The organism is Streptomyces axinellae, from assembly GCF_039532135.1.
Lineage (GTDB): Bacteria > Actinomycetota > Actinomycetes > Streptomycetales > Streptomycetaceae > Streptomyces > Streptomyces axinellae.
In genome coordinates, this window is the sequence record NZ_BAAARJ010000012.1 from 55861 (window position 1) to 168019 (window position 112159).

The 112159-nt window shown below is 72.0% G+C and carries 105 protein-coding genes and 3 pseudogenes; 53 read left to right on the forward strand and 55 right to left on the reverse strand.

Annotated features, from left to right (window positions below; translation table 11 throughout):
• Window positions 1-139: 139 nt before the first annotated feature.
• Window positions 140-1027 carry a TIGR03621 family F420-dependent LLM class oxidoreductase gene (locus ABD339_RS18970; RefSeq protein WP_344567561.1) on the reverse strand — a complete coding sequence of 296 codons (888 nt, stop codon included), beginning with the start codon at window positions 1025-1027 and terminating at the stop codon, window positions 140-142.
• A gap of 169 nt (window positions 1028-1196) precedes the next feature.
• Between ABD339_RS18970 and ABD339_RS18975 the strand changes: the two genes are divergently transcribed.
• Window positions 1197-2540 (forward strand): MFS transporter, encoded by a 1344-nt coding sequence (locus ABD339_RS18975; protein WP_344567562.1) that lies wholly within the window; start codon window positions 1197-1199, stop codon window positions 2538-2540.
• Between the two features lie 30 nt (window positions 2541-2570).
• Here ABD339_RS18975 and ABD339_RS18980 read toward each other — a convergent pair whose 3' ends face one another.
• From ABD339_RS18980 to bioB, 4 genes are all read right to left on the reverse strand, one after another.
• Window positions 2571-3239 carry a class I SAM-dependent methyltransferase gene (locus ABD339_RS18980; RefSeq protein ID WP_344567563.1) on the reverse strand — a complete coding sequence of 223 codons (669 nt, stop codon included), beginning with the start codon at window positions 3237-3239 and terminating at the stop codon, window positions 2571-2573.
• A gap of 305 nt (window positions 3240-3544) precedes the next feature.
• On the reverse strand, window positions 3545-4336 hold the full coding sequence (gene bioD / locus ABD339_RS18985; protein WP_344567726.1) for a dethiobiotin synthase: 792 nt from the start codon (window positions 4334-4336) through the stop codon (window positions 3545-3547).
• Between the two features lie 26 nt (window positions 4337-4362).
• Entirely contained in the window at window positions 4363-5655 is a 1293-nt protein-coding gene (locus tag ABD339_RS18990; RefSeq protein WP_344567727.1) for an adenosylmethionine--8-amino-7-oxononanoate transaminase, read from the reverse strand.
• 49 nt (window positions 5656-5704) lie between these two features.
• Window positions 5705-6784: a biotin synthase BioB gene (gene bioB, locus ABD339_RS18995; protein ID WP_344567564.1), complete on the reverse strand. Its 1080-nt coding sequence runs from the start codon at window positions 6782-6784 to the stop codon at window positions 5705-5707.
• Window positions 6785-6934: 150 nt separating this feature from the next.
• Here bioB and ABD339_RS19000 point away from each other — a divergent pair, with 150 nt between their 5' ends.
• Window positions 6935-8086 carry an 8-amino-7-oxononanoate synthase gene (locus ABD339_RS19000; protein WP_344567565.1) on the forward strand — a complete coding sequence of 384 codons (1152 nt, stop codon included), beginning with the start codon at window positions 6935-6937 and terminating at the stop codon, window positions 8084-8086.
• A 295-nt stretch (window positions 8087-8381) separates the two neighbouring features.
• On the opposite strand, the pseudogene ABD339_RS19005 reads toward ABD339_RS19000, so the two are convergent.
• Window positions 8382-8621 (reverse strand): annotated as a pseudogene (locus tag ABD339_RS19005) (helix-turn-helix domain-containing protein); the annotation flags it as partial.
• A gap of 321 nt (window positions 8622-8942) precedes the next feature.
• Here ABD339_RS19005 and ABD339_RS19010 point away from each other — a divergent pair.
• Window positions 8943-9374, forward strand: a complete 432-nt coding sequence (locus tag ABD339_RS19010) for an ATP-binding protein (RefSeq protein ID WP_344567566.1) — start codon at window positions 8943-8945, stop codon at window positions 9372-9374.
• Window positions 9375-9402: 28 nt separating this feature from the next.
• On the opposite strand, the gene ABD339_RS19015 is transcribed toward ABD339_RS19010, so the two are convergent.
• From ABD339_RS19015 to ABD339_RS19025, 3 genes are read right to left on the reverse strand one after another with little or no spacing between them, the layout of a single operon-like run.
• Window positions 9403-9876 (reverse strand): DUF6328 family protein, encoded by a 474-nt coding sequence (locus ABD339_RS19015; protein ID WP_344567567.1) that lies wholly within the window; start codon window positions 9874-9876, stop codon window positions 9403-9405.
• A 53-nt stretch (window positions 9877-9929) separates the two neighbouring features.
• Window positions 9930-10250 (reverse strand): hypothetical protein, encoded by a 321-nt coding sequence (locus ABD339_RS19020; RefSeq protein WP_344567568.1) that lies wholly within the window; start codon window positions 10248-10250, stop codon window positions 9930-9932.
• Between the two features lie 16 nt (window positions 10251-10266).
• Window positions 10267-10902: an ATP-dependent Clp protease proteolytic subunit gene (locus ABD339_RS19025; RefSeq protein ID WP_344567569.1), complete on the reverse strand. Its 636-nt coding sequence runs from the start codon at window positions 10900-10902 to the stop codon at window positions 10267-10269.
• A gap of 107 nt (window positions 10903-11009) precedes the next feature.
• Here ABD339_RS19025 and ABD339_RS19030 point away from each other — a divergent pair, with 107 nt between their 5' ends.
• Window positions 11010-11318 (forward strand): type II toxin-antitoxin system Phd/YefM family antitoxin, encoded by a 309-nt coding sequence (locus ABD339_RS19030; protein ID WP_344567570.1) that lies wholly within the window; start codon window positions 11010-11012, stop codon window positions 11316-11318.
• An 18-nt stretch (window positions 11319-11336) separates the two neighbouring features.
• Here ABD339_RS19030 and ABD339_RS19035 read toward each other — a convergent pair whose 3' ends face one another.
• Window positions 11337-12329: a M28 family metallopeptidase gene (locus tag ABD339_RS19035; RefSeq protein WP_344567571.1), complete on the reverse strand. Its 993-nt coding sequence runs from the start codon at window positions 12327-12329 to the stop codon at window positions 11337-11339.
• Window positions 12330-12716: 387 nt separating this feature from the next.
• Between ABD339_RS19035 and ABD339_RS19040 the strand changes: the two genes are divergently transcribed.
• From ABD339_RS19040 to ABD339_RS19070, 7 genes are all read left to right on the forward strand, one after another.
• Window positions 12717-13019, forward strand: coding sequence for an urease subunit gamma (locus ABD339_RS19040; RefSeq protein ID WP_344567572.1), 303 nt, complete (start codon window positions 12717-12719; stop codon window positions 13017-13019).
• A 13-nt stretch (window positions 13020-13032) separates the two neighbouring features.
• On the forward strand, window positions 13033-13344 hold the full coding sequence (locus tag ABD339_RS19045) for an urease subunit beta (protein ID WP_344567573.1): 312 nt from the start codon (window positions 13033-13035) through the stop codon (window positions 13342-13344).
• Window positions 13337-15058 (forward strand): urease subunit alpha, encoded by a 1722-nt coding sequence (locus ABD339_RS19050; RefSeq protein WP_344567574.1) that lies wholly within the window; start codon window positions 13337-13339, stop codon window positions 15056-15058. The genes ABD339_RS19045 and ABD339_RS19050 overlap by 8 nt, the downstream gene beginning before the upstream one ends.
• Before the next feature lie 123 nt (window positions 15059-15181).
• The gene (locus ABD339_RS19055; RefSeq protein WP_344567575.1) at window positions 15182-15847 is read left to right on the forward strand and encodes an urease accessory protein UreF; all 666 of its coding nucleotides are present in this window, start codon (window positions 15182-15184) and stop codon (window positions 15845-15847) included.
• A 123-nt stretch (window positions 15848-15970) separates the two neighbouring features.
• Window positions 15971-16666, forward strand: coding sequence for an urease accessory protein UreG (ureG, locus tag ABD339_RS19060; protein ID WP_344567576.1), 696 nt, complete (start codon window positions 15971-15973; stop codon window positions 16664-16666).
• Window positions 16663-17535: an urease accessory protein UreD gene (locus ABD339_RS19065; protein WP_425576028.1), complete on the forward strand. Its 873-nt coding sequence runs from the start codon at window positions 16663-16665 to the stop codon at window positions 17533-17535. Before ureG ends, ABD339_RS19065 begins: the two co-directional genes overlap by 4 nt.
• A 144-nt stretch (window positions 17536-17679) precedes the next feature.
• Entirely contained in the window at window positions 17680-19326 is a 1647-nt protein-coding gene (locus tag ABD339_RS19070; RefSeq protein WP_344567577.1) for an alpha/beta hydrolase, read from the forward strand.
• A gap of 170 nt (window positions 19327-19496) precedes the next feature.
• Here ABD339_RS19070 and ABD339_RS19075 read toward each other — a convergent pair whose 3' ends face one another.
• The 3 genes from ABD339_RS19075 to ABD339_RS19085 all read right to left on the reverse strand — a co-directional run bounded on the left by ABD339_RS19075 (window position 19497) and on the right by ABD339_RS19085 (window position 22261).
• Entirely contained in the window at window positions 19497-20552 is a 1056-nt protein-coding gene (locus ABD339_RS19075; RefSeq protein WP_344567578.1) for an NAD-dependent epimerase/dehydratase family protein, read from the reverse strand.
• A 100-nt stretch (window positions 20553-20652) separates the two neighbouring features.
• On the reverse strand, window positions 20653-21381 hold the full coding sequence (locus tag ABD339_RS19080; RefSeq protein ID WP_344567579.1) for a lysophospholipid acyltransferase family protein: 729 nt from the start codon (window positions 21379-21381) through the stop codon (window positions 20653-20655).
• Between the two features lie 268 nt (window positions 21382-21649).
• On the reverse strand, window positions 21650-22261 hold the full coding sequence (locus tag ABD339_RS19085) for a TetR family transcriptional regulator (protein WP_344567580.1): 612 nt from the start codon (window positions 22259-22261) through the stop codon (window positions 21650-21652).
• 128 nt (window positions 22262-22389) lie between these two features.
• Between ABD339_RS19085 and ABD339_RS19090 the strand changes: the two genes are divergently transcribed.
• The gene (locus ABD339_RS19090) at window positions 22390-24348 is read left to right on the forward strand and encodes an MFS transporter (protein ID WP_344567581.1); all 1959 of its coding nucleotides are present in this window, start codon (window positions 22390-22392) and stop codon (window positions 24346-24348) included.
• A 125-nt stretch (window positions 24349-24473) separates the two neighbouring features.
• On the opposite strand, the gene ABD339_RS19095 is transcribed toward ABD339_RS19090, so the two are convergent.
• Window positions 24474-24821 carry a DUF6204 family protein gene (locus ABD339_RS19095; RefSeq protein WP_344567582.1) on the reverse strand — a complete coding sequence of 116 codons (348 nt, stop codon included), beginning with the start codon at window positions 24819-24821 and terminating at the stop codon, window positions 24474-24476.
• A gap of 2 nt (window positions 24822-24823) precedes the next feature.
• Complete coding sequence (locus ABD339_RS19100; RefSeq protein ID WP_344567583.1) at window positions 24824-25462, reverse strand: TetR/AcrR family transcriptional regulator; 639 nt, start codon at window positions 25460-25462, stop codon at window positions 24824-24826.
• Between the two features lie 73 nt (window positions 25463-25535).
• Between ABD339_RS19100 and ABD339_RS19105 the strand changes: the two genes are divergently transcribed.
• Both ABD339_RS19105 and ABD339_RS19110 read left to right on the forward strand, forming a co-directional pair.
• The gene (locus ABD339_RS19105; RefSeq protein WP_344567584.1) at window positions 25536-26399 is read left to right on the forward strand and encodes an ABC transporter ATP-binding protein; all 864 of its coding nucleotides are present in this window, start codon (window positions 25536-25538) and stop codon (window positions 26397-26399) included.
• An 86-nt stretch (window positions 26400-26485) separates the two neighbouring features.
• The gene (locus ABD339_RS19110) at window positions 26486-27286 is read left to right on the forward strand and encodes an ABC transporter permease (protein WP_425576029.1); all 801 of its coding nucleotides are present in this window, start codon (window positions 26486-26488) and stop codon (window positions 27284-27286) included.
• A 163-nt stretch (window positions 27287-27449) separates the two neighbouring features.
• Here the strand turns inward: ABD339_RS19110 and ABD339_RS19115 are convergent, their stop codons facing one another.
• The 4 genes from ABD339_RS19115 to ABD339_RS19130 form a co-directional block, all read right to left on the reverse strand.
• Window positions 27450-27623 carry a hypothetical protein gene (locus ABD339_RS19115; RefSeq protein ID WP_344567585.1) on the reverse strand — a complete coding sequence of 58 codons (174 nt, stop codon included), beginning with the start codon at window positions 27621-27623 and terminating at the stop codon, window positions 27450-27452.
• A gap of 231 nt (window positions 27624-27854) precedes the next feature.
• Entirely contained in the window at window positions 27855-28814 is a 960-nt protein-coding gene (locus ABD339_RS19120) for a cytochrome c oxidase assembly protein (protein WP_344567586.1), read from the reverse strand.
• A gap of 154 nt (window positions 28815-28968) precedes the next feature.
• Complete coding sequence (locus tag ABD339_RS19125; RefSeq protein ID WP_344567587.1) at window positions 28969-29697, reverse strand: type 1 glutamine amidotransferase; 729 nt, start codon at window positions 29695-29697, stop codon at window positions 28969-28971.
• 125 nt (window positions 29698-29822) lie between these two features.
• Window positions 29823-31061, reverse strand: a complete 1239-nt coding sequence (locus tag ABD339_RS19130; protein WP_344567588.1) for a MurT ligase domain-containing protein — start codon at window positions 31059-31061, stop codon at window positions 29823-29825.
• 118 nt (window positions 31062-31179) lie between these two features.
• On the opposite strand from ABD339_RS19130, the gene def reads away from it, so the two are divergent.
• Window positions 31180-31782 carry a peptide deformylase gene (def, locus tag ABD339_RS19135; RefSeq protein WP_344567589.1) on the forward strand — a complete coding sequence of 201 codons (603 nt, stop codon included), beginning with the start codon at window positions 31180-31182 and terminating at the stop codon, window positions 31780-31782.
• A 77-nt stretch (window positions 31783-31859) separates the two neighbouring features.
• Here def and ABD339_RS19140 read toward each other — a convergent pair whose 3' ends face one another.
• On the reverse strand, window positions 31860-32504 hold the full coding sequence (locus tag ABD339_RS19140; protein WP_344567590.1) for a TetR/AcrR family transcriptional regulator: 645 nt from the start codon (window positions 32502-32504) through the stop codon (window positions 31860-31862).
• A 170-nt stretch (window positions 32505-32674) separates the two neighbouring features.
• Between ABD339_RS19140 and ABD339_RS19145 the strand changes: the two genes are divergently transcribed.
• Window positions 32675-33934 carry an acyl-CoA dehydrogenase family protein gene (locus ABD339_RS19145; RefSeq protein ID WP_344567591.1) on the forward strand — a complete coding sequence of 420 codons (1260 nt, stop codon included), beginning with the start codon at window positions 32675-32677 and terminating at the stop codon, window positions 33932-33934.
• 128 nt (window positions 33935-34062) lie between these two features.
• On the opposite strand, the gene ABD339_RS19150 is transcribed toward ABD339_RS19145, so the two are convergent.
• Window positions 34063-34614: a hypothetical protein gene (locus ABD339_RS19150; RefSeq protein ID WP_344567592.1), complete on the reverse strand. Its 552-nt coding sequence runs from the start codon at window positions 34612-34614 to the stop codon at window positions 34063-34065.
• Between the two features lie 399 nt (window positions 34615-35013).
• Here ABD339_RS19150 and ABD339_RS19155 point away from each other — a divergent pair, with 399 nt between their 5' ends.
• Window positions 35014-35553, forward strand: a complete 540-nt coding sequence (locus ABD339_RS19155; protein ID WP_344567593.1) for a toxin-antitoxin system HicB family antitoxin — start codon at window positions 35014-35016, stop codon at window positions 35551-35553.
• Window positions 35554-35712: 159 nt separating this feature from the next.
• Here the strand turns inward: ABD339_RS19155 and ABD339_RS19160 are convergent, their stop codons facing one another.
• Together ABD339_RS19160 and ABD339_RS19165 are read right to left on the reverse strand one after the other, a co-directional pair.
• Window positions 35713-36069: a hypothetical protein gene (locus tag ABD339_RS19160; protein WP_344567594.1), complete on the reverse strand. Its 357-nt coding sequence runs from the start codon at window positions 36067-36069 to the stop codon at window positions 35713-35715.
• A 177-nt stretch (window positions 36070-36246) separates the two neighbouring features.
• On the reverse strand, window positions 36247-37632 hold the full coding sequence (locus ABD339_RS19165) for a family 43 glycosylhydrolase (protein WP_344567595.1): 1386 nt from the start codon (window positions 37630-37632) through the stop codon (window positions 36247-36249).
• Window positions 37633-37704: 72 nt separating this feature from the next.
• Here ABD339_RS19165 and ABD339_RS19170 point away from each other — a divergent pair, with 72 nt between their 5' ends.
• The 5 genes from ABD339_RS19170 (at window position 37705) to ABD339_RS19190 (ending at window position 42805) form a co-directional block, all read left to right on the forward strand.
• The gene (locus ABD339_RS19170) at window positions 37705-37842 is read left to right on the forward strand and encodes a hypothetical protein (protein ID WP_344567596.1); all 138 of its coding nucleotides are present in this window, start codon (window positions 37705-37707) and stop codon (window positions 37840-37842) included.
• A gap of 366 nt (window positions 37843-38208) precedes the next feature.
• Window positions 38209-38664, forward strand: a complete 456-nt coding sequence (locus ABD339_RS19175) for a tellurite resistance TerB family protein (RefSeq protein WP_344567597.1) — start codon at window positions 38209-38211, stop codon at window positions 38662-38664.
• A gap of 232 nt (window positions 38665-38896) precedes the next feature.
• Complete coding sequence (locus tag ABD339_RS19180) at window positions 38897-39760, forward strand: ABC transporter ATP-binding protein (protein WP_344567598.1); 864 nt, start codon at window positions 38897-38899, stop codon at window positions 39758-39760.
• Window positions 39757-40731, forward strand: coding sequence for an ABC transporter substrate-binding protein (locus ABD339_RS19185; RefSeq protein ID WP_344567599.1), 975 nt, complete (start codon window positions 39757-39759; stop codon window positions 40729-40731). Before ABD339_RS19180 ends, ABD339_RS19185 begins: the two co-directional genes overlap by 4 nt.
• Window positions 40732-40735: 4 nt before the next feature.
• Window positions 40736-42805 carry an iron ABC transporter permease gene (locus tag ABD339_RS19190; protein WP_344567600.1) on the forward strand — a complete coding sequence of 690 codons (2070 nt, stop codon included), beginning with the start codon at window positions 40736-40738 and terminating at the stop codon, window positions 42803-42805.
• Between the two features lie 12 nt (window positions 42806-42817).
• Here the strand turns inward: ABD339_RS19190 and ABD339_RS19195 are convergent, their stop codons facing one another.
• Window positions 42818-43819 (reverse strand): LacI family DNA-binding transcriptional regulator, encoded by a 1002-nt coding sequence (locus tag ABD339_RS19195; protein ID WP_344567601.1) that lies wholly within the window; start codon window positions 43817-43819, stop codon window positions 42818-42820.
• A gap of 284 nt (window positions 43820-44103) precedes the next feature.
• Between ABD339_RS19195 and ABD339_RS19200 the strand changes: the two genes are divergently transcribed.
• Window positions 44104-45048, forward strand: coding sequence for an ROK family protein (locus ABD339_RS19200; RefSeq protein ID WP_344567602.1), 945 nt, complete (start codon window positions 44104-44106; stop codon window positions 45046-45048).
• A gap of 89 nt (window positions 45049-45137) precedes the next feature.
• A complete protein-coding gene (locus tag ABD339_RS19205; protein ID WP_344567603.1) occupies window positions 45138-45413 on the forward strand; it encodes a hypothetical protein in 276 nt (91 codons plus the stop codon).
• Window positions 45414-46014: 601 nt separating this feature from the next.
• Here the strand turns inward: ABD339_RS19205 and ABD339_RS19210 are convergent.
• Entirely contained in the window at window positions 46015-47262 is a 1248-nt protein-coding gene (locus ABD339_RS19210) for a helix-turn-helix domain-containing protein (protein WP_344567604.1), read from the reverse strand.
• Window positions 47263-47413: 151 nt separating this feature from the next.
• Between ABD339_RS19210 and ABD339_RS19215 the strand changes: the two genes are divergently transcribed.
• Window positions 47414-47830: an ATP-binding protein gene (locus ABD339_RS19215; protein WP_344567605.1), complete on the forward strand. Its 417-nt coding sequence runs from the start codon at window positions 47414-47416 to the stop codon at window positions 47828-47830.
• A complete protein-coding gene (locus tag ABD339_RS19220) occupies window positions 47827-47988 on the forward strand; it encodes a hypothetical protein (protein WP_344567606.1) in 162 nt (53 codons plus the stop codon). Before ABD339_RS19215 ends, ABD339_RS19220 begins: the two co-directional genes overlap by 4 nt.
• 291 nt (window positions 47989-48279) lie before the next feature.
• Here the strand turns inward: ABD339_RS19220 and ABD339_RS19225 are convergent, their stop codons facing one another.
• The gene (locus ABD339_RS19225) at window positions 48280-48606 is read right to left on the reverse strand and encodes a DUF8129 domain-containing protein (RefSeq protein ID WP_344567607.1); all 327 of its coding nucleotides are present in this window, start codon (window positions 48604-48606) and stop codon (window positions 48280-48282) included.
• Window positions 48607-48745: 139 nt separating this feature from the next.
• Window positions 48746-49807, reverse strand: a complete 1062-nt coding sequence (locus ABD339_RS19230) for a DUF6597 domain-containing transcriptional factor (protein WP_344567608.1) — start codon at window positions 49805-49807, stop codon at window positions 48746-48748.
• 64 nt (window positions 49808-49871) lie between these two features.
• Here ABD339_RS19230 and ABD339_RS19235 point away from each other — a divergent pair, with 64 nt between their 5' ends.
• Window positions 49872-50450: a TIGR03086 family metal-binding protein gene (locus tag ABD339_RS19235; RefSeq protein WP_344567609.1), complete on the forward strand. Its 579-nt coding sequence runs from the start codon at window positions 49872-49874 to the stop codon at window positions 50448-50450.
• Between the two features lie 277 nt (window positions 50451-50727).
• Complete coding sequence (locus tag ABD339_RS19240; protein ID WP_344567610.1) at window positions 50728-51765, forward strand: NUDIX hydrolase; 1038 nt, start codon at window positions 50728-50730, stop codon at window positions 51763-51765.
• Between the two features lie 72 nt (window positions 51766-51837).
• Here ABD339_RS19240 and ABD339_RS19245 read toward each other — a convergent pair whose 3' ends face one another.
• On the reverse strand, window positions 51838-53160 hold the full coding sequence (locus ABD339_RS19245) for a dipeptidase (protein WP_425576036.1): 1323 nt from the start codon (window positions 53158-53160) through the stop codon (window positions 51838-51840).
• Between the two features lie 276 nt (window positions 53161-53436).
• Here ABD339_RS19245 and ABD339_RS19250 point away from each other — a divergent pair, with 276 nt between their 5' ends.
• Window positions 53437-54837 carry a geranylgeranyl reductase family protein gene (locus ABD339_RS19250; RefSeq protein WP_344567612.1) on the forward strand — a complete coding sequence of 467 codons (1401 nt, stop codon included), beginning with the start codon at window positions 53437-53439 and terminating at the stop codon, window positions 54835-54837.
• A gap of 297 nt (window positions 54838-55134) precedes the next feature.
• On the opposite strand, the gene ABD339_RS19255 is transcribed toward ABD339_RS19250, so the two are convergent.
• The 5 genes from ABD339_RS19255 to ABD339_RS19275 form a co-directional block, all read right to left on the reverse strand.
• Window positions 55135-56577: an MFS transporter gene (locus ABD339_RS19255; protein WP_344567613.1), complete on the reverse strand. Its 1443-nt coding sequence runs from the start codon at window positions 56575-56577 to the stop codon at window positions 55135-55137.
• Between the two features lie 15 nt (window positions 56578-56592).
• A complete protein-coding gene (locus ABD339_RS19260) occupies window positions 56593-57624 on the reverse strand; it encodes an aldo/keto reductase (protein WP_344567614.1) in 1032 nt (343 codons plus the stop codon).
• A gap of 236 nt (window positions 57625-57860) precedes the next feature.
• Window positions 57861-58745 carry a sugar phosphate isomerase/epimerase family protein gene (locus ABD339_RS19265; protein ID WP_344567615.1) on the reverse strand — a complete coding sequence of 295 codons (885 nt, stop codon included), beginning with the start codon at window positions 58743-58745 and terminating at the stop codon, window positions 57861-57863.
• A 21-nt stretch (window positions 58746-58766) separates the two neighbouring features.
• Window positions 58767-60011, reverse strand: coding sequence for a D-arabinono-1,4-lactone oxidase (locus ABD339_RS19270; protein WP_344567616.1), 1245 nt, complete (start codon window positions 60009-60011; stop codon window positions 58767-58769).
• Between the two features lie 90 nt (window positions 60012-60101).
• Entirely contained in the window at window positions 60102-61133 is a 1032-nt protein-coding gene (locus ABD339_RS19275) for an NAD-dependent epimerase/dehydratase family protein (RefSeq protein ID WP_344567617.1), read from the reverse strand.
• A 391-nt stretch (window positions 61134-61524) separates the two neighbouring features.
• Here ABD339_RS19275 and ABD339_RS19280 point away from each other — a divergent pair, with 391 nt between their 5' ends.
• A complete protein-coding gene (locus ABD339_RS19280) occupies window positions 61525-62091 on the forward strand; it encodes an NUDIX domain-containing protein (protein ID WP_344567618.1) in 567 nt (188 codons plus the stop codon).
• 285 nt (window positions 62092-62376) lie between these two features.
• On the opposite strand, the gene ABD339_RS19285 is transcribed toward ABD339_RS19280, so the two are convergent.
• The 5 genes from ABD339_RS19285 to ABD339_RS19305 all read right to left on the reverse strand — a co-directional run bounded on the left by ABD339_RS19285 (window position 62377) and on the right by ABD339_RS19305 (window position 68751).
• Complete coding sequence (locus ABD339_RS19285) at window positions 62377-63471, reverse strand: terpene synthase family protein (protein ID WP_344567619.1); 1095 nt, start codon at window positions 63469-63471, stop codon at window positions 62377-62379.
• 17 nt (window positions 63472-63488) lie between these two features.
• Window positions 63489-64235 carry a polyprenyl diphosphate synthase gene (uppS, locus tag ABD339_RS19290; protein ID WP_344567620.1) on the reverse strand — a complete coding sequence of 249 codons (747 nt, stop codon included), beginning with the start codon at window positions 64233-64235 and terminating at the stop codon, window positions 63489-63491.
• Between the two features lie 70 nt (window positions 64236-64305).
• Window positions 64306-65739, reverse strand: coding sequence for a cytochrome P450 (locus ABD339_RS19295; protein ID WP_344567621.1), 1434 nt, complete (start codon window positions 65737-65739; stop codon window positions 64306-64308).
• A 212-nt stretch (window positions 65740-65951) separates the two neighbouring features.
• The gene (locus ABD339_RS19300; RefSeq protein WP_344567622.1) at window positions 65952-67328 is read right to left on the reverse strand and encodes a cytochrome P450; all 1377 of its coding nucleotides are present in this window, start codon (window positions 67326-67328) and stop codon (window positions 65952-65954) included.
• A 928-nt stretch (window positions 67329-68256) separates the two neighbouring features.
• Window positions 68257-68751 carry a nitroreductase family deazaflavin-dependent oxidoreductase gene (locus ABD339_RS19305; protein ID WP_344567623.1) on the reverse strand — a complete coding sequence of 165 codons (495 nt, stop codon included), beginning with the start codon at window positions 68749-68751 and terminating at the stop codon, window positions 68257-68259.
• Window positions 68752-68964: 213 nt separating this feature from the next.
• Here ABD339_RS19305 and ABD339_RS19310 point away from each other — a divergent pair, with 213 nt between their 5' ends.
• Window positions 68965-69675, forward strand: a complete 711-nt coding sequence (locus tag ABD339_RS19310; RefSeq protein WP_344567624.1) for a TetR/AcrR family transcriptional regulator — start codon at window positions 68965-68967, stop codon at window positions 69673-69675.
• 112 nt (window positions 69676-69787) lie between these two features.
• Here ABD339_RS19310 and ABD339_RS19315 read toward each other — a convergent pair whose 3' ends face one another.
• A complete protein-coding gene (locus ABD339_RS19315; RefSeq protein ID WP_344567625.1) occupies window positions 69788-70045 on the reverse strand; it encodes an alpha/beta fold hydrolase in 258 nt (85 codons plus the stop codon).
• A gap of 12 nt (window positions 70046-70057) precedes the next feature.
• Window positions 70058-71299, reverse strand: a complete 1242-nt coding sequence (locus ABD339_RS19320) for an MFS transporter (RefSeq protein ID WP_344567626.1) — start codon at window positions 71297-71299, stop codon at window positions 70058-70060.
• 17 nt (window positions 71300-71316) lie between these two features.
• Here ABD339_RS19320 and ABD339_RS19325 point away from each other — a divergent pair, with 17 nt between their 5' ends.
• Window positions 71317-72549, forward strand: a complete 1233-nt coding sequence (locus ABD339_RS19325; protein WP_344567627.1) for an ROK family protein — start codon at window positions 71317-71319, stop codon at window positions 72547-72549.
• A gap of 4 nt (window positions 72550-72553) precedes the next feature.
• Window positions 72554-73192, forward strand: coding sequence for a GNAT family N-acetyltransferase (locus ABD339_RS19330; protein ID WP_344567628.1), 639 nt, complete (start codon window positions 72554-72556; stop codon window positions 73190-73192).
• A gap of 4 nt (window positions 73193-73196) precedes the next feature.
• On the opposite strand, the gene ABD339_RS19335 is transcribed toward ABD339_RS19330, so the two are convergent.
• Window positions 73197-73778, reverse strand: coding sequence for an ATP-binding protein (locus ABD339_RS19335; RefSeq protein ID WP_344567629.1), 582 nt, complete (start codon window positions 73776-73778; stop codon window positions 73197-73199).
• Between the two features lie 285 nt (window positions 73779-74063).
• Window positions 74064-74372, reverse strand: coding sequence for a hypothetical protein (locus tag ABD339_RS19340; protein WP_344567630.1), 309 nt, complete (start codon window positions 74370-74372; stop codon window positions 74064-74066).
• A gap of 127 nt (window positions 74373-74499) precedes the next feature.
• Here ABD339_RS19340 and ABD339_RS19345 point away from each other — a divergent pair, with 127 nt between their 5' ends.
• Window positions 74500-75642, forward strand: a complete 1143-nt coding sequence (locus ABD339_RS19345; protein ID WP_344567631.1) for a PLP-dependent cysteine synthase family protein — start codon at window positions 74500-74502, stop codon at window positions 75640-75642.
• A 65-nt stretch (window positions 75643-75707) separates the two neighbouring features.
• Here ABD339_RS19345 and ABD339_RS19350 read toward each other — a convergent pair whose 3' ends face one another.
• Window positions 75708-76181: an SRPBCC family protein gene (locus ABD339_RS19350; protein WP_344567632.1), complete on the reverse strand. Its 474-nt coding sequence runs from the start codon at window positions 76179-76181 to the stop codon at window positions 75708-75710.
• A 184-nt stretch (window positions 76182-76365) separates the two neighbouring features.
• Window positions 76366-77232 (reverse strand): DeoR/GlpR family DNA-binding transcription regulator, encoded by an 867-nt coding sequence (locus ABD339_RS19355; protein ID WP_344567633.1) that lies wholly within the window; start codon window positions 77230-77232, stop codon window positions 76366-76368.
• Between the two features lie 218 nt (window positions 77233-77450).
• Here ABD339_RS19355 and ABD339_RS19360 point away from each other — a divergent pair, with 218 nt between their 5' ends.
• Complete coding sequence (locus tag ABD339_RS19360) at window positions 77451-80063, forward strand: hypothetical protein (RefSeq protein ID WP_425576030.1); 2613 nt, start codon at window positions 77451-77453, stop codon at window positions 80061-80063.
• On the opposite strand, the gene ABD339_RS19365 is transcribed toward ABD339_RS19360, so the two are convergent.
• Entirely contained in the window at window positions 80033-82510 is a 2478-nt protein-coding gene (locus ABD339_RS19365) for a right-handed parallel beta-helix repeat-containing protein (RefSeq protein WP_344567634.1), read from the reverse strand. The two genes, ABD339_RS19360 and ABD339_RS19365, sit on opposite strands and share 31 nt — an antisense overlap.
• A 184-nt stretch (window positions 82511-82694) precedes the next feature.
• Window positions 82695-83297, reverse strand: coding sequence for an Rv1733c family protein (locus tag ABD339_RS19370; RefSeq protein ID WP_344567635.1), 603 nt, complete (start codon window positions 83295-83297; stop codon window positions 82695-82697).
• A 556-nt stretch (window positions 83298-83853) separates the two neighbouring features.
• Between ABD339_RS19370 and ABD339_RS19375 the strand changes: the two genes are divergently transcribed.
• Window positions 83854-85278, forward strand: a complete 1425-nt coding sequence (locus ABD339_RS19375) for a family 2B encapsulin nanocompartment shell protein (RefSeq protein WP_344567636.1) — start codon at window positions 83854-83856, stop codon at window positions 85276-85278.
• Window positions 85279-85339: 61 nt separating this feature from the next.
• Entirely contained in the window at window positions 85340-86725 is a 1386-nt protein-coding gene (locus ABD339_RS19380; RefSeq protein ID WP_344567637.1) for a family 2B encapsulin nanocompartment shell protein, read from the forward strand.
• Between the two features lie 43 nt (window positions 86726-86768).
• On the opposite strand, the gene ABD339_RS19385 is transcribed toward ABD339_RS19380, so the two are convergent.
• Window positions 86769-89180: a phosphoketolase family protein gene (locus tag ABD339_RS19385; RefSeq protein ID WP_344567638.1), complete on the reverse strand. Its 2412-nt coding sequence runs from the start codon at window positions 89178-89180 to the stop codon at window positions 86769-86771.
• A 190-nt stretch (window positions 89181-89370) separates the two neighbouring features.
• Here ABD339_RS19385 and ABD339_RS19390 point away from each other — a divergent pair, with 190 nt between their 5' ends.
• The 3 genes from ABD339_RS19390 to ABD339_RS19400 are packed head-to-tail and all read left to right on the forward strand — an operon-like array spanning window position 89371 to window position 92682.
• Window positions 89371-90711 (forward strand): helix-turn-helix domain-containing protein, encoded by a 1341-nt coding sequence (locus ABD339_RS19390; protein WP_344567639.1) that lies wholly within the window; start codon window positions 89371-89373, stop codon window positions 90709-90711.
• Window positions 90712-90769: 58 nt separating this feature from the next.
• On the forward strand, window positions 90770-92293 hold the full coding sequence (exaC, locus tag ABD339_RS19395; protein WP_344567640.1) for an acetaldehyde dehydrogenase ExaC: 1524 nt from the start codon (window positions 90770-90772) through the stop codon (window positions 92291-92293).
• Complete coding sequence (locus ABD339_RS19400; protein WP_344567641.1) at window positions 92293-92682, forward strand: DUF779 domain-containing protein; 390 nt, start codon at window positions 92293-92295, stop codon at window positions 92680-92682. Before exaC ends, ABD339_RS19400 begins: the two co-directional genes overlap by 1 nt.
• Before the next feature lie 139 nt (window positions 92683-92821).
• Here the strand turns inward: ABD339_RS19400 and ABD339_RS19405 are convergent, their stop codons facing one another.
• On the reverse strand, window positions 92822-93463 hold the full coding sequence (locus tag ABD339_RS19405; protein ID WP_344567642.1) for a DUF6643 family protein: 642 nt from the start codon (window positions 93461-93463) through the stop codon (window positions 92822-92824).
• A 407-nt stretch (window positions 93464-93870) separates the two neighbouring features.
• Between ABD339_RS19405 and ABD339_RS19410 the strand changes: the two genes are divergently transcribed.
• From ABD339_RS19410 to ABD339_RS19420, 3 genes and pseudogenes are all read left to right on the forward strand, one after another.
• Complete coding sequence (locus tag ABD339_RS19410; protein WP_344567643.1) at window positions 93871-95301, forward strand: TerD family protein; 1431 nt, start codon at window positions 93871-93873, stop codon at window positions 95299-95301.
• Window positions 95302-95458: 157 nt separating this feature from the next.
• Window positions 95459-95989 carry a DUF4158 domain-containing protein gene (locus tag ABD339_RS19415; protein ID WP_344567644.1) on the forward strand — a complete coding sequence of 177 codons (531 nt, stop codon included), beginning with the start codon at window positions 95459-95461 and terminating at the stop codon, window positions 95987-95989.
• Between the two features lie 44 nt (window positions 95990-96033).
• A pseudogene (locus tag ABD339_RS19420) lies at window positions 96034-97280 on the forward strand (Tn3 family transposase).
• Between the two features lie 72 nt (window positions 97281-97352).
• On the opposite strand, the gene ABD339_RS19425 reads toward ABD339_RS19420, so the two are convergent.
• Window positions 97353-97811 (reverse strand): carboxymuconolactone decarboxylase family protein, encoded by a 459-nt coding sequence (locus tag ABD339_RS19425; protein ID WP_344567645.1) that lies wholly within the window; start codon window positions 97809-97811, stop codon window positions 97353-97355.
• Window positions 97812-97978: 167 nt separating this feature from the next.
• Between ABD339_RS19425 and ABD339_RS19430 the strand changes: the two genes are divergently transcribed.
• The 3 genes from ABD339_RS19430 to ABD339_RS19440 are packed head-to-tail and all read left to right on the forward strand — an operon-like array spanning window position 97979 to window position 99131.
• On the forward strand, window positions 97979-98248 hold the full coding sequence (locus ABD339_RS19430; protein ID WP_344567646.1) for a hypothetical protein: 270 nt from the start codon (window positions 97979-97981) through the stop codon (window positions 98246-98248).
• Window positions 98212-98991 carry a sigma factor-like helix-turn-helix DNA-binding protein gene (locus ABD339_RS19435; RefSeq protein WP_344567647.1) on the forward strand — a complete coding sequence of 260 codons (780 nt, stop codon included), beginning with the start codon at window positions 98212-98214 and terminating at the stop codon, window positions 98989-98991. Before ABD339_RS19430 ends, ABD339_RS19435 begins: the two co-directional genes overlap by 37 nt.
• 5 nt (window positions 98992-98996) lie before the next feature.
• Window positions 98997-99131 carry a hypothetical protein gene (locus ABD339_RS19440; protein ID WP_344567648.1) on the forward strand — a complete coding sequence of 45 codons (135 nt, stop codon included), beginning with the start codon at window positions 98997-98999 and terminating at the stop codon, window positions 99129-99131.
• A 114-nt stretch (window positions 99132-99245) separates the two neighbouring features.
• Here the strand turns inward: ABD339_RS19440 and ABD339_RS19445 are convergent, their stop codons facing one another.
• Window positions 99246-100400, reverse strand: a complete 1155-nt coding sequence (locus ABD339_RS19445; RefSeq protein WP_344567649.1) for a glycosyltransferase — start codon at window positions 100398-100400, stop codon at window positions 99246-99248.
• 104 nt (window positions 100401-100504) lie between these two features.
• On the opposite strand from ABD339_RS19445, the gene ABD339_RS19450 reads away from it, so the two are divergent.
• Window positions 100505-101305: a glutamate racemase gene (locus ABD339_RS19450; protein ID WP_344567650.1), complete on the forward strand. Its 801-nt coding sequence runs from the start codon at window positions 100505-100507 to the stop codon at window positions 101303-101305.
• Between the two features lie 215 nt (window positions 101306-101520).
• A complete protein-coding gene (locus ABD339_RS19455) occupies window positions 101521-102213 on the forward strand; it encodes a hypothetical protein (protein WP_344567651.1) in 693 nt (230 codons plus the stop codon).
• Between the two features lie 67 nt (window positions 102214-102280).
• On the opposite strand, the gene ABD339_RS19460 is transcribed toward ABD339_RS19455, so the two are convergent.
• Window positions 102281-103450, reverse strand: coding sequence for a sensor histidine kinase (locus ABD339_RS19460; protein ID WP_344567652.1), 1170 nt, complete (start codon window positions 103448-103450; stop codon window positions 102281-102283).
• Window positions 103451-103716: 266 nt separating this feature from the next.
• Between ABD339_RS19460 and ABD339_RS19465 the strand changes: the two genes are divergently transcribed.
• Window positions 103717-104244, forward strand: a complete 528-nt coding sequence (locus ABD339_RS19465; protein ID WP_344567653.1) for an NUDIX hydrolase — start codon at window positions 103717-103719, stop codon at window positions 104242-104244.
• 227 nt (window positions 104245-104471) lie between these two features.
• On the opposite strand, the gene ABD339_RS19470 is transcribed toward ABD339_RS19465, so the two are convergent.
• The 4 genes from ABD339_RS19470 to ABD339_RS19485 all read right to left on the reverse strand — a co-directional run bounded on the left by ABD339_RS19470 (window position 104472) and on the right by ABD339_RS19485 (window position 107426).
• Window positions 104472-104885, reverse strand: coding sequence for a PTS-dependent dihydroxyacetone kinase phosphotransferase subunit DhaM (locus ABD339_RS19470; RefSeq protein ID WP_344567654.1), 414 nt, complete (start codon window positions 104883-104885; stop codon window positions 104472-104474).
• A 2-nt stretch (window positions 104886-104887) separates the two neighbouring features.
• Window positions 104888-105592: a dihydroxyacetone kinase subunit DhaL gene (dhaL, locus tag ABD339_RS19475; RefSeq protein ID WP_344567655.1), complete on the reverse strand. Its 705-nt coding sequence runs from the start codon at window positions 105590-105592 to the stop codon at window positions 104888-104890.
• A 213-nt stretch (window positions 105593-105805) separates the two neighbouring features.
• On the reverse strand, window positions 105806-106798 hold the full coding sequence (gene dhaK / locus ABD339_RS19480) for a dihydroxyacetone kinase subunit DhaK (protein WP_344567656.1): 993 nt from the start codon (window positions 106796-106798) through the stop codon (window positions 105806-105808).
• A 196-nt stretch (window positions 106799-106994) separates the two neighbouring features.
• A complete protein-coding gene (locus tag ABD339_RS19485) occupies window positions 106995-107426 on the reverse strand; it encodes a hypothetical protein (RefSeq protein ID WP_344567657.1) in 432 nt (143 codons plus the stop codon).
• A gap of 346 nt (window positions 107427-107772) precedes the next feature.
• On the opposite strand from ABD339_RS19485, the pseudogene ABD339_RS19490 reads away from it, so the two are divergent.
• The 4 genes and pseudogenes from ABD339_RS19490 to ABD339_RS19505 all read left to right on the forward strand — a co-directional run.
• A pseudogene (locus ABD339_RS19490) lies at window positions 107773-108078 on the forward strand (LysR family transcriptional regulator); the annotation flags it as partial.
• A gap of 213 nt (window positions 108079-108291) precedes the next feature.
• On the forward strand, window positions 108292-108453 hold the full coding sequence (locus tag ABD339_RS19495; protein WP_344567658.1) for a hypothetical protein: 162 nt from the start codon (window positions 108292-108294) through the stop codon (window positions 108451-108453).
• Window positions 108454-109747: 1294 nt separating this feature from the next.
• Window positions 109748-110839: a PLP-dependent cysteine synthase family protein gene (locus tag ABD339_RS19500; RefSeq protein ID WP_344567659.1), complete on the forward strand. Its 1092-nt coding sequence runs from the start codon at window positions 109748-109750 to the stop codon at window positions 110837-110839.
• Window positions 110836-112134, forward strand: a complete 1299-nt coding sequence (locus ABD339_RS19505; RefSeq protein ID WP_344567660.1) for an MFS transporter — start codon at window positions 110836-110838, stop codon at window positions 112132-112134. Before ABD339_RS19500 ends, ABD339_RS19505 begins: the two co-directional genes overlap by 4 nt.
• Window positions 112135-112159: the final 25 nt, after the last annotated feature.

Genomic DNA, 112159 nt, shown 5'->3' on the forward strand with positions numbered 1-112159 from the left:
CTCCAGAAAGTCGGCACCCCGTCGATGTCCGCCTCCTCCGCGGGCCGTATCCGAAGCTCACTCATGGCCGCGTCCCAACACGGTCGGCGCGCCTGTGACCAGCGCGTTTCATCTGGCGGGCGGGGGAGGGCCCGGCCCGTCAACCGCCCGCCAGCTCCTCGATCACCGGAGCGAACGCCTCCAGGTTCTTGTCCAGCACGGTGAAGTAGGACAGCCCGAAGCGCTCGCGGTGCGCACGCAGCTGCTCGGCCATCTCCTTGGGCGAGCCCAGCAGCAGCGCCGGATGCTCCAGCAGTTCCCGTTCGCTCAGGTCCGGCGCGTACGGGGCGAGTTCCCCCGCCTTCGCGCGCCGGTCCGGGGCGTCGGCGACCAGTTGGACGAGGTAGTTGAGTTCGACGGTGCGGCCCTCCTCGGCCGCCAGGTCGCGGAACGCGGAAGTGCGCCGCTCAAGCTCCGAAGGGGAGATCAGCTCCAGCGTCCCCTCGGGTTTCCCGGGGGCCTGCCGGGCGCCGGTGAAGGCCATGATGTCGGCTTCCCGGGCCGCCAGGCGCAGCACCCGCCCGCCGTTGCCGCCGAGGACGACCGGCACCTTCTCCTGGAGCGGCCCGGGCTCCTGCCCGGGGTCGGCCAGCAGCCGCCTGACCTCCACGACGGTGTGCTCCAGGTGGGCCACCCGGCCGCCGGGGGAGGCGAACGGCAGCCCCGCCGCGTCGTGCTCGTCCTTCATATAGCCCGCGCCCAGGCCCAGTTCGAGCCGCCCGCCGGTGAGCTGGTCGCAGGTGGCCGCCTCACGGGCCAGCAGCGCGGGGTTCCAGAAGCCCGCGTTGAGCACGAAGGTGCCCAGCCTTGCCCGTTCGGTCACCTGCGCGGCGGCGACCAGCGCCGGGAAGGGAGCGGGCATGCCCAGGTGATCGGGAACCAGGATCGCGTCGTAGCCCCGCTGCTCGGCGAGGCGGCAGCGGTCGCGGAAGTGCCGGCCGTCGGCGAAACCGATCATGTTGACGGCGAAGCGGAACGGGCGTGGCATACGAGCCTCCTGTTGTCCCACGGCAGTTGCTCCGCAGACTAGCCAGCACCAGGCCCCTCCGGCAGACCGCGGGCCACCGCCCGTGCTCCGGGTGGCTGTGTCACAGGGGCGTGATCTCCTGTGACCAGGGAGCACCCGCACCCCGACCCGCCGCCACCCCAGGACAGCCGTGGACACCAGGAAGAGCAGGCCCGACGACAGCACCGTCCCACCGCAGCGCGCGGCGCCCGAAGACCCGCGCGAGCGCGGACGTGAGCGGACGCCGGGCAGGTGGCGCCGCTGGTCGATGGACACCCGCCCGCTGCGGCGGCCGGCCTATCGCCGTATGTGGTGCTCGACCATCGCCACCTCGGTGGGCAGCCAGCTGACCGCCGTCGCCGTGCCCAAGCAGGTCTACGACATCACCGGCTCCTCGGCGTGGGTCGGCTACGCGGGTCTCGCCGGGCTGTTGCCGCTGATCGTCTTCGCGGTCTGGGGCGGCGCAGTCGCCGACCGGATGGACCGGCGCAGGCTGCTGCTGATCACCGACACCGGTCTCGCCGTCACCTCGGTGCTGCTGTGGGCCCAGGCCCTGGCCGGGCTGGACTCGGTGCCGGTGCTGATGGTGCTGCTCGCGGTGCAACAGGCGTTCTTCGGGCTGGGCTCGCCCACACGCACCGCCTCCATACCCCGCCTGGTCCCCGCGGGGGAGGTGCCCGCCGCCAACGCGCTGGGCTCGACCGTCTCGCAGACGGGCATGCTCGTCGGGCCGCTGCTGGCCGGTGCGCTGATCCCGCTGATCGGCCTGGCCGAGCTGTACCTCCTCGACTCGGTGGCCCTGTGCGCCGCCGTGTGGGCCGACTGGCGGCTGCCCGCCCTGCCCCCGCTGACCGGGCCCGGGGCCGACACCACATCCGGCCGGCCACGCTCGGGATGGCGCGAGATCGCGGCGGGGTTCCGCTACTTGTCGCGGCACAAGGTGCTGCTGCTGTCGTTCGTGGCGGACGTCATCGCCATGGTCTTCGGCATGCCCCGGGCCCTGTTCCCGCAGCTCGCCTCGGAGACGTTCGCCCCCTGGGGTACGGGGTTCGCACTCGGGCTGCTGTTCGCCGCCATCCCGGTCGGGGCTGTGCTGGGCGGGCTGATGTCCGGCACGTTCTCCCACGCGCGACGGCACGGCCTCATGGTGCTGTGCGCGGTCGCGGCCTGGGGCGTGTCCATCACCGGGTTCGGCCTCAGCGCCGCCCTGTGGCCGGCGCTGGCCTTCCTCGTCGCCGCGGGGGTGGCCGACATGGTCTCCATGGTCTTCCGCCAGGCCATTTTGCTGTCGGCCGCGACCGACGCGATGCGCGGCCGGCTCCAGGGTGTCTTCACGGTCGTGGTCGCCGGAGGCCCGCGCCTGGCGGACGCGCTGCACGGATCCATCGGGGCCGCCCTGGGACCGCGCACGGCCATCGCGGGCGGTGGCGTGCTCGTCGTCCTGCTGACGCTGGCCCTGGCCTTGGTACCAGCGTTGCGCCGCTACAAGGTCTGAGCGCCCGTCGCCCGATCCGGCACGGGCTGCTCAGTGGCTGCGGGCGCTGCCCAGTACGTGGAAGGAGTGCGGCAGGGCCGGGCCCTGTTCGGGGACCAGCACCCGGGTGAAGTCGGGCGCCGCGAAGCCCGCTTCGGTGATGTCCGCCAGCGGATCGCGCCCCGTGTGGCAGCCGCCGAACAGCCGGGGCCACACCGTCTTGTCCACCAGCCGCTGCACCGCCGCCATTCCGGGGCGCCCCTCGGCCACCCCGTGCTCGAAGAAGCGCAGTTCACCGCCCGGCCGCAGGACCCTGCGCAGCTCGGCGAGCGCGCGCGGCACATCCCGCAGCGAGCACAGCACCAGGGAGACCACCGCGGCGTCGAACGAGGAGTCCGCCATCGGCAGTTCCTCGGCCGTGCCCGGCAGCAGGTCCACCGGCACTTTCGCCCGCAGCGCGGCCTCCGCCGCCAACTGCCGCATGTGGCGCTCCGGTTCGACCGCCACCACCTCGCAGACCGTCTCCGGATAGCGCGCGAAGTTGAGCCCGTTCCCTGCGCCGATCTCGATCACCCGGCCGGAAAGCCCTGCCAGCAGCGCGTCCCGGTGCGCTGCCACTCCGCCGCGCTCGTCATTGAACACGCTCAGCCGGGCGTAGCAGCGTGCGAACAGCGGATGCCGTACGGCATCGCGCGGCGGGATCCCGGACTTGGCGGGCATGGCCTCTCCTTCTGCGTGGGGTGGCCCGCCTGTGACCACGGGCGGGCGCGTATCCCCGCCAGCCTGCCGCGCACCCGCGCCCGGGCCAAGCTCCCACGGGTGCGCTTCCGCCGTACGGATTATCGTGCGGCGGCCCTCGGACCGGTACGCGGTGGCCCACGGACCGTCGGGCGAGGGGCCTCGGACCGGCGCACGGTGACCCCGGGCCGCAGGGCCGCAGGGCCGCAGGGCCGCCGGGCGGTCGCCGCTGAGCCGATGACTGGTGTCTGGTGACTGGCGGACGGCGGACCCGCCTACGGTGTCCGTCAGGCCCGGGAGCCGTCCGCCGGGGAGTGCGCTCGCTCCCGCGGGGCCCGCCATACGCCGCCCAGCTCCGTTGCCAGCCAGCCCGGGGCGGCCGAACGGAAGTCCTCGGGTCCCAGAGCGCCGGCGCCGTCCGGGACCGTGCCCACCACCGGGAGCCCCGAAGTCCTCGGCAGATCGGTGAGGTTGCAGCGCGTCGCCAGGTCCGGCCTGGCCGGCATCCTGCCGATCACCAGTCCGGCGCAGTCGATGCGCCGGGTCCGCAGTGCCTCTGCCGTGAGCTCGGTGACGTTGAGCGTGCCCAGCCCCGGCTCGGTGACCACGAGCACGGGTGCCGCCAGCAGACGGGCGGCGTCCGCCAGCGTGGCGCCCGCCGCGTCGAACCGCACCAGGAGGCCGCCCGCGCCCTCGACCAGCACCAGGTCGTGTGTCACGGCGAGCTTCTCGGCCGCCTCCGCGATCTGTCCGGGCCGCACAGCGGGCCTGCCGGAGCGCTCCGCCGCCGTCGCGGGCGCCAACGGATCGGGGTACCGGGCCAGTTCCGTGCCGGTGACCCAGGGGCCGGGCAGCCCCGGGAGGCTGTCGGCCCCGGTCAGTTGCCGTACCCGGGCCACGTCGCCGGGCTCGTCCGCGCCGACGCCGGTCTGGGCCGGCTTGAGGACCGCCACCGAACGGCCGGTCCGCAGCGCGCAGGCCGCCACGGCTGCCGTGACCACCGTCTTGCCGATCCCCGTTCCCGTCCCCGACACGACGAGCACCCCGCGCACTCCTTCACCCCCCGGCACTTCAGGCATTCCGGCCGTCCACGTCATGCCCGGCCTCATCCTTCCCTTGCCGCCGCGCACAGGGCGGCGGCGATCCGTGCGACATCCTCGTCCGGGGTGATGTACGGCGGCATCGCGTACACCGTGTCGCGGAAGGGCCGCAGCCACACGCCGGTCTCCACGGCGGCGCGAGTGGCGGCCGTCATGTCCACCTCGTGGTCGAGGCGCAGGACACCGATCGCGCCCAGCACGCTCACCTCCCGCACTCCGGGCAGCGCGGCGGCCGGGGCCAGGCCGGCGCGCAGGCCGCTGCCGACCCGCTCGACCTCGGACCGCCAGTCCTGGGAGAGCAGCAGGCCGATCGAGGCGTTGGCCAAGGACGCGGCCAGCGGGTTGCCCATGAAGGTCGGCCCGTGCGCCAGCACGGGCACGCTGCCGCGCGCGATCCCCTCCGCCACGCGTGGCGTGCACAACGTCGCCGCCATCGACACATAGCCGCCGGTCAGCGCCTTGCCCACGCACATCACATCCGGGGCGGTCCCGGCGTGCCCGGCGGCGAACAGCGAGCCGGTGCGCCCGAATCCGGTGGCGATCTCGTCCAGCACCAGCAGCACATCGTGCGCGTCGCACGCCTCGCGCAGCGCCCGCACATAGGCGGGGGAGTGGAACCGCATCCCGCCGGCACCCTGCACCACGGGCTCGACGATGACGGCGGCCAGCTCGTGCGCGTGCCGGCCGATCAGCTCATCCAGCTCCCGGAGGTAGTCCGGGTCCGGTCCGGCGTCGAAGCCCGCGGGCGGTGCCTGCGCGAACACCTGGACGGGCAGGGCGCCCGACCACAGGTGGTGCATGCCGCCGTCCGGGTCGCACACGGACATCGGGTGCCAGGTGTCGCCGTGGTAGCCGCCGCGCCACGTCAGCAGCCGCCGCTTCTCGGGCCGCCCCAGCGAACGCCAGTGCTGCAGGCACATCTTGACGGCGACCTCGACCGCGACCGAACCCGAGTCCGAGAGGAACACATGCTCAAGGCCGCCGGGGGAGATCTCGGCCAAGGTGGCGGCCAGCCGCACGGCGGGCTCGTGGGTGAGCCCGCCGAACATCACATGGCTCATCCGGCCGAGCTGCTCGCGTGCCGCCTCGTTGAGCACGGGGTGGTTGTAGCCGTGGACGGCCGACCACCACGAGGACATGCCGTCCACCAGTTCCCGCTGCCCGAACGCGGGCCGCGCCAGCCGCAGTCGCACCCCCTGGGCCGACTCCACCACCAGCGGCTCGAGCGTCCCGGGCATCGGCCCGTACGGGTGCCACACGTGCCGCCGGTCCAGCGCCAGCACGGCGTCCGGCTCCATGCCCGCCTCCGTGCCCGGATGCCGTCCGGGTGACGGTGCCAGGGTGTGCTCAGGCATTCGGCGGCAGCTCCGTTCCCGCACCGCGCAGGCGTACGGCGACTCGCTCGTGGGCCCGCTCCTGGCGCCGGTGTGCCGGAAGTGTGGCCTCCCCGGCGCCTTCGACGACGAAGCCGGCATCGGCGATCATGTCCAGGTCGGCCTGGCCCGCCTGGCCCTCGCTGGTGAGGTAGTCGCCCAGGAACATGGAGTTGGCCAGGTGCAGGGCCAGTGGCTGGAGCGAGCGCAGATGCACCTCGCGTCCGCCCGCGAGCCGCACCTCGATGTCCGGGCACAGGAACCGCACCATCGCCAGGATGCGCAGCGCCTGATGCGGCGTCAGGTTCCACTCCTGGCCCAGCGGGGTGCCCTCGAACGGGATCAGGAAGTTGACCGGCACCGAGTCCGCGTCCAGCTCACGCAGCGCCAGCACCACATCGACCAGGTCCTCGTCGCTCTCGCCCATCCCCGCGATCAGCCCCGAGCAGGGCGAGAGGCCCGCCTCCCGCGCCCGCTCCACGGTCTCCACCCGGTCCGCGTACTCGTGGGTGGTGCAGATGTCGCCGTATGCCGCCTGCGAGGTGTTGAGGTTGTGGTTGTAGGCGTCGGCGCCCGCCTCCCGCAGCCGCCCGGCCTGCCCCTCCTTGAGCAGCCCGAGGCAGGCGCAGACCTCCACCCCCTCGTTGCTCTCCTTGATGGCGGAGATCGTCTCCGAGACCCGGGCCACATCGCGGTCGGTCGGGCCGCGTCCGCTGGCCACCACGCACACGCGCTTCGCCCCGCCCCGCACCCCGGCGGAGGCGGCATCGGCGGCCTGCTGGGGCTTGAGCCAGGTGTAGGTGAGGATCCCGGTGTCCGCGCCGAGCCGCTGCGAGCAGTACGAGCAGTCCTCGGGGCACAGCCCGGACTTGAGGTTGACCAGATAGTTCAGCTTCACGCGCCGGCCGAACCACCGACGGCGCACCCGCCCCGCCGCCGCGACCACATCGAGCAGTTCGTCGTCACAGGTGCGCAGTACGGCCAGCGCCTCTTCCCGCGTCGGCGTCTCGCGCCGCAGCCCCTTGTCCACCAGCGTCTTCAACAGGTCGTCCATGGACACGATCCTTGCCCATGGCACCGTGCGGGGTAATGGAGGAAGCCTACAAGGCCACTGGAGCGAGATGTGGATGTTGGCGTACATCACGCCCGGGTATGGGACGTTAGCTTCTATGCACTGCCCACAAACAAAGTGAAGAGAGCAGCCATGCCCCAGGACCCCTTCGCGTGGACCGTGACGGCGCTCGAAACCCGTCGCGCCGCCGGCCTGTTGCGCACCGTGCTGCCCCGCGCCGCCACCTGCGGACTGCTCGACCTGGCCGGGAACGACTACCTCGGCCTCACCCGGCACCCCGAGGTCACCTCGGCTGCCGCCGAAGCCGCCATGCGCTGGGGCGCGGGCGCGAGCGGCTCGCGGCTGGTGACCGGCTCCACCGCACTGCACGCCCGGCTGGAGGCGGAACTGGCGGAGTTCTGCGGTTTCGAGGCGGCCCTCGTGCTGTCTTCCGGGTACGCCGCCAACCTCGCCGCCGTCACCGCGCTCACCGCGCATGACGGGCTGATCGTCTCGGACGCGTACAACCACGCCTCCCTCATCGACGGCTGCCGCCTCTCCCGCGCCCCCACTGCCGTCGCCGCGCACGCCGACCCGGAATCCGTGGCCAAGGCCCTCGACGGCCACCGGGGGACCGGGCCGGCGCTCGCCGTCACCGACTCGGTCTTCTCCGTGGACGGGGACGCGGCACCGCTCACGGCGCTCGCCGGGGTGTGCCGGGGTGCGGGCGCCGGGCTGCTCGTCGATGACGCGCACGGACTCGGCGTGGCCGGCGAGGGCGGCCGGGGCGCCGTGCACGCGGCCGGTCTCGCGGGGACGCCGGGCACGGTCGCCACCGTCACCCTCTCCAAGTCCCTGGGCAGCCAGGGCGGTGCCGTGCTCGGGCCGGCGCCGGTGATCGCCCATCTGGTCAATACCGCGCGCACGTTCATCTTCGATACCGGCCTGGCGCCCGCGGCTGTCGGAGGCGCGCTGGCGGCCCTGCGGCTGCTGCGCCGCGAGCCGGAACGGGCCGGGCATGTCCGCGCGGCGGCGACCGCGCTCTACGAGCGGCTGAGGGCTGCCGGTCTGGAGGCCACGCGCCCGGACGCCGCCGTCGTCTCGGTGCGGGCGCCCTCGCCGGAGGCGGCCGTGCGCTGGGCCGCCGACTGCCGGGCCGCCGGGGTGCGGGTGGGCTGCTTCCGGCCGCCCTCGGTGCCCGACGGCATCTCCCGGCTGCGGCTGACGGCGCGCGGCGATCTGACCGTGAACGCGCTCGCGAAGGCGGCCGGCACGGTGATCGCCACCGCGCCGGCCGCCCGTTGAACCTGTGCGGGGTTCGTGCGATGCCGCGCTGTGCGGGGCTGTGCCGTGCTGCGCCGTGCTGCTTTGTACCGGGGTGTGCGTGCTGCCTTGTGTCCGTTGTGCCGCGTCGTGCCGTGCTGGTTCGCGTTCTGCCGTTCCCCGGTCGCCTGTTGAACCTCGCCGGCTGCCCCCGTTGGCCTCTTCCGGCCGCCCCCCGTCGAACCTTCCGCCGCACACCTCCCGCACTCCCGGCCCGCCGCCCGCCGGACGCGGGGCTCGGACCAGGCCCGGGGCCAAGATCCGTGGCGAGCGCGTCGGCGCCGGCCAGTGCGGTCAGCAGCGCGCACAGCTCCGGATCCGTGACGCCGTACGCGGCCAGGAGCCGCGAGAGGTCCTGGAGCTTGATGCCGCTGCGGCCCGTCTCGATCCTGCTCACCTTCGACTGGTGCCAGCCCACGAGTAAGGCCGCCTCCCGGCTCGTCACCCCGGCGCTGTTCCGCAGCCTCCGCAGCTCGGCCCCCAGCTTCTTGCGCCGCACCGCAGGAGCGTGTCGCATCGCCCCGCCCTCCGCTGCCCCCTCCGCTCCCCGTCCGTCCCCGGCCCAGTGGCTGCCTCCGGCTCCCGACCGCCCCGCACGGTTACCACCCCCGGCCCCCGCATCGGAACGGAACCGGGCTTTCGGTGTCCCAATGTGCGCTTGCCCCGCCGAGTTCACCGCTTCGAGCGACAGATATATGCACAACGCCGGGTTCGCGCGCGCGGCGGCACGGGGGATGGCACTCTGTCGCGCAGCGGCGATCCGGGCCCTCCGTCTCCTCAAGCAGCTTGCCGCCGCGCGACGGAGCACCGGCCCCGGCGGGAAAGGGATGGCCTGGCCATGGCAGACCACCAGGAAGCGACCATCACCCTGCCGAGCGCGCCCGCCTCGGTCACAGCGGCACGCAGATACGTCACCGACGTACTCCACGAGTGGGGCGTCGGCGACGGCGCCGAAACGGTGGAATCCCTGCGCCTGATCGTCTCGGAGCTGGCGACCAACGCCGTGCAGCACACCAGGGGCCAGTCCCCGACCTTCACCGTGGAGCTGCGCCGCGAGGGCGTCGAACAGCTGAGCCTCGGCGTGACCGACAGCGATCCGCGCGCCCCGCAGCGGCTCCCCGCGGGCGTACGGCAGGACAACGGCCGCGGCCTCCTCATCATCGGCGCCCTCACCTCCGAGGCAGGCGGCAGGCTGGCCATCACGCCCGTCCGCGACGGCGGCAAGACGGTCCGGGTCACCCTGCCCTGGATCCCCGTCCCCCTGGGTTGACCAACGGCCCGCTCCGGCCAGGCCCGGCTCACCAGCGGCGCGCCGAGCGTCTGCGCAGCCGCCACGGCATCGCGGCCCACAGCCCCACGCACCCCGCCAGCACCCCGCCCGCCACGGCGAACCCGGCGGCCCGCCCCACCACGACGTCGCCGATCAGCAGCACGGAGCCGGTGAACGCCAGCGCGAGCAGGCTCATCCCGCACCCGGCCAGCCGCGCCGAAACCTCCACGATCAGCCGCTTGACGCCGCGTCCGAACAGCACCCGGTGCACGGCCGCGGGGGCGATCAGCAGCATCGCGGCGCAGACCGCGAGAAGCAGCGTCACCACATAGATTCCGCGCTGCACCGAATCCAGCGAGGGGAAGCGGGGGGTGAAGGCGAGGGTCAGCAGAAAGGCGAAGAGGATCTGCACGCCTGTCTGGAGCACGCGCAACTCCTGGAGCAGCTCGGCGAAGTTGCGATCGGCGCGCTCCAGCGGCGTCTCGTTCCGGGTGTCGTCCATGCCGGACGGGTAGCCCGTCGGCCCCGGCCCACTCCCCGCGTACGCCCCGCCGTTCAGCGGGTCTTGTCTCCCGGCCCGGCCTCCGGCAGCCCCACGAGCGCGGCCCGCCGCTCCCCGTCCAGGACGCGCAGGGCCCGCGCGAGGGTGGGTGCGTGCACCTGGCTCTCGCCCCGCTCGTGCATCAAGGTCAGCGCGTCCCGCAGCACGGCCGCCTTGCCGACCAGCCCCTGAGCGGCGCGAAGTCCCCGGTATGTGTCGTGCCCGCGCGCCGGGTTGATCCTGGCCAGCAGGTCGATCACGTCCAAGTAGGCGTCCACCACCTCGCATTCGGCACGTGTCAGCGCGGGCAGCGGCGGCAGTTCGGGCGGCATCATCCGGATCGCCCCCGCCTCAGACCCGCGAGGTGGCCGCGCCGGGCTTGCGGCTGGTGGTGATCCGGTCGATCAGCCCGTAGGCGAGGGCCTGTTCGGCGTCGAAGATCTTGTCGCGCTCGATGTCCGCGCTGACCTTGTTCCTGGGCTGTCCGGTGTGCCGTTCGTACAGCTCCTCCAGCAGTTCGCGGGTGCGCAGCATTTCCCGGGCCTGGATCTCCAGGTCGTCGGCCTGCCCCTGTACCGGCTCGTGGATCGAGGGCTGGTGGATGAGCACGCGTGCGCCCGGCAGCGCCAGCCGCTTGCCCGGGGCCCCGGCGGCCAGCAGCACCGAGGCGGCCGAGGCCGCCTGCCCCAGGCAGACCGTCTCCACGTCGCAGCTGATGAACCGCATCGTGTCGTAGATCGCGGTCATCGCGGTGAAGGAGCCGCCGGGGGAGTTGATGTACAGCGAGATGTCCTGGTCGGGTGCGCTGTGTTCGAGGTGGATGAACTGCGCCATCACATCGTTGGCGGACGTGTCGTCGATCTGGGTGCCCAGGAAGACGATCCGCTCCGCCATGAGCTTGGAATACGGGTCCATCGTGCGCAGGCCACTGCTCGTGCGCTCGGTGAACTCGGGCAGAACGTAGCGGGCTGTCGGCTGATTCCGCATCGGTATCGCTCTCCACAGTCTCGGGTGCCGCGACGCCTTGAGCGCTCGCGACTGAGCCGCACGTCAGTAAAAAATGTACAGGACGTACGGAACGTATGCTGGGGAGCATGGCTTACGAGATTCCGGTGACGCAAGCCCGGGCCGAACTGGCCGACCTGATCAACCGCGTCGTCTACGGCGGTGAGCGCGTCGTGGTCACCCGGCACGGCAAGCCGCTCGTGGGGCTCGTATCCGCCGCTGACCTGGAGCGACTCGACGCTCAGGAGGAGCGGGAACAGGAGGAGGTCATCAGCACCGTCTCCGGCTTCCGCGAGCGGGGCTCCGCTGCGGGCGAACGGGAGCGGCGGCGTTTCGGCATCGCCGCGGAACACCACGGCCCGGCCGCGGGTGACCGGCGGCCGGGCCGGGAGAGCTGAGCCCCTCGGGGCGGTGACTCAGGAGCTGAGCTGCCAGACGGCGTGGGCGACCGCGTCACTGTGCAGGTCGAGCGCCTTCGCGTCGATGTTCGTGGTGGTGTCGCATGCCGAGTGGTAGCACTGGTCGTACGCCCTGCCCGCCGTGCCGCCCCACTTGCGCGCCTGCGCCTGGGTCTTGATGGCCCCGGCCCCGGTGAAGCTGCCGCCGACGGTGACGCCCGCGTCCTTGAACGAGGCGTGGTCGCTTCGCCCGGCCGTCTCCGTGGAGGGCTCCGTCGCCACGCCCTTGGCGGCGAACCAATCCTTGAAGACGGCCTCGATGGACGCGTCGTCGTTGTAGACGAAGTGACCCGCGTTCGGTGAGCCGATCATGTCGAAGTTCAGATACGCGTCGATCTTCCCCAACTCGCTCTGGGGGAGGCTGTTGACGTAGTTCCGGGAGCCGACCATGCCCTGCTCCTCGGCGCCCCACCAGGCGAAGCGCAGATGCCTGGCCGGGGCGAGGTCCGCCTTGGCGACGGCCAGCGCGGTCTCCAGGATCCCGGCCGACCCGGAACCGTTGTCGTTGATCCCGGGGCCGGAGCGCACCGAGTCCAGGTGCGCCCCGGTCATCACGGTGCTGCCGGTGCCGCCCTTGGGCCAGTCGGCGATCAGGTTGTAGCCGGTGGTGCCGCCGCTGGTGAAGCTCTGGATGCTGGTCGTGAAACCGGCCGTGTCCAGTTTCTTCTTCAGGTAGTCGAGCGAGGCACGGTACCCGGGCCTGCCGTGTGCCCGGTTGCCGCCGTTGGCCGCGGCGAGCACCTGGAGGTCCTTGAGGTCCTGCTGGACGTCGGCCACGGATATGTCCGGGGCCTCGGCCGCCGCGCCGGTACGGTCCGGACTGGCCTGCGCCCCGCTGGCGGAGAGGAGGGTGAGGGCGAGTACCGCGCTCACCGAGGCGGCCAGGGCCGCGCGGCGCTGGTGTCCGTGTACCGACAGGTGCCTGCGTATCGGCTGATGTCTGCGTATCACTGTGGGCTCCGATGCTGAAATGGGGGGGGTGGGTGAGGGGTCGCCCGGAGCGGCGGAATCATGTGACGCGGACATGAGACTGGTGCCGTGGTGATGCCCCGTCAAGAGCAGGTAATGGACAGCGGGTTACGTCGGGCGGAGAGGTATCCCGCGGGGGCGACGGCCGGGGCGGGCCGGGTCGGTGGCGAGGTGGCCGGGGAGTCCGCCTCGGGGGATTTACCCCGCTGAATCGGCGCGACCTCGACCTCCGAGGCAGTTGGGGCACCAGCAGCCTCCGGGGCAGTTGGGGCACCCGTTTCACGTGTGTGATACATCTACCTGGCGTGTGTGTCGCCGCGAGTGAAGTGGGCAGTCCCGGCCCCGGCGCGACGACGTGAGGTGGAGAGTATGCAATTGACCCCGCACGAGCAGGAGCGGCTGCTCATTCACGTGGCGGCCGACGTGGCGCAGCGGCGCAAGGACCGGGGGCTGCGCCTCAACCACCCCGAGGCCATCGCGCTGATCACCGTGCACGTCCTGGAGGGCGCGCGTGACGGGCGCAGCGTCGCGGAGCTGATGAATTCCGGACGCACGGTCCTCACCCGCGGCGACGTCATGGACGGGATCCCCGAGATGATCCACGACGTCCAGGTCGAGGCCACCTTCCCTGACGGCACCAAGCTCGTCACCGTCCACGAGCCCATAGCCTGACGAGGAGGACGCCATGATTCCCGGAGAGATCCTCTACGCCGAGGAGCCCGTGCCCGTCAACGAGGGCGCCGAAGTGACCCGGCTGACCGTCCTCAACGCCGCCGACCGGCCCGTCCAGGTCGGTTCCCACTACCACTTCGCCGAGGCCAACCCGGGCTTGGAGTTCGACCGCGAGGCCGCACGCGGCAAGCGCCTCGACATCGCAGCGGGCACCGCCGTGCGCTTCGAGCCCGGTATCCCCGTCGATGTCGCCCTCGTACCCATCAGCGGCAGGCGCGTGGTCGCCGGACTCCGCTCGGCCACAGGAGGCCCCCTCGATGCTTGAGCTCTCCCGCGCCGCCTACGCCGACCTGTTCGGCCCCACCGCCGGCGACCGCATCCGGCTCGCCGACACCTCGCTCGTCGTCGAGATCGAGCGCGATCTGTCCGGCGGGCCCGGCCGCTCCGGCGACGAGGCCGTCTTCGGCGGGGGCAAGGTCATCCGCGAGTCCATGGGCCAGGCCCTGACCACCCGTGCGGAAGGCGCCCCCGACACGGTCATCACCGGTGCGCTCGTCCTCGACCACTGGGGCGTCGTCAAGGCCGACATCGGTATCCGTGACGGCCGCGTCACCGCGCTCGGCAAGGCCGGCAACCCCGACACCATGGACGGCGTACACCCCGATCTGGTGATCGGCCCCGAGACGGAGATCATCGCGGGCAACGGCAAGATCCTCACCGCCGGCGCCATCGACGCACACGTCCACTTCATCTGCCCGCAGATCGTCGACGAGGCCCTCGCCTCGGGCATCACCACCCTCGTCGGCGGCGGCACCGGGCCCGCCGAGGGCTCCAAGGCCACGACCGTCACCCCCGGCGCCTGGCACACCGCCCGCACCCTGGAGGGCATGGAAGGGCTGCCGGTCAACGTCGGCCTGCTCGGCAAGGGCAATACCGTCTCGCGCGACGCGATGTTCGCCCAACTGCGCGGGGGCGCCGTCGGGTTCAAGATCCACGAGGACTGGGGCGCCACCCCGGCCGCCATCGACGCCTGTCTGTCGGTCTGCGACGAGACCGGTGCCCAGGTCGCCATCCACACCGACACCCTCAACGAGGCCGGGTTCGTCGGCGACACCCTCGCCGCGATCGCCGGACGCGGCATCCACGCGTACCACACCGAGGGCGCGGGCGGCGGGCACGCGCCCGACATCATCACCGTCGTCGGCGAGCCGAACGTCCTTCCCTCCTCCACCAACCCGACGCGGCCCCACACCGTCAACACGATCGAGGAACACCTCGACATGCTGATGGTCTGCCACCATCTCAACCCCGCCGTGCCGGAAGATCTCGCCTTCGCGGAATCCCGCATCAGGCCCGGCACCATCGCGGCCGAGGACGTCCTGCACGACCTAGGCGCCATCTCGATCATCTCCTCCGACTCGCAGGCCATGGGCCGGATCGGGGAAGTGGTCCTGCGCACCTGGCAGACCGCGCACGTGATGAAGGAGCGCTACGGCGCGCTCGCGGGCGACGGGCAGGCCGACAATCTGCGGGCGCGTCGCTATGTCGCCAAATACACGATCAACCCGGCCGTCGCGCAGGGCATGGACGACGAGATCGGCTCCGTGGAGCCCGGCAAGCTCGCCGACCTCGTGCTGTGGGACCCCGCGTTCTTCGGCGTCAAGCCGCTGACCGTCATCAAGGGCGGGCAGATCGCCTACGCGCAGATCGGCGACGCCAACGCCTCCATCCCCACCCCGCAGCCGGTGCTGCCCCGCCCGATGTTCGGGGCGAAGGGGCGCGCGCCCGGCTCCAACTCGGTCAACTTCGTGACACCGAACGCGCTCGATGACGGCCTGCCCGAACGGCTGGCCCTCACCAAGCGGTTCGTCGCCATCCGCGACACCCGGCCCGTCACCAAGGCCGACATGCGGGAGAACGACGCCCGCCCAGATGTACGGGTGAACCCCGACACCTTCACCGTCACGGTCGACGGGACGCAGATCGAACCGGCTCCGGCCACCGAACTGCCCATGGCTCAGCGCTACTTCCTGTTCTGAGCGAATCCCCCCCCCGCGCGGCGGCGCGACGCCGGGGAGCACTGCCGACGCGGGCGCGATGTCACCGCCGGGCACCGCATCGCGCCCCCCGTCGTGCCGGAACGAAGTCAGGAGGACTCCCACATGAGCGGTGCCGCAGCCTTGCTGCTGCTCGCCGACGGCCGGTTCCCGGCCGGTGGACACGCCCACTCGGGAGGGGCCGAAGCAGCGGTGAAGGCCGGCCGTGTCCAAGGCGCCGCCGGGCTGGAGCGGTTCTGCACCGGCCGGCTGCACACGACGGGCCTGACGGCGGCGGCCCTGGCCGCCGCTGCCGCCGCCGGGCACGACCCGCTCGCGCTCGACGAGGCCGCCGACGCGCGCACCCCCTCACCCGCGCTCCGCCGCACGGCCCGCAGGTTGGGCCGGCAGATGATGCGCGCGGCCCGCGCCACCTGGCCGGGAGCCGAACTCGACGCGCTGGCCGCCGCCCTGCCCAAGGGCGCGCACCAGCCCGTCGTGCTGGGCCTGGCCGCGCGCTCGGCGGGGCTCGGACCCCTGGACGCGGCCTACGCGGCGGCCTACGAGAGCGTGAGCGGACCGGCGACGGCGGCCGTACGGCTGCTGAGCCTCGACCCGTTCGACGCCACCGCCGTCCTCGCCCGCCTCGCTCCCGCGACGGACGAGGTGGCACACAGGGCAGCCGAAGCCGCCCAGGGGGACATCGCCGGGCTGCCCGCCGCCTCGGCGCCGCTGCTCGACATCACCGCCGAGCAGCACGCGGCCTGGGACGTACGCCTCTTCGCCTCCTGACCCGCCTCCCCGCCTCCCGGCCAGGCGCGGGCCGCATCGACGCACCTCCCCGCGCCACCCCTGCCGGCCGCTCCGGACCACAGCACCAACACCCGCACCACACAGCACCACCCCGGAGGAACCATGCACCTCGACCACGGCACCACCTACCCCGAGCGCCACAGCGCCGCCAAGACGCTTCCGGACGGCAGCCGCCGCGCGCTGCGGATCGGCCTCGGCGGGCCCGTCGGCTCGGGCAAGACCGCGACGGTGGCCGCCTTGTGCCGCGCCCTGCGCGACACGTACTCGCTCGCCGTCGTCACCAACGACATCTACACCCGTGAGGACGCCGCCTTTCTGCTGCGGGAGGCCGTGCTGCCGCCCGAGCGGATCACGGCCGTGGAGACCGGCGCCTGCCCGCACACCGCGATCCGCGACGACATCTCCGCGAACCTGGAGGCCGTCGAGGACCTCGAAGAGGCAGTCGGCCCGCTCGACCTGGTCCTCGTGGAGTCCGGCGGGGACAACCTGACCGCCACCTTCTCCAAGGGGCTGACCGACGCGCAGGTCTTCGTCATCGACGTCGCGGGCGGCGACGACATCCCGCGCAAGGGCGGCCCCGGCGTCAGCACCGCCGACCTGCTCGTGATCAACAAGACCGACCTGGCCCCCTACGTCGGCTCCGACCTGGAGGCGATGGCCCGCGACGCCAAGAAGCAGCGCGGCGAGCTTCCCGTCATCCTCCAGTCGCTGCGCACCGACCCGGGCGTGGAGACCGCGGCCGACTGGGTGCGCGCCCAACTCGCCGACTGGGCCGCCCCGGCCGCGCGGCCGGCATGACATCCGTGGCACTCACCGAAACCCCCGGGCGGACAGGCGTCCCCGCCGCCGTCGCACCTCCCGGCCCTTTCCCCGCCCTCGATCCCGTCACCGGTCCGGGACCCGGCACCGGCCCGGCCGGCGTGCGCGCGCACGCACGGGTGCGGGCCGTGCCCGACGGCCGGGGCGGCACCTCGCTGCCGGTGCTCAGCGGCGAGGCCCCGTTCGCCCTGCGGCGCACCCGCTCGGCCGACCCCGCCCGCGCCCGGGTCACTCTCGTCGGAGCCATGAGCGCGCCCCTGGGCGGCGACCGGCTCACCGTCGAGGCGAGCGTCGAGGCGGGTGCCGCGCTGCGGCTCGACGGCAGCGCCGCCACCATCGCGCTGCCGGGCCGCACCCGCGAACCCGCCTGCTACGACGTACGGCTGAGCGTCGGCGACGGGGGAGAGGCGCACTGGCTGCCCGAACAGCTGATCTCCGCCCAGGGCAGCGACCTGCGCCAGACCCTCGGCGTGGAGCTGGCGCCCGGTGCCCGGCTGGTGCTGCGCGACGAGCAGGTGCTCGGGCGTACGGGCGAGGAGCCGGGCCGCCTCAGCAGCCGGCTCACCGTGCGCCGCGCGGGCCGCCCGCTGCTCGACCAGCAGCTCGACTACGGGCCCGGCGCGCCCGGCTGGGACGGCGGCGCCGTACTGGGCGGCAACCGCGCCGTGGGCCAGCTCCTGATCGTCGATCCGGAGCCGGGCCGGCTCCCCACGGAACCGAAGGTGCTGGGCCCCACCGCCGTACTGACACCGCTGGCGGGCCCGGCGATTCTCATCAGCGCCGTGGCGCCGGACGCGCTCCAGCTCAGACGCGTGCTCGACCAGTCGTACACCTTTACGTCTTGGTAAAGAACGCCCCTCGGCCCTGTCCCTTACGGAGGGCTTGGGACAAAGATCCTCGTGACACCACCGTGGTCACCGGCCCACCGCCGCCGCATGCGCGGCGTTCGGCACTGGCGGACCGAGGTCAGACACAGGACAGAGGGGGGAATCGTGAACAGACGGAAGGCGGCCGCAGCCGCAGCCGGCACCATCGCCGCCGGAGCCCTCACCGCGGGTCTCATAGCCGTCCCGTCCGCGTTCGCGGACGGCGGCACGGACTCGCGGGACGCTTCCGCCAAGCGGGCCGGTTCCGCCGAGGCGCGCGGCGTGCAGAAGGCCGCCGCCCGCGCGGCGCGCGCGGGCATCGACTGGAAGGACTGCCCCGCGGACTGGAACATCAAGGCTCCCGTCCAGTGCGGCTGGGTCACCGTCCCGCTCGACTACGCCAAGCCCGGCGGCAAAACCATCAAGATCGCTGTAGACCGGGCGCGCAGCACCGGCGGCAAGGACGAGCGCCAAGGCTCCCTCGTCTACAACCCCGGCGGCCCCGGCGGCTCGGGCATGGCCTTCCCCAAGCGGATACCCGACAAGAACCCCCTGTGGGCCAAGGCCGCCACCGCCTACGACTTCGTCGGCTTCGACCCGCGTGGCGTCGGCCACTCCGCACCGATCTCGTGTGCCGACCCGCAGGAGTGGGTCAAGGCGCCCAAGGCCGACCCGGTGCCCGACAGCGAGGCTGACAAGAAGGCCCAGCGCAAGCTCGCCAAGGAGTACGCGGACGGCTGCAAGGAGCGCAGCGGCGCCCTGCTGGCCCAGATGACGACGCCCAACGCGGCCCGCGACCTCGATGTGATCCGCGCGGCACTCGGCGACAAGAAGCTGAACTTCCTCGGCGTCTCCTACGGCACCTACATGGGCGCCGTCTATGCCGAGCTGTTCCCCGGCCACGTCCGCCGGATGATCACCGACAGCGTGGTCAACCCCTCGCCGAAGAAGATCTGGTACGACGTCAACCTCGACCAGGACATCGCCTTCCAGACCCGCTGGGAGGACTGGAAGAAGTGGGTGGCCGAGCACGACGACGTCTACGGTATCGGCGCCACCCCCGACAAGATCGAGGCCAAGTGGCGTGAGCTGCGCGCCACTGCCAAGAAGGACCCGATCGGGGGCGTCGTCGGCCCCTCCGAGCTGCTCAACTTCTTCCAGAGCGCGCCCTACTACGACTCCGCCTGGGCCTCGGTCGCCTCGGTGTGGTCGGCCTACCTCAAGGGCGACGAGAAGCCGCTGATCGAGAGCGCTGGCCCGGACATGTCGGACGTGGCGGGCAACAAGAGCAGCGAGAACAGCAACGCCGTCTACACCGCCGTCGAGTGCAACGACGCCCAGTGGCCGCGCGACTGGAAGACCTGGGACCGCGACAACACCAGGCTGCACGAGAAGTACCCCTTCCTCACCTGGTCCAACGCCTGGATGAACTACCCCTGCGCCGTCTGGCCGCTCAAGCAGCACAAGGCCACCGACGTGCGCGCGAAGACCGCGCACCCCGTACTGCTGATCCAGGCCACGCGGGACGCCGCCACCCCGTACCCCGGCGGCGTGGAACTGCACAAGCGCCTCAAGGGCTCCCGTCTGATCACCGAGAAGGACGCGGGCTCCCACGGCATCACCAACCTGAAGAACGACTGCATCAACAAGCGGGTCGACGCCTACCTCCTCAAGGGCACCATCGACTCCAAGGACATCACCTGCGGCCCGCACGCCACCCCCCAGCCGCAGAAGTCCACCGCCAGGGCGAAAACCGTGGCCGGCCTCAAGTGAGCGCACCGGCACCGCCGGGCGCCTGAGGTCCGGCCGGGCCGAGGCCGCGTTCCGGCCGGGGCCGGCCGGGACCGGCGAGGGGCGGACCGGAATCCCCGGTCCGCCCCTCGTGCGTGTGCCGCCGTCCGCCGCTAGCCGTACTGCCGCCGTCCGCCGCGCCGCGCGGACCCTCAGGCCCCGCGTCCGGCCAGCCAGCGGTCCTCCGCCCCGTAGTCGAACAGGTCGCCCATGGGATCGTAGGCGGCGGCCATCTCGGGGAATGCCTCGCGCCAGTCCCGCCCGCGGGTCCGACCGGCCAGCCAGGTGGCCGTCTCCGGCAGGGCCTCCTCGTACGTGATGACGGCGCGGTATCCCAACTCCCGCTCCGCCGCGCTCATATCGAGCACCATCGGATGCGGCAGCGACCACGGGGTGCGGCCCACGGTCGGCTCCCCCTGCGGGGGCGACCCCTCCAGCAGCACCGTCTCGCACTCCCAGCCCAGCACCGCATCCAGCGCCTCCGCCATCGCCGAGACGGTGGGGGGCTCGGGATCGGCGGCGTTCAGGATCCGCGAGCCGGGCTGCCGCGCTGCGAGCCGCACCAGTTCGGCGATGTTCTCCACGTGCGCCGGGTGGAAGCGGCTCTCGCCCCGGTGCGCGAGCACCCGCACCCGTCGCCCGTCCAGCCACCGTTTGACGAAGTACAGCTCGCGCGGGGTACGGCAGTGCGGGCCCCAGACGGCGGCGGGGCGCAGCACGGTGACGGGCATCCGCGTGCCCAGCGCCAGCAACTCCTGTTCGAGGAGCACCTTCCGGGCGCCGGGACGATCGTCCGGCTCCACCGTCGGCTGCGACTCGGTGACCGGTACCGGGTAGCGCGGATAGCCGTCCGGTTCGCTCTGCGTGCCGAAGCCGCGCCCGCGCTCGTCCACATACACCGCGGCGCTGGAGAGGACGACGGCCGACCCGACCCGGTCGGCGAGACCGGCCAGCTGGCTGCTGTGCGCTCGCGTCATGGCCGTCACATCCAGCAGCAGCTCGAAGCCGTCGCCCACCTCCGCCGCCAGTGCGCCCTCCTCGTTCCGGTCGAGCGCGGCCGTACGCACGTCTCCGGGCCAGCTCTCATCACCACCGCCGGTGCGCGAGGCGGCCGTCACCTCCCACCCGTCGCGGGCGAGCGACCGCACTGCCGCCCGCCCGATCTGCCCTGTAGCTCCCAGCACCAATGCTCGTGAACCGTGTGTCATAGCCGCACGCTAGGTCAGCTTCGACCAGGCAGGACAGGCAGTTTCGCCCTGGGAGGACTACGCTCACAGAGGACGGTGCCGAGCCCCGGCCTGGGCGGCTTCAGGCGGTACGCCGCCCGCCCTTGCCACGGGCCTTCTCCTGTGCCCGCTCCTCGGCCTGCGCCGCCTTCGCCTCGGGCGCGTACATGTCCACGTATTCCTGGCCGGACAGCTGCATGATCTCGTGGATGATCTCGTCGGTGACGGCCCGCAGCACCGTGCGCTCCTTCTCCAGTCCCGCGAACCGGGAGAACTCCAGTGGCTCGCCGAACCGTATGGTCACCCGGCCCATGCGGGGCACCTTCCGTCCGGGCGGCTGGAGTTCGAAGGTGCCGACCATCGCGCACGGCACCACCGGCACCCCCGCGCCGAGCGCCATCGCGGCGACCCCGACCCGGCCCTTGTAGAGGCGACCGTCGTGGGAGCGGGTGCCCTCGGGGTAGATCCCGAGCAGCTCGCCCTTGCGCAGCACACCCAGGCCCTCGTCGATGGCGGCCTGCCCCGCGCCCTTGCCGGAGCGGTCCACGGGGATCTGGCCCACGCTGTGGAAGAACGCCGCGGTCAGCCGCCCCTTGAGGCCGGGACCGGTGAAATACTCCGCCTTGGCAAGAAAGGTGATGCGGCGCGGCAGGATCGCCGGCATCACGAAGTGGTCGGAGAAGGAGAGGTGGTTGCCCGCGACGATCGCCGCACCCTCTTCGGGGATGTTCTCCAGGCCCTCGATACGTGGCCGGAACGCCAGTCGCAACAGCGGCCCCAGCACCACGTACTTGAGCAGGTAGTAGAACACGGGGTCACTCCTCACGGTAGCGCGATCCCCACAAGGTGGGGCGTCATGGCAGGTCACACGACATGCGAGAAGCCCTCAGGGTAAGTGCACGCCGGTCCGCCTGCGAGTCGCCCGCGGACACTCGGTCCCGAGCCGTTGCCCAAGGTGCGGTTGAGGCACGCGGGAGCCCAACTCGCCGCTCGCCGCGGGCAAGTGACGGGAAGCCGTGCCATCCGTTCGTCGGCCGTGACCCTCGAACCCGGTCGCATCGCCTGCCGTCGCAGCCGGTTCATCCGTGTGGCCGTCCGCCTCTACCCTCCCGCCCTTGCCGCACGCAGGTGTCGATCCACGCACACAGAGCCTCCAGGGCGGACTCGGCGCGCGCGGCGTCGCCGGTGATGAGGTAGTCACCCTCCAGGCCGCCGAAGGCGCTGTTGAGCAGGGTCGCGCTGGTGAGGGCCGCGCTCTCGCTCAAGCCGCGCAGCGTCAGGCACGAGGCGACGAACTCCGCCCGCCCCCGGATGAATCCGGGCCCCGGCAAGGGGAGCCGTCCGGCCGCTGCGAGGCCCTCGATCTCGCGGATGAGCCGGGTCATCGCCAGCTCGTCCGGACTCAGGTTCCGCTCCCACGCGGAGCGGACCACGGTGCTGATCGCCACCTCCGGATCGTCCCAGCCGGGCGTGGCCCGCAGTGCCTCGTGCTGCCGTTCGTCCAGTCGCAGGAGGACCGCCGTGAGCAGGGTGTTCTTGTCGGCGAAGTGATGGGTCAGCACCCGGGTGCTCTGCCCGAGTCCTTCCGCGACCGTGCGCAGGGAGAAGCTGCCGATGCCGGTGGCGGCCAACTGCCCGATCACCGCGTCGGTCACCTCCCGCCGCCGCTGCGGGCTCGCGGTCCTGGGCACTCCCGTACCTCCTTCATCTGGACCGCTGCCCACCTGCGGCTGGTCCGTCGGTGCGCCAGTTCTCCGGCTGACTCGGGACGGGAACACTGTGGCACAACATTAGGGAAACGATTGTTACCTTTACGGATATGAAGCCATCGCTCTCCACGCGGCGGTATCTCCCGGCCGAAGGCCGGGGGAGGCTGGCCGCGCTGACCCTCGCCGCCTTCGCCGTGCAGACCGACGACTATCTGATCGTCGGGGTCCTCCCGGCGGTCTCCGAGACCGTCGGCCGCTCCGGGACGGCCACCGGCCAGCTCGTGACGGCGTATTCCCTGACCTACGCCCTCTTCGCGCCGGTCTGGGCCCTGTTGCCCTTCCACCTCCGGCGCGCGACGGCACTGCGGGGTGCGCTCATCGTCTTCACGGCGGCGAACTTCGCGATGCCGCTCGTGAATTCCTATGCCGCGCTCATGGTGCTGCGCGTCACCGCCGCACTCGCCGCCGCCGTCGTCCTGCCCACCGCCCTCGCCGATGCCGGTGCCGCAGCGCCGCCGGACCACCGGGGCCGCTACCTGGCAGCCGTCATGACGGGAGTGACGGGTGCCGTGCTGCTGGGTATCCCGGGCGGCACCTGGATCGGAGCGGCCTTCGGCTGGCGGGCCTCCTTCGTCTTCGGCGGCCTCCTCGGCCTCGGCTCGCTCCTGCTGCTGGCCCGCTTCCTGCCCGCCGAACCCCACGCGACCTCGCCACGCGCCACGCTCCGGGAGACCGTACGCCCCCTGCTCAGCGGCACCGTCTCCGCGATCCTCGCCGCGACGGCCCTCACCGTCGCGGGCAATCTCGCCTTCCAGACCTATCTCGCCCCGTTCCTCGCCGGCCTGTCCGGAGCCGGCCCCGCCGCGCTCGCCGCGCTCCTGGTCTGCTCGGGTGCCGGCGGGCTCGTGGGCACACAGGTGTCCGGCAGGCTGTGCGACCGGTACGCGCCCGGCCGGGTCTTCCTCCTCGCGAGCGCGGTTTTCTGCGCCGTGATGCTGGCCTTCGCCGGGTTGTGGGCCCTCCGGCCGGTACCGGTCGCGGTGGCCGCCGGGGTGCTGGTCATCTGGTCGGCCGCCGCGTGGGCGGTACCGCCCAGCATCCAGTCCCTGCTGCTCGCCCGCGCCGGAGCGGGAGCCGCAGCCCAGACGATGGCCGTCAACAGCAGCGCCGTCTACACGGGCGCCGCGCTGGGCGGTGCGGCCGGCGGCGCCGCCCTCGCCGCCGACCTGGGCCTGGTTCCCCTGGTCGCCGCCGCTCCCGTGCTGCTCGGCGCGCTTGTGACGGCACCGGTGCTGCGCGCCCGTGCGAACGCGGTGCCCAACGGGCACCCGCAGGCAGCCGCGACGGCGCCGCGGCCGGCTGCTGCGGCGGAGCCTGCCGGGGCAGGCAGGGGGAAGCCGGACCCGCGGCGCCGGGGGAGGCGGCGCCCGGCCAGGATCCGGCCTGACGCTTCTGGCCCGCCCGGCTCCCTGGTCCGGGCCGGCAGGCGGCCGCGGTCGCAGCCGATGACCCTGGCCGGGGCAGGGGGAGCGGGTGCGCGGAATAATGGGGGCATGTTCCGCGACTCCGTGCCTGAGGGGGCACCGCGCCGTCCGTACCCCGTCACCGATGCGACCGGGTATCTCCTCGGCCGCTGGAACATCGAGCGCACCGTGTACGACTTGAGAGCCCGGGTGGAGGGCGGCTTCCGGGGAGTCGCCGACTTCCGGACCGAGGCCGGTCCTGCCGACGCCGGACCCGAGGCGTGCCGGGGCCCCGTCCTGCACGTGGAGGAAGGGGAGTTGACCTGGGAGGGCAGGACGTATGCGGCGAGCCGCTCGCTGCGTGTGCGCGCTCGCGCCGACGGGACCGCCGATGTGGAATTCACCGACGGCCGCCCCTTCCACGACCTCGACCTGCGCACCGGCCGCTGGCTCGCCGTCCACCCCTGCGCCGCCGACCGGTACGAGGGGACCTTCCTCGCCCGCTCGGCGGATGAGTGGCACCTGGAGTGGCGGATCTCCGGCCCTGCCAAGGACCAACTGCTGCGGTCGGTCTACCGGCGGCGGGCCGACCGAGCGCGGAGGTGAGGGCGGGCGCGCGGTCTCAGCGACGCCGCGCCGGCCAGCCGGGCCGGGCCATGCCAACTGGTCCGCGGATCAGGAGAGTTGCCCGAGAAGCACCGGTAGCCCCCAGGTCCTGAGCTCTCGCCCCTCTATGTTCTCCTGCCCGTCCTTGGGCCCTGGGTGCTACCGCCGCCCTTGCGGCGGATCTTGATGTCGCGCATGTCCGTGACCGCGAGCCGCAGGATCCGGTGCGGGTGGCCGTGGGCTTCCAGTGCCTCGGTGGCGCGCAGTGCGGCCCAGCCTTCCTCGTCGGCCCCCTGGCCCCCGGCGGGCGGGGGTACCTGGCAGCGGAAGGTGAAGGCCGACAGACTGCTGTCGCAGGTGAAGGTGCCTGCTTCTGTGAAGGACGCACCGAACCCGGCCGCCTCCTTGAGCAGGGCGGCCCGCCCGGTCTCGTCCAGCTCCCCGAAGGCCCCCCGGATGGTTACCCGGAACACGGTCAGTCCTCCCGCACGGCGTAGGTGAAGGCGCGTCCGCCGAGCATTTCCTCGACGGCGTCCAGAAGTCCGAGCAGGTCGGCGGAGATCTCCTCCGGCGTCATCCCGGCGACGACGCGGCGGCCGATCTCGGCGAAGACCAGCGAGTGGAACCAGCCGATCTGGCTGACGGCGGCGCACAGTTCGGGGTCGTCCCGCGCTGCTCCGGTCTCCTCTGCGAGCAGTTCGGCGAGCGCGTCGTTCATCTGTCCGCCCAGGTCTCCCAGGCGTGCGGTGAGGGTGGGGGCCGCGCGCATCATCTCGAAGACCGGCCCGAACCCTTCGGTCAGGCCCAGCTTCTTCTCCCGCCGTCGCAGCTCCTCGCGCAGCCGTTCCAGCACCGCGCGAGCGGGTGAGGCGCCGGCGGGGCGCGCGCGGACGATTTCGGCGAGCCGGGACGGGGAGGCCTCCTCGGGCGGCAGGACGAGGTCCTCCTTCGCCTCGAAGTAGTTGTAGAGGGTGTTGACCGATACCTCCGATTCGGCCGCGACCTCGGCGATCGTGACCTTGTCGAAGCCCCGCTCGACGAACAGCCCCATCGCCACCTGGTGGATCCGTTGTCTCGTCTGCCGCTTCTTGCGCTCCCGAAGCCCTTCGCTCATGCCTGGAAGTCTAACCCGACTGTAAAACTGAACTGCATTGCAAATTGAGAACGCGCTGTGCTTTTATCGGGTCATGACCACGACCCCGCCGCCACCCGGCGCCATGCCCTCCGGCACGCCCCCCACCGGCTCCGGCCACGCGCACCCGCCGCCCTCCGGCCGGCCTGCGGCCCTCGACATCAGGGGCCTGACCCGCACCTACGCCCTCGCCTCGGGGCAGGTGCACGCTGTGCGCGGCATCGATCTGACCGTCGCGCGCGGCGAGATCCTCGGCTTCCTCGGCCCGAACGGCGCGGGGAAGACCACCACCTTGCGGATGCTCGTCACGCTGCTACCGCCCAGCGGGGGAGAGGCCCGCGTCGCCGGGCACGATCTGCGCGCCGACCCCGCGGCCGTACGCGCCCGCATCGGCTACGTCGCCCAGGCCGGCGGCCTCGACCCCGCGTGCGGCGTACGCGAGGAACTCCTCACCCAGGCCCGGCTGCACCGTATGACCAGGCCCCAGGCCCGGCAGCGCGCCGGTGAACTGGCCGAAGAGCTGGCGCTGACAGCGCTGTTGGACCGGCCGACCGCCGCGCTCTCCGGTGGCCAGCGGCGCCGGCTGGAGATCGCACTCGGGCTCGTCCACCGCCCCGAGGTCCTCTTCCTCGACGAGCCCACCACGGGCCTCGACCCCGTCAGTCGGGCGGAACTGTGGCAGCTGGTGCGCCGTATCCGCCGTGACCACGGCACCACCGTCTTCCTCACCACCCACTACCTGGACGAGGCGGACGCGCTCTGCGACCGCGTCGTCGTCATCGACGAGGGCCGCACCATCGCCGAGGGCACCCCCGCGGCGCTCAAGCGGCAGTACGCCCCCGGAGCCGACGGCACCCTTCAAGACGCCTTCCTGGCCCTCACCGGCCGGGGCCCGGCGCATGAACCCGTGGCCGTCTGAACCACCGGGCACCGCCTTCCCCGGCAGCCGTCGAGCTGCCCTTCCCCGTGGCCGCCAGGCCACCCCGACTACCCGACGGACACACCGTGACCACCAGCATCCCGGCCCCCACCCCGCCCGCGACACCCGCACGCGGGCGCCTTCGCACCGACATCGGTATCGTCTTCGGCCGCTGCCTGCGTGCCACCTTGCGCTCCAAGACCAACATGGTGTTCGGCATGTTGCAGCCGCTGCTCTTCCTCGCCCTCTTCGGCCCGCTCCTCACCCGCCTCGACCTGGGTGTCTCCGGCTCCTCCTGGCAGACGCTGGTTCCGGGGGTGCTTGTCCAACTCGCGCTGCTCGGCGGCTCGTTCGTCGGCCTGGGCATGTTGATGGAGCGCAACCTGGGCGTGATCGACCGCATGCGGGTCACACCCGTCAGCCCCGCCGCGCTGCTGCTGGGCCGCACTCTGCGCGACGTCGTCCAGCTCACCGCCCAGGCCGTGCTGCTCGTCCTGCTCGGACTCGCGCTGGGCTTGCGCGCTTCACCGGTCGGTGTGCTGGCGGGTCTCGTCCTCGTCGCGGTGCTGTCGGGCGCGCTGGCAGCGCTCTCCCACGGGCTGGCGATGCATGTGCGCACCCCGCCCGAGTTCGCCGCCGTCGCCAACACCGCCGGCATGCCGCTGATGCTGCTCGCGGGATTGCTGCTGCCCATGAACCTCGCCCCCGGCTGGCTCGACGGCGTCTCCCGCGCAGTCCCGTTCCGCTACACCGTCGATGCCGTACGGGAGGTCTTCCGCGGTCACTTCACCACCGGGACGGTGGTCGCGGGAGCCGTGGTCACCCTCGCCTTCGCCGCGGTGTGCCTGCTGGCCGCCACGCGGCTGTTCGCCCGCGCCAGGCGCTGACCCCCCAGCCGTGGTGCCTGCGAGGACGGCCGGCCGCCGGCTGCTGAGTACGCCACCATCAGCGCCACCACCACGGCTACCGCCACCGGCGCGGGGCCGGTCCCGCCCGGCCCACGAGCGGACCTCACCCCTCCGGCAGCCGCGTGACGAGGTCCGCCCTCGGTCAGCCGCGTGACGAGATCACGCCCAGCGTGACCAGCACCAGTACGACCCACGAGAACCACAGCCATCCGCTGGCCCCCAGCGCCGCCGTGTACGCCGTCACCACCACCAGGGCCACCACCGTGCCGATGGTCATCGCCTTCGCGGAGGCCGTCATGCGCGTCGTCCCGGGCATCACAGCACCACCCTCCTCCCGGCGGCCCCGGGACGTACGGGTCGCGCACGCGCGAGGGCCGCGGCCAGATCCCCATCGTCACCCGGCCACGGCCCCGCGCGCTACTGCACGGCAGCGCTACACGACCCCCACGCCGCATTCACACACCGCGCTCCCGCTCCCGGGCGGGCCGCGCCGACCTGGCGACCGGTCCGGCCCCGCGCTCACGAGCCGGTGCGCACGAGCCCGGTCTCACTGCCCCCGGGCCTGGAGGGAGGCGAGATACGCGTTGTAGGCGGTCAGCTCCTTGTCACCGTCCCGGTCCGCCTTGCGGTCGGAGCGGCGGGCCTGCCGCTGCTCGGTGAAGTACCACTGGAAGACCAGGGCCACCAGCACGATCACCGACGGGATCTCGCTGAACGCCCAGGCGATGCCGCCCGCCGCCGACTGATCGGACAGCGCGCTCACCCCCAGCGAGGCGGGCGGATGCGCGTAGGTGCCGACCATCGGCTCGGACGCCATCATCAACGCGATGCCGAAGAACGCGTGGAAGGGCATCCCCGCGAACAGCTCCAGCATCCGCATCACGTAGCCGGGGCGGTGCGGGCCGGGGTCCACGCCCATGATCGGCCAGAAGAAGACCAGGCCCACCGCGAGGAAGTGCACCATCATCGCGATGTGGCCCGCCTTGGAGCCCATCAGGAAGTCGAACAGCGGCGTGAAGTACAGCGCGTACAGGCTCGCGATGAACAGCGGAATGGTGAACGCCGGATGCGTGATCACCCTCATGTAGCGGCTGTGCAGCAGTGCCACCAGCACTTCGCGCGGGCCGGCGCGTCCTCCCCGCGAGCGGTTGCCCGACGGCAGCGTGCGCAGCAGCAGCGTCACCGGCGCGCCCAGCAGCAGCAGGATCGGCGACAGCATGCTGATCACCATGTGCTGCACCATGTGGACGCTGAACAGCACCATTCCATAGTCGTTGAGCGCCGTGCACATCACCAGTGCCACGGTCAGCACACCCACGACGAAGGCGACCGTACGCGCGGGCGCCCACGCGTCCCCCCGCCTGCGCAGCCGGACGACGCCCCACCCGTAGAGGGCCAGCGCCAGCAAGCACCCCACCAGGAAGAACGGCTCGCCAGAGAACTCCAGCCCGCGTGCGAGCGTGAAGGGCGGCAGATCCATCATCATACCGTGCGCGCCGTGATCCATCCGAACTCTCCCACAACCGACCGATACGCCCGCACCAGACTAGAACCGCCCGTGCGGGCCGCCCTCGCCGGGGCGGTCCGCACGGGCGGTTCTCCCATGTGAACTCCGTGGTCCGTAAGCCAACTCCGCGGCAGGCGAACCGGGGTGCGCCGGATCAGGCGGGCTGGGTCGCCGCGGCGATACGCTCCTGGCGCAGCGCCTCATACCACCGGTCGTCGGTCGGCGGCAGCGCGTTCACATCGAGGGCCAGCTTGATCAGCAGATCGGCGATCTGCGGATTGCGCGCCAGCACCGGGCCGTGCATGTACGTACCGAAGACGGTGCCGTTGTACGCGCCCTCGGTACCGTCACCCGTTCCGTTGCCCTTGCCCAGACGGACCCGGGCCAGGGGGCGTGCGGACGGGCCCAGGTGGGTGATGCCCTGGTGGTTCTCGAACCCGGTCAGCTGCGGCAGCCGCAGGTTGTCGTCCATGTCGGCCAGTACGTCGCCCACGCACCGCTCGCCCTCGCCCCGGGTGCTGGTCACATCCAGCAGCCCCAGGCCCATGGAGCGCTCGCCCAGGTCGTTGACGAACTCACGACCGAGGATCTGGTAGCCCGCGCACACCGAGAAGACGATCGCCCCGTTGTCCACCGCGCGGTTCAGGCCGCCGTCGCGCAGCAGCCGCTCGGCCGCCAGCCGCTGCGGCCGGTCCTCGCCGCCGCCGATCAGGTAGATGTCGCCGGAGGTGGGGAGCGGCTGGTCCGAGCGGACGTCCACGCGCTGGACGTCCAGCCCGCGCTGCCGCGCGCGCCGCTCCACCACGAGCGCGTTGCCCTGGTCGCCGTAGGTGCTCAGCAGGTCGGGGTAGATCCACACCAGACGCAGACTCGTGTCACTCATGCCGCCAGCTCCTTGAGCGGATCGATGGGTCGGAAGACCGATGGGTGGGAGGACCGGAATTCCGCCGAGGGGGAAGACCGGGGGACCGGTGGGGGGAAGTAGGTGGAAGAGGGGGGCGACACGGCTCAGTTGCCGACGGCGCGGCGCAGGTCCTGGAACGCGGTGTAGTTGGCGATCGTCTCGATGCGCCCCGGCGGGCATCTGCGCACCGCGTCCTGGGCGTCCTCGCACACCTGGAACTGGACGCCCGCCACCTCCAGCCGCACCGCCAGATCCAGCTTCCGGTCGCCGATCACGCAGATCGGGTGCCCGGACAGCCGACCGTAATCGACGTCCCACAGCCACGAGGTGTCGGTGCCGTCCGCGCCCCGCGCGTTCACGGAGAGGATCACCGGCGTCGGCGGCGGGTCGATCAGCGAGAACGTCTCCAGCCAGCCGGCCGGGTTCTTGGCCAGCAGCAGCCTCATGTCGCGGCCCTGGAACTGCACCACGTCATAGCGCCCGGCCACGGCCTTGACCGAGTACATCCGCTCCAGCGCGGTCTGCGGCGGCACTCCGAAGGCCGCGGCGACCGCGGCCGAGGTCGCGGCGTTCGCCTTGTTGGCCCGGCCGGGAAGCTGGAGGTGGATGGGCCAGGCGGAGCCGTGCGGGTCCAGTACGTGGTCGCCTGAGAGCGCCCAGCTGGGGGTCGGGCGGCGGAAGCCGCACTCCCCGCAGAACCAGTCGTCGCCCGGCCGCTGCATGACGCCGCCGCATGCCGGGCAGGACCAGGCGTCGTCCTTCCACTCCTGGCCGGCGGCCACCCACACCACGTTCGGCGAGGAGGAGGCCGCCCACACCACGAGCGGGTCGTCCGCGTTGGCCACGATGACGGCCTTCTGGCCGGAGAGACCTTCGCGCCACCGCTCGGCCAGCATGCGGGTCTCCGCGGCGCGGTCGAGCTGGTCACGCGAGAGGTTCAGCAGCGCTATGGCCTTCGGCGTCACATCCCTGGCGACACCGGCGAGGTACTTCTCGTCCACCTCGATCACGCCGTAGCGGGCGTCCGAGCCGCCGGCGAGCGCGGAGGTGATACCGGCGGGCATGTTGGCGCCCAGCGCGTTGGAGACGACCTCGCCGTTGGCCCGCAGCGCCTCGGCGATCAGCCGGGTCGTCGTCGTCTTGCCGTTGGTCGCCGAGACCAGGACCACATCCAGATGCTGGGCCAGCCTCTGCAGCAGGTCGGGGTCGAGCCTGAGTGCCACCTTGCCGCCGATCACCGACCCGCTGCCGCGGCCCGCCGCCCGCGACACCGCCGCGGCGGCCCTGCCCGCCGTCACGGCCAGCTTGGACCGCGGCGACAGCGGCTCCGTGTTGCCTGCCATCGTGTCTGAACCTCCTTGCCCCTCGCGTAGAAGAGCAGCCTACCGAGATCACAGGCCGGCCCGGACCGCGCCACCCCTGCGAAGATCACCGGCGTGGACGTCAACGTAGGCTGACGCCATGCGACGCGGCCCCATCCCCGGCGGAACCGGCGCCGTACGGCCCCTTCGCACGTACGGCGACCCGGTCCTGCACGCACCCAGCCGCGAGGTCACACCGGCCGACCGGCCACTGGCGGGCCTGGTGGAGGACATGTTCGCGACGATGTACGCGGCACGCGGCGTCGGCCTGGCGGCGTGCCAGATCGGCGTACCGCTGCGGGTGTTCGTCTACGACTGCCCCGACGACGAGGACCGTCGCCACCGCGGGCACGTCATCAACCCGCGCCTGGTGAGTACCGGCGGCGTGACCGTGCGCGGTCCCGAGGGCTGTCTGTCGCTGCCGGGCCTGGAGGCCCCCACCCCGCGCGCGGATCTGGCCGTCATCGAGGGCGAGGACCTGCACGGCAGCCCGGTAAGCGTGGAGGGCGAGGGATTCTTCGCGCGCTGTCTCCAGCACGAGTTCGACCACCTCGACGGCGGCCTCTACACCGACAGGCTCTCCGGGCTGCGCCGCCGGCGCACCCTGCGGGCTGTGCGCCGCGCGGCGTGGTCGGGCCCCCTGCCGGCCGAGCCCGGGTCCGCTCTCCTCCAGGACGCCCCGGCTATTCCGCCGCGAGGCTGAGCCGGGCCGCGTATCCGTACGCGTCGGATCCCGTACCCGCCCGGCCGCGAGGGCGGCAGCGCGGCGGGCTCCGCCGCTCAGAAGCCGGGGCCGCCCATCCTGTCGCCCGCCGCTGCCAGCCTGCCCCACAGCAGGTCGGCCAGGTGGCGCACCAACCGCTTGCGGTCACAGGGCTGTTCACGCAGCCACCAGTCGCCGGCCGCGTGCATCATGCCGACGATCCCGTGCCCCCACACCCGGGCCAGTTCCTCGCCCTCGGGGCCGAGGTCCAGTCGCTCGGCGATCACCTTGGCCAGCTCCTCGCCCAGCCGCCGCAGCAGCGGGGCCGTGTGCTGCCCCGCTGCGAAGCCCCGCTCGCTGCCGGGGGACTCCTCGGCAGGGTGCATCAGGAACCGGTAGACCTGGGGGCGGGCTTCGATGGCCGCCAGATAGGTCTCCAGGGTCGCCTCGACGCGCTCGCGCCGGTCGCTGGGCGCATCCAGCGCCGCGCGCAGCGCGTCCAGCAGCGCGTCGGTGTGCCGTACGGCGAGCGCGCGGTAGAGCCCTCCCTTGTCGCCGAAGTGCCGGTAGAGGATGGGCTTGGTGATGCCCGCCTCGGCGGCGATCGCGTTCATCGAGGCGCCGGGCCCCTCCCGCAGGACGACCCTGTCCGCGGCCTCCAGCAGCTCTCCGCGCCGGCGTTCGGCGGCGTGCTGCCGCTCGTCCTCCCGCGTGTTGTCCATGGTGCGTCTCTCCCCGCCCTGACCGGCTACCCCCCTGAGCAGCGCAACAACGTAACACTGCCGTCTGCGTGCGCGGGCGGGGAAGGGGAGTTGACAGCCGCTACTCACGGGTAACAGACTGAGTATTACCGATGGTAACGAGTTGCTGAGACTGGCGGAGGACCCCGACGATGGCCGATACCGAGTTCGCACTGGATCTCAACGACGACCAGAAGGAAGTCCGGGACTGGGTGCACGGGTTCGCCGCCGACGTGATCCGCCCCGCGGCTGCCGAATGGGACGAGCGCGAGGAGACCCCCTGGCCGGTCATCCAGGAGGCCGCCAAGATCGGCCTGTACTCCCTCGACTTCTACGCCCAGCAGTACTTCGACCCCACCGGCCTCGGCATCCCCATGACCATGGAGGAGCTGTTCTGGGGAGACGCGGGCATCGCCTTGTCCATCGTCGGCACCGGCCTGGCCGCCGTGGGGGTCCTCGCCAACGGCACCGAGGAGCAGATCGGCACCTGGGTCCCGCAGATGTACGGGGACGCCGACAACGTGAAGGTCGCCGCCTTCTGCAGCTCCGAGCCGGACGCCGGCTCGGACGTGTCCGCCATGCGCACCCGCGCCGTCTACGACGAGGCCAAGGACGAGTGGGTCCTGGACGGCACCAAGACCTGGGCCACCAACGGCGGCATCGCCGATGTCCACGTCATCGTCGCCAGCGTCGATCCCGAACTGGGCTCCAAGGGCCACGCCTCCTTCATCGTCCCGCCGGGCACGCCGGGTCTCGCACAGGGGCAGAAGTTCAAGAAGCACGGCATCCGGGCCTCCCACACCGCAGAGGTCGTCCTCGACGGCGTCCGCGTCCCCGGATCCTGCCTGCTCGGCGGCAAGGACAAGCTCGACGAGCGCCTGGCCCGCACGCGGGAGCGGGCGCGAAAGGCGGAGCAGGGGGCCGGGGGGAAGGATGCCGGGGCGAGGGTGAAGAACGCCGCCATGGCCACCTTCGAAGCCTCCCGCCCCGCTGTCGGCGCGATGGCCGTGGGTACCGCGCGGGCCGCCTACGAGGTCGCCCTCGACTACGCCAGGACCCGCAGTCAGTTCGGCCGCCCCATCATCGACAATCAGGGTGTCGCCTTCCAACTGGCCGATATGCGCACCCAGATCGACGCGGCCCGCCTGCTGGTGTGGCGCGCCTCGTGGATGGGCGTCACCGGCAAGCCCTTCGAGTCGGCCGAGGGCTCCATGTCCAAGCTGTTCGCCAGCGAGACGGCCAAGAAGGTCACTGCCCAGGCCATCCAGATCCTCGGCGGCAACGGCTACACCCGCGAATACCCCGTCGAGCGCATGCACCGCGACGCCGCGATCTACTCGATATTCGAAGGCACCAGCGAGATCCAGCGCCTGGTCATCTCCCGCACCCTCTCGGGCATGCCCATCCGGTAGGCCCCATCCCCGACCCCGACACCCGATCCCGGTCCTCGGTCTCTGAGCCCCGGCCGCCGGTCCGCCCCTCCGCGCCGACGGCGCCGGGGCCATGCGATGCGCGGGGCCCGGCGCGGTCCCCGCGCGGTTCAGCGGGGTCTTGGGGCGGTGTGTCCCATCATCTCCGTGGCCTCGGTGAACGAGATGCCCAGGTCCTCGTGGAGGATCCGGGTGTCGTCCGTGTGCCCGGCCGGTGAGTGTCCCGCCGCCGCCGTCTCCTCCGGTGCCTGCGCGCTGGTGCGGATGTGACGGGTCAGCAGCATCCAGGCAAAGGCATTGGTATGCGGGCTGCGCAGCGCCTGTTCCCACTTCTGGGCCAGCTCGTCGAACGCCATCCGCACCACGATGTCCGCGGTCTCCGGGTCGGCCAGCCGACTGCGCGCGTACTGCTGGTAGCGGCTTTGGTAGAGCGCGCGGAAAGCGGCGAATTCCACGGAGACGGCCTCGTGCGGAAAGGCGGTGGAGCCTTCTGCGCCGCCTCGCGCTTCGCGTGCTTCCCGGTCCGGGGGCTCCTGCGGATGCCCGTGCGGGCGTTCGTTCGCGGAGCGTCCCCGCCTCTTCCTCGGCCCGGTCTCCCCGTACGTCTCCCCGTACGCGGGGACTTGCCGCCCCCGCTGTTCGCGCGAGGAGGGTGAGTGCATGTTCACCGTTGTCTTTCCCCCTCTCATCCCTCCGTCGCCATCCCCTTTCGCCGGAAGCTACCTGTCGTGCAGCCGCCACGCCACGGCTGCCCGCCGCATGCAAATTCACCGTCAATTGCACGAAGGAGGGCGGGAGTTGCGTATCTCCGCCACTTCGAACTGGCTGCCGATGTAGAGCCTATTTCCGTATCCTGTGTGAACGCGGAAGGCTGCTTTCTGACCGACTCCGAGCGGTCTGCTTCGGGAGTTGCCCGCTCGGTCTCGCTGCTCGAACTAGCGCACGTCTGCCGCGCGGGCGGCACCCACGGGATATTTCACCGGGCCGGGGGACCGGGCGCCCATGCGTTCGTTTCTCCGGCCCGTTTGCGGTTGGCGCCATAGTGGTGCCATAGTGGCGCCATGGATATCACGCCGTATGTCGACACCCTCCGCCGTGAACTGGCCCTGGCCGCGGAGGCCGGAGGCGAGGAGACCCGGGAGGCGGGCGAGCGCCTGGTGGCCTCACTGGAATCCGGAGTACGGCTGGTGCTGCTGGAAGCCCTGTCGGCCGCCGCCGGCGAGATCACCGGCGAACTCGCCCCCGGGTCCGTGGATGTCCGACTGCGGGGCCGGGACCCCGAGTTCGTCGTCACCCCCGCCCCCCAGGACGACTGGGCGGCCGACACCCCCGCCCCGGCCCCCGCCCCGCTCCCGGCTCCCCCTTCGGACCTCGCCGCCGGGGCCGAGGAGATCTCCCGGATCAACCTCCGCCTCCCCGCCCATCTCAAGAGCCGGGCGGAGGAGGCAGCCGCCCGCGAGGGCCTCTCGCTGAACGCCTGGCTGGTGCGCGTCGTCGGACGCGGAGTGGAGCCGGCCGGCGGCACCGGCCCCGCATCCGGGGCCCTGGGCGGACCGGGAGGCGCGGTGCGGGGCCAGGGCTATACGGGATGGGTGCGCTGAGGGGGCCGATCCGGCCGGCGGCGGGGAGCCCTCGCGGCGGCCGGGCTTTCGGCCGGGCACAGACGGGGAGCAGAGGGGAGACGGACGGGGAGGGGCGACTCCCGTCGAGTACGCGCGGCCCGCCACTGTCCGCGGCGGGCCGCACATGCCTGACGGGAGTCAGCAGGTGACGACCTTGCCGTAGGAGCCCATGCCCCAGTGCCACGTCCACGCCTCACCGTTCTGGTAGGTCAGGCACTTCGAGTCGGGGCCGTTGTTGATGACCACCTTCAGGTGCATGGCCTTTCCGCAGTCGTTGCCGACGGTCACAGTCTTCTTGTGCTTGATGACGTCGCGCCGTACGCAGGCCGGTGCCGTGCCCTGGACGGTCACCTTCGGGGCGGCGGCTTTGCCGGGGGCCGACGGTGCCACGGCTGCGGGCGCGGCCACGGCGGGCGCGGCGGACAGAGCGGCTCCGCCGCCGAGGGCCACCACGGCGGCGGCGAGGGCGAAGCTCTTACGGATGGGGTGGAGCATGGCCGGAGTCCTCTCCGAGTGCGGTACAGATGCGGGAAACCGTCCGGCGCACGAGACGGAGCACGCCCGCCGGGCGCCACGGCTCTACCCCCTGTCGGATTGCCGTATCCTGCGATTCACCCCCCGCTTATCCGTGCGAATCCCCTGGTAGCGGCCATGTTTCCGGCTCTGTCGCTGTTACCGGTCCCGGTCCCGGTCCCGGTCCCGGCGCTGGACGTACAGCCGGTTGCCCTTCGGCCCGGTCCACTCCAGCCGCACCACACCGGGCACGGCGGACTCGTCCAGGCGGGAGGGGTTGGACCAGTGGCCGAAGTTCGGGTTGCGGAAGAACGTCGCCCACAGCCGGCCGTCGCGGTCGGTGAAGAAGTTGTTGTGTCCGGCGCCGACCCCTGCCGTCCACCTCTTGGAATACGGGCCCTCGAAGTGATCCGCTACGGCGACGACCGCGTCGTACTGGTACTGCACGCGGCCCGTGCCCGGTGTGTCGTAGGCGTGCCGGGTGCTGCCGTCGGCGTTGATGGACGACCGGTTCCACGCGGCGTGCAGGAGGTAGTACTTGCCCGAGTGCCGGAAGACGTAGGCGCCTTCGAGGTACGGCTCGGGGGAGTAGCGCGACTGCTGGAACTTCGGCAGGTCCGTCGTCGGGACGATGTCCTCCATGTCGTGGCGGAACTTCGCGTACAGGTCGTTGTGCAGGACGAGCCACGCCTCGTCGCCCTCGCTGTAGAGGCTGCCGTCGATGTGGAAGTAGGCGCCGGGTTCGATGAAGTCCGGCCCCCCGGTGAACGATTCGCCGAAGGGCTTCTCGCGGTTGCCCTGGGCCAGCCGGTAGGGGCCCTCGACCCCGCCTTCGCTCACCAGCAGGAACGAACCGACCTTCCGGGAGTGGTCGCCCATGCACGCGACCATGTACCAGGTGCCGCGGAAGTAGTGCAGCTCCGGTGCCCATGCCTGGCCGCGCTTGCCGAACTTCTCGTCGTGCCAGTACTCCTGCCACTTGGCGACGACCGTGCGGCCGGGCCGGTTCTCGTCCACGAACTCGGGCGACCACACCTTGCCCTTCTCGGCGTGCGGCCGGATGCCGGTGGTGTCGGCCAGCTTCCACGGGCCCCGCAGGGAGCGGGCCACCCACACGAAGATGCCGTCGTTCCAGGGGGCGGCTGCTTCGAGGCCCGGGACCCGGGTGGTGCCGGTGGCGACGTAGAGGGGGCGGCCATCGACGGTGAAGCAGTTGACGTAGGTGTCCCGCATCCAGACCTGCCCGCGTTCCTTGTCGCGGGGGCGCAGTTCGAGAGGGAGGACGAAGGAGTTGTCCTTGCGGGGCCACAGGTCCAGCCGGGCGTCCGCGAGGCCGTAGGGCGAGAGGTCGGGCCGGTTCGACGGGTAGATCCCCCGCGACCGGCCGGTGTTGGCGGAGGCGGCCTGTGCGGCCTCGTGTGACGGCTGTGCCGCCGAAGCTGCCTGGGCGGCGGTGGCGGGCAGTGCCGCGGCCACCCCCAGGGACCCGGCACCGGCCAGCAGGGAACGTCGGGCGAGGTGCGACCTGTTCTTGGAGCTGGTCATCAGTCACGTCCTTCTTCGTCGTCCAGGGCGCCGGTGCCCTGCCTGGGGGGACCGGCGGGGTGAGGAGGTGCCATGTGCTGCGAGCGCGCCGTGCAGGCGGGGGTGGGAGGCGACGAGGCCACGGCTGCGGGGCCGGTGCGGGGCTTCGCGAAGTGGCCGTACGGGATCGCCCTGGAGTGGCATGCCGCACAGCATGCGAACGGCCGCTGATTTTCGTCAACACTGCGGAAAAATAATCCGGAGGCCCTGGTGTGCCGGACGGTCGGCTCGGTGTGACAACTCCGCAGGCAGCGGGGGGTGTTGACAGGTGGCTTCGGTAATCACGATTGAGTAACGGTCTCCCTGTCCGGGTCGCGGTCCGGGTCGGCGGGCCGGCGGCGCCTCCGTTCCGGGTGGGGCCATGAAGGGGCGGGGCGTGGAGAGGGCGGGGTGCGAGGGGAGGGGTGGGGCGGGCGAAGCGGAAGGCTGGAAAGGTCCGTTGGGAGATGCGCCTCCTGATAGCTTCTACAGTCCTGTAGATACCCCACGCCCGGCCGCTCGCCGCTGCTGGGCGTCCTCACTCTGTGGAGCACTTTCATGGCCCTGTGGGACCGCCTCAAGGAATCCGCCCAGACGATGCAGGCCCAACTGGAGGCGAAGAAGAACGACTTGAAGAGCGGCGCCTTCCGCGATGCGAGCATGGCCATGTGCGCGCTGGTCGCCGCCGCGGACGGCTCCATCGACCAGGCCGAACGCCAGCGGGTCGCCCAGCTCATCGCCGCCAACGATGTGCTGCGCAACTTCGCCGCCGAGGACCTGCGGCAGCGCTTCGAGGGCTACTTGGACAAGCTCACGGCCGACTTCGAGTTCGGCAAGGTGGGCATCCTCCAGGAGATCGCCAAGGTGAAGAAGAAGCCCACCGAGGCTCGTGCCGTGATCCAGATCGGCATCGTCATCGGCGGCGCCGACGGTGACTTCGACGCCACCGAGAGGAGTGTCGTGCGCGAGGCGTGCTTCACCCTTGAGATCCCGCCGGGGGACTTCGACCTCTGACCTCTGACCTCTGATCTCTGCCGCCGCCGCACCCGTCGGCTGTCGGGGCTGCCGAGTCCTGACTCCGTCCGCATCCGGCGGGGACTTCCCTTGCCGGCCGGTGCGGCGGCGGTCCGGTTCGCGCGCCCGGCCCCGTCCTTCGGTCCGCGGAGCACTCTTCCGGGGCTGCGGGGCGGGGCGGCGCGGCACCCTCAACAGGAGAGCAAGTTAGGTTAGGCTAAGCTAACGCTCCATGAGGGTTGGTGATCACGCCGCCACCGCCACGCGTCCTCCGCGCGGCCGTGCGCTGGCAGCCGAAGGTATGACGGTGGCGTACGACGGCATCGACGTCGTGCATGAGGCCGCACTCGCGCTCAGGCCGGGGGAGATCACCGCACTGGTGGGCCCGAACGGCAGCGGGAAGTCCACACTCCTGCGCACCCTGGCGCGGTTGCAGCGCGCCCGGCACGGCACACTCACCCTCGATGCCGCGACCGACGGACTCGCCCTCACCTCCCGTGAGTTCGCCCGCCATGTCGCCCTGCTCACCCAGGGGCGCCCGACCCCCGGCGGCCTCACCGTCCGCGACCTCGTCGAGTTCGGCCGCTACCCGCACCGCGGCCGCTGGGGCGGACAGGACCGCGGCGGCGGCGCGGCGGTGGACCGGGCCCTGGCCATGACCGGCGTCGCGGACCTGGCGGAACGCGGCGCCGAGCACCTGTCCGGCGGCCAGCTCCAGCGCGTATGGCTCGCGAGCTGCCTCGCCCAGGAGACCGGCGTCCTCCTCCTGGACGAGCCCACGACCTACCTCGACCTCCGCTACCAGGTCGAACTCCTGGATCTGATCCGCGACCTGGCGGACGAGCACGCGATCGCGGTCGGGGTCGTCCTGCACGACCTCGACCAGGCAGCCGCCGTCGCCGACCGGATCGCCCTGCTCCACGCCGGGCGTATCACCGCCGACGGCGCACCCGCGCACGTGCTGACCCCCGAGCGCCTGACCGACGCCTACGGCATCCGGATCGACGTGACCACCGACCCCCTGACCGGCCGGCTGCGCACCCGCGCGATCGGCCGTCATCACACGCGAAACGAAAGGCCCGGCACCACCCCATGAGACGCCTCCTCCTCACCGCGTCCGCCGCCACCACGATGGCACTCGCCCTGACCGGCTGCGGGACGACCGAAGCCGCCCCGGGCAGCTCGGACAAAAGCTCCGGCCGCATCACGCTCACCGATGCGACCGGCGCGAAAGTGACCCTCGACGGCCCCGCCAAGAAGGTCGTCGGAACCGAGTGGGACGTCGTCGAGCACCTCATCTCGCTCGGTGTCGAACCCGCCGGGGTCGCCGACGTCAAGGGCTACAAGACGTGGAACTCGGCCGTGCCGCTCAAGAGCACGCCCGAGGACATCGGCACTCGCGGCGAGCCGAGCATGGACACCGTCGCCTCCCTCGAACCGGATCTCATCGTCGCGACCACCGACCTGCCCACCTCGGCCGTCAAGCAGCTGCGGAAGGTCGCCCCGGTCCTCGCGGTACGGTCCGCCGACACATCCGGTCAGATCGCACAGATGAACAAGAACCTCGACCTCATCGCCGAGGCCACCGGAAAGAAGCAGCGGGCCGACACCGTCAAGAAGAAGTTCGCCGCGAAGATCGCGGCGGGCCGGAAGGCCCTCAAGGACGCCGGCCGCGACGGCACGAAGATCGCCTTCGCCGACGGCTATGTCACCGCCAACCAGGTCTCCATCCGCTCCTACACCAGCCGCTCCCTCATCGGAGCCGTCAACGAGGAACTCGGCCTCGAAAACGCCTGGAAGGCCAAGGGCGACAAGAAGTACGGGCTCGCCACCACGGACGTGGAAGGGCTCACCGGCCTCGGCGATGTCCCATTCGCCCACATAGCGGCCGAGGAGGACAGCAGCGACCCGTTCGGCCACGAGCTGACGAAGAACGCGACCTGGAAATCCCTGCCGTTCGTGAAGAACGACGACGTGCACCGACTGCCCGGCGGCATCTGGATGTTCGGCGGCCCCGGGGCAATGGGGGCCTACGCCGACGCCATCGTCGATGCGCTGAAGAAGTAGCGCCGTGGCCGTCACCGCGACGACCGCCCCCGCCGCCCGCCCCGCGACATCCGCGTCGAAGGCGGGCCCGGCCGTGGTCACCGCCGCGCTCCTCCTCCTCGTCGCGGCCCTCGCCGTCGTCGATCTCACCCAGGGCTCGGCCGCCGTCGGCGCGGGCCAGGTGTGGAGGGCGCTCACCGGGCAGGCGGGTCAGGGCGACGTGTCCGTCGTCATCGCCTCGCGCCTGCCCCGGGCGGGCGCGGGCATCCTGGTCGGCGTCTGTCTCGGGGCCGCGGGCGCCGCCTTGCAGGCCGTCACCCGCAATGTGCTCGCCGCGCCGGACACCCTCGCGGTGAACGCCGGCTCCTACCTCGCCCTCGGACTGCTCGCCGTCACCGGGGTCTCGGTGCCCTTCCTCGCCTCCTCGGGCATCGCCTTCGCCGGAGGGCTCGCGGCGGCAGCGGCCGTCCTCGCGCTGTCCGGTCCCGGCGCCGGAAGTGTCCGGCTCGTCCTGGCCGGGAGCGCCCTCGCGCTGGGCGCCGCCTCCGTCACCCAGGCGCTGCTCCTGCTCTTCCCCGAACGGACCGAGGGCCTCTACCAGTGGAACCAGGGCAGCATCGGCCAGAACGGGCCCGGGGGAGTCGCGCAGTTGGCGCCCGTAGCGCTCCTCGGTCTCCTCGGGCTGCTGCTCATCGCCCGCCGTCTGGACGCCCTCGCGCTCGGGGACGACACGGCCCGCGGGCTCGGCGTCCCGGTCCGCGGCACCCGCGTCACCGCCGTCGTGTGCGCGGCGCTGCTGTCCACGGCGGCGGTGACACTGGCCGGGCCGATCGGCTTCATCGGACTGTGCGCCCCCGCGCTGGTGCGTCCGCTCGCGCGCCGGTACCGGGCGTTCGTCCGCTCGCGGACGCGCATCCTCGTCACCGGTCTGGCCGGTGCCGCGCTCGTGCTCGGCTCCGATGTGCTGCTGCGGGCCGCCGTCGGCCCCGAGCCGGCGGTCGCGGTGCCCACCGGATCGGTCACCGGCGTGGTCGGCGCCGGGTTCCTGGTCGTGATGGCCCTCCGCACCCGGGACAGTGGCGGCACGGCGGCGGGGGACCGGCTGCGCATCCCGAGCCGGGCCGCGTTCCTGGTCACCGTGGTCGTCCTCGTGGCCCTCGTCATCGGTGTGACCATCGCGGCCGTGCTGCTGGGCGATGCCAAGCTCCTCCTCGGCGACGTCATCAACTGGGCACAGGGAAGGGCGGGCAGGACCGTCACCTTCATCCTCGACACCCGATTGCCGCGCGTCCTCGCCGCTCTGCTCGCGGGCGCGGCGCTCGCCCTGGCGGGCACGCTGGTGCAGGCCGTGACGCGCAACCCGCTCGCGGAACCCGGCGTACTCGGCGTCTCCGGCGGGGCGGCCCTGGGCGCTGTCCTCGTCGTCACCACGGTGCCGGCGGCCGGCTCGTGGGGCGTCGCCGGTGCGGCGTTCCTGGGCGCCTCGGTCACCGCGCTGCTCGTCTTCGGGCTCGCCGCCCGCGGCGGCTTCCAGCACAACCGGCTCGTCCTCGTCGGCGTCGGGGTATCGGCCGGAACGAGTGCGCTGATCAGCTTGTTCATCGTCCTCACCGACCCGTTCAACGCGACGAAGGCGCTCACCTGGCTCTCCGGATCGACGTACGGGCGGACCCTGCCCGATGTGCTGCCGCTCGCCGCCGTCCTCGCCGCCGGTACCGTCATGGCCCTTGCCCGGCGCAAAGAGCTGGACCTCGTGTCGCTCGACGACGACACCCCCGGACTCCTGGGGCTGCCGCCGGCCCGCGCACGCTTCGGCTTCCTCGTGGTGAGCGTGCTCCTCAGCGCCACCGCCGTCGCGGCGGCCGGCACGATCGGATTCGTGGGACTCGTGGCACCGCACGCGGCCCGCGCCCTGGCGGGCCGCCGCCATGTACGGGCCCTGCCCGCCGCGATGCTCCTGGGGGCGGCGCTCGTCGGCGTCGCCGACCTGCTCGGCCGCACGGTCATCGCCCCGGCCCAGCTCGGCGCGGGCCTGATGACGGCCGTGGTCGGAACGCCCTATTTCCTCCACCTCCTCATCCGGAGCCGGCGGTAGGGGCCCGAACTCTCAGCGCGGGGGCGGGATTTCGCCCGAGCCGCGGGCAATGAGCCGCGTCGGCCGGCAGACCGTACGGGGCTCGTCATCGGCCCCCGCGAGACGGCGGAAGAGCAACTGGGCGGCGCTGCGCCCCAGATCCGCCGGGTTCTGCGCGACGACGGTGACCGGGGGCGAGAGCAGGTCGGCCAGCTCGAAGTCGTCGAACCCGACGAGCGCGGCCCGCCCCCGCCGCTCCGGCGCCGCCAGCACCCGTACCAGCGTGACCGTCACCCGGTTGTTACCCGAGAAGAAGGCGGTGACCGGCTCGCCGCCGCCCTGCCCCTCCAGCATTCTGGCGGCGTCGGCGCGCACCCTGTCCGGCTCCGTCCCGCCCAGCGCCACCCACGAGTCCGCCACCGGGAGACCGGCCTCCGCCATCGCGGCGCGGTAGCCCCGCAGCCGCTCCCTGGCGGTGTGGATGCGCGGCTGGTCGCCGATGAAGCCGATGCGGCGGTGCCCGTGCGCGATCAGATGGGCCACGCCGGAGCGTGCCCCGTCGAAGCTCTCGGAGAGCACCATGTCCGCTTTGATGTGCCCCGGCGGACGATCGACGAAGACGGTGGCGATGCCCGCCGCGATCTCCGGAGCGAGATAGCGGTGGTCTTCGCTCGCGGGCACGATGACCAGCCCGTCCACCCGCCGCGCGCACAAGGCGAGCGCCAACTCGCGCTCCCGTGCCGGGTCCTCGGCACTGGATCCGTTGATCAGCAGCGCGCCGTGCGCCCTGGCCACCTCCTCGACGGCCCGGCTGAGCGGCGCATAGAAGGGGTCGGCCAGATCCTCCAGGATCAGCCCCACACTGGCGGTGCTGCCCTTGCGCAGCACCCGCGCGCTGTCGTTGCGCCGGAAGCCGAGCGCGGTGATGGCCTCCTGCACGCGCCGCTCGGTATCGGTGGAGACCCCCGCCTCCTCGTTGACGACCCGCGAGACGGTCTTGAGGCCGACACCCGCGCGGGCCGCGACATCCTTCATGGTCGGACGGCTGGCGTGACGGCGCTGTCCGCCTGCCCGGGGGGCCGCGGCTTCCGGACCACCGCTACGGGCGGAGGCCGCGGGTCGGGAAGCTCCGGGGCCTGCGGAACGGGCGGGGGCGGGGGTGTCGGCCACGGGTCCTGTCCTTGTCGGCGGTCGGGGGCCCGCCAGCATAGCCCGGGCCCCCGTCGGGCTGGACAACGTTGTCAGAAGTGGCAAGACTTGTCCGGTCCGCCCCCGCTCCCAGCGGGTCCGCCCACCGCCCGCGCAGGAGACGACCGACCATGCCCCAGGACCTCGTCGCCGCGCTCGACATCGGCGGCACCAAGATCGCAGGCGCCCTGGTGGACGCCGGCGGCAGTCTGCTCGTCCGCACCCAGCGGCCCACCCCCGCCCGGGAGAGCGCGGAGCGGATGAGCGCCACCGCTGACGACGTGCTCGGCGAGCTGACCTCCGCGCCCGAGTGGCAGCGGGTCCGCGCGCTCGGCATCGGCAGCGCCGGGCCTGTGGACGCGAAGGCCGGTACGGTCAGCCCGGTCAACATCCCCGTCTGGCGCGACCACCCGCTCGTCGCGGGGGTGCGCGAACGCACGGGCGGATTGCCGGTCTCCCTGGTCGGGGACGGCGTGGCCATCGCCGCCGCCGAGCACTGGCAGGGCGCGGCGCGCGGGCGCGCGGGAGCCTTGTGCATGGTCGTCTCCACCGGCGTCGGCGGCGGCCTCGTCCTCGACGGCGCCCTCCACCCCGGGCCCACCGGCAACGCCGGGCACATCGGGCACATCAGCGTCGATATGGACGGCGAGCTGTGCCCCTGCGGGTCACGGGGATGCGTGGAGACCCTCGCGAGCGGAACCAACATCGCGCGCCACGCGCTCGACTCGGGCTGGCGTCCGGGGCCCGGCCAGGACGCCACCGCGGCCGGGGTCGCCGCAGCGGCCCGCGCGGGCGACCCGCTCGCCCGAGCCGCGTACGCCCGTGCCGCGCGCGCCCTGGCGGCGGCGATCGCGGCCACCGCGACCCTGGTCGAGATCGAGATCGCCGTCATCGGCGGCGGAGTGGCCCGCGCGGGCGAGGTGCTGTTCGAGCCGCTGCGCGAGGAACTGAAGCGCTACGCCACCCTCTCCTTCGTCCAGGGCCTCGACCTGGCCCCCGCCACCACCGGCACGGACGCCGGACTCGTCGGCGCCGCGGCGGCCGGGTGGAAGCTGCTGGACGTCCAGGTGGCCTGAGCGGGCGGACCGGCCGCCGACGGCACCCCGGACCCGCACGTACCCTCCTCAGTGCCGTTGACGAGAGCATCTGATGAGGAGAACCGTCTGTGACCGCCGAGGAAGCCCGCCGCGAGCGGTACGCCGTGGCCCTGTACCGCACCCTCGGGTTCAGCGCGGAGCGCCATCCCTGGGCGGGGCTGTCACCGGCCAGACGTGACATCTGGTACCAGCGGGCCGAAGCGGCCATGGCCGTGGCGGACGAGGAGATCGCGGAAGGGCTCGCCGCCGCCGCAGCCAACGCCGCTGCCGACACCGATACCGACTCGACGCGGAGAGGGAATGCGGCGAGATCGGCCGAGGGCGACCCCGAAGGCCGTGCGTAGGACCGTGCCGTCGATGTCGCCGGCTTCGGGATCGCCGCGCGCACGGTGATTTCACGCACGGACTGACCCGCCCCGGCTCCGGGGAAGGGAACGGGAAGCGGCGCAGATTGGTAGCGCACTTGACTGGGGGGCAAGGGGTCGCTGGTTCAAATCCTGTCGTCCCGAGGGTGAAGTACAAGTCCCGAGGGGTCCTTCGGGGCCCCTCTGGATCGTCTCCAGAGACGCCGTCTCACAATTACTCACAAACGGGCTGTTGATCAAGGTAAGCCGAGCGGTTCGGCCAGCTTCTCCGAACCCCCTACAGCGGGAGGCGATCATGGAGATACAGCACGGTCTCGAAGGCGTCATGGCTGCCGACGAGTTGGCTCCAGGGCAGCGCGTCGGTAGCGAGTTCAGAGCGGCAGCCACGCAAGCCGGACTGTTCTTGCGCGCACACATCGCAAGGTTGGAGGACAGAGACCTGGCCACCAGCGTGCAGGGGTGGCTGGGGCCTCACCAAAACGCAACCGCCGCGCGCACATCGCTGGACGCGCTTCAGGATCAGCTGAGCCGCCAACTTCGAAGCCTCTACGCGGATCAGTAAGCAGGGCGACCGCCGCGATCAGGCGAGCAGGAGATGTCCGTAGTCGGCCAGCACTTCGCGCGCCTCGGGCACGTCCTCGTACTCCTTCAGCCGGTGCAGGACCGTACGGGCCCGCTCCGCCGTGCGCTCCGAGGAGAGATCCCCGGACGTGTCGATGACGCGGCGGGCCTCTTCGGCGGCCTGCCCGGGTTCGTTCGCGTCGGCCAGTGCCACGGCCAGCCATGACCGGTACAGCGCGACCTCCCGGGCGTGCGTGGCGTCGTAGCGCCCCAGCACGTCCTGGAGCAGCGGCACCGCGCGCAGCGGGCGGCGCAGCTCGGTGAACACCCGGGCATCCATGACTTCCAGCTCCTCACGGTTCACCCAGTACGCCCACGTCGGCACCGGAGGGCCGTCGGTGACGTCCAGGGCGGCGTGGGCCTCCCCGAGCGCCCGCAGGGCCGGTTGTGCCTCCCCGGCACGTGTGTGCGCCCACGCCACGCGGTCCAGGAACAGGGCGCGGGTTGCGGCCGGAGCGTCTGGTCCGGCCTCCGCAACGGCCGCCTTCGCCAGCTCCAGGCCCTCCCGCTCCCGGCCGCTGTTCGTCAGGTGGTAGCCGAGGCTGCCCGCGAGCTGTGCCACCAGCGGCGCGTCCCCGGCCTGGCGGGCGGCCGAGAGCCCGAGCCGGTAGGCGTGCTCCGCGTCCTCACCCCGACCGGCGTCGGAGGCGATCCATCCGGCGATCTGACCCAACTCCCCGATCTGCACGAGCAGGCCGTGCCCCGTCTCCTCGGAGTGCTCGGACTCGCGGTACAGGCGGACGGCGGCGCGCAGCTCGCGGAAGGCGGGGGCGATCAGGTCACCGCCGGACAGTACGTCGTCCGCGAGCCGGAGGCCGTGGACGCGAGCCGCCAGACCATCCACGGTGGTGGCGCCGATCCGACGGCCACGGGGGGCTGCCAGGGGCTCCAGAGCCTCCCCGTCGGGCAGCAAGTCTGCGAGGGTGGCCGCGACTCCGGGAAGGGTGGCCTGGGCGCCCCGGGCGTACGCGGCGGCCTGCTCCAGCTCACGCAGCGGCACGCCGAGCACCTGGGCGAAGGTGGGGAGCCACACGTCCGGGATGCGCTCCCCGCGTTCCCACCGGGAGACCTCGTTCCGCGTGATCGACTGGGCGCCGGACACGGCGCACAGCACGGCGGCGAACTGCCGCTGCGAGCGGCCGGAGTGCCGCCGCAGACCGGCGAGGTAGGCGCCGAACTCGCGGCGCCGCTCGGTGGTGTCGCTCATGGTGGCCCCCTTCTGTATCCAGTGTGGCCCCTCCCTGGCCCCCTGGTTGGCTCCTCCGCATGATCACGCCTCCCGGTTACCTGAACGCGAAGCGCCCCGGCGACCGCGCGAACGGCCCCGGGGCTGGCCGATCTGAAGGAAGCAGACCGACATGCCGCAACCTACAACCCGGGCCCGCCAGACCGGGCACCCCGGGTACAGCGAAACCCTGCCGAGGCAACCCGAGAGCGCAGCCACAGCCCGGCGTCTGCTTCGTACCGCCTGTGCCGTCTGGGGGCTGGACGCATTGGCCGAGGACGGGGCGCTGATCGTCTCCGAGCTGGTGGCCAACGCCGTGCAGCACGCCCGGCGGGAGTCCATCCGAGTCGTCATCGACCGCCCCGACGCCGCGCGGGTACGTGTCGGCGTCGCGGATCTCTCCCGGGTGCGGCCGGTGGAGCGCGAGGCGCACGACAACGGAGAGGGCGGGCGCGGTCTGCGTCTCGTGGCGGCGCTGGCCGCCGACTGGGGCACGGACGAGCGGCGCTGGGGCAAGATCGTGTGGGCGGACCTGGATGGGCGCGGGTGACGACGGGAGAGGCCCCCGGCCGCAGTGCGGCCCGTGCCCATCTGTCGCAGTTGATCGAGCTGTTCGGCACGGACGGATGCTTGCGGATCAGTACGGCCTCTGCTGAACCCGGCCTGCCCGTCGTCGGCGGAGAGTCGGAGGACGACGAGCAGAACTGACTGCCCGAAAGCGCTGAGAAGCCCCGGCCGGTGAACTCCACCGAGCCGGGGCTTCGTCGTCTCACGGCCGTCTCACACAGGTCTCACGAACTGCAAGAACGGACGTGGAATTTATGGCCCTGACCTGGACGTTTCCGATCTCCCTGGATCTCCCTGGATCTCCCGGCCCACCTGGACGGTGTTTCGTTTCACCGGGGGTCGAGTGCGCCGGGCGGGCGACGGGCCGAACGGAAGGGCCAGGTCGGGTCAGGCCGGGCCCCGGCGGCCGGGGGGACGCCGCGCCTGCTTCGGTCACAGCTCGTGTTTGCCGTGGCGCAGCGGCTCGGTGGGCTCGGCCGCGCTCGCCGGGCCGACCGGGGAGGAGCCGGAGCTGTCCGCGGGGATGTCGGGACCAGATGCCCGGGCGTCGCCCGCGGAGGGCTCCGCGCCGGCGTCCAGCTGGTCCAGACGCGCGGTGAGGACTTCCTTCACCGGCGTGCGGTCCGCGTGTGCGCGCTCGTACTCCAGTAGCTGCCGCACCTCACCGGCGCCCAGCGACCTGATCCGGTGCTCCACGCTCGCCACCGGCAACTGGTCGTAGTCGGGAAGGGGCAGCGCGTTCGACTGCTGTGCTGACATGGGGTTCCGGCCTCCTTGGTGCCGCGGATTCCGGTCTGTGTGTCCTCCTGGACAGGGGGCTCCCGTACCAGGATGCGGCGCCGCGGACCGCGCCGCAGTCCGGCGGGTAACCGCGGCGGCGCCCCGCACACCTCCGCGATCACCGGGCGCCGGGACGGGGCGCGGGGGCTGCCGCGGTATCGGTGTCGGGCCCGCGGGCCACGGCGCGTGCGTAGGCCGACGGCGGGACGCCGACCGCGGCGGTGAAGTCGCGCACCAGATGCGCCTGGTCGCTGTAGCCCAGTCCGGCGGCCAGCGCGCCCCAGTCGATACCGGGCCCGGCCGTGGCGAGCTCCATCGCCTCGTGTACGCGGTAGCGCAGAATCACCCACTTCGGGCTCACTCCCACATAAGTGGCGAACAGCCGTTGGAGGGTGCGCACCGAGACGCCCTCCTCCCGGGCCAGCCGCTCGACGCGTGCTACGGAGCGGTCCGTACGGACGCGGTGCGCCAGTACCATCGCGCGCTCCGCCACCGGATCCGGCGCGGGGGCCAGGGAGAGCAGAAGGGCATCCAGCGCGGCGACTCTCGCGTCCTCGTCCTCGGGGTCCAGGACGCGGGCGGGCTGTCCCTCCGTTCCGGGGAACACCCGGGAAAGCGGAAGCTGTTGGCCGGTGAAGGCGGACAGCGGGCGGGGCGGGGTCAGGAAGGGCCGGAAGCCGCCAGGGCGGAACTGGACCCCGCACACCCGCCCCACCCCTGCCAGCTTCGTGGTGTACAAGCCGGTGCCGACCCCCGCCACCGAGCCGGAATCCGGCGCGCGACCGGCCGCGCCGCGCCGCTCCAGAACGACGTTCACACACGGGTGCGGCACCACCTGCGAGACATACGGCTCGGTCAGATCCCAGTCGATCAGCCAGTAGTGCTCGACCCAGCGGCGCAGCGGCCCGGCCGCGGCCCGCCGGCGGAAGTGGACTCGCGCCAGCAGCCCGTGGGCCGCCACGATGCCCCCGGTGTCCTCGCGCGGGTGCCCCGCACGCCCCGGCAGCGCCGGGCCGCCCGGGCTCCCCGGCAGCGGAGCCGCAGCACGGGCACCTGAGTGGCCCCGCTCTGCGGACCTCGGCCGCGCGCTCCGCGCTCCCGGCGCCTCGGCCCGCGCGCTCCCCGCTCCCTGGGCGCCTGCGGGCGCGTCCTGTGCCCGCGCACCTTCCTGACCTGCCATGGCGGCGATGCTATGTCGCGTTTCTTCAAGCCGCAGCACCCTCGTGCGCCATAGCGTCGCCCCCATGACCCACGACATCTCCGCCCTGATGGACAGCGCCGCCCGTGCCACGGCGCCCGTCGTACGCGGCATCACCGACGAACAGCTCGCCGCCCCTACGCCGTGCAGCGAGTACGACGTACGGGACCTGCTCAACCACCTCTTGCACGTCGTCATCGAGTTCCAGAAGCTGGCGGCCAGGCGGGCGGCCGACTTCAAGACCGTTCCCGACCGGCTGACGGGGGAGTGGCGCGCCCGCTTCGAGGAGGAGACCGACCGGCTCGTCGCCGCGTGGTCGGTCCCCGACGCGCTGGAGGGCGTCTCCCCCGGTATGGGGCTGCCCCAGCGCACCGTCGCGTACATGGCGCTGGGCGACTTGGCCGTCCACGGCTGGGACCTGGCCCGCGCCACCGGGCAGGACTACACGCCCGCCGAGGCGGCTGTCGCCGAACTGGTCCCCGTCTTCGAGCAGTTGGCGCCGATGGCCCGGAAGGGAGGCGTCTTCGGCGCAGAGGTGCCCGCGCCACCCGGCGCAGGCCCCTTCGAAATCCTCCTCGCGGCCACCGGCCGGGACCCGGGCTGGACCCCCACCACGCACGGCTGACCCTTCCTCGCTCCGCTCCGCTGCTCTCCTCCTCGCCCCGCAGACTGGCGCGCGCTCCGGGCACCACCCCGATCCCGTCCGGCCCGGCCCGGACGGGATCGGACGTAAACGGACACGCGCCGGTCACAGCCCTGCCGGGGGTCTCACGCGCCCGCTGTGCGCGCCGGGGCGCGGGCGCCGTGCCTCTTCCGGAAGCGGGAGAGCCGCCCCGGCGCGTTTCCCGCCCGGGGTGATGCGGGCAACCGTACGGGGGACGACGGATGAGGGGGGCACCACCGTGATCGTCTGGCTGAACGGAGCCTTCGGAGCCGGAAAGACCACCGCGGCCCATGAACTCCTGGACCTGCTTCCTGGCAGCACGCTCTACGAGCCCGAAATCATCGGCGCCGACCTGCGGCGAATGCTCCCCAAGGAGCGCCTGGCGGAGGTGGACGACTATCAGGACCTGCGCTCCTGGCGGCGGCTCGTGGTGGACACGGCCGCCGCCTTGCTGACAGAGGTTCCCGGACCGCTGATCGCCCCGATGACGCTGCTGTGCCGCGAATACCGCGACGAGATATTCGGCGCGCTGGCCGCCCGCCGTATTCCCGTACGCCACCTGCTGCTGCACGCCGAGGAGACGGTACTGCGCACCCGGCTGGACCAGCGGGCGGCCGTTGACGGCGGCTTCTCGCGTGCCTGGTGTCTGAGCCACCTGCACGCCTACCACGACGCGCTTCCCTGGATCACCGCCGAGGCGCACACCGTGGACACCTCGCGGCTCACCCCGCGCCAGAGCGCGGAGCGCCTGGCCGAGGCGATCAGCCATGACCGGGGCGTCATGGACATCGTGCAGACGCCGGAGCCGACCGCCGAAACGGTCGCCTCGGGGGTCCTCCTGTTCGACGAGCACGACCGGTTCCTGCTGGTCGATCCCACCTACAAGCCCGGCTGGGAGTTCCCCGGCGGTGTCGTGGAGCCGGGGGAGGCCCCGGCGCTCGCCGGTGTGCGCGAGGTGGACGAGGAACTCGGGCTGCGGCTGCGCACCGAGCCCACCTTGCTCGTCGTCGACTGGGAGCCGCCGCGCCCGCCCGGCTACGGGGGGCTGCGGCTGCTCTTCGACGGCGGGCGGCTGGCAGCGGACGAGGCGTCGGCGCTGCTGTTGCCCGGTGCCGAACTGCGCGGCTGGCGCTTCGTCACGGAGGAGGAGGCCGCCGGACTGCTGCCGCCGGTGCGGCTGGACCGGCTGCGCTGCGCGCTGCGTGCCCGCAGGTCGGGGCACCCGCTCTACCTGGAGTCAGGGGTTCCGGTGGGCGCGGGCAACCTTCTGCGCTGAGGGCCCTGCCCCCTGCCGGCCGGCCGCGGTGCCGGGCACGGGCCACGGCACCGCCTTCACCACTGGCCCATCTCACACCTGCTGCGCATAGGTACGCAGGAACAGCGCCTCGGCCACCGCCATCCGCTCCAGCTCGCGCGGATCCACGCTCTCGTTGACCGCGTGGATCCGCGCGTCGGGCTCGTTCAGCCCGATCAGCAGGATCTCCGCGTCCGGGTACAGCTCGCCGAGGGCGCTGCACAGTGGAATCGAGCCGCCGATGCCCGCCGTCTGCATCTCCAGGCCCTCGTACGCGGTACGCAGCGCCGCGGCCATGGCCGCGTACGCCGGGCTGCTGGTGTCCGCGCTGAACGGCTGGCCCTGGCCCACCACTTCGGTGGTCACCCGCGCGTTCCAGGGCACGTGCGACCTCAGGTGCTCGACCAGCAATCCGATGGTCTGCCCGGTGTCCGTGCCCGGCGGGATGCGCAGGGAGACCAGCGCGCGGGCCGAGGCGTGCACCGAAGGAGTGGCGCCCACGACCGGCGGGCAGTCGATGCCCAGCACGGTGACCGCGGGGCGCGCCCACAGCCGGTCGGCGACCGCGCCGTCACCGATCAGGCCGACCCCGTCGAGCACCTTGGCGTCGTGCCGGAAGTCCTCCTCCGGGTAGGCCATGCCCTCCCAGCGCCCGCCGGTCTCCAGCCCGTCGATGACGGTGTTGCCCTCGGCGTCCCGCAGCGAGTCGAGCGTGCGCATCAATGCGGCCAGCGCGTCCGGCGCGACTCCGCCGAACAGCCCCGAGTGCAGGTTGCCTTCCAGCGTATCGACCTGCACGCGCACCAGCGTCATACCGCGCAGCGAAGCCGTCACGGTCGGCAGTCCGCAGCGGAAGTTGCCGCCGTCCCCGATCACGATCGTGTCGGCGGCCAGCAGTTCGGGGCGGGCCCGCGCGTACTGCTCCAGCCCTCCGGTGCCCTGCTCCTCCGAGCCCTCCACGATCATCTTGATGGAGACGGGCAGCCCGCCGTTCTCCCGGAGGGCACGCAGCGCGAGCAGATGCATCACGAAGCCGCCCTTGCAGTCGGCCGAACCCCGGCCGTACCAGCGCCCGTCGGGGCCGTCGGTCAGCTCGAAGGGCGGGGTGCGCCAGGCCGCCTCGTCCAGCGGCGGCTGCACGTCGTAGTGCGCGTACAGCAGCACCGTCCGCGCCCCGGGCGGGCCCGGCAGGAAGCCGAAGACCGACTGGGTGCCGTCGGGGGTCTCCAGCGCCGCCACGTCCTGGAAGCCCTCGGCCCGCAGCGCGCCGGCCACCCACGCCGCCGCCCCCTCGCACTCGCTGCGGGGGTACTGCTCCGGGTCCGCGACCGACCGGAAGGCCACCAGCTCGGCCAGCTCCTCCTTGGCGCGCGGCATCAGCGAGGAGACGGTGGCCACGACGCCGGCCGCCTCCGCGCCGGGGCGGTCCACGGCCCCGGGCGGATCCGCCGGGCCGGACTGTCCGGACTGTCCGGGCGAAGCGGAAGAACCGGGCGTAGCCGTCGGTTGCGACGGAGGCTGCTGCATGGGAACGCTCCTTGTGGGCGCGACGTTGGCACACGTGTACGGAGACATGTGTATCGCACATGGGCGGCCCCGTAGGATGCGGTGGGCCATTCCGGAGCCTAGGTCGAGCGGGAGCAGAAGCACATCGTGAGCAGCGAGAACGCAGCCGGGAACGAGGACTTCGAGGGCGGAGCGGCCGAAGCGGCCGACAGCCCCGGCGAGGGCACCGGGCCGGCCGGGCCCGTCTGGGACGTCGTCGTGGTCGGCGCGGGCCCCGCCGGAGCGTCGGCGGCCTACGCGGCGGCCGTCTCCGGCCGCAGAGTGCTGCTCCTGGAGAAGGCCGAGCTGCCCCGCTACAAGACCTGCGGAGGCGGCATCATCGGGCCCTCGCGCGACTCGCTGCCTCCGGGCTTCGAACTGCCGCTGCGCGACAGGGTCCACGCGGTGACCTTCTCCCTGAACGGCAGGATGACCCGCACCCGGCGCTCCCGCAGCATGCTCTTCGGGCTGATCAACCGGCCCGAGTTCGACCAGAGCCTGGTCGAGTTCGCCGTCAAGGCCGGGGCCGAGGTCCGCATGGGCGTCACCGTCTCGCGGGTCGAACAGCACGGGCCCTCGGTGCCCGACCGCCGCACGGTCGCCGTCGTCCTCTCGGGCGAGGAGCAGCCGGTGCTGGCCCGCGCCGTGGTCGGCGCCGACGGCAGCGCGAGCCGCATAGGCGCGCACGTCGGCGTGAAGATGGACCAGGTCGACCTCGGCCTGGAGGCGGAGATCCCGGTTCCGCCGAGCGTGGCCGAGGACTGGGCGGGCCGGGTGCTGGTGGACTGGGGCCCCCTGCCGGGCAGTTACGGCTGGGTCTTCCCCAAGGGCGACACCCTCACCGTCGGTGTCATCTCCGCGCGCGGCGAGGGCGCGGCGACCAAGCGCTACCTGGACGACTTCATCGCCCGCCAGGGCCTCGCCGGCTTCGAGCCCAGCGTCTCCTCCGGACATCTGACCCGCTGCCGTACCGACGACTCACCCCTCTCCCGGGGCCGGGTGCTGGTGTGCGGCGACGCGGCGGGCCTGCTGGAGCCGTGGACCCGCGAGGGCATCTCCTTCGCACTCCGCTCGGGGCGCCTTGCGGGCGAGTGGGCCGTGCGCGTCGCCGAGTCGCACGACGCGGTGGACGCGCGCAGGCAGGCCCTCAACTACGCCTTCGCCATCAAGGCGGGCCTCGGGGTCGAGATGGGCGTCGGGCGCCGGATGCTGCGGATCTTCTCCCGCCGCCCGGGCCTCTTCCACGCGGCCCTCACCGGATTCCGCCCCGCCTGGAACGTCTTCGCCCGCTTCACGCGCGGCGCCACTTCACTCGCCGAGGTCGTCCGCGTCCACCCGGTCGCCCGCCGCGCGCTCGACACCCTCGACCGGCGTGAGGCCCAGGAGGCTGCCCGCTATGCGGACGGCAAGAGCGGGGACGGGGCCGGCGTAACCGAGGACACGGCCGGAACGGACGGCGGCCCCGAGGAGGAGCGCGGCGGCGAGAAGGCGGCGGACCGCCCCGCCTGAGGCAGTGGCAGCCGCCCGCAGCCTGACGGCGAGGACAGGCGAGCGGGCGGACCTGCGAACGTGAACGGGTGAGAGCGGGGCGGATCGGTGTACGCCGACGAGGCCCTTCTCCGGAGCCGGACCGGCCTCCGGAGCCGGGCCCTTCCCCCGGAACCGGCCCGGCATCCGGAGCCGGACCGGCCGCCAGTCCGCCCCAGGGCGAGAGCGAGGGCGGGCGCTCCCTCCGCGTCAGAGGTGCGGCCGTCGCGACGACCGGAGGGGCGGCACCCCACCACTGCCGCCACTACCCGGAACGCATCACCGCGCCGCGGCCCGGTATCCGCTGACCTCCGCACCAGCATTCCGGTCGAGCCCGAGGAAGAGCAGGGCCCCGGCCAACGCGATCACGGCGCCGACGACGAAGCTGGTGCGAAAGTCCGCCGCGGTCGGCGCGCCCGCGCCCGCGGAGACCTGCACCACGATCGCGGCGACCGCCACGCCCGCTCCGGCCGCCAGTTGAGCGATGGCCGCGTTGAGAGTGCTCGCATCACTCATCGACGCCGCGGGCACGTCGGCGAACGCCAGGGTGTTGACCGCGGTGAACTCCAGGGACCGGAACGCGCCGCCCAGAAAGCAGACCGCCCCGATAACCGGGTACGGCGTGGACGCGCTGAACAGGGCGCAAGCGGCCAATGACACGGCCACGAGTAGACCGTTGCCGACCAGGACCTGGCGGAAGCCGAATCGCCGCACCGCGCGCGTGGTGACCGTCTTCATCAAAAGGTTGCCGGCGAAGACCATGAGCACCAGCAGACCGGAGGTGACCGGACCGAGCCCGAAGCCGACCTGGAACAGCAACGGCAGCAAGAACGGCACCATGTTGATGGCCAGCCGCAGCAGCGACCCCGCGGCCGAGGTCGCGGCGAACGTCGCGATGCGCAGCACCGACAGGTCGATGAGCGGCGCCGGGTGCCTCCGGGCATGACACACCGCGAGCGCTGCGACCACGAGTCCGGCGGCCACCGGAGCGCCCGCGAGGTACCAGTTCGTGTCCTGTTGGCCGGCCAGGTGCGTGCCCGACAGCAGACTCGCGATGGCGATCGCGCTGAGCAGGAAACCGATGCCGTCGAAGGGACGGCGCACGGTCTCCGCTGTCGGCAACGTCAAGAGGGCAGCCGCGAAGATCAGGGTGCCCAGCGGCACGTTGATGAGGAAGATCCACCGCCAGGAGGCGTACTCGGCGATCAGGCCGCCGAGCGGTGGGCCCAGTACGGGTGCGAGGAGACCGGGCCAGGTGATGATGGCAGTCGCGGCCAGCAAGTCCTTCTTGGCCGCACCGCGCAGCACCACGGTCCGGCCGACCGGCACCATCATCGCTCCGCCGGCGCCCTGTATCACGCGGGCGCCGACGAATTGGGACAGCGTCTGCGCGACCGCGCAGCCTATCGAGGCCACGGTGAACAGGGCGATCGCGACACAGAACACCTGACGTGCCCCGAAGCGGTCGGACAGCCAGCCTCCGAGCGGTATCACCACGGCGACCGTCAGCAGGTAGGCCGTCACCCCGAGGCCGGCGGTCACGGTGCCCACACCGAGAGAGCCGGCGATCGCGGACAGCGCCATCGTGATCACGGTGCCGTCCAGCATCTCCAGGAACAGCGCGCCCGCGACGACGACCGCCGCCGGCCGCCCTCCCCGGCGATCCCGCCCACGGCGGTCCCGCACGGGCCGGGCCCGGCCGCGTTCCGGCGCCCGTGTCACGTGAGCACCACCGGGTCAGTCTCCGAGGACGGCACGTCGTGTGTGCTCATCCAGCGGCTCCGGCGTCCGCGGCTGACCTCCAGGCCCGCCCGGCGGCTGCGGGACGGGAACCTCGGAGCCGATCAGGCCCTGAGCGCGCAGGTCGGCCCACAGACCGGCCGGCACCTCCCCGTCGAGCAGTGCCGCGTTCTCGGCGATCTCCCCCGCGGAACGGGCGCCGACGGCGATGGCTCGGACCGCCGCGTTTCCGAACGGGAAATGCAGCGCGGCCTGTGGCAGCGAGGTGCCGTGCCGTCGGCAGACCCTGGCGATCCGGCGGGCGCGCCCGACAAGCCGGGCCGGTGCCGCGGCGTAGTCGTGGGTGGCATCGGCGGGGACTTCGGCGCGGGCCAGCAGCCCGGAGTTGAACACACCGGCGGCCACCACCGAGATGCCGCGCTCCCGGCACCGGGACAAGAACGGCGCCGCGGCGTCGTGCTCCAGCAGCGTGTAGCGGCCGGCCAGCATGACGAAGTCCAGTGCGGATTCCGGGATGAACCGCTCGGCCGTCTCACACCAGTTCACGCCCACGCCGATCCCGCGGATCACGCCCTGGGCCTTCAGCTCCGCCAGCGCGGGCAACGCCTCGTCCAGGGCCTGCGCCCAGTGGTCGTCCGGATCGTGGAGGTAGACGATGTCCACCCGGTCCAGGCCGAGGCGGGTCAAGGAGTCATCCAGCGACCGGCGCACTCCCTCTGCGCTGAAGTCCCAGACCCGGCGGTGGGTCGCGGGCACGGCGAAGCCGCCTGCCAGATCGTCGCCACCCCCGTCGAAGGGCTCCAGCAGCCTGCCGACCTTCGTCGACACCACGAACTCCGATCGGGGGAGATCGCCGAGCACGGCGCCGAGCCGTCGTTCGGAGAGGCCGAGGCCGTAGTGCGGAGCGGTGTCGAAGTACCGCACACCAGCTTGCCAAGCGGTCTCGACGGCGGCGCGGGCGTCCTCTTCGGAGACCCTCCGGTAGAGATTCCCGAGAGCCGACCCGCCGAAGCCGAGTCCGCCGATCACGACGCCGCCCGTCGCGGAGCCGGGCGTGCGCGGACTCCTGGACCGGGCTCGAACCCGGTACTCAGGGTGAGAGCCTCCATCGTGGCGAGCCTTTCCGGTCGTGTCCTTGAGTGGTGACGGGTGGGGGTCGCGGCTTGCGGGTGACGTTGCGGGCCGGCCCCGGCCGGTGGCGGCCACGGCCGGGGCGGCCGTCGTGACCGGCACCGGATGCCGATCGCTCTCCTCCGGCCCGTCGTCTAGAGCCGGGGAGAGGCTCCGGCGCGCTCCGCGCACTTCCGTGCGACGAGGGGCTTGAGGAATTCGAGACCCGTGCGGGCGTCCTGGTCGGGGTTGATCCCGCGGCGGTGGAATCCGGTCTCGGCCGTCAGGTAGCCGTCGAATCCGGTGTCGAGCAGGACGTCGATGAGACCCTCCCAGTCTTCGTCCCCCTGCCCCGCCGGCAGCCGGACCTGGGTGGACGTCGAGTCGGCGATGTGAATCTGCCGCAGGTCCGCGCCCATCAGGTGGACGTAGTCGGTGAGCGACTCGCGCCGGTAGCGCACGTGGCTGCAATCGAACATGACCTTGACGTTGGAACGCTCGATGTCCTCCATCAGCTCCATGGCGTCCTCGCCGCTCTCACACAGGTTCGAGTTCTCCGCGAGCGGCTCGATCACCACCGTCAGGCCGTACTGCGCGGCGTCATCGGCGATCTCCGCGAGGCATTCACGCGACCACGCCCATGCCTGGCGACGGCGGGTGCCGAAGATGACCCAGCCGGGCAGGTAGACCAGCGATCCGGCACCCCACTCGGCGCACAGCTCGCTGATCGCCCGGTAGTGCTCCACTGTCGCCCGGCGCTCCTCGACGAGTGGAGAGCTGGGATTGAACCCGGGCCCTCCGGTGGGGGCCGGGCCGATGCCCGACACCTCGATACCGTGATCGTCCAGCAGGCTGCGCACCTCACGCCGCCTGGCCGGGCTCAGGTACGGAGGGTAGGCGTGGGGCGCGGCGGCGCCCAGTTCGATGCCGTCGAAGCCCATCCGGGACAGACGTTTGATGGTTTCGTCCAGGGTGTAGGCCGGGACCCAGCTGCCGAAGCTGGAGTAAGACCAGGTGTGATAGCCGAATTTGATCGCCATGATCCTCTGTCTGTCGGAACTTCAGTGCTCGAAAAGATTCCTGAGATAGCTGCCGAGGAAGACGCCGTCGGGGTCCCAGGCCCTTCGCAGTTCCTGGAACCGGTCCCACTGCGGATAGCGAGAGGCGAGCTGTTCGCCCGTCCGGAAGTGGACCTTCGCCCAATGCGGACGTCCCTCGAACTCCCACAGCAGCGAGTCCACGGTCCGAAGCGGTCCGGCCCATGCCTCGGGCCGCCGGCGTGATACCGGATACGTCACCCCGATGTGGCAGGTGCTGCTCTGCCTGCTCGGACTGAGCCACGCGCTGTCGGCCGCGGTGAAGCGCACATCCACGGGAGCGGAGATGCGCAAGCCGCCTTCGCGTACCGTCTTGACCAGTGCACGGATCGCGTCGGCCGCCCGGCTGAACGGGACGCTGTACTCGGTCCCTTGCACGGGCGGCGGGAGATGGTGCAAGAGAGCCTCGTCGCAGCGCATGTCCTGCGTTCCGGCCCGCCCGGCGGCCCGCGCGGCGATGTGATGCGCCACGCCCGCCACCGGCGGCGGGCACGAGTTGTTGCAGAGCGCCGCGAGCAGCGCACTGCGCGGTCCGCGTGACGACGTCGGTGGTTCATCCGTCGGCGCCGCCGTCCAGACCATCGTCTGCGAGGTGTGCGGGTACCACCAGAAGCCGCCGAAGTGGACTTCCCTGAACTCCTCAAGGCGTGCCAGAACCTCTTCCAGCGGCCTTCGGCGGACCACTTTGCGCAGTGTGTGGCCCGGTACGAGTGCGAAGGTGAGATCCAGGACCACGCCGAGGCAACCCAGGTGCACACGGACCCCGTCGATTTCCGGGTCGTCGCGCGTGATCGTGCGGACCTGGCCGTCCGCGGTCATGACCCGGGCGGACACCACGTGTTCGGAAAGCGTGCCCTGCCGGGGGCTGCTTCCGTGGGTGGCGGTGGCCACGGCGCCCGCGACGGTCTGTTCGTCGATCGCGCTCTGGTTCGGCAAGGCGAGGCCCTCGGCCGCGAGTTGCCGGTTCAACGCGTGTATCGAGGTGCCGGCCCGCACTGTGGCCGTCATGTTCACGGGGTCGGCCTCGACGAGACCGCGATAGCCGCTCAAGTCGATCAGCGTCCGCCCGGCCGGCGTGACGAGGCTCGTGTAGGAGTGGCCTGATCCCACGACACTCACCCCTCGGGCGCGTGCGGTCTCGTCAAGCACGATTTCACGTATCTGTTCCACGGTCTGCGGGGTGAGGACGCGGTCCGCGGTGCCGCGCACCGCCCCACTCCAATTCGACCACGTCGCATGCGGGCGTTTCCCGGCCATGACCCTCGAATTCGTCGTCAATTTCCCTTACCTGGACGCCAGTTACCTTGTGGTCAGCCTCTCGGCGAACTCGTCCGCCGACATCGACTCCGCCTGACGGGACTCGAAATACCACTCGGTGAGTCGCTTCAGACCGGTGCGGAAAGGGACCTCCGGCGCCCAGCCGAGCCGCTCGTAGGCTATGGCCGCGGACGCGACCCGGTTGTAGGGGCCGGTTGGCTTGTCCGGCAGAGGCTTGATCTCTGTGCCGCCCTGACCGGTGAATTCCAGGATCAGCTGGGCGGCTTCCCGGACCTGGATGGGTTCTTCGGTGCCGAGGTTGATCGCGCTGCCGTCACGGATGTGCTCGCCGGCCAGCAGCAGGCCCCGCACGATGTCGGTGACATACGTCCAGTTGCGGATCTGGGTTCCGTCGCCCCAGACCTCGAAGGGCTGCTGCCGCAGGAACGCCCGGCCCACCATGGCTGTCAGGGCGTGGCTTTCCGGGCAGCGCTCGCCGTAGACCGTGAACAACCTGCACGACACGGAGGAGAATCCGGCCTCCTCGTGCAGCGCGGCGAGCCGCTGCTCCGTCATGAGCTTGGCCCACCCGTAGATTCCGTCCGCGTGGAAGGGCGGGCCGACCTGTGCTTCTGTGAGCCGGACTTCCTTGTCGACGTCGGCCTGCAAATCGACCGGGTAGACACAGCCGGAGGAAGCGAAGACGAAGTTCTGCACGCCTGCTTCGACGGCCGCTTGGGAAACCACGCCGTCCAGCACGAAGTTGCGCGAGCACGCTGCCTGGTGCAGTTCGATGAATCCCCGGCCACCGTGAATCGCGGCAAGGTGGAAGACGATGTCGATGCCGCGCACCACTTCGGCGGCCAGTCGCGGGTCGCACAGGTCGCCCTGGACGAACTCCCAGTCGGAGGCGGGAACCTTGCTGAGGTTCTCCAGCCGCCCTGAGCTGAGGTCGTCCGCCACACGCACTCTCGCGCCGGCATCGACCAGACGCTCCACCAGATGCGATCCGATGAAGGAGCAACCGCCGGTGACCAGTACCTGCTTACCACGCCAGAATTCCGGTTGAGTCATGAGTGACTTCCATTCCTGATACTGAGCTGTTGCGTCCCTGGGCCACATCGGAGTACAGGCCGGTGCACGGGGTGTCGATAACGCAGTGACGCTTGAATACTGCCTTACCGGTAATGTCCGGTAAGGTGCCAAGTGCCCCCGTCGGCCCCTCTCTTGTCGGCTGCGCAGGGCGAGCATAAGATCCCCGACGTCGGGTCGCCAACCCCCTTCCGGTGATTGAATCAAATGTTGTGCTGAAAGAGCGTTGGGTCCGGAAATCTCCGTCGAGAAGCCTTGCTGAGGCAAGGGTCTTCACTTCGGTCGTCGCTGCCCGCATTCACAATGCCGCCGGAAGCGGGTGGGGCGCGCAAGGTAATTTCGGACGCGGCGGTTCATTTATGGGAGAGGTGGAATGAGAATGGTCAACTCGGCCAAATCGCTCGGCCCGGTGCCGTCGGAGGACACCGGTACGTTCCCTGTCCTGGACTGGCGGGACGGCGATGTCCCCGAGGACGAAGCATGGGTTCCCGAGCAGTTGTACCGCGCGGCCCTGGAGCGGCTGCCGGTGGTCTGTGTCGATACGCTGATCGTCCGTGACGGTGCGGCGCTGCTCACCCGCCGCCGCCAGGAACCCCAGGCCGGGTCCTTGTGGTTGCAGGGGGGCCGTATGCGCAAAGCCGAACAGCTCGCCCAGGCGGCACTGCGCACCGCCGAGCAGGAATCCGGGTTGCGCCTGGAGCTGTACGGGCCGCTGGGAACCTTCTCCACAGTCTTCGAAGCCTCCGCACACGGGGACACCACCACGCACACCGTGAACGTCACGTTTCTCGCCTTCGCCGAACACGGTGCCCGGCCACGGATCGACACCACGCACGAGGACTATGTCTGGTGGCCGTTGCGGGATCCCACGGGGAACGCCTATCTCGACCAGCTCTTCGCACTCGCGGTACAGCGACTGGACGAAGCCGGTCGCAGCTGACGAAGGTGGCGAGACCCGGGCCCGCGGCCTCCTGGGCCGCTTCGCGGCAGTAGAGGTCATCGTGCCGGGCGGCCCCGGACCGCCTCCGGGGCCGCCCGGTGGAGCCTGCCGGTCACCTGTCCACCGGCCTCCGGGCGGGGCCGGTGTCCGAGGCCCTCCCCGGTCCTTACGCCGGAGCCGCCGCCGGCCATCCGCGTCCGGGGCCCGCCGCCGCCCAGGCGTCGCGGTCTTCGCGCGCGGTTCTTCACCGCCCTGCCCGCGCCGGGCAACGGGGCTGATCACCGTTCAGGGGACGTGTGCGGGCTGTGGGCCGGGCTGTCCGGTCTGCGGAAGTCCCCTGATCTCGAAGTGGCTGCGGTGGTAGACCGCGATGCCGGAGGTGATGCCGTCCCAGACGAAGCCGTCACCCCGGTAGCGGGATGTGGCGAACTCGAACAGGACGTCGCCGGGGACCATCAGGCTGAGTTCGGTGAGGTAACTCTCCAGCCCTTCGAGGTCCGCCCACCTCCCCTCGCGGATCCGCTGCGAACGGAGCGTCAACTCCTGTTGGACCGTGCGCAGATGTGCTGCCAGATGATCCACCGACGCCTGGAGACCGAGTCCCCCGGCCACGTGCCACACGGCCAGCGCGTTGGTCTGCCAGTGGCCGCAGGCGGTCTCCTTGCCGAAGGACAGCAGGTCGTTGACGAAGGCGGTGTGCTCCGAAACGAGCGCCAGCGCTTCCACGACGTCAGGGTCCGTGAAGAACTCCTCCGGGAACGACAACCCGAGAACGAAATCCGCCACCCTCACATAGACCGGTGTACCGACATTGAAGCGCCTGAATCGCCGGTAGTCCTCGAACTCGAAGATGTCGCCCGTGCCTGCCATTTCGATGCCCCGCAGTTCGGCCTCGACGAACTCCTTGAGGGCGGCTGTGAGCCGGGCCGTCTGCCCCGCGGTCATGTCCGAGGTGACGGACGTCCACGCGTCGGCCAACATCCCGGTAAGAGGGTCCTGGTCCCCGACTGACGTGCTGGAGGAGAAGGAGACCAACCGTTTCGCGAGGCTCGCGGTGCGCTCCGACACCTCCGCGGCGTCCAACCGGTCCGTCAGGTCGTCGAAGGCGCACATGAACTGGATGAGCCTGGCCATGGCGACCAGACGCTCGGGAACGCCGTGCGGATAGATGAGGATCAGCCACCAGGGCTGGCGCCGCGCGAGGAATGCGGAGATCGACTGCTCATCGAATTCCATTCGTTCCAGGTACGGGCGAGTCCACGCGTCGATCTGCCGCTCCATCTCGGCGGTTTCGGGGTGGAACTGCGGCCCCGGACCGGTCAGCAGTTCCGGTACGAAGAAGGGGCGTCCGAAGATGTCGGGGCTGGGCGGAACGGGCATTTCACTCTCCTTGCCGGTCACAAACCGCTGCGGCGCTGGCGTTTGGCGTATACGGCCAGAGCGTCGTCGAAGTCCCCTCGCGTGAAGTCGGGCCAGCACACGGGAGCGAAGTGGTACTCCGCATACGCCGTTTGCCAGGGCATGAAGCCGGACAGCCGTTGCTCTCCCGAAGTGCGTATGACCAGATCGGGGTCGGGCTGCCCGGCCGTGTACAGGTGCCGGGCCAGCCCCGATTCGTCCACCGTGTCACCGGGCACGGCCGTCCCCGGTGACAGGGCACCGGGCGAGTGCTCATTGATCAGGGCGCGGGCCGCCTGCGCGATCTCCTGGCGCCCGTCGTAGGCGATCGCCGCATTGGCCACCAGGCCCTGTACATCCGCGGTATCGGCCTCGATTTCGTACAGCAGGTCCCGTGTGCGATCGGGCAGGGCCTCCAGTGCGCCGATGGGCCGGATCCGCCAACGCCGCTGATCGGCGAGCTTCCGAAGCCCGGCTGTGATGACCTCCAGAAGCGCCCGCACCGCCTCACCGGACCGGTGCAGATTGTCCAGCGACAGCACCCACACGGTCACATATCCGATGCCCCACTCCTCGCACCAGTCCCACAAGTTGCCCACCCGCACCGCGCCTCGCCGGTACCCCTCGACAGCGGGCAGCCCGTGATGCCGCGCCCAGCGGCGATTGCCGTCGAGGATGACGGCCACATGTTCCGGCACATCAAGACTCCGAGCCGGCGGCTCGCACAGCGGTAGATGCTCGCTCATGACACTTCACGTCTCCTCAAGCGTTCTGATGGAGTGCGCCGGCGGGCCTGGCGCGCGACAGGCAAGCGCCTCACGAGCTGTGGCCGGTCTCGTGCGGAGTACCGGCCGACTGCCCCCGCTCGCGCGGGGGGTCCTCCGCCGCGGGGCGGAGGGGGCGGGCCGGCGTTCTGGGCATGACACGCAGGCGCAGCCCCTTCGGGTGCAGCACCACGCCGACCTTCAGCGTGGCCCGCGACCCGGCCACCGGCTGAACCCGCCAGCGCTGCAACAGCACGGCCAAGGTCGAGGCGGCCTCGGCCAGGGCGAAGACGTCGCCGATGCACTTGCGGGCTCCGGCCCCGAAGGGGAGGAACGCCGCGCGCTGCGCGCGGGTACAGTTCCCGTCCAGCCAACGGTCGGGATCGAAGCGGTCGGGATCGGCGTAGACCGCCGGATCACGGAGCAACGTGCGAATGCTGAAGTAGAGTTCCGCGCCCTCGGGAATCCGGTAGCCGCCCAGCGCGGTCCGCGCGCGGGCCACCCGGCTGACCACCCAGCCCGGTGGGTACAGACGCAGTGTCTCAGTCAGGACTCGCTGCAGCTGGGGCAGCCGTGCCAGGTCGGCATGGGAGGGAGGCGCTCCGTCGAGCACCGTGTCGATCTCCTCCTCCACCCGTGTGTACCAGTGCGGATGGCGGACCAGAAGGCTGAGGGTCCAGGCCAGCAGCGCGGCCGTGGTGTCGATGCCTCCGATCATGAAGCTCCAGATGTGGCCCTGGACCTCTTCGTCGCTCAGCGCGACGGTGCCGTCCGGCCCACGTACCAGAAGCAGGCTGAACAGGTCTTCGTAGTCACCTGGATCCTCCCGGCGGTTGCGGATCATCGAGTCGATGGCCGAGCGTGTCCGCGCTTGGGCCTCGCGGTATCGGCGATTGGCCGGCAACGGGAGCCTGCCGTAGGCCGGCAGGATCGTCCTGGCGAGGAGACCGCTGCTGATGATCGGCAGGTCGTGCTGGAACTGGTCGACACACCGGACCGAGACGGGATCGGTGAACAGCGAGTTCGTCAGCGTTTTCGTGGTCAGGCGCGTCATTTCCCGGTCGATGTCGACTGCCTGACCCGGTCGCCACCGTCCGACGATCTCCGTCGCGTTGCGCACCATCTGCCGGTTGTAGTCGGGTATTCGGCTGGGGTGGAAAGCAGGCTGCATCAGCGGTCTCGCGACTCGGTGCGCCTCGTTCGGGCAGGCCGCGAGGCCGCCGTTGCCGCCCCACAGCTTGATGAACGCCTCGACCACCCCGCCCCCCTTGTCGAAGTCGCCGCGGCCGGCGACCAGCATGTGCCGCAGCAGGGCGGGATCGTTCACCACACAGGCGGTCTTCGAGCCGAGTCTGACCCGGACCAGGGGCCCGTGTCCGGCTGCTCGGTCGAAGAAGCCGAAGGGGTCGCAGGCCATTCCGGGCAGGTGCCCCAGGAACGGCAGCTTTCCCGGCAGCTGGGGGACTTCCTCCAGTCGATTACTCATCGAACTCCTCGTATGAAGAGGGGCTTGGCGCAGCAGGCCACGCCCTGGCGCGCAAAGCGCGTCGGCGGCACACCACATGACGCGTCATGGGCGCGGGTGAACAGCCAAGCGGCTGTCGCGTGATCGGCTCCTGTCCGGCTCGGCGAGTACCGGTTCGCGTTCGCGCTGCCTTGAACGGAACGGCTGGTGGAGGCCGGGGGCGGAGCGGAGAATCAGGTTCTGGGATTCCTGGGGTGTGGAATGATGCGCAACTCGCTGGGGCTCAGATCCGAGCGGAAGCGGCTGCGTACGCGGCTGTTGGGCGCCGGACGCAGGTGCCACCGGGTCAATACCGCGCTCAGGACGATGGTGGCTTCTGCCATGCCGAAGGTGTCGCCGATGCACTTGCGGCGTCCTTGGCCGAAGGGTATGTGCGCCTGGCGGGTGGAGGCGCCGACCGGGGTGTCCCAGCGATCAGGGTCGAACCGCTCGGGTTGCGGAAAGTGAGCGGGATCGTGCTGAAGCTGGTAGGCGCTGAAGAGGAAATCGGTCCCGGCAGGGAAGCGGTGCTCACCGAGGGCGACCTCCTGTGTGCTGGCCCGCGTCATCATCCAGACGATGGGGTACAGCCGCAGGGTCTCCTGCAGCACGTTGCGGGTCAGTCGGAGGTTCCTGAAGTCCTCCGGGCCGGCCGTGCGCCCGTCCAGGGCACTGTCCATCTCCTCCTGGAGACGCCTTTGGACGTCAGGGTGCTGGGTGAGGAGGTGTGCGGCCCAGGCGAGGGTGCAGGCGATGGGTTCCGTTCCGCCGAGGAGGAGGGTGATGATCTGGTCGACCAGTTCCTGGTCGCTGAAGCCGTCGCCGTCGCCGTCGCGGGCCGTCATGAGGTTGTCCACCAGGCTTCCCGGGGTCGGCCGGATGCGAGCCGCTGCGATGGCTCGGCGTGCCGAGGACTGGAGTTGGTTTCGGGCCTGCTCGAAGCGCCGGTTGGCCGGGAGGGGGAGCCGGCGGACCCAGGGGTGAGGCAGTGCAGTGCGGATGAGTAGTCCGGCCTGGAAATCAGCGACCTTGTCCGCGAGCCAGCCGGACTCGGGCAGGTCGGCTTCGGGGAGCAGCGTCCGCGCGAGTGTCCGCGCGACCAGGACGTGGGCCTCGGCAAGAAAGTCGATCTCTTTTCCCGCTGTCCAGGACGAGATCATGGCGTCGCCCTCGTGCTGGAAGACGGAGGCGTATCCGTCGATGCGGCCGGGCAGGAAGGCCGACTGCATGATTCTCCGCTGTCTTCGGTGTTCCGCGTGTGCCGAGGTCACCAGCCCGTTGCCGACGAACGGGCGCGCGTTGTCCAGGATGGGGCCACCCTTGTCGAACGCCTCGACGTCGATCACCAGCATGCGGTGGACCAGTTCGGGGGCACAGACGAGGTATGCGGGTCGTGTGCCGAGGCGAACTCGCACCACGGGCCCGGTCCGTCGGCAGGCAGCCAGCCAGGGCGATGGATTCCTCGCCAGGTAGGGTGCGTGCCCCACCAGGGGATACGCCCCCGGAGCCTCGGGTATCGGGGAGCCCGAGCGGATCACCGCGTGCTCGGATTCGGGCTTCATGGAAACCATCACCGCCTCATAGAACGAAGTGTCTGATGGGCGAGGGCGGCCGGATGGGCCCGCCGTCGGTCAGGAAATTCTGATCGTCACCTCGTGTGCGAACCCGCACAGAGTCTCGATCACATCGGGTGGGGTGGGCACATATTCGGGTGTCACATGTGACTGATGTCTACGGGTGGGATCGTAGCCCGGGCCTGGCGCGGGGCACCAGGGGAAAAGCGTTGTTCTTGAAGTCGCTGGTCACAGAACTGGAATGACCCGCCGTCACCCCCGGTGCCGGCTGCCGAGGTTGTCGGGTGAGGCCGTCCCCCTACGGCACGACAAGGCGGCATATGGGGCGGGGCCGACCGGGCGCTCCTGTCGTGCGGCGCCCGGGGGCACGCTCCCCTGCGGGCGCCACGGGCGGGTGGAGGCGATCTCACGCCCCGTGGACCGGCAGCAGGCCGTGCGCCCAGACCGTCAGCGCCGCCGGCTCTTCCGCGTATCCCTCGCGGGTCATCGCCAGGACGAGGACGGAAGAAGCCTCGCCGTGGCCGCTCCCGTCGCCGGGAGCTGAAGTGGAACCCGTGCCGGTCCTTTCCTCCTCGCCGTCAGGCCGGGAGGACTGCTCGCCGGGTGCGCGGAGAGAGCCTCACCCTGCTTGCGGGCCTCGGCGACCGGGGTACTGACCGTAGCGGCGAGGTCGTCCAGATTGTGGTCCGGTATCCGTACCGGCTCGTGCTGATCGGCGGACTCCGCACCTCGCACGAGCGGCCGGGGAAGAAGTCCGTGTCCGGCAGTTCTCCCGCTCGCCGAGGCCCGTGCGGCGGGTAAGCGGAGATACTCGTTCAGGCGGTTCGCCCTCGTGGGGCGAGGGCCCTCCAGCGGTGGCGGGGCGCTGCCCCGGGGCGGTTCCGTGAGCGCCCGGGGACACACGGGGCGTGCCAGGAGCTGCCGTTCAACCGGTGTAGGTGATCCGGAAGACCGGATGTCTCGGGGCGGCGGCCAACAGTTCCTCGTCCGTGGAATCCGGGCCGAGGCTCCCGAAGAAGGCGCCGACCTCCCACTTCCACTTGCGCAGATAAGCCCGCAGGATCTCGGGTTTGTCCGCGTCCTCGACCACGACGGCGGTGAAGGGCCGGCTCTTCTTCCCCCGGTGGATCTCGCCGCCGCCGGCCGCGCGCATGTTGCGCGTCCACTGCACATGGCCCCGGGCCGCGACGAGATAGACCGCGCCGTCGTGTGCCAGCGGGTTGACCGGGGTGCGGCGCCACTCGCCGCTCTTGCGTCCCTTGACCGCGAGGACACCCGAGCCCGCCAGGCTGATTCCCCGTCGGGAGAGCCAGGAGACCGTGGGGTTGAGCACTCTTCTGGTGAACCAGCCGGGCCGCATGACGAACAGTGCGGACCCGGTGCCGGCGGGGGTCGGGGCCGGTTCGGTGCTGGATGGCATGGTTCCTCCGTGACGGGGCGGGGGGTGATCCGGACGGCGTGAATGGAGCGCCGATCTTCTTCGAGAGCAGTGCTCTCACCGTTCTGGGAGTCAGTGTTACCCGAGCGGCGCTCCAAGGCAAGAGCCGCGCTCCACTTCGAGAGCGGTGATGATAAAGGAGAGCAGTGTTCTCGTTATTGGTCACCGCTCTGAAACCTGGCACACTTGCCGTCCATGAGTACGAAGATCCAGGGCGCACGCGAGCGCGCACGCGGTGAGATCACGACAGCCATCAAGGCCGAGGCACGCCGTCAGCTCGCGGCCGAGGGTGCCGCACGTCTCTCCCTGCGCGCCGTGGCACGCGAGCTGGGCCTGGTCTCCTCGGCGCTCTACCGCTACTTCCCCAGCCGTGACGACCTTCTGACCGCCCTGATCACCGACGCCTACGACGCTGTCGGTGCCGCCGCCGAAGAGGCACTGGCCGCCGCCGAGTCCATGGCCGACTCGCACTTCGCCCGGTGGCAGGCGGTGTCCCGGGCCGTGCGCGAATGGGCGCTGGAGCATCCGCACGAGTACGCGCTGATCTACGGCTCGCCCGTCCCCGGATACTCCGCCCCGCAGTCCACCACCGGTCCCGCGGCCCGCGTCGGCCTCGTCCTCTTCGCCATCGTCCGGGATGCCCACGACAGTGGCGCCCTTCGCCGCCCTCCGCGGTCTCCGACCGCGCCCGAGCCGGTGCTGCGCGACGCGGAGGCCCTCATCGCGGGCCTCGGGGTCCGGTTGCCGGCCGCCGTGGCCGTGGAGCTGATCGCGGCATGGTCACAGCTTTCCGGACTGATCAGCTTCGAGCTGTTCGGGCAGTTCACCAATGTGATCGAGGCGCGGGAGCAGTTCTTCGCGCACGCGGTCGATCGGCTGGCGGACCAGGTGGGCCTGGGGGGCTGAGCCGCGCAATCGCGCCGGGAGCAGGGGCGGCCCCCGCGCTCGGGCGACGCCACCATGGGCCAGGGTCGGCCGGCCGACCGCCCCCGGCGCGTCCGTGGTGACGCCGACCGTCTCAGAGGCCGACGGCCGCGGCGTCGTCCAGCAGGAAGCGGAGCAGCGCCTCCGTCGGCCGGGCCGGAGCGTCCTCCTGCACGAGACGGCCCGCGCCCCCGATCAGCCGCAGCCGTGTCCCCGGGGTCCTGGGCGCCGACTCGCGGGCGTATTCCGCCGCGATCCAGGCGTCGTCGGTGCCCCAGCAGATGAGCATGAGCATCGGCAGCGTGACGAGAATCGACGGACTCTGGCCGGCCGGCGCCGTCCGCCCGCTCATGCCTCCGCCCGCTCACGCCTCCGGGAGCACCGCGTGCCGCGTCGCCCAGGCGGTCAGCGAGGCGAGGGCCGCCAGCAGTGCGACGGTCAACAGCGCGGTGGGCAGCGAGAACCAGTCCGTCAGGAAGCCGATGGCGACAGGGCCCAGCAGGATGCCCCCGTACCCGAAGGTGGAGGCCGCGGCGACGCCGTCGGGACCGCCCAGGTCGCCCGCCCTGCCGATGGCGATGGGGAAGACGTTGGCCAGCCCCAGTCCCGTCAGCACGAAGCCGCCCAGCACCAGCCACACCGTCGGCCCCAGCGACCCCAGCAGCATTCCGCAACTGCCCAGCAGACCGCCGACGACCAGCACCCGCCCGGGGCCGAGGCGTTCGACCAGCGTGGTGCCCATGAGCCGGCCGAGGGTCATGGCTCCGGCGAACACCGAATATCCGGAGGCCGCCAGCCCCGCGCTCGCGTCCAGGTCGTCGGTCAGGTGCAGCGCGCTCCAGTCGGCCAGCGCGCCTTCCCCGTAGGCGGTGCACAGCGCGATCACTCCGAGCACCGCGACCGGCAGACGCGCCCGCCCGCCCGGCCGGACGGCGCCGCCTTCCGGCCGGGCGGCGGCGCGCTGTGCGGGCCGCAGTTCATGGCGCAGCAGAGGCCGGGCGCCGAGTGCGGCCACGGCCAGTCCGGCCGCCGTCAGTGCAAGCAGATGGCGGGTGGCGCTCAAGTGCCCGGCCAGCAGGCCGCCGAGCCCGGCGCCGAGCATGCCGCCCAGGCTGAAGGCCGCGTGGAAGCCGGGCATCACCGGGCGGCGCAGGGCGGCTATCAGGTCAACGGCAGTGCTGTTGAGTGCGACGTTCATCCCGCCGTAGGCGGCGCCGAAGACCAGCAGTACGAGCCCCAGCGTGAGGGCGGAGTGTGTCAGCGGGGGCAGCGCGATGCTCACGGGGAGGAGGAACGCGCAGGCGAGGACCACGGGTTGGTTGCCGAACCGGGAGCACAGCCGCCCGGTGAACACCATCGTGGCCACGGCGCCCGCCGAGACGCCCAGCAGCGCCAGCCCCAGCGCGCTCGCCGAGGCGCCGGTCTGTTCCTTGACGGCGGGGATGCGGACGACCCATCCGGCGAACAGGAAGCCGTCGAGTGCGAAGAAGGTGGTGAGTGCGGCACGGAAGCGGCGCAGGTCCGGGGAGGGGGCGTCGATGGGAGACTGACCGCCGCGCCCCTTCGCACCGGCGAGCGCCGACCGTATTTTGTTTAGTGTCGGCACAAAGAGAGAATAGGGCCGTGACCCAGACGCGTACAACAAGGTTGGAGAGAGGGCGTTCGGCCCTGGGGCCCGCACTGGAGCTGGTCCACACCGGGCAGGCGCCCACCCGCGCGGTGCTGACCGCCGAACTGGGTGTGACCCGGGCGACAGCCGGCGCGGTGGCGGCGGAGCTGGAATCCCTCGGCCTCATCACCGTCGATGCCCACCCCACAGCCCCCGTCGGCACACAGGGCCGCCCCTCGCACCGCCTCGCGGTCAACCCCGAGGGTCCCGTGGTGCTGGCGGCCCAGGTGCACTCCGACGGGTACCGGGCGGCGCTCGTGGGCCTCGGCGGGCACATCGTCGCCACCGCGCCCGGCTGCGGCGCCATCGACGCCGACCCGGCGCAGGTACTCGGCGAAGTCGTGACCACCGGAGCGGAGTTGCTGCGCACCGCCGGGCGGCGCTGCGTCGGCGCCGGGCTCGCCGTCCCCTCCGCCGTCGCCGAACCGGAGGGCACCGCGCTCAACCCGCTGCACCTGGCCTGGGAAGCCGGTGCACCCGTCCGCGACATCTTCCGCGCCTGCCTCGCCGACGCCGGTATCCCCGGGCCCTCCGGGGCGCCCCCGGTGACGGGCTTCGCCGGGAACGACCTCAACGTCGCCGCGCTGGCCGAACACCGGCACGGGGCCGGCCGCGGCGCCCGGCACCTGCTCGTCGTCGGCACGGGGCACCACGGTGTCGGCGGTGCACTCGTGCTCGACGGGCGGCTGCACACCGGGAGTTCGGGGCTCGCCCTGGAGGTCGGCCACCTGACCGTGGACCCGGGAGGACGGCCCTGCCACTGCGGCAGCCGGGGCTGCCTGGACGCGGAGACCGACCCCGCCGCGCTCTTCGACGCCGCGGGCCGCAGTGCGGGCCCCGAGAACTCGCCGCTGCACCAGGCGAGCGCGATGGTACGCGAGGAGTACGACACCGACCCGGCCGTGCGCCGGGCGGCGGGCACGCTCATCGACCGGCTCGGACTGGGCCTGGCCGGACTGGTCAACATCCTCAACCCCGACCGCATCGTCCTGGCCGGATTGCACCGCGCCCTGGTGGAGGCCGACGGGGACCGGCTGCGCGGCGTGGTCGCCGACCGCAGCCTGTGGGGCCGCAGCGGCGGTGTGCCCGTCATCCCCAGTTCCCTCGACCACAGCTCCCTGGTCGGCGCGGCCGAACTGGCGTGGCAGCCCGTACTCGATGACCCGCTCGGGGCGCTGGGAGGATAGCCCCGTGCGCATCAGAGCGGGCGCCCGGCACGAACTGGGCCGGATCCAGGAGATCGAGCGGGCGGCGGGGCGGTCGTTCCGCGACGTCGGCATGCCGGAGATAGCCGACGACGAACCTCCCCCGACGGCGGCCTTGAACGGCTACCAGGCAGCCCGCGGACTCTGGGTCGTCAGCGGTGGCGGCGGTATCGGCCGCGAGACGGCGGCGGGCCCGGCGCGGGACGAGAGCGGCGGACCGCGCGCGCAGCAGCCCGGCGAAACGGGCGGGGAGGACATGGCCATCGCCTACGCGCTGGTCGAACCGCTCGACGGCTGCCTGCACATCGAGCAGATCTCCGTCCATCCGGACAACGCCCGCCGCGGCATCGGACGCGCCCTCATCCGCCACCTCGCCCGGTGCGCGGTGGCGGACCGCATGCCCGCGCTGACCCTCACCACCTTCGCGGACGTCCCCTGGAACGCGCCCTACTACGCGCGTCTCGGCTTCCGCGTACTGGCCGCGCCCGAACTCTCCCCGGGACTGCGCGAGATCCGCCGCTCGGAGAAGGGCGCCGGTCTCGACCGCTGGCTGCGCGTGTGCATGCGCGCGGAGACCGGCACACTCCTCTCCACCGGGCAGCCGGACAGACCCGGGGCAGTGTGACCGTCTACGGCAGTGGCGGCGCGGAGGTCCGAGCGCTCGCCGGCCCTGCCTCCGGCTCCACGACCGGTCCCACAGCCCTCATGGGGCCCCCGGCCTCCGGCGCGGCGGGGGGCGCGAGCCGTGCGGCAGACGCGACGGGTGCGGCGGGAAGCGCGAACCAGACGGTCTTGCCCGAACCATCCCGCCGCGCCCGCATACCCCAGCTCGCGCTGACGGCCGCCACCAGCGCCAGCCCCCGCCCTCCGGCGGCCGTCCGCTCCGGCGAGGTCACCGGCGCGTTGGCGGGGGAGCGCACGCTGGGCAGCCGCGGGTCATGATCATGTACCGAGACCGTCAACCTGCCCCAGGACAGCGCCAGTTCGACCCTGCAATGCTTGTCGGCCCCCGCGTACCTGTGGACGTTGGCCAGCAGCTCCGTCACCCCCAGCACTGCCGCGTCGATGAGCGGCCCCAGGCGCCAGTAGCGCAGCTGCGCCACCACGATTCTGCGGACCTGCCCGATCCGCGAGGGAAGCGCGTGGAACTCCACGGCACAGCGCCGATGGGGCGGGGCCTGCGTGCCCGTACTGCTCGGTGGACTGATCACGGCTGTGACTCCCTGAGAGGGCCTGTCCGAAGGGCGGGGAGCGGGTCACCTGTGATGTACGGAACGCGTCCGGTGCGGGAGCGGCCGAGCCGGGCCGCCCGCGGCAGCGGTGCCGCGGTCACCTGGGGTCTCTCGTTTGGATCTTCGTGGATCAGGCCGCGGCCTCAGATGCGGTGCCTCGCAAGGCGGAGGAGATTCCTCGTACTGGACGCATTCGGATGCTCCGACAAGGCGGCGAGGTGCCGCAGCTGACGCCGCGGACCCGCGGAGAGCCAAACGAGAGACCTAGCCGAGTACACCGCGCTCGGCGGCGGCCTTCGCGCGGGCCGTGCGCACCGCCGACAGCAGTCCTTCGCGGTGGCCGAGCCCCAGCCGGAGCACATACCGGTTCCCGCCCAGCGTCGCCAGCGCCTGGTCCCGCAGCCCGTATCCGCTGATACGGACCTGGTCGACCGGAGCGCTGTCGATCTCACTGCCGTAACTGGTCATCAGCACCAGTTGGCCGTCTCGCACCAGCACATGGCCGGCACGGGTGAGTGAGCGAAGCATCCGGCGTATGCCTACCCCGGTCGCGTCGTATTCCGGCTCCGCCACAGCAAACCGCCTCCCACCGGATCGTTCCAGCAGGGGGTACCCCCGCGCGTCCGCCGCACACCCGGGGACGGCCGTACCCCTCCGGAGGAGCATGCCCTGCTCCGCGCCCATCTACCAGTGCCCCTTTATGATCGACATCGTGAGTACTGCCGAATCCGCCCCTTTTGTCACAGCCGTCCCGACAGCCGATGTGGACCGCGACGACGGCGCCTACCGGAGCTGGCTGAAGGAGGCGGTACGCAAGGTCAGAGCCGAGAGCGGGCGCAGCGCCGACACGCATCTGCTCTCCTTCCCGCTCCCGGAGGAGTGGGGGATCGATCTCTACCTCAAGGACGAATCGACCCACCCCACCGGCAGCCTCAAACACCGCCTGGCCCGCTCCCTGTTCCTCTACGCGCTGTGCAACGGCTGGATCCGGCCGGGCGGCCCCGTCATCGAGGCGTCCAGCGGTTCCACCGCGGTGAGTGAGGCGTACTTCGCCAAGCTGATCGGCGTGCCCTTCATCGCGGTGATGCCCCGCACGACCAGCGGTGAGAAGACCCGGCTCATCGAGTTCCACGGCGGGCGGTGCCACCTGGTGGACGACCCGCGCAGTGTGTACGAGGTCTCGGCGGCGCTGGCGGCCGAGAGCGGCGGCCACTTCATGGACCAGTTCACCTACGCGGAGCGGGCCACCGACTGGCGCGGCAACAACAACATCGCCGAGTCCGTCTACCAGCAGCTGAGCCGGGAGCGGTATCCCGAACCCGCCTGGATCGTGGCCACCGCGGGCACGGGCGGCACCTCCGCCACCTTCGCGCGCTACATCCACTACATGCAATACGACACCCGCGTGTGCGTCCCCGATCCGGAGAACTCCTGCTTCTTCGACGGCTGGACCCGTGGGGACCCGGAGGCGACCAGCGACACGGCCTCCCGCATCGAGGGCATCGGACGGCCCCGGATGGAGCCGAGCTTCGTGACCGCGGCAATCGACCGGATGATGAAGGTGCCCGACGCGGCCAGCGTCGCCGCGGTACGCGTTCTGGAGCGGGTACTCGGCCGCAGGGCGGGCGGGTCTACAGGCACCGGCCTGTGGAGCAGCCTCAAGATCGTCGCCGAGATGCTGGAGCGCGGTGAGCGGGGGAGCGTCGTCACCCTGCTGTGCGATCCGGGCGACCGCTACCTCGACAAGTACTACTCCGACACCTGGCTGGCCTCCCAGGGCCTGGACATCGCCCCGTACACGGCCACTTTGGAACATGTGCTGGCCACGGGGGAGTGGGCCTGAGCCGGCCGGGGCCTGGCGCCGCTGGGGGATCCGGGCAGCGGCAGGGCGCGGAGATCCGACACCCCCTACGGGCGCAGTCCGAGGTCCAGCTTGCGCATCGCGTCCCCGAAGGAGGCGCCGAGTCCGGCCCGGCTCAGCCGCATGAGGGTGCGCAGCGTGCGGGGGCCGTCCACCGCAATCGTCCAGCGCACCCGTGCTCCGCCGGACGGCGCCACCGTCAGGTTCCAGTCCTCCATCATCGCGCGCATCCCCGGCGCGTTCGTCCGGTCGATCCGGTAGGTGTACCGCTCGGCGGGCAGCGAGGCCAGAACCGTCTCGGTGAAGAAGCCCCCGCCCTTCAGCCGTACGTGCCGCCCCTTGCCGCCCTCCACCGGCGTCACCTCGGAAACCGCCGTGAACCAGCGCGGCCAGCCCTCCAACTCCTCGGACAGCGCGACGAACACGCGCTCGCGCGGCACCCCCAGGTCGGCGGTGAAGGAGAGCCGCAACGGTGCCGTATCGGCGAACTCCAGCCCTACGGGACGCAGTTGACGTGCCATGGGATGACCCCCAGCAGTGTGCGAACGGATGTGCACAATTTATCGGGCGCTCTTCCGTCCGTCTCGTGTCCCCCCTGGGGGAGCAGGGAGCCGGGAGTCGGAAAGTCAGGGGCCGGGGTATCAGGGGCAGGGGAACCGGCGGCGTTTCCGGGCCGGCCAGGGCCCGTTCCGGCCGGCCCGGAACTCACAATCCGCCGGTCTCCGGGCCGCTGTCCGTGCCCGGCTCCTCCGGCTCACCGGCCACCACGAGCTGCGGATGCTGCTCCTGGATCTGTTCGCGCGCCTCCTCGGGCAGCCCGGCATCCGTGACCAGGGTGTCCACCTGGTCCAGCGAGGCGAACGAACTCAGGCCCACCGTCCCCCACTTGGTGTGGTCGGCCACCACGATCACCCGGCGCGCCGAGTCCACGAAGCACCGGTTGGTCTCCGCCTCCGCGAGGTTGGGTGTGGACAGACCCGCCTCGACGGATATCCCGTGGACCCCCAGGAAGAGCACGTCGAAGTGGAGCGAGCGGATCGCCGCGTCGGCCACCGAGCCCACCAGCGAATCCGAGGGCGTACGCACCCCGCCGGTCAGCACCACGGTCGCCGTGCCGGGGCGGCCCGCCTGCACGGCGCCGGAGGAGCGCTGGGCGGAGTGGAAGACATCGGCCACCCGCACCGAGTTGGTGACCACCGTCAGGTTCGGCACCTCCAGCAGATGCTGGGCCAGCGCGAACGTCGTCGTCCCGCCGGAGAGGGCGATCGCACTGCCCGGCTGCGCCATGACGGCCGCGGCGCGCGCGATGTCCTCCTTGGCGCTCAGCTCCAGCGCGGACTTCGCCTCGAACCCCGGCTCGTGGGTGCTGGCCTCCGCGACCGGAACGGCGCCCCCGTGCACCTTCTCCAGGGCGCCCTGCCGAGCCAGCGCGTCCAGGTCACGGCGCACCGTCATGTCCGAGACACTCAGCTTCCGGGTCAGCTCGTTGACCCGTGCCCCGCCCCGGCGCCGCACTTCCTCCAGGATGAGCGCGCGCCGCTGCTCGGCGAGGAGGTTGTGGTTGTCGCTCACTGCCCTTGTCTCCGTTCGCTTTCCGTGACCGTTCCGTGGGGACTGTGGGGAGGCCGCCGGCCCGCCCATCCTCGCACGCGCACAACGGGCGCGCGCATGTCACGATTCGGCTCCGCACGCCCCCGTGCACCCGTGAGGGGCTGCACACCGCGCCTTGCGGCGGGAATGCTGGAAAGGACCGCTGACACAGAGTTTCGGGGGATCTCGGGGGAAGCACCATGCCGTCAGACCACGCTCACACCGGCGCGCCCGCACGCGCCGACGCACCACCCGCCTCGTCCGCGCCACCCGCGCAACCCGCGCCCTCCGCACCGGCCGGGTCGCCCGCTGTGGCCAAGGGCGGGCACAGCCGGAACGGATCGCAGCTTTCGCTGGAACTGCTCGTCCACGGAGTCGGGGGAACCACCCCCGCGGAGATGCTCGGCGACCCGCACACCACACGCGTCACCGGAGACAGCACAGCCGCCGTCTACCGGCGCAAAGAGGACGAGGACGCCGAACACCGCCCGGCGGACTACGCCGACAAACCCGTCCCGGAGGCGTACTGCTGGTCCAACCTCACCTCCGGCAACGGCTCGCGCGCCCTGTGGCTGATCCTGCTGCCGTTCATGGTCGTCAACCTCGCGCACTGGACCCGGCCCGCCGCCGGCCGACGCACCGCCGTACGCCTGCACGGGCTGCTGGTCCGCCTGATCGGGCTCTCCCTCACCGTGCTGCTGACCGCCGCCACCTGCGAGGTCGCGCTCGACCTGGCCGCCTGGCAGTGCGCCGGGGCGGCCCGCTGCGCCGAGGCCCACTCCTGGCTCGGCTTCATGGCCGTACCCGGCACGGGCTCCGGATCCGGCGGCTGGTGGAGCCAGCCCGGCCGGCGGCTGGCGCTCGCCGCCGTGCTGCCCGCCGCCGGCATCACCTTGCTGTGGTGGCTCTCCCACCGCACCTGGAGCGCCTACGAGTCCCAGCCGCCGCTCCAGCCCGCCGTTCCCGAGGACGACCCCGACGCCAACGGGCGCCCGCCGCTGTCGCTGCCCGGGTTCTGGTACGGAAAGCGGCACGTGGCCCGGCTGCGCGCGGCACACACGGCGGTCGGCTTCCTGACCATCGCCGCCGCCGTGGCCGCGGCGGCCGGACGCTACGACCGCGAGCCCGGCGGCGACGTCACCTTGGACGTGCTGGGCCGGCTGCTGGCCGGACTGATCGCCACGGGGGTGCTGTGCGTCCTGTACGTCGTGTGCCGCAGGGGGCGCAAGGAGCGCGAGGCGGACGACCGTATCGACAAGCTCGCCGTGCGTGTGCTGCCCGGCGCCTCCATCGCCGTGGCCGTACTCACCGTGGTGCACAGCGCCTGGAGCCGCCCCGGCTGGGTCTCCGCCGGTTCGCTGCCCGGGGACGAGACCTTCGGGGTGCTGGCGCTGCTCCAGGGAGCCCTCGTCGTCGTGCTCGGGATCGTGGGGCTGCGACTCCACCTCGCAGGCCGCGTCCCCCGCACGGCACTGGCCGGGTTCGCCTCGGCCGGGATCGCCACGCTCGCCTGCGCACTGGGCGGGGTGCTCTCCGGCGGTGTCTCCCAGCGCGTCGGGGACTGGCTGGACGGCTCCGGCTCCGGCGGCTCCGGCGACGGCCTGATCGGCGGCCCGCCCACCGTCTTGACCTGGCAGGCGTCCATCATCCCTGTACTGCTCGCGGTGGTGCTGCTGCTGGTGTGCTGGTTCGCCTACCGCGTGTGGCGCGATACCGGGCGGATGACCGACGAGGTGTCGGCCGGCTATCCCCGGGCGCTCCCGGACGAGTCCCGCTCCCGCCGGATCGCCGGGGCCATCGCCCGTGCCGGGCTCACCGACGAGGCCCCCTGGCTGGTCGCCACCATCGCCCTCGTCACGCTCCTGCTCGGCGGCATCGCTCAGCTCGGGGCCCTGCTCACTGGAGAGGTCCCCAGCGAAGCAGCCGAAGGCGCCCCCGGCATCGTCGCCGGATTCGCCGACACCGTGCAGACGCTGGGCTCCTGGCTGATAGGGCTGGGCTTCCTCCTCTTCCTCACCTGGGGCCGCCGCGCCTACCGCGACGCCTCGGCCCGTCGCACCATCGGCATCCTGTGGGACGTAGGGACCTTCTGGCCCCGCTCCGCCCACCCCTTCGCGCCGCCGTGCTACGCCGAGCGGGCGGTGCCGGACCTTGCCTGGCGGATGGCGATGTGGACCGACGAGCAGCCGGGCCGCCGCCTGGTGATCTCCGGCCACTCCCAGGGCAGCGTCCTCGCCGCAGCCGCCGTGTGGCAGCTGGATCCGCGCACCCGCCGCCAGATCGGACTGCTGACCTACGGCTCGCCGCTGGAGCGGCTGTACGGGCGCTGGTTCCCCGCCTACTTCGGGCCCCGGCAGCTGGCCGCGCTCCACAACGGCCTGGACTGCTGGCGCAACCTGTGGCGGCTCACCGACCCGATCGGCGGCCCCGTACGCCCCGAGCGCGCCGACGAGCCGGAACAGGCCCCGCCCGAGGAGTGCCGCGGGGTGGACCGGGGCCCGCTGCTCGACCCGCTCGCCTACGGACGTACCCGCGAACAGCCGCTGCCCGAGCCGATCCTGGCGCACAGCGACTACCAGGCGGACCCGGCCTTCGCGCAGGAGCGGTCCGGGCTGCTGACGCGTCTGAAGTCCAAGTCCGCTCGCACAGCAGGACACGAGCCGCCCTCCGGACTCCCGCAACAGCCCCGGCCCGCCGCACCCGGGGCGCACGAGCGGGGGGACGGGCAGGACGCGGAGACGGAGGCGGAACCGGCATCCGGGCCGTCGGCCGCCGAGCACGGTCACCGGGGGCCGGGCAGGTCCTCCGGGTAGAGCAGGGTGAGGTCGTCAGTGCTCGGGTCGGGGACCTGCGCGACCCGGCCCGCGTGCCGCTCGACCATCGCCTCGAACGTCTGCCGCGCGGTGCGTCCGTTGCCGAACGAGGGGCCCTTGGGCAGTTCGGTGAAGTATCCGAGCAGCGCCTCGCGGGCCCCCTTGCCCAGGTGGTACTCCTGCTCCTCGGCCTGCTGCTCGACGATCCGCAGCAGCTCCTCGGGCGCGAAGTCCCCGAAGGTGATCGTGCGGGAGAAGCGGGAGGCCACACCCGGGTTGACGGCCAGGAACCGCTCCATCTCGGCGGTGTAGCCCGCCACGATGACCACGACCTCGTCGCGGTGGTCCTCCATGAGCTTCACCAGCGTGTCGATGGCCTCGCGCCCGAAGTCGCGGCCCGAGTCCTCGGGGGAGAGCGCGTACGCCTCGTCGATGAACAGCACGCCGCCTCTGGCCCGTTCGAAGGCTTCCTGGGTGCGGATGGCCGTCGATCCGATGTGCTCGCCCACCAGATCCACGCGGGAGACCTCCACCAGGTGGCCGCGCTGCAGTACGTCGAGGGCGCGCAGGATCTCGCCGTAGAGCCGCGCCACGGTCGTCTTGCCGGTGCCCGGCGAGCCAGTGAAGACCAGGTGCCGCCGCGCGGAGGCCGCCTTGAGCCCGGCCTCCTGGCGCCTGCGGCCCACCTCGATCATGTCGGTGAGCGCACGGACCTCACGCTTGACACTCTCCAGACCGACCAGCGCGTCGAGTTCGCCGAGAACCTCCTTCGGCGGCCGTGCCTCCTCGGGGCTCTCGTCGCCGGCCCGCTCCCCGGACGCGGCCGGGGCCGCCACCGTCCCGTCCCTTCCCCCGCCGGAGTGCCGCTGGCGGGGGACGGGGGCCGTCGCGGTCAGCAGTCCCGGTGCGGCGGTGGGGGAGTGGGAGCTGCCGGAGGCCGCCGGGGCCGGGGAGTCGGCGGTGGCGCTGACGGGGGCCGCGCTCTGGTCGCTGGTGCAGTCCTCGACGCTGGGGCCCTCGTCGGCGAACTCGTAGCCGCCGCGCGCGCAGCGCTCCGTACGGCAGCGACGCAGCGTGGCCCGACAGCCGTCGATGATGTGGAAGCCGTAGCCGCGCGAACCGGTCACCCGGCAGCTGTGGAAGGTGCCGCGCCCCTCGGCCGAGACGTAAAAGCCCGCCTCGGCGGCCGAACTGACGGTGCAGCGCTCCACCGTGGGATCCGCGCCCTTGGTGACGATGACCCCGGTGGCGGCGCCGTCGATGGTGCAGCCGTTGAGTACGCCGCCGCTGCCGTGGTCGCGGAACCAGGCGCCGGTGGCCGCCTTGCTGATCCGGCAGTCGTCGAGTTGGACGGCGGCGCCGTCGCTCACCGAGACGGCCGTGCCCCGCACCTGGGACAGGTCGCTGTCGAGCACGTCGGCGCGCGAGCCCCGGTCGAGGACGAACAGCGCGTCGGGCACGGTGTGCACCCGGCAGGTGTCCAGTACGGCCGTGGCGCCGTCGCTGACCCACACCGCCGGGTAGTCGCCCGTGCTGTCGTGGATCTCGCAGCTGTTGGCGTCCACGCGGGTGCCGGGGTCCCACACCGACAGCCCGTTGCGCCCGAAGCGCCGCACTTTCGAACGGGTCAGCGTGAGCACCGAACGGGAGCGCAGGTCCACGGCGTTCTCGGGGATGTCGTGAATATCGCAGTCGGCCAGGGTCAGCACGGCGTCGGTGTCCAGCGTGACCCCGTCGGCCGAGGTGCGGTGGACCCGGCAGTCGGTGAAGTGCCCGCTGGCCCGCGCGGCCACCCGCAGACCACCGCCCTTGATCTCGTACACCTCGCAGCCGACGGCCTCGGCGGTGGTGCCCTCGCCCTGGAGGGAGATCCCGGCCCCGGCGGCATGGTGCACCCGGCAGTGCGTGAGCCGGGGGCGCGCGCCGTCCCGGACGGCGATCCCGGACTGGCCGGCGGCCACCACCTCGCACTCCTCGTAGACGCCGCCGGCCGCACCGGAGACGCTGATGCCGAGCCCGGCGGGATTGTCAACGGTGCAGCGCCGGACGGTCGGCCGGGCACCGGCGCGCACCTCTATGCCGGCGGCCGAACGCGTCATCACGCGCAGTCCGGTCAGCTCCGGAGCCGCGTCCTCGACCAGCACGGCGGGCACAGCCGAGTCCTGGCCCTCGACCTGGAGGTCCTGGATGAGCGCGGCGGCCCGCACGGTGAGCGCCACCCCGTCGGCCGGGGCGATGCGCACCGAGCCGCCGCCCGCGCGCTCGGGCCCGCGCAGCGTCACCGCGTGCTCGACCACCAGGTTCTCCCGGTAGGTGCCGGGGGCGAGCGTGAGGACGTCCCCGTCGCCCGCCACCTCCAGCGCTGCGGACAGCGAGGCGTACTCGCCTGTGCGCCGCCGCCATCGCGACGTGCCGCTGTGCGTCACCTGGACCGAGCCCTGTGCCATGGAGTGCTGTGCCCCAACCTCGTACGTTCTCAGATGCGTTGTGCCGGGATGCGCGGCGCTGTGCGCGCGCCGTCTGTGCCGGCCGCACCACCGTAGCGTGCGCTGGGGCTTCGAGTTGACTGGTCCATCCGAGTGAACCGCTCAGGGGGGCCGTGGACGCCGCCGGGAAGCGCGTACGAGAGGCTCAGTTGCTGGTGCCGGCCCGCCCCCAGTCGGGGCCGATGCGGTGCCACTCCTCGTCCCAGCGTGCGAACCGGCGTCGCATCAGCATGCGCACCGCCAGCCGCCGCCCGGCCTCCACGCCCCCTGCCGTGAAGGCGCCTGCCGCCAGACCCGCGAGCAGCGAGTGCGAGGCGGCGGTGCGCGCGCTCATCGGACGGGCCGTCAGGCGGCCCTGCCCGTCGGTCCACAGCGGGAAGCGGCTGCCGGCGCTCACCTCGCGGTGGACCGAGACGGTACCGGTGCGGACCGTCCCGTCAGGGCCGGTCCAGCGCGCCGTCACATGTGTGCGCCGGCTGCGCTGGGCGCCGGTCTCCGGGTCCGGGTCGAGCGCCGGGCGGACGCTGACGTGCTGCGCCGTGGCCCAGACGCGGTGGCGCTCGCGCTGCTGTTCGTGGGCCGTCCGCAGCAGGGCGTGGTGTGCTGCTCCGGCGCCGAGCCAGCCGAGCAGCGGAGCACCCGCGGCGATCAGCAGCGCGGCACACAGGGCGGTCCATGCCTCACCGCGGTCGGTGCGGCGGCACAGTGGGTTCCCGCGCCAGCGCCAGAGGCCGACGATCGATCGCATCACCGCTCACCCCCTGTCTCCCCGTCCGTACGTACCTCGCCGGCAGCGGTACATGCACGAGAGAAGCCCGAAGAGAGCGAAATCACCGTTTCGTGCCCCGCCCCGGGTGCGGGGTGCCGGGGCTGGTGCGGCCACCTGGTCAGGGCGGCTCTCGTGGGCGGGCCGGGCGGCACGCTCCTTTCCGCGGGCCCGCTTCGATCCCCCTCGTGGTGCCCAGAGTTTACTGAGCGAATCCCTCATAGGGGACGCGGGGCGCGCGCGGGAGGTTGTGCGCCTCTTCTGCGCTCCTGCGCCCCATGGGCACTTTGTGCGGACCGCGTACGCGTCCTGTGGGGACGAGCCGCTTCCGGTTGTCGCGGACAGTGATGGTCAAGATGTCTTCGTCACCCTGGGTGGGTGAGAGGGGGCGGGAATCGGCCCGCTACCCGTGAAACGCCCGTGCATTCGGGAGGCGGGGGCATCTTTTGAGCGATTGCCCGTCGCCGAGACGTCTCACTAGCTTTTGCCCGCAGCGTGTGAATCGAACTGACCGGCACGGAGATGGGCGGGGTGGCAGATGACGACTGCGGCGGAGCGGAATTCCGGGAGCGACAGCGCGGCCGAAGCGGGCGAGCAGGCACAGCTCAGCCTTGCGACAGCCGCCGCGCGGAATCTCGCGACCACCACGAAAACACCCCCGCAGATGCAGGGAATCACTTCCCGGTGGCTCCTGAAAGTGCTGCCGTGGGTGCAGGTGACAGGCGGCACGTTCCGCGTCAACCGCCGACTGAGCCACACCCTGGGCGACGGCCGGGTGGAATTCGTCTCCACCGGCTCGGAGGTCCGCGTCATCCCGCTGGAGCTGTCCGAGCTGCCCCTGCTGCGCGGCTACGAGGACCGCGAAGTCCTGGAGTCCCTGGCCTCGCGGTGTGAACAGCGCGACTTCGGGCCCGGCGAGGTCATCGTGGAGGCCGGGCGCCCCGCCGACCGGCTCGTCCTGATCGCCCACGGAAAGCTGCGCAGGACAGCCCACGGCAGGTACGACGACGAGATCACCCTCGGTGTGCTGGCCGACGGCGACTTCGCCGGAGACGACCGGCTGACCGGCGAGGCCGGCCTGTGGGACCACACCCTTACCTCGCTGACCAGCGGCACCGTGCTGACCTTGAGCCGGGAGGCGTTCGACGGTGTCCTGAGCCAGTCCGACTCGCTCCGCGGCCACCTCGCCGCCTCCCGCGCGCTGATCCCCGCCCGGCGCACCGAGAACGGCGAGTCCGCCATCGAGCTGGCCTCCGGCCACGTCGGCGAGCACGCGCTGCCCGGCACCTTCGTCGACTACGACCTCAGCCCCCGCGAGTACGAACTGGCCGTCGCGCAGACCGTCCTGCGCGTCCACACCCGCGTCGCCGACCTCTACAACCACCCGATGAACCAGATGGAGGAGCAGCTGCGGCTCACCATCGAGGCCCTGCGCGAGCGCCAGGAACACGAGCTGGTCAACAACAGCGACGTCGGCCTGCTCCACAACGCCGACATGAAGCAGCGGATCCACACGCACTCCGGACCGCCCACCCCCGATGACCTGGACGACCTGCTGGCCACCGTCTGGAAGGACCCCAGCGTCATCCTCGCCCACCCCAAGGCGATCTCCGCCATCGGCCGCGAATGCAGCAGCCGCGGTATCTACCCGCAGGCGATCGACTACCAGGGCCACTCGGTGCCCGCCTGGCGCGGCGTGCCGATCCTCCCCTGCAACAAGATCCCCGTCACCCCGCAGGGCAGCACCTCCGTGCTCGCCATGCGCACCGGGGAGAAGGCACAGGGCGTCGTCGGCCTGCACCAGACGGGAATCCCCGACGAATACAGCCCAGGTCTGTCCGTGCGCTTCATGGGGATCAGTGAAAAGGCGATCATGTCCTACCTGGTGAGCGCCTACTATTCGGCCGCCGTACTCGTACCGGACGCGCTCGGAATTCTGGAGGACGTCGAGGTCGGCCACTGAGGGAAAAGGCCGCGAAAGGGCCCCAGAACAGGCAACCGGAAACACCAGGAACAGGGAACTGATGACGACGCACCCCGAAGCACTCGGGACCGCTCCCTCCGCCCTCACCACCGCAGCGGCACGCAAGCTCGCCACCACCACCAAGACGCCCCCGCAGATGCAGGGGATCTCCCCGCGCTGGCTGCTGCGCGTGCTGCCCTGGACCGAGACCAAGGGCGGCACCTACCGCGTCAACCGGCGCCTGACCCACACGCTGGGCGACGGCCGGATCGAATTCGTCTCCACCGGCGCCGATGTCGCCGTCATCCCCGCCGAACTGCGGGAGATCGCCCTGCTGCGCGGGCTGGACGACGAGGCGACGCTGCGCACCCTCGCCGAGAACTTCACCCAGCGCGAATACGCGCCCGGCGACGTGCTCACCACTCGCGGCGAGCCGGTCTCCGAACTGCTGCTCATCGCTCACGGACGGCTCGTCAAACTCGCCGCCGGACAGTACGACGACGAGATCACCCTGGGCGTCCTCGCCGGCGGCGACCACGTCGGAGACCAGATCCTCACCCCCGCTCCCGGGGCCTGGCAGCACACCCTGCGGGCCACCACCCGCTGCACTGTGCTGGCCCTGCCCGCGCAGCGCTTCGAGGAGATCGCCGAGCGCTCGCCGGCCCTGCGCGGCCACCTCGACCAGGTGCTCTCCCGCGCCGTACCCCGACAGAACCGGCGCGGCGAGGCCGACATCGCCCTCGCCTCCGGCCATGTCGGCGAGCACGCGCTGCCGGGCACCTTCGTCGACTACGAGCGCAGCCCCCGCGAGTACGAACTGGCCGTCGCGCAGACCGTTCTGCGCGTGCACAGCCGGGTCGCCGACATCTACAGCGAGCCGATGGACCAGGTGCAAGAGCAGCTGCGCCTGACGATCGAGGCGCTGCGCGAGCGCCAGGAACACGAGCTGGTCAACAGCCGGGAGTTCGGCCTGCTGCACAACGCCGACCTCAGCCAGCGCATCCACTCCCGTACGGGCCCGCCCACACCCGACGACATGGACGAGCTGATCTCCCGCCGCCGCAAGACCCGCTACCTGCTCGCCCACCCCCGCACCATCGCCGCCATCGGCCGCGAGTGCAGCAAGCGGGGCATCTACCCCGACCGTGTCGAGGTCGAGGGCACCGCAGCGCGAGCGTGGCGCGGCATCCCGCTCCTGCCCTGCGACAAGATCCCGGTACGCGCCGACGGCACCAGCTCGGTGATCGCCATGCGCACCGGACAGGAGGACCAGGGCGTCGTGGGGCTCCACCAGACCGGCATCCCCGACGAGATCCAGCCCTCGCTCAACGTCCGCTTCATGGGTATCGACGACAAGGCGCTGATCTCCTACCTCGTCAGCGCCTACTTCTCCGCCGCCGTCCTGGTGCCCGACGCGCTCGGCATCCTGGAGGACGTCGAGGTCTGACCCGCGCCACGCGGGGCGTGGAGCACAGCGGAGCAGCCCGGGGTCACCGGCCGGTCCAGCGCCAGCCGGTGACCTCCGGCATGTCCACACCGTGCTCGTGGACGTACCGGTGGTGCCGCTCGCGCATGTCGGCGGCGGCCTGCCGCGCTCCCACCGCCCGCGAGCCGAGCCCCGGAGTGCGGTCGACGACGTCCTCGACGAGGCTGTAGCGGTCCATCCTGTTGCGCACCACCATGTCGAACGGCGTCGTCGTCGAACCGAGTTCGCGGTACCCGCGTACCGCCAACTGTTCGTGCACGGCCCGCCGGTAGGCCAGCCGGTGCACCAGCCACGGATAGCCGTGATACGCGAAGATCACCGGCCGGTCCCGGGTGAAGACCGCGTCGAACTCGGTGTCGGACAGCCCGTGCGGGTGTTCGGTGGGGTGGGTCATACGGGAGATGTCCACCACGTTCACCACCCGCACGGCCACGTCGGGCAGCCACTCGCGCAGCAGGGAGGCCGCCGCCAGCGTCTCCTGGGTGGGCACGTCCCCCGCGCACGCCAGCACCACGTCCGGATCGGCGCCCGTGCGCTCGGTACCGGCCCACTCCCACACGCCCAGACCCCGCGCGCAGTGCGCGCGGGCCTGCTCCAGGTCCAGCCAGTCGAAGCAGGACTGCTTGCCCGCCACCACCACATTGACGGTGTCCCGGGTGCGCAGCACATGGTCGGCCACGCACAGCAGGGTGTTGGCGTCCGGCGGCAGATAGACACGCACCACATCCGGGCTCTTGCTCAGCACATGGTCGATGAAGCCCGGATCCTGGTGCGAGAAGCCGTTGTGGTCCTGGCGCCACGCGTGCGACGTCAGCAGGTAGTTCAGCCCGGCGATGGGCCGCCGCCAGGGGACCTCGCGGGCGCTGTGGACCCACTTGATGTGCTGCGCGGCCATGCTGGAGACCAGGTTGGCGAACGCCTCGTAGGAGGCGAACAGCCCGTTCCTGCCGGTCAGTACGTAGCCCTCCAGCCAGCCCTGGCACAGGTGCTCGGAGAGGACCTCCAGCACCCGGCCGTGCCGGCCCAGGTGCTCGTCGGTGGGTTCGAGCCCGGCCTGCCAGCCCCGTTCGGTCGCCTCGAAGACCCCGCCCAGGTGGTTGGAGTCGGTCTCGTCCGGGCCGAACAGGCGGAAATCCCGCCGCTCTTCGGTCGCCGACATCAGCTCCGCCAGCATCCCGCCCAGCACTCGCGTCGGCTCGTGCGAACCGGCGCCGGGCCGCTCCACCGGCACCGCGTACGGCTCCAGCTCCGGCAGCGGCAGCTGGCGCAGCAGCCGGCCGCCGTTCGCCTCCGGCATCGAGCCGAGCCGCAGCTCACCCTCGGGCACGCACTCCAGCACGGCGGGGAGCGGCCGGCCCGCCCCGTCGAACAGCTCCTGCGGCCGGTAGGAGCGCAGCCACCGCTCCAGCTGCCGCAGCCGCTCCGGGTCCTCCTTCACGCCTGCCAGCGGCACCTGATGCGCCCGCCAGGTGCCCTCCACCGGCTGCCCGTCCACCTCGCGTGGACCCGACCAGCCCTTGGGTGTCCGCAGCACCACCATCGGCCAGTGCGGACGGTCCCCCGAGGCGGCGTCCGTGAGCGGCGGGCCGGAGCGCGCCTTGTCCTGGATGGCGCCGATGCGGACCAGCGCGTGGTCGAACGCCCCGGCCATCGCCCGGTGCGCGGTGAGCGGCGGCGTGTCCGGCCCGGCCGTGACGAACAGCGGGTCGTAGCCGTAACCGCGCAGCAGCGAGGCCAGCTCCTCCTCGGGCATCCGGGCCAGTACCGTCGGATTGGCGATCTTGTATCCGTTCAGGTGCAGCACCGGGAGGACGGCCCCGTCGTGCACGGGATCCAGCCACATGTTCGCATGCCAGGAGGCGGCCAGCGGGCCCGTCTCGGCCTCCCCGTCCCCGACCACCGCGCACACCAGCAGGTCCGGGTTGTCGAACGCGGCCCCGTAGGCATGTGCCAGGGAATAGCCCAGCTCACCGCCCTCCTGGATCGAGCCGGGCACATCGGGAGCCGTATGGCTGGGGATCCCGCCGGGCTGGGAGAAGTCCCGGAAGAGACGCAGCATGCCCTCCGCGTCCCGGGGCGCGTCCGGTGTCAGCTCCGAATAGCTGCCCTCCAGCCAGGCACCCGCCAGTGCCGCCGGAGCCCCGTGTCCCGGACCCCAGATGGCCATCGTGCGCTGCCCGTACCGGCCGATCAGCCGGTTGAGATGGGTATAGACCAAGCCGAGCCCGGGGCAGGTGCCCCAGTGGCCCAGCAGCCTCGGCTTGATGTGTTCGGGGCGCAGCGGCTCGCTGAGCAGCGGGTTGGCCCGCAGATAGAGCTGGCAGGCCGACAGGTAGTTCATGGCCCGCCAGTGCGCGTCCAGCTGTGCGGCCTCATGTTCGGGGAGGGGCTGATGTTCGAGCTGGTGTTCCGGCATGCCCGATGGGTACCAGGCAGACCGCGCCCCGACACCCCGGCTTTCCGTACGGGCCCGACCCGGTATCCGTACACGCCCGCCCGGTGTTCCCTACGGGCCCGCCCCGGCATCCCGTAAGAACCGATGCGGCATCCCGTAAGAACCTGCCGGGAGCGTTGTCTGCCACTCGCCGCCGCTGCACGATGACGGGGTGCGGAATCCATGGCTGGCACTCGAAGCGGGCGCGGACCCGGCCGAGCGGGCCGGGCAGTTGCGCCGCGCCCACGAACGGTTCGTGACCGCGGGCGCCCTCGGCGCACCCGTGCGCGACGTGGTGGCCGAATCCTGGCGGCGCTGCGCCGGAGCCCGCCTGGGCCCCCAGAGCATGGCCCGCATCCACATGGACGAGGCCGGGCTCGCCGAACGCCGCGCGACTCATCCGCTCTCCCGGGTGATGCCGCTCTTCCGCGAGCTGCTGGGCACCATCGCCGACGACGGCGCCCATCTGCTGTCCGTCTGCGACGAGCGCGGCACCATGCTCTGGATCGAGGGCCACCCCCAAGTCCTCCACCGCGCGGAGGGGATGAACTTCGTGCCCGGCGCCCGCTGGGACGAGCGCGCCAGCGGCACCAACGCGCCGGGCACCGCGCTCGCCGTGGGCCACGCCGTACAGATCTTCGCCGCCGAGCACTACTGCGTGCCCGTACAGTCCTGGACCTGCGCGGCGGCCCCGGTGCGGGACCCGCACACCGGGCGCGTCGTCGGCGCCGTCGATATCACCGGCGGCGACCACCTCGCCTCCCCGCACAGCCTCGCCCTCGTCCAGGCCACGGCCCGCGCCGCCGAGGCCCGCCTCGCCGAGCTGGGCGCGGCGCCGCCCACTCCCGCCGGCATCCCACGCGCCGGCTACGCCCTCGATGTCCTCGGCCGCGAGGAGGCGCTGCTGCACACCCCCTACACCCGCGCCACCGGAATCCCGCTGCGGCTGGGCCGCCGGCACAGCGAGATCCTCCTGCTGCTGGCCGCCCACCCCGACGGGCTCACCGGCGAGGCACTCGGCCGCGAGCTGTACGGCGAGCGCGACGTCAACCCCGTCACCCTGCGTGCCGAACTCTCGCGGCTGCGCCACCTGCTGGGGCCGCTGCTGGAATCGCGCCCCTACCGCCTGCGCAGGCGCGCGCACACCGACTGCGACACCGTGACCGACGCGCTCACGGCCGCCGACCCCGAGGCGGCCCTCGCCGTCTACACCGGGCCCCCGCTGCCCGGTTCCGAGGCGCCCGGCATCGTCCGGCTGCGCAGGCTGCTGGAGAACCGGCTGCGCAGCGGCCTGCTGGCACGCGCCGATCCCGCGCTGCTGGAGCGCTGGGTGTGCACCGCCTGGGGCGAGGACGACCTGGAGGTGTGGGAGGCCCTGCACCACGCCCGCCCGGGCCCGGTGACAGCGGCGCGCGTGCGGGAACTGCGCGCCGCCTACGGGCTGTTCACCGTTCCCGCCCGGCACGCTACGCAGGCAACGCGCGCAACGTATCCGCAACGTCCCCCGCATTAGCCTCCACGCCACACCGCGCGCCCGCCGACCGCCGGCGGGGCCAGGCAAGGGAGGCAGCATGAGCCGCTACGCCGCACCCGGCACCGAAGGCGCACTGATGGACTACCAGTCGCGCTACGACCACTGGATCGGCGGCTGCTACGTCGCCCCCAAGCAGGGCGGCTACTTCGAGAACCCCACCCCGGTCACCGGGCAGCCCTTCACCGAGATCGCCCGCGGGAGTGCCGAGGACGTCGAACGGGCCATCGACGCGGCCCACGATGCCGCCGGACCCTGGGGACGCACCTCACCGGCCGAGCGCTCCCAGGTCCTCAACCGGATCGCCCAGCGCATGGAGGACCATCTGGAGGAGCTGGCCGTCGCCGAGAGCTGGGAGAACGGCAAGCCCGTACGCGAGACGCTGGCCGCGGACATCCCGCTGGCCATCGACCATTTCCGCTACTTCGCCGCCGCCATCCGCTCCCAGGAAGGCTCGCTCTCCCAGCTCGACGAGGACACGGTCGCCTACCACTTCCACGAGCCGCTGGGCGTCGTCGCGCAGATCATCCCGTGGAACTTCCCGATCCTGATGGCCACCTGGAAACTGGCCCCCGCGCTCGCCGCGGGCAACGCCGTCGTCCTCAAGCCCGCCGAGCAGACCCCCGCCTCGATCCACTACTGGATGAGCCTGGTCGCCGACCTGCTGCCGCCCGGCGTCATCAACATCGTCAACGGCTTCGGCGCGGAGGCGGGCAAGCCGCTGGCGAGCAACCCGCGGGTCGCCAAGGTCGCCTTCACGGGGGAGACCACCACGGGCCGGCTGATCATGCAGTACGCCTCGGAGAACCTCAAGCCCGTCACCCTGGAGCTGGGCGGCAAGAGCCCCAACATCTTCTTCGAGGACGTCTCCGACGACGGCGACGACTTCTACGACAAGGCACTTGAGGGCTTCACCATGTTCGCCCTCAACCAGGGCGAGGTGTGCACCTGCCCCTCCCGTGCCCTCATCCAGCAGAGCCACTACCGCAGCTTCCTGGACGCCGGGATCGAACGCACCGAGGCCATCGTCCAGGGTCACCCGCTGGACACCGGCACCATGGTCGGCGCCCAGGCGTCCAACGACCAACTGGAGAAGATCCTCTCCTACCTCGACATCGGTCGGCAGGAGGGTGCCCGGGTCCTGACCGGTGGCGTCAGGGCCGAACTGGGCGGTGAGCTGGAGGGCGGCTACTACGTGCGCCCCACGATCCTGGAGGGCGGCAACCAGATGCGGGTCTTCCAGGAGGAGATCTTCGGCCCCGTCGTCTCCGTCACCGGCTTCACCGACTTCGACGACGCCATCCACCTCGCCAACGACAGCCTCTACGGACTCGGCGCCGGGGTCTGGACCAGGGACGGCTCCCAGGCATACCGCGCCGGGCGCGCCATCCAGGCAGGACGGGTGTGGACGAACTGCTACCACACCTATCCCGCGCACGCGGCCTTCGGCGGATACAAGCAGTCCGGTATCGGCCGCGAGAACCACCAGATGATGCTCGACCACTACCAGCAGACCAAGAACCTCCTGGTCAGCTATGCCCCCAAGAAGCTCGGCCTGTTCTGATGACCGAACACCCCCACAGCGCGCCCAGCGAGGGCGCGGCGCCCGAGCGCGTGGCCCTCACCGAGGAGGCCGCGGCCCTGCTGCGCACCCTGACGGGCAAGCACGGCCCGCTGATGTTCCATCAGTCCGGCGGCTGCTGTGACGGCAGCAGTCCCATGTGTTACCAGCGCGGCGAGTTGCGCACCGGCGCCTCCGATGTGCTGCTGGGTGAACTGTCCGTCGAGGGCGTGCCCGACCCCGTGCCGTTTTGGATGTCGGCGGGCCAGTTCGCCCACTGGAGCCACACCCACCTGACCGTGGACGTGGTTCCCGGCCGGGGGAGCGGCTTCTCCCTGGAGGCTCCCGAAGGGGTGCGCTTCTTGATCAGATCGCGGCTGATGGACGCGTGAACACGTAGCCCGGCGGGCGCTGTCCACCGCCTCGACGGCGCCCCGATAGCCCTCGCGGGCACCGTCGTCTCCCCAACGGCGGTGTCCGCGCGGGACGTTGACCTGATCCCCCGAGCTGTGATCCCCGGTGATCCGGTGGTCAGTATCCGCGACCCGGGTACTGGTGGCCGCCGTACTGGTCCTCGTAAGGGTCGTGCATCTGCTGCGGCGGGGCCGGGCGCGGAGCCACCGGCGCCATCGGCGAGACCGGTCGCATGTGCTGCGTCGGCTGATGCTGTACCGGCTGCTGCTGGTATTGCTGAGGCTGCTGGTACTGATGCTGTACCGGCTGCTGCTGCATGGGACCCGGACCACCCGGACCCGGATATCCGCGGGGCGGCACCTGCTGCGGAATATGTGGCGCCGGGGTGTGCTGAAGCGGCGCGGGCGCCTGCTGCGTCGCACCCGGCCCGGGCGGCAGCGCGGCGGGGGCCTGCCGCATCATCGGGGCCGGGGCACTCTGCAGCGGCGCGGGCTGCGGCATCTGAGGCTGCGGCGGAGCAGGCGCCTGGTAGCCGTAGGAAGACGCGGACGCCTGACGAGGATCGTGGCCGGAAGGCAGCGCGGGCGGCAGCGCGGCCAGTGCATTTCCCGCACCCCCGGTGTCGTACACCGAAGGCACCCGAATAGGAGCGATCTGCGGCGTGCCCCGCTCGGCGACCAGCATGTCGTAGATCGGCGTCTCGGGATAGGAGGGTGCAGCGTAGTAGCCGCCGCCATAAGAGCTGCGGGGGGAGGTCATACCCATAAGTTAAGCCCAAAATTAGCATCGACACTAGAGAGGTACGGAAGGAACGCCCGTCCCACCTATATCAGTGCAGGTGGAAGCTGGTTTTCGCCCATTTGGCAGCCCCTGTTGCAGCGGGTGCGAACGGGGGAGTGTCAACAGGGCGAATACCCCCCATGCCGACCAAGGTGACGCCCGGTCAGGCACGCGGACATGGCTTGTTCCCGCCTGTCCCGATGAGGGCGCGCGAGAGGAAAAGCTGACAGAAGCATAAGCCCACCGAGAGTGCCCCAGAACGCCCCGGCTCCAGCCGTCTGTTCGACCCCCCGAAGACCTCGGTGACGGGGCTTAATGGGCCGGGAAGGAGTGCAATAGGTTGGGGGAAGGCGATAGGTACCGAAGCGAGCCCGAGGGGGAGTGGCATGACGATGCACAAGGGGGCCAATGTCCCGGTGCCGGCGACGGCGGTACGGCTCGAACTCAGCTGGGAATCCCGGCCCGGCGTGCCCGACGTCGATGCCTCGGCGATCCTCCTGTCCGAGGACGGCAAGGTCCGCTCCGACGCCGACTTCGTCTTCTACAACCAGCCCCGGCACCTCTCCACCGCCGTACGCCACGAGGGCAAGAAGTCGCCCGGCGGTGCCTGCACCGACGCGCTGACCGTCGAACTCGGCGCCGTCGAGCCCGACATCGACCGCATAGTCGTCGCCGCCTCCGCCGACGGGGGCACTTTCGGCCAGGTGCCCGGCCTCAATATCCGCGTACTCGACGCCGCCGCGCCGGAGGGCGCGCCCGGGCGGGAGATCGCCCGCTTCGACCCGGCCCCCACCACCGAGACCGCCTTCGTGCTCGGCGAGCTGTATCGCAGGCAGGGCGCCTGGAAGTTCCGTGCCGTGGGCCAGGGCTACGACAGCGGGCTCGCGGGACTGGCGACCGACTACGGCATCACCGTCGACGACCCGGCGCCGCCGCCCTCCCCTACCCCGTTGCACCTGAACCTGCCCGACTCGCCCGACTTGCCGAACCCGCCCACCATGCCGCAGGCCCCCGACCTGCCCGGCCCGCCCGCCGTGCCGCAGCCGCCGGACGTCCCCGCTCCCTCGGCGCCCGGACCCACGCCGCGGGCCCCCCAGCAGCCCACCAGCCACTCCCGCTCCGCGCAGTCCGCACCGCCGGCCCAGCCGCCCCAGTCCGTCCCGCCGTCACAGCCCGTGCGGCTGAGCAAGGTCACGCTCACCAAGGACGCCCCGTCCGTCTCCCTGTCCAAGCAGGGCGGCACCTCCGGCACGATGCGCGTCAACCTCAACTGGACCACGCAGGCCCAGCCGCAAAAGGGCCTCGCCGGCCGCCTCAGCCGCGCGATGGGCTCCCTCACCGGCCCGGATCTCGACCTGTGCGCGCTCTACGAACTCGCCGACGGACGCAAGGGTGTTGTCCAGGCACTCGGCAACTCCTTCGGCTCCCTGGCCCGCCCGCCCTACATCCATCTCGACGGCGACGACCGCACCGGCGGCGTGGAGACCGGGGAGAACCTCACCATCAACCTCGACCACGTCGAGCACCTGCGACGGGTCCTCATCTTCGTCACCATCTACGAAGGCGCCCGCAGTTTCGCCGGGCTGCACGCCACCGTCACTCTCCAGCCGCAGCACGGGGCGCCCGTCGATTTCTCCCTCGACGAGTGCACCATCCCCTCCACGGTGTGCGCTCTCGCGCTCATCACCAACGACAACGGCGAGCTGATGGTGCGCCGCGAGGCCCGCTACCTCGTCCCCCGTCGCGGGGTCAGTCCCCAGCGCACCGTCGATCAGGAGTACGGCTGGGGCATGCAGTGGACGCCCGGCCGCAAGTGACGGAGCGTCACCTCCGCCGCCTCCCTCGTCCCGTCCCTGTTCTCGTATAGCTACGGCCAGGTGGCGAGTAACGCTGGGTGATGTTCCGGGCTGTCGTTTCCCCTCGTCGGCCGTCTCGTTGAGCTGAAGGGGTGATCTCGGCGAGAGGGCAGGGCGGTTGCGGCAGGACTGGGAGCCGGAGGACCTGATCGAGGTCTGGACGCTGCTCGAAGACGACATGAAGAAGGTGCGGAACAAGTCGGGGGCGACTCGGCTCGGGTTCGCACTGCTGCTGAAGTTCTTCGAGGTGGAGGCCCGGTTCCCGGAGGCGGCCAGGGAGGTTCCGGCCGCCGCGGTGGAGTACGTGGCCCAGCAGGTGAAGGTGCCGGCGGAGGCGTGGGCGGCGTACGGCTGGCAGGGTGACCGGATCAAGCGTGATCGCAAGGAGATCCGGGCGGCGTACGGGTTCCGGGCGATCACCGAGGAGGACCAGGAGCGGCTGGCCGGGTGGCTGGCCGCCGAGTTGTGCCCGGTGGAGCCGTCCGGCACGGTGCGGCGGGTGATCTTCCCGGTGGTCGGCGGGGAGAAGACGCTCAAGGCTCTCGCGGCGGAGGCCGCGGCGAACGAGGCCCGCTGCAAGGCCCGGGTCCGCACGGTGCTGCGTCGTCCTACTCGGCGCACTGGCGACGGATGCTCGCGCCGCTGCTGAAGGCGCTGGAGCTGAAGTGCGACAACACCGCCTACCGGCCGGTGATGGACGCGATCGACCTGCTGAAGCGGTACCTGGAGCAGCCGCTGAAGGAGGGCGCGTTCTTCGATCCGGCGGAGACGGTGCCGCTTCAGGGGGTGGTTCTCGATCAGTGGCGGGCGGCGGTGGTGGACGACAAGGGCCGTGTCGAGCGGATCCCGTACGAGCTGTGTGTCCTGGTGGCGCTGCGGGACGCGCTGCGCAGGCGGGAGATCTGGGTCGTGGGGGCGAACCGGTGGCGCAACCCGGAGGACGACCTGCCCGCCGACTTCGAGGACAACCGTGACGTGCACTATGCGGCCCAGGGCCAGCCGCAGGACGCGGGCGAGTTCATCACCGCGCTCCAGCGCAGGCTCCGCACGTCACTGGACCGGTTCGAGCAGGCCCTCGCGGAGGCACCACGGGTGGGGGTGGCGATCGTCAAGAAGCACGGCCAGCCGTGGATCAGGGTCTCGCCACGAGGCAAGCAGGAGGAGCCCGAGAGCCTGGTCGCCGTCAAGGGCGAGATCGAGCGACGCTGGGGCACCATCGATCTGCTGGACATCCTGAAGTACGCAGAGTTCGGCACCGACTTCATCGCCGAGTCCACCTCGGTGGCCACCCGCGAGAACCTGTCCAAGGACGTGCTGCGGCGCCGCCTGCTGCTGGTGCTGTCCACCAAGACGATCAACTGGGACCTGATCCGCCAGCAGCACGACCAGATCGTGAACTACACCACCGCCTTGCGCCTGGGCACCGCCGAAGCCGAGCAGGTCCTGCGCCGCTTCACCCGCGGCGGCCCCAGGACTCCACCTCCCAGGCGATCGAGGAACTCGGGCGGGCGGTGCGGACGGCGTTCGTCTGCGACTACCTGGCCGACGCCGAGCTGCGGCAGGAGATCCACGAGGGATCGCAGGTCGTGGAGAACCGGAACTCCGCGAACAAGGACCTCTTCTACGGCAAGGACGGCGACCTGGCCGGACAGGACAAGGAGTCCCAGGAGGTGTCCATGCTCGCCCTGCACCTGCTCCAGTCCGCCCTGGTCCACGTCAACACGCTGCTGATGCAGCAGGTTCTCGCCGACCCGAAGTGGGCCGACACCCTCACCGACGCCGACCGGCGGGCGCTCTCCCCGCTGTTCTGGACCCACGTGAACCCCTACGGCCGGTTCGAACTGGACATGAACAGATGCCTCGACCTGGACCTGACCGCCCGGGACGCCGTGCCCGGGCCGCGCACCCCCGAGGGCAGACCGGCTGCGGCCCCGGGGTGAGGAGCTGGGGCCCCGATCTCCCGACGAGTTCAGTCACCACTGCTCGGTCAGTGGGTAAGAGCCACGCTGGGCTCAGCCCCAGGTCTGGCCGGCCGGTTCCTCGATGGTGCGGTTGATCCGGTTGAAGAAGTTGGTCAGCGCGATCTCCAGGTTGATCGCGCCGATCCGTTCCTCGGTGAAATGGGCGTTGACCTCTTCCCAGATCTCGTCGGTGACGCCCTCCGCACCGTCCTGCGGCCGGGTGGCGGCCTCGGCCGGCGCCAGTGCCGCGCGCTCCGCATCGGTGTAGAACGGCGCCTCGCGCCACGCCGCCACGTTGTGCAGCCGCTCGTCGGTGTCACCGGCCTTCTTCCCCCCGGCGACACTGGCGTAGACGCATGCCGAGCAGCCGTTGATCTGGCTGGCGCGCAGGTGGACCAGCGCGAGCAGCTTCGGGTCGATGCCCCCGGCGCCGATCGCCTTGTGGAGGTGCTGGACCGCGGTCCACACATCGGCGTTGTTCGTGTTCTTGCTCTTGAGCCGGTTCTCCATGTGAGAGTGCTCTCCTTCATCGGGTTACGTTGCCGGGCTTGCGCCCGTCACCTCTATGACGGAGCAGCTTCGAGAGAGGTAACAACACGCCCGGCACCCATCCCACGGATCCGATTGCCGATGCCTTCGAGGCACACCGCGACCGGCTCCGAGCCGTCGCCCACCGCGTGCTCGTATCACACGCCGATGCGGAAGACATGGTCCAGGAGGCGTGGCTGCGTCTCTCCCGCCAGGACACCGACACCATCGACACCCTCGGCGGCCGGCTGACCACCGGGGTCGGCCGCATCAGCCTCGACGTCCTGCGGTCGGGCCGTACCCGCCCGGAAGTCTCCTTGGACGACCAACTGCCCCGAGTTCACCGTGACGCTCGACGAACACTCCCGCTCCGGAAGAGCTCGTGGCACTCGGGGACTGCGTCGGCCTCGCGCTCCTGACGGTCCTCGACTCGCTACGCCCGGACGAGCGGCTGGCGTTCGTGCTGCACGACGTGTTCGCCGTGCCCTTCGCGGAGATCGGCACCATTCTCGGCACGTCCGCCGACGCGACCAAGACGCTCACCAGCCGCGCCCGCAGGAAAGTACAAGCAGCCCAGCAGCCCGCGAGCGCCGGACGACAACGACGCGAGATGTTCCGCCTCGTGCGCGGTACCGGGCACATCCTCGACGTCCTGCACGCCGACCGGCTCGCCCTGCGCATCCATGACGGCGCGTTCTCCGCGGTGGACCTCACCGCCCGCCACCCTCGCACCGGCGAGCTGGTGTCCACGGTGAAGTTCATGGTGCAGACCCTCGCCGCAGGCGAACTCCAGCGTGACCTCCAGCGGGAGCTGACGTACGACGGACTGCGGGCCGCCGAGGCCAAGGGCAGCAAGGGCGGGCGCCGCCCTGCCGTCCCGGCCAGGAAGACCGACGCCGTGCGAACCCCGTACCTGGAGGGCCGCTCCATCGCAGCCCTCGCTCGCGAACACGGCGTCAGCCGCGGCGCCATCCGCACGGCCGTCGCCGACCTCATGCCCGAGCACACCGCCGCCGACGAGGACAGCCTGGCCCCGGAGCTGCCGGTCACCCTCGACATGCCGGGCAAGGTCGCCGACTTCCTCCGCGCCACCGAGCTAAAGCCCGCCGAGCGGGCCGCGCTCGACCACGGGGTGACCGTACGACGCGGCCAGGGCTGCTGAGCGCCGTGCCCACGGTCCACCGCCAGCTCCTAGCCCGCTGCCGGCCCCTCGACGGCACCCCGGCCATTCCGGCACAGCGAAAGGCCCGCCGCGAGTACGAGAACCGCGTCAACACCCTCATGGCCGACATCCAACGCTGAAGCGGCCGTCCAGGGCCGCAGCCCCGAACGTCACGCAGGACTACACGCCACCTGGCCGTAGCAATACGAGAACAGGGCCGTCCCCGGAGCCTTCGTGAGCCGGAGAGCCCCGGCTCACGAATAGGTGCGCCCCTTCCACGCCGCGCCCTCGCCCCGGTGGTGGCGGACCGCCGAGTCCACCGTCATCGCCAGATACAGCGTGGCCGTGACGGGCAGCAGGGGTGCGAGCCACAGCGGCTGGCGGTAGTAGCGCAGCATCGGCACATATGTCAGCGTCATCACCAGCCACGCCGCTCCGCCCGCCGGCGAGCCCGCGGCCGACCACACCGGCGGCACCAGGAACACCAGTGCCAGCCCCAGCACCGTGCCCACCAGCAGCAGCGGATTGTTGCGCAGCTGGGCATAGGCGCTGCGGGCCACCATCCGCCACAGCGGACGCAGGCCCGTGTACGGGCGCACGCTGGAGATCCCGTCGGCCAGTCCCAGCCAGATCCGGCCGCCCGACCGCTTGACCGCGCGGCCCAGCGTCACATCATCGATCACCGCGTCCTTGATGCTCTCCGGAAGCTCAGCGCGCACCACGGCCCCCGTACGCAACAGCGCGCATCCGCCCGCCGCCGCCGCCGTCCTGCCCGTGGGGCGGTTGACCCAGCGGAACGGGAAGAGCATGGCGAAGAAGTAGACGAACGCCGGCACGATCATCCGCTCCCAGCCGGTTGTCACCCGCAGCCGCGCCATCTGGGAGACCAGGTCCAGGTCGGCGGCGAGCGCCGCGCACACCAGGTGGCGCACAGTACCGGGGGCGTGGGCGATGTCCGCGTCCGTCAGCAGCAGAAAGTCCGGCTCGGCCCTGCCCGAGCGGGCCCGCTCGATGCCGTGCCGGACCGCCCACAGCTTGCCCGTCCAGCCCGGTTCGGGATCGCCCGGTGCGAGCACGGTCAACTGCGGCCCGTCCGGCACCTGTTCGGCCAGCTGCCGGGCCAGGGTGCCGGTGCCGTCCGTCGAACCGTCGTCCACCAGCAGGACCTCCAGGCGGCCCGGATAGTCCTGCCCCAGCAGAGACGGCAGGCTGACGGGCAGCACCCCGGCCTCGTCCCGCGCGGGCACCACCACGGCCACCGACGGCCACACCCCGTCGGCCGGAGCGCGCTCGGATCCCGGCGGCAGCCGTACATCCGTACGCCAGAAGAAGCCCTGCCCGAGCAGCAGCCACAGCCAGGCGGCCAGCGAGGCGAGCGGAACGACGGTGGTCCAGGTCAGCGCGCTCATCGGCGGCAGTCTGCCGTACGGAGCGTCCCGGCGGCACCGCGCCGCGTCGGGGCCGCGCGCCCGCCCCATCGCACCGTATGCCCGATCGATTACAGTTGCTCTCCGTGAAGATCGCGCTGCTGGACTCCGGAATCGGCCTCCTCGCGGCGGCAGCCGCGGTGCGCCGCGCACGCCCCGACGCCGACCTCGTGCTCTCCTGCGACCCCGACGGCATGCCCTGGGGACCCCGCGAAGCCGAGGACATCACCGCCCACGCCCTGCAGTGCGCGCGAGCCGCCGCCGCCCACCAGCCAGACGCGCTGATCGTCGCCTGCAACACGGCCTCCGTCCACTCCCTGCCCGCCCTGCGCGCCGAGCTGGAGCCCGCACTGCCCGTCATCGGCACCGTCCCCGCAGTCAAGCCCGCGGCGGCGGCTGCGGCACGTACCGGCGGACCGGTCGCCATCTGGGCCACCCCCGCCACCACCGGCAGCCCCTACCAGCGGCGCCTGATCGAGGAGTTCGGGCACGGCGCCGACATCACGGGCGTGCCCTGCCACGGGCTCGCCGACGCGATCGAAAGCGGTGACGAGCGGCGGATCGACGCCGCCGTGGCAGCCGCGGCCCAGCGCACCCCGCAGGGCGTCCCGACCGTCGTCCTGGGCTGCACTCACTACGAGCTGGTCGGCGCCCGCATCCGCGAGGCACTGCGCGGCTCCCGCACCGAGGGCCCGGTGCTGCACGGCTCGGCGGAGGCCGTGGCCGCACAGGCACTGCGCCGCGCCGGCGGCGGCCCCCGGCCGGACGCGGCGCCCACCGGCAGTCTCACCGTGCTGCACAGCGGCAAGGCCGCGGCCCTCCCCCGCGAGGCGCTCGTCTACGCCGAGGGCCGCCTCCTGGCCGCCGAGAGCGCGGCGCGAGGCTGACGGAGACCAACGCGCGGCCCGCGCGTGACCGGAGCGGACTGTGAGCGTCGGCAGCGGCCGTCCGCGTCCGGCGGGGGAGCGGGCACACCCTCTTCGGCGGCCCGTCCCCGCTCCCACTCCCGTACCGGACGGCTCGCTCCGGCATTCGTGGGGGGCGAGGGCGGCCTGTCCCGCACGGGCTGCCCGTGCGGGCACCGCGGAGTACGCTTTCCGGTATGACGGACCATCCCCAGGACGGCGCGACACCCGCCGAGGGTGGCGCCGAACGCCGCGATCACCACCACGAGGCCGCTCGTCCCGGCCACAGCTCCCCGGGACACGGCCACGTTCCCCACGTCTCCCACGCCCCCCATCTCCCGCACCTCCCGCACAGCCACGGCAGCGCCGGGGCCGCCGCGGAGGTGTGGACGGGGCGCGCGACCAGCCGCGTCCAGTGGCTCTTCGCCGCCCTCGGCGCTGCGTGCCTGGCCCTGGGCATCGACCTGGCCGTCGATGTCGCCTGGTCGGGCGGCCTCGCACCGCTGGTCATGTCCGTCGTCGGCTGTGTCGGCGCCGGTCTGCTGATCCTCTTCGGCACCCTCGCGTTCGTGCGGGTCCAGGTGAAGGTGGAGGGCGACACCCTGGAGGTGCGCTGCGGCCACGCGGGGCTGCCGCGCCGCCGCATTCAGCTGTGCGACATCGTCGAGGCCGACCACGCCCCCAGCGTCACCCCCAGACACTGGGGCGGCTGGGGCTACCGCTGGCGGCCCGAGAAGGGCACCGCCGTCATCGTGCGGCGTGGCGAGGGCCTGGTGCTGCGCCTGGGCGACGGCCGGGTCTTCACCGTCACGGTGGACGACGCCGAAGCCGCCGTCCGCCACATCCGCTCCCGCCTCACCGCGCAGGGCCACCTCAAGCCCGGCACCTGAGACCCGGCGTCCGGCGTCCGGGCCCGTTGTTCTGGGCCGGGGAGCGGGGATGCGGATCCGGGCGTCCTCACCACACGCCCGGCAGCGTCGCCTCCAGCACCGTCGGCCCGCCCGCCGGGCTGCTCAGCTCCACACTGCCGTCCAGGGCCGCCACCCGTCGGCGCACCCCCGGCAAGCCCGTGCCGCCGCTCTCGGCAGCGCCGCCCCGGCCCTCGTCCCGGACCCGTATCCGCAGCAGCCCCGCCGAGCGGGTCAGCTCCACCCAAGCCCGCTCGGCGCCGCTGTGCCTGGCCGCGTTCGACAGGGCCTCGGCGACGACGAAGTACGCCGCCGCCTCCACCGCGGCCGGCGCGCGTGTCCCGTCCTCGGGCCCGTCCGTCAGCCCCGCCACGGTGACCGTCACCTCCAGTGCGCTGCCCGCCGCCAGCGCCCGGACGGCGCCGGCCAGCCCCCGGTCGGTCAGAACCGGCGGATGGATGCCGCGTACCACGTGCCGCAGACCGGCCAGCGCCTCCTCGGCCTGGTCCTGGGCGTCGTCCAGCAGCTTGCGCGCCGCCTCGCCGTCCTGGCCGTAGGCCCGGCGCGCCAGGCCGATCCGCATCGAGAGCGCGACCAGGTGTGCCTGCGCGCCGTCGTGCAGATCGCGCTCGATACGCCGCAGCTCGGCGCCGTGCGCCGCGACGGCGCCCGCCCGGGTCGCCGACAGCTCCGCCACTCGTTCGGCGAGCCGCTCGCTGCGCGAGGGCAGCAGCAGGGTGCGGGAGAGGCGGGCCTCCAGGGAAGCGAGCCGCACGATCTGGGGCAGCAGCAGCGCGGGCCGTCCCGCGACGCCGCACCATATGCCGTCGGTCAACAGCGCCAACGGCCACAGCACCAGCGAGACATACCACAGCACCAGTCCGCAGACGAGCTGGGCGCCCAGCCAGCGCAGGTCACGGTAGGTGCCGGGATCAGTGCCCGCCGCGCGCACACGTGCCCACAGGGTGCCGTGGTCCAGGGGGAGATAGTTCTCGGGTATCGCCGCGCCGGCCCACGTCCCGCTCCTGCGCCGCTCGAAACCCGCGAGCGCGCGCAGCGCCCGTACGGTCTCCGGCAGCATCCCCGCTCCGAGTACGAGTGCCGTACCGACAGCGCCGGCGAGTACCAGCCCGGCCATGACGTAGCAGGCGACGCTCAGCCCAGCCCCCGTCAGCAGGTAGAGCGAGGCCCGGCCCGCGTTACGTAGTGCCTGACGCATGGTGAGAAGGCTAGGCGGGCGGGGCCGCCGGGGCGGTGGGGACAGCTACACCATCCTGCGGGGGGACCGCTCCTCCGTCTGCCCGCACGGGTCTCCACGGCAGGTCTCCTCGGGAGGTGTCCGCATCTGTTCACCGGTCCTCGTCCGAGGCGCCCGGAGCCTCGCCGCCGGCCGCCGGCGAGGTCCGGACGGCGGTCGTACCGGCCGCACGGCAAGTGCCCGGCCGACCACGGGCGCGCGCCTTCCGTGGCACGTAGGGTCCTCCCATGGGTACACCGGACTTCATCCGTGAGCTGCGGGTCTCCGCAGGTCACCAGCTGCTCTATCTCCCCGGCGTCAGCGCCGTCGTCTTCGACGAGCAGGGGCGGGTACTGCTCGGCCGCCGCGCCGACACCGGCGCCTGGTCGGTCATCGGCGGCATCCCCGAGCCGGGTGAACAGCCTGCCGACTGTGCCGTGCGGGAGGTCTTCGAAGAGACCAATGTGCGCTGCACCGCCGAGCGCGTGGCTCTGGTGGCGGGGCTGAAGAAGCCGGTCACCTATCCGAACGGCGACATCTGCCAGTACATGGACATCACCTTCCGCTGCCGGGCGACGCGCGAGGCGGCCGGTGTGGCCAGGGTCAACGACGAGGAGTCGGTCGAGGTCGGCTGGTTCGGCCCGGACGAGCTGCCGCCGCTGAAGGACTTCGCACGCTTGCGCATCAAGCAGGCCGCCCAGGAGGGACCCGCCTGGTTCGAGAGCCAGGTGTGGGAGCCAGCGGATTCCGGGGCCCCGGCGGAGCACGGGGACTGACCCCTCCCGAAGCGGCTCCCGGAGACCAGCCACCGGGACCGGGGCCCGGGACCTGAAGGCGGGCAGCTGGGCAGCCGGGGGCTCGGGGAGGGGAGCCGGTAGCCGGACCCAGGGAGTGCCCGTACTTGCGGCCCCCCGGGCGTCCTGCCTCCTTGGACCCGACCCGACCCGACCCGACCCGACCCGACCCGACCCGACCCGACCCGACCCCTCCGGCTCCGGGCGCCTCACAGCTTCCGGTAGTCGTACGCCTCCCCGGCCGCCGCGGCCACCGCGTCCAGGTCCGCGCCGCCCGCGGCTGTCACCACGGCGGCGACGGCGCCCTCGACCAGCGGCGCGTCCACCAGCCGGGCGGGCTCGGGCAGCTCATCGCCCTCGGCCAGCAGCGATTTGACGGTCAGTACGGCGCTGCCGAGGTCCACCAGGACAGCCACCCCGGCGCCGCCGTCCACGCGGTGCGCGGCGTCGGTGATCAGTTCGGAACTGGTGCCCAGGCCGCCGTCGGGCCCGCCGCCCGCACCCGCGACGGGCGCGTCGGCGACCCCGGCCAGCCCGGCGGCGAGCCGGGCCACCGAGTCGGCGACCTCCTTGCTGTGGGAGACCAGGACAATGCCCACTCGCCCGGATTCCGCTGCGGCCATGTTCACTCGCCTCCCTCGGACCCGGCGCCGGGGGCGCTGCCGGCCCCGGACTCGTCGGCTTCTGCCAGCGCCGCCAGCAGCAGCGCGGAGGAGGTCGCGCCCGGGTCCTGGTGCCCGATGCTGCGCTCTCCCAGATAGCTGGCGCGGCCCTTGCGGGCCTGGAGCGGAATGGTCGCCTCCGCGCCTTGCCCGGCGGCGGCCCGGGCGGCGCCGAAGTCCTTGCCGCCGTTCCCTTCCAGAGCCTCGACGGCGGGTAGCAGCGCGTCCAGCATCGTCTTGTCGCCCGCCGCGGCGCCGCCCAGCTGCGTCACCGCGTCCACGCCGGTACGCAGCGCCCCCGCCAGCTCCTCGCGGCCCACGCTCCGCGCGTCCCCCAGCGCCTTGCCGGTGCGGCGCAGCAGCGTGCCATAGAGCGGGCCCGAGGCTCCGCCGACCGTGGAGACCAGCTTCCTGCCCGCTGTCATCAGCACCGCGCCGGGCGTCGCCGGGAGGTCCTCGCGCAGCTCTTCGCGTACGGCGTCGAAGCCGCGGCGCATGTTGCCGCCGTGGTCGGCGTCGCCGATCGCCGAGTCGAGTTCGGTCAGCCGGTCCGCCTCGCGGTCCACCGCTCCCGCCATCGCGGTCATCCAGCGTGCGAAGAAGGCCGCGTCCAGCGCCTCGGCGCCCTCGCCACCGCCGCCGGGCCCGCCGGCGTCGTCAGTCACCATGCCGCTCACCACTGCTCCTTCACCACTGTCGTGCTCGTGTTCTTCATCCGGTGCCGGTCCCGGCACTCTTCCGGTACCGGGATCGGCACCGGCACTGTTTGCGATACTGCCTGCGTCTTCGCCGTACCGCTCTGTGCGCTTCCCGTATGGCTCTCGCTGCCGGACCGCCCGCGGCCCGGTGCGCTCACGCGCCCCAGCGCAGGCCCGGTGCGCTCACGCGCCCCAGCGCAGGCCCGGCGTACGCACCGGAGCGTCCCACAGCCGCAGCAGCTCCTCATCGGCCCGGCACAGCGTGACCGAGGCGCCCGCCATGTCCAGCGAGGTCACATAGTTGCCGACGAGGGTACGGGCGACCGGAACCCGGCGCTGACCCAGGACCCGGTGGACCTCGGCGCAGAACCCGTACAGCTCGATCAGCGGCGTCCCGCCCGCGCCGTTCACCAGCGCCAGCACCGGCCCGTCGGGCGCCAGGTCCTCCAGTACGGCGTCAACGCAGAAGTCCGCGATCTCACCCGAGGTCATCATCGCCCGCCGTTCACGGCCCGGCTCACCGTGGATACCGACGCCCAACTCCAGCTCCCCGGCGGGCAGATCGAAGGTGGGGCCGCCCTTGGACGGGGTCGAGCAGGCGCTCAGCGCCACCCCGAAGCTGCGGGTGGAACCGGCCACCTGGCGGGCCACCGCCTCCACACGCTCCAGCGGCGCCCCCTCGGCGGCCAGAGCCCCGGCGATCTTCTCCACGAACAGGGTGGCCCCGGTGCCCCTGCGGCCCGCGGTGAAGGTGCTGTCCGTGACCGCGACATCGTCCTCGACCAGCACCTTCGCGACGCGTACCCCCTCGTCCTCGGCCAGCTCGGCGGCCATGTCGAAGTTGAGGACGTCCCCGGTGTAGTTCTTGACGACGAACAGCACACCTTCGCCGCTGTCCACGGCAGCCGCGGCGGCGACCATCTGGTCGGGTACGGGCGAGGTGAAGATCTCCCCGGGGCACGCGGCGTCCAGCATGCCGGGGCCGACAAAGCCGCCGTGCAGCGGCTCGTGCCCCGAGCCGCCGCCCGAGACCAGCGCCACCTTGCCCGCCACGGGTGCGTCCCGCCGCACCACCACCCGTTTGTCCACATCCACGGTCAGCTCCGGATGCGCCAGCGCCATGCCCCGCAGCGCGTCGGGGACCACGGACTCGGGGACGTTGATCAACATTTTCATGTGTACCTCCGGGAACGTCAGCGGTAGTGCTGCTAGCTCGAACTGTGCAGGTCAGGCCGGTTACGGTCAACCTTCGCGCCTGGCGACGCGCGGCGCCCCGCGGCGGCCTCGCGTTGGTGCCCCGGCCAGCGGCGCCGGGCGGCTGCGCAGCCTGGATGACAATCACTCGGAAGTGACCTTGCCAACCCCGACGTTTTTATGACTTCTTCGCCCGCTCGCGCGCGGCGGCGAGCTGCGGGTCCTTCTTCGCCAGCGCGGGCAGATCTGGCTCGGGCGGGGTGAGGGTCTGGATGAGTCTGTCGAACTTGCCGGCTGTGCCCTCGGCGTCATCCAGGGCATCACCGGGGGAGATGTCGTCGAGCTCGGGCCCGACGCTCTTGAGCTTCTTGCGCCAGGCGACGAGCAGCCCGTCGGCCGCGGGAACGCCGGATCGCCCCAGCTGCTCCAGATCGAGTTCGGCCGCGTCCACCTCCGCCGAGGTAGCGGAGATGTAGCTGATGGCGAGGAAGTCGGCGGACTCGCCCGCCTCCTTGTCCGGGTGCCTGATCTCCTTCAGGTCCTTGGCGCTGTCCTTGCGGACACCCTTGAGGGCGGTCGTCGCCTCGCACATGCCGCCGACCCACTTCACCAGCTCCTTCGAGGGGGCCGGGTCGGCGTCGGTTTCGCCGACTCCGCCCCCGACGCACCGGCCTTCTCCTCCGCCCCGCCTCCGCACCCCCCGAGGGCGAACTCCAGTGCGGCGGCCACCACGGCGGCACTCCCCGTCTTGAACATCCCACGACCTCTCTCCGTGCCGCGGCCCTGTCTCCCCGGGCCGGATGCCCACACCATGAGGCTGGTTCAGCCGGTCAGGGATTGTTCAGCCACCCAACTGCGGCCGTGAACAACGCCCGCCGGGAGAACACGCCGACTGCCCGGCCGGTCCGCTCCCGGGGAAGTAGCGGGGCGTCTTCGGGGTGTGGAGGATGGTGGTCATGGACGTCCGGCAGCTGGAGTACTTCCTCGCGATCGTGGATCACAGAGGTTTCAACCGGGCGGCGTCGGCGCTCTACCTCTCCCAGCCTTCGCTCTCGCAGGCCGTGCGGGGACTGGAGCGGGATCTGGGCAGCGCGCTGTTCCACCGGATCGGCCGCCGGGCGGTGCTCACCGAGGCGGGTACGGCGCTGATCGAACCCGCGCTGGCCGCGCTGCGCAGCCTGGAGACGGCTCGTGCCAGCGTCGCGGCCGTGCACGAACTCCGTGCGGGGCGGGTGGATGTCGCCGCCATGCCCTCCCAGGCGTTCGGCCGGTACGTCGAGCAGCGCACCGTGGAGTACGAGGCCCTCTTCGCGAAGGTCGCGACGTGCGAGGACCTGGTCGAGGTGCTGGTGGATCTGTCCAGGGAGGACCCTCCCGGTATCGCAGTGCGGTCCTCGGCTTCGAGTTGCACCTGGCGGCGCTGCGCGATCCCGCTCTGCGGACGCTGACACACATGGACCGAGGCCGGCCGCGCCGTGCTGGCCCGCTTCACCGGGCCGGAGACCGCCGCACGCCTGGACGCCCTGCTGGAAGGGATGATCATGCACGCGCCGCTGGCGATGGAGCCGGAGTCGCGTGAGCGGACGCGCGCGGCCATCGTGCGGACCGTCATCCCGGACGGTGAAGCGGAGACCTGAGGTGAACGCCCGCGCGGACGGCCCGTGCCCGCCAGAGACCCGGGCGGCCGGGCGGACGACGTACGCGGTCGGCCGACGCTCCGGCCGCACACTCGGCACAGCGAGGAGATTCCCATGCCGGCCGACCCGCCCGTGATCTCGGTCAGTGATGCCGAACTGCGCGACCTCCGCGCTCGGTTGCGGGCCAGCAGACGGCCCGAGCTCTGGCCTGTCGAGCTGGGAGGCCGGGACCGGTGGCGCGGAACTCCGCCGCCTCGTCGCCCGTTGGGCCGGCGGACTTCTGCCGGCGGCTGGTCCAGCCGCTCGTGGCGTACGCAGCCGGTTCGGCTCAAAGTTGCCGCAAGGCCGTCGTGGTGCGAGCGCGGAGGGTTAGGATCACGGCGTGATCACGGCTTGGCTGCCTTCCAGGGTGCAGCGGCCCCGCCCACTCGCGGGTCCGCTGCTTCTGCTGTGGGTGGCCGTTCTGCTGTTCGGGCTTGTGGTCGTGCACGCGATAAACGCGGAGAGCGCCCAGGGCCACTCCGCGCTGAGCGCGGTGGCGTCACCGCTCGCCGTCACGCGGCACCTCCCCGCAACGGACTCCGGGCGTCCGGGCAGCGCTGTGCGGGCCGATGCGCCGTGTGAGGAAGACGGGGATCACGGAGAGCACGGAGCCGCCTCGCATCCGGCCGAAGAATGCGTATCCGGACAGCCCCAGCACACACTCCCGCTCCCCGCACCCTGCTCGGTGCCCCTGGCCTGGTGCTCCACCAGAGCGTCGGCGCACAGCCCGGTGACGGCCGCGGCAGGGCCGGGCCCTGCCCCGTGGCCGGCTGCCAGAAGCACGGTGATCCAGCAGGTGTAGAAGCCGCTCTCCGGCTGCCGCTCGCCCCTGCCCTCTTCCCTCCCGTACGTGGAGTCCTCGTACGCCGGTGCCCTGTATGCACAGTGCTCCCGTACGCCCAGTGCCCCGTACGCCGGTGTCTTCCCCTATGCCGCTGTCCGTACGGCGGCACGGGCGCCCTCCATGGAAGCCCCCGCGTACGCCTGATCGCGAGCTGATCGCGTCGTGCGGAGACCGTGTGCGGGCGCCCCGTGTCGGGCCATCCGCGTGCCGTGAGTTCGCCTCACGGGGCGGGGTCAACGGGGCTGACGGGGCTCGCGCGCCGCAGCCGGAGGACGGACGCGCTCCCCGGTCCTTCCGGGCGCGTACCCCTGTCCTTCCGCACTCTGTCCGCCGCTGATACCCGCTGCCCGCCGGACCCGTTCTGGAGCATCGAACGGGGCGCGGGGCGGGGTACCGAATGAGAGCGACATGCATCAGTCTTTGACCACGGCCACCCACGCCGTCCTCCCGATTCGGCCGCAGCTGTCCGGCCTCGTGGGCAACACGCCCGTGGTGCGGGTCTGCGAGCCGTTCACGCCGCCGGACCGGGGCTTCTGGGCGAAGCTGGAAGGCTTCAACCCGGGCGGTATCAAGGACCGCCCCGGCCTGCACATGGTCGAACGGGCCCGAGCGCGCGGGGAGTTGGCGCGGGGGGCCCGGATCGTCGAGTCCACCAGCGGCACGCTGGGGCTGGGGCTGGCCCTGGCCGGACTCGTCCACGGGCACCCCGTCACCCTCGTCACCGATCCGGGCCTGGAGCCGTCCATGTCCCGTCTGCTGAGCGCCTACGGGGCGCGGGTCGAGATCGTCACCGAGCCCCATCCCGTGGGCGGCTGGCAGCAGGCGCGCCGCGAGCGCGTGCGCGAGCTGCTGGCGCGGGAGCCCGGCGCCTGGTGCCCGGACCAGTACAACAACCCCGACAACACGAGCGCCTACACCTCGCTCGCCCTCGAACTCGCCGCCCAGGTAGGGCATATCGACGCCCTGGTGTGCAGTGTGGGTACCGGCGGTCATTCCGCGGGCGTCTCCCGTGTGCTGCGCCAGCTCTACCCCGGCATGCGGCTGGTCGGTGTCGATACGACCGGCTCGACCATCTTCGGACAGCCCGCGCGTACCCGGCTGATGCGCGGGCTCGGCTCCAGCATCCACCCGCGCAACGTCGCCTACGAGCACTTCGCCGAGGTGCACTGGGTGGCCGCCCCCGAAGCGGTATGGGCGTGCCGCCGGCTGGCCGCTTCGCACTACACGACCGGCGGCTGGAGCGTGGGCGCGGTGGCACTGGTCGCGGGCTGGGTTGCCCGCCAACTGCCCTGCGACGCACGGGTGGTGGCGATCTTCCCGGACGGTCCGCAGCGCTACCTCTCGACCGTCTACGACGACGACTACTGCGCCCGGCACGGTCTGCTGGGCGCCGCGCCCGCGCCGGAACCGGAGACGCTGGGCCGCCCGGACGAGAAGGAGGCGGTGGCCTGGACGCGGTGCGCCCTCGTCGTGGACCCGCTCGCGGGAGGTGCCCGGTGAAGGGGAACCTCGCGCAGCTGCGCTCCTACGAACGCGGTGTCCAGCTCCTGATGGTCAACCAGTTCACCATCAACCTGGGCTTCTACATGCTGATGCCCTACCTGGCGCAGCATCTGTCCGGCACGCTGGCGCTGGCCGGCTGGCTGACCGGGTTCATCCTGGGCGTGCGCAATTTCAGCCAGCAGGGCATGTTCCTCTTCGGGGGCGCGCTGGCCGACCGGTTCGGCTACAAGCCCCTGATCGTGGCCGGTTGTGTGCTGCGCACGCTCGGCTTCGCGACGCTCGGACTCGTCGAGTCGCTGCCCGCGCTCTTCGCCGCCTCGGCCGCGACGGGGCTCGCGGGAGCGCTGTTCAACCCGGCGGTCCGGGCCTATCTGGCGGCCGGCGCGGGGGAGCGCAGGGTCGAGGCGTTCGCTCTGTTCCAGGTCTTCTACCAGGCCGGAATCCTGCTCGGCCCCCTCGTGGGCATGGTGTTGACCGGTATCGATTTCCAGGTCACCTGCCTGGTGGCGGCCGGAATCTTCGCCGCGTTGAGCCTGGTCCAGCTCCGCGCGCTGCCCGCCCGCGGAGGGCAGGGCCAGGGCCGAGGGGCGGGCAAGCGGGAGAGCGTGCTCGCCCAGTGGCGCGGGATCGCCGCCAATCGGCCGTTCCTCCTCTTCTCCACGGCCATGATCGGCTCCTATGTACTGTCCTTCCAGGTCTACCTCTCCCTGCCGCTGGAGGTCCGGCGGCTGAGCGGCGCGGGCCAGCCGGGAACGGTGGCGGTGGCGCTGCTGTTCGCGGTCTCGGGGCTGAGCACGATCCTCTTCCAGACGAGGGTCACCGCCTGGTGCGGGGCCAGGGTGGAGCCCGGCCAGGCATTGGCGCGCGGGCTCGCCTGTATGGGGGCCGCGTTCTTGCCACTGCTGGCCTCGACGGCTGTGCCGGTGCCGGAGGAGGGGGCGGGGCGCTGGCTGCTCGCGGCGATCCCCGGCGCGCTCGCCGCGCTGTTGCTCGCATTCGGCACGATGCTGGCGTTCCCCTTCGAGATGGACACGATCGTCCGCCTCTCCGGCGATCGCCTCGTCGCCACGCACTACGGGTTCTACAACACCATCTGCGGAGTTGGCATCACTCTGGGTAACCTCCTCACCGGCGCCGCACTCGACGCCGCACGCGCGGCGGGGATGCCCGCGCTGCCGTGGGTGGCTTTGACGGCGCTCGGCCTCGCATGCTCCGCCGCGCTCTACGGGTTGCGCCGCACGGGCCGGCTGGCCCCCTCCGCGCCGCCCGCCCCACGGCCCGCGACGGCCTGACGGGCAGCGGGGCCCGCCGTGCCGA

Coding starts and splice junctions, on each gene's coding strand:
- def (WP_344567589.1), top strand. CDS start 31,180: ATGCGACGCGGCCCCATCCCCGGCGGAACCGGCGCCGTACGGCCCCTT.
- bioB (WP_344567564.1), bottom strand. CDS start 6,784: ATGGACGACCTGTTGAAGACGCTGGTGGACAAGGGGCTGCGGCGCGAG.
- ABD339_RS19465 (WP_344567653.1), top strand. CDS start 103,717: ATGGGTACACCGGACTTCATCCGTGAGCTGCGGGTCTCCGCAGGTCAC.
- ABD339_RS19230 (WP_344567608.1), bottom strand. CDS start 49,807: ATGGCAGGTCAGGAAGGTGCGCGGGCACAGGACGCGCCCGCAGGCGCC.
- ABD339_RS19200 (WP_344567602.1), top strand. CDS start 44,104: ATGCCCCAGGACCTCGTCGCCGCGCTCGACATCGGCGGCACCAAGATC.
- ABD339_RS19455 (WP_344567651.1), top strand. CDS start 101,521: ATGACGGACCATCCCCAGGACGGCGCGACACCCGCCGAGGGTGGCGCC.
- ABD339_RS19150 (WP_344567592.1), bottom strand. CDS start 34,614: ATGCACTCACCCTCCTCGCGCGAACAGCGGGGGCGGCAAGTCCCCGCG.
- ABD339_RS19445 (WP_344567649.1), bottom strand. CDS start 100,400: ATGAGCGCGCTGACCTGGACCACCGTCGTTCCGCTCGCCTCGCTGGCC.
- dhaK (WP_344567656.1), bottom strand. CDS start 106,798: ATGAAAATGTTGATCAACGTCCCCGAGTCCGTGGTCCCCGACGCGCTG.
- ABD339_RS19245 (WP_425576036.1), bottom strand. CDS start 53,160: ATGCCGCGCGCCAAGGAGGAGCTGGCCGAGCTGGTGGCCTTCCGGTCG.
- ABD339_RS19300 (WP_344567622.1), bottom strand. CDS start 67,328: ATGGTTTCCATGAAGCCCGAATCCGAGCACGCGGTGATCCGCTCGGGC.
- ABD339_RS19055 (WP_344567575.1), top strand. CDS start 15,182: ATGAGCGGTGCCGCAGCCTTGCTGCTGCTCGCCGACGGCCGGTTCCCG.
- ABD339_RS19425 (WP_344567645.1), bottom strand. CDS start 97,811: ATGGAGAACCGGCTCAAGAGCAAGAACACGAACAACGCCGATGTGTGG.
- ABD339_RS19020 (WP_344567568.1), bottom strand. CDS start 10,250: ATGATGCCGCCCGAACTGCCGCCGCTGCCCGCGCTGACACGTGCCGAA.
- ABD339_RS19065 (WP_425576028.1), top strand. CDS start 16,663: ATGACATCCGTGGCACTCACCGAAACCCCCGGGCGGACAGGCGTCCCC.
- ABD339_RS19025 (WP_344567569.1), bottom strand. CDS start 10,902: ATGCGGAATCAGCCGACAGCCCGCTACGTTCTGCCCGAGTTCACCGAG.
- ABD339_RS19375 (WP_344567636.1), top strand. CDS start 83,854: ATGACGACTGCGGCGGAGCGGAATTCCGGGAGCGACAGCGCGGCCGAA.
- ABD339_RS19105 (WP_344567584.1), top strand. CDS start 25,536: ATGACCACGACCCCGCCGCCACCCGGCGCCATGCCCTCCGGCACGCCC.
- ABD339_RS19100 (WP_344567583.1), bottom strand. CDS start 25,462: ATGAGCGAAGGGCTTCGGGAGCGCAAGAAGCGGCAGACGAGACAACGG.
- ABD339_RS19090 (WP_344567581.1), top strand. CDS start 22,390: ATGAAGCCATCGCTCTCCACGCGGCGGTATCTCCCGGCCGAAGGCCGG.
- ABD339_RS19125 (WP_344567587.1), bottom strand. CDS start 29,697: ATGAGTGACACGAGTCTGCGTCTGGTGTGGATCTACCCCGACCTGCTG.
- ABD339_RS19400 (WP_344567641.1), top strand. CDS start 92,293: ATGACCGAACACCCCCACAGCGCGCCCAGCGAGGGCGCGGCGCCCGAG.
- ABD339_RS19175 (WP_344567597.1), top strand. CDS start 38,209: ATGGCCCTGTGGGACCGCCTCAAGGAATCCGCCCAGACGATGCAGGCC.
- bioD (WP_344567726.1), bottom strand. CDS start 4,336: ATGCCTGAAGTGCCGGGGGGTGAAGGAGTGCGCGGGGTGCTCGTCGTG.
- ABD339_RS19310 (WP_344567624.1), top strand. CDS start 68,965: ATGAGTACGAAGATCCAGGGCGCACGCGAGCGCGCACGCGGTGAGATC.
- ABD339_RS19405 (WP_344567642.1), bottom strand. CDS start 93,463: ATGACCTCCCCCCGCAGCTCTTATGGCGGCGGCTACTACGCTGCACCC.
- ABD339_RS18970 (WP_344567561.1), bottom strand. CDS start 1,027: ATGCCACGCCCGTTCCGCTTCGCCGTCAACATGATCGGTTTCGCCGAC.
- ABD339_RS18990 (WP_344567727.1), bottom strand. CDS start 5,655: ATGGAGCCGGACGCCGTGCTGGCGCTGGACCGGCGGCACGTGTGGCAC.
- exaC (WP_344567640.1), top strand. CDS start 90,770: ATGAGCCGCTACGCCGCACCCGGCACCGAAGGCGCACTGATGGACTAC.
- ABD339_RS19145 (WP_344567591.1), top strand. CDS start 32,675: ATGGCCGATACCGAGTTCGCACTGGATCTCAACGACGACCAGAAGGAA.
- ABD339_RS18980 (WP_344567563.1), bottom strand. CDS start 3,239: ATGCCCGCCAAGTCCGGGATCCCGCCGCGCGATGCCGTACGGCATCCG.
- dhaL (WP_344567655.1), bottom strand. CDS start 105,592: ATGGTGACTGACGACGCCGGCGGGCCCGGCGGCGGTGGCGAGGGCGCC.
- ABD339_RS19315 (WP_344567625.1), bottom strand. CDS start 70,045: ATGAGCGGGCGGACGGCGCCGGCCGGCCAGAGTCCGTCGATTCTCGTC.
- ABD339_RS19000 (WP_344567565.1), top strand. CDS start 6,935: ATGCCCCAGGACCCCTTCGCGTGGACCGTGACGGCGCTCGAAACCCGT.
- ABD339_RS19410 (WP_344567643.1), top strand. CDS start 93,871: ATGACGATGCACAAGGGGGCCAATGTCCCGGTGCCGGCGACGGCGGTA.
- ABD339_RS19305 (WP_344567623.1), bottom strand. CDS start 68,751: ATGCCATCCAGCACCGAACCGGCCCCGACCCCCGCCGGCACCGGGTCC.
- ABD339_RS19285 (WP_344567619.1), bottom strand. CDS start 63,471: ATGCCCGTTCCGCCCAGCCCCGACATCTTCGGACGCCCCTTCTTCGTA.
- ABD339_RS19275 (WP_344567617.1), bottom strand. CDS start 61,133: ATGACTCAACCGGAATTCTGGCGTGGTAAGCAGGTACTGGTCACCGGC.
- ABD339_RS19045 (WP_344567573.1), top strand. CDS start 13,033: ATGATTCCCGGAGAGATCCTCTACGCCGAGGAGCCCGTGCCCGTCAAC.
- ABD339_RS19195 (WP_344567601.1), bottom strand. CDS start 43,819: ATGAAGGATGTCGCGGCCCGCGCGGGTGTCGGCCTCAAGACCGTCTCG.
- ABD339_RS19235 (WP_344567609.1), top strand. CDS start 49,872: ATGACCCACGACATCTCCGCCCTGATGGACAGCGCCGCCCGTGCCACG.
- ABD339_RS19155 (WP_344567593.1), top strand. CDS start 35,014: ATGGATATCACGCCGTATGTCGACACCCTCCGCCGTGAACTGGCCCTG.
- ABD339_RS19015 (WP_344567567.1), bottom strand. CDS start 9,876: ATGGACGACACCCGGAACGAGACGCCGCTGGAGCGCGCCGATCGCAAC.
- ABD339_RS19370 (WP_344567635.1), bottom strand. CDS start 83,297: ATGCGATCGATCGTCGGCCTCTGGCGCTGGCGCGGGAACCCACTGTGC.
- ABD339_RS19075 (WP_344567578.1), bottom strand. CDS start 20,552: ATGACACACGGTTCACGAGCATTGGTGCTGGGAGCTACAGGGCAGATC.
- ABD339_RS19010 (WP_344567566.1), top strand. CDS start 8,943: ATGGCAGACCACCAGGAAGCGACCATCACCCTGCCGAGCGCGCCCGCC.
- ABD339_RS19185 (WP_344567599.1), top strand. CDS start 39,757: ATGAGACGCCTCCTCCTCACCGCGTCCGCCGCCACCACGATGGCACTC.
- ABD339_RS19180 (WP_344567598.1), top strand. CDS start 38,897: ATGAGGGTTGGTGATCACGCCGCCACCGCCACGCGTCCTCCGCGCGGC.
- ureG (WP_344567576.1), top strand. CDS start 15,971: ATGCACCTCGACCACGGCACCACCTACCCCGAGCGCCACAGCGCCGCC.
- ABD339_RS19360 (WP_425576030.1), top strand. CDS start 77,451: ATGCCGTCAGACCACGCTCACACCGGCGCGCCCGCACGCGCCGACGCA.
- ABD339_RS19160 (WP_344567594.1), bottom strand. CDS start 36,069: ATGCTCCACCCCATCCGTAAGAGCTTCGCCCTCGCCGCCGCCGTGGTG.
- uppS (WP_344567620.1), bottom strand. CDS start 64,235: ATGAGCGAGCATCTACCGCTGTGCGAGCCGCCGGCTCGGAGTCTTGAT.
- ABD339_RS19140 (WP_344567590.1), bottom strand. CDS start 32,504: ATGGACAACACGCGGGAGGACGAGCGGCAGCACGCCGCCGAACGCCGG.
- ABD339_RS19215 (WP_344567605.1), top strand. CDS start 47,414: ATGCCGCAACCTACAACCCGGGCCCGCCAGACCGGGCACCCCGGGTAC.
- ABD339_RS19130 (WP_344567588.1), bottom strand. CDS start 31,061: ATGGCAGGCAACACGGAGCCGCTGTCGCCGCGGTCCAAGCTGGCCGTG.
- ABD339_RS19120 (WP_344567586.1), bottom strand. CDS start 28,814: ATGGATCACGGCGCGCACGGTATGATGATGGATCTGCCGCCCTTCACG.
- ABD339_RS19385 (WP_344567638.1), bottom strand. CDS start 89,180: ATGCCGGAACACCAGCTCGAACATCAGCCCCTCCCCGAACATGAGGCC.
- ABD339_RS19040 (WP_344567572.1), top strand. CDS start 12,717: ATGCAATTGACCCCGCACGAGCAGGAGCGGCTGCTCATTCACGTGGCG.
- ABD339_RS19030 (WP_344567570.1), top strand. CDS start 11,010: ATGGCTTACGAGATTCCGGTGACGCAAGCCCGGGCCGAACTGGCCGAC.
- ABD339_RS19170 (WP_344567596.1), top strand. CDS start 37,705: ATGTGCTGCGAGCGCGCCGTGCAGGCGGGGGTGGGAGGCGACGAGGCC.
- ABD339_RS19165 (WP_344567595.1), bottom strand. CDS start 37,632: ATGACCAGCTCCAAGAACAGGTCGCACCTCGCCCGACGTTCCCTGCTG.
- ABD339_RS19225 (WP_344567607.1), bottom strand. CDS start 48,606: ATGTCAGCACAGCAGTCGAACGCGCTGCCCCTTCCCGACTACGACCAG.
- ABD339_RS19280 (WP_344567618.1), top strand. CDS start 61,525: ATGAGAATGGTCAACTCGGCCAAATCGCTCGGCCCGGTGCCGTCGGAG.
- ABD339_RS19345 (WP_344567631.1), top strand. CDS start 74,500: ATGATCGACATCGTGAGTACTGCCGAATCCGCCCCTTTTGTCACAGCC.
- ABD339_RS19365 (WP_344567634.1), bottom strand. CDS start 82,510: ATGGCACAGGGCTCGGTCCAGGTGACGCACAGCGGCACGTCGCGATGG.
- ABD339_RS19115 (WP_344567585.1), bottom strand. CDS start 27,623: ATGCCCGGGACGACGCGCATGACGGCCTCCGCGAAGGCGATGACCATC.
- ABD339_RS19350 (WP_344567632.1), bottom strand. CDS start 76,181: ATGGCACGTCAACTGCGTCCCGTAGGGCTGGAGTTCGCCGATACGGCA.
- ABD339_RS19380 (WP_344567637.1), top strand. CDS start 85,340: ATGACGACGCACCCCGAAGCACTCGGGACCGCTCCCTCCGCCCTCACC.
- ABD339_RS19295 (WP_344567621.1), bottom strand. CDS start 65,739: ATGAGTAATCGACTGGAGGAAGTCCCCCAGCTGCCGGGAAAGCTGCCG.
- ABD339_RS19050 (WP_344567574.1), top strand. CDS start 13,337: ATGCTTGAGCTCTCCCGCGCCGCCTACGCCGACCTGTTCGGCCCCACC.
- ABD339_RS19210 (WP_344567604.1), bottom strand. CDS start 47,262: ATGAGCGACACCACCGAGCGGCGCCGCGAGTTCGGCGCCTACCTCGCC.
- ABD339_RS19265 (WP_344567615.1), bottom strand. CDS start 58,745: ATGGCGATCAAATTCGGCTATCACACCTGGTCTTACTCCAGCTTCGGC.
- ABD339_RS19460 (WP_344567652.1), bottom strand. CDS start 103,450: ATGCGTCAGGCACTACGTAACGCGGGCCGGGCCTCGCTCTACCTGCTG.
- ABD339_RS19470 (WP_344567654.1), bottom strand. CDS start 104,885: ATGGCCGCAGCGGAATCCGGGCGAGTGGGCATTGTCCTGGTCTCCCAC.
- ABD339_RS19500 (WP_344567659.1), top strand. CDS start 109,748: ATGCATCAGTCTTTGACCACGGCCACCCACGCCGTCCTCCCGATTCGG.